General features: G+C 58.0%; 103 protein-coding genes, 2 tRNA genes and 1 pseudogene (2 of these 106 only partly in view). 44 read left to right on the top strand and 62 right to left on the bottom strand.

The annotated features are described in order from the left end of the window. Window positions 1-25: transfer RNA gene (locus RDA78_RS19780), tRNA-Thr, on the top strand; it begins 51 nt to the left of the window's first position. Window positions 26-295: 270 nt separating this feature from the next. Here RDA78_RS19780 and RDA78_RS19775 read toward each other — a convergent pair. Continuing rightward, window positions 296-1,597 carry a VPLPA-CTERM sorting domain-containing protein gene (locus tag RDA78_RS19775; protein ID WP_434051528.1) on the bottom strand — a complete coding sequence of 434 codons (1,302 nt, stop codon included), beginning with the start codon at window positions 1,595-1,597 and terminating at the stop codon, window positions 296-298. Window positions 1,598-2,783: 1,186 nt separating this feature from the next. On the opposite strand from RDA78_RS19775, the gene RDA78_RS19770 reads away from it, so the two are divergent. Further along, window positions 2,784-3,266 carry a hypothetical protein gene (locus RDA78_RS19770; protein ID WP_434051527.1) on the top strand — a complete coding sequence of 161 codons (483 nt, stop codon included), beginning with the start codon at window positions 2,784-2,786 and terminating at the stop codon, window positions 3,264-3,266. Window positions 3,267-3,704: 438 nt separating this feature from the next. On the opposite strand, the gene RDA78_RS19765 is transcribed toward RDA78_RS19770, so the two are convergent. Both RDA78_RS19765 and RDA78_RS19760 read right to left on the bottom strand, forming a co-directional pair. Beyond that, window positions 3,705-4,028: a hypothetical protein gene (locus RDA78_RS19765; RefSeq protein ID WP_434051526.1), complete on the bottom strand. Its 324-nt coding sequence runs from the start codon at window positions 4,026-4,028 to the stop codon at window positions 3,705-3,707. Between the two features lie 62 nt (window positions 4,029-4,090). Continuing rightward, window positions 4,091-4,360 carry a hypothetical protein gene (locus RDA78_RS19760; RefSeq protein ID WP_434051525.1) on the bottom strand — a complete coding sequence of 90 codons (270 nt, stop codon included), beginning with the start codon at window positions 4,358-4,360 and terminating at the stop codon, window positions 4,091-4,093. Window positions 4,361-4,495: 135 nt separating this feature from the next. Here RDA78_RS19760 and fumC point away from each other — a divergent pair, with 135 nt between their 5' ends. Then, window positions 4,496-5,890 carry a class II fumarate hydratase gene (fumC, locus tag RDA78_RS19755; RefSeq protein ID WP_434051524.1) on the top strand — a complete coding sequence of 465 codons (1,395 nt, stop codon included), beginning with the start codon at window positions 4,496-4,498 and terminating at the stop codon, window positions 5,888-5,890. 59 nt (window positions 5,891-5,949) lie between these two features. On the opposite strand, the gene RDA78_RS19750 is transcribed toward fumC, so the two are convergent. From RDA78_RS19750 to RDA78_RS19675, 16 genes are all read right to left on the bottom strand, one after another. After that, the gene (locus tag RDA78_RS19750; RefSeq protein ID WP_434051523.1) at window positions 5,950-6,747 is read right to left on the bottom strand and encodes an outer membrane protein; all 798 of its coding nucleotides are present in this window, start codon (window positions 6,745-6,747) and stop codon (window positions 5,950-5,952) included. Between the two features lie 475 nt (window positions 6,748-7,222). Further along, window positions 7,223-10,015, bottom strand: coding sequence for a bifunctional aconitate hydratase 2/2-methylisocitrate dehydratase (locus tag RDA78_RS19745; RefSeq protein ID WP_434051522.1), 2,793 nt, complete (start codon window positions 10,013-10,015; stop codon window positions 7,223-7,225). Between the two features lie 249 nt (window positions 10,016-10,264). Then, on the bottom strand, window positions 10,265-10,960 hold the full coding sequence (locus tag RDA78_RS19740) for an RraA family protein (RefSeq protein ID WP_434051521.1): 696 nt from the start codon (window positions 10,958-10,960) through the stop codon (window positions 10,265-10,267). Beyond that, window positions 10,957-11,652 carry an alpha/beta fold hydrolase gene (locus RDA78_RS19735; protein ID WP_434051520.1) on the bottom strand — a complete coding sequence of 232 codons (696 nt, stop codon included), beginning with the start codon at window positions 11,650-11,652 and terminating at the stop codon, window positions 10,957-10,959. Before RDA78_RS19735 ends, RDA78_RS19740 begins: the two co-directional genes overlap by 4 nt. Then, entirely contained in the window at window positions 11,649-12,782 is a 1,134-nt protein-coding gene (locus RDA78_RS19730; protein WP_434051519.1) for a cobalamin-independent methionine synthase II family protein, read from the bottom strand. Before RDA78_RS19730 ends, RDA78_RS19735 begins: the two co-directional genes overlap by 4 nt. 43 nt (window positions 12,783-12,825) lie before the next feature. Further along, window positions 12,826-13,791, bottom strand: coding sequence for a cupin domain-containing protein (locus RDA78_RS19725; protein WP_434051518.1), 966 nt, complete (start codon window positions 13,789-13,791; stop codon window positions 12,826-12,828). A gap of 19 nt (window positions 13,792-13,810) precedes the next feature. After that, window positions 13,811-14,779, bottom strand: coding sequence for an ester cyclase (locus RDA78_RS19720; protein ID WP_434051517.1), 969 nt, complete (start codon window positions 14,777-14,779; stop codon window positions 13,811-13,813). Continuing rightward, window positions 14,766-15,797 carry a LacI family DNA-binding transcriptional regulator gene (locus tag RDA78_RS19715; protein ID WP_434051516.1) on the bottom strand — a complete coding sequence of 344 codons (1,032 nt, stop codon included), beginning with the start codon at window positions 15,795-15,797 and terminating at the stop codon, window positions 14,766-14,768. Before RDA78_RS19715 ends, RDA78_RS19720 begins: the two co-directional genes overlap by 14 nt. Then, the gene (locus RDA78_RS19710; protein ID WP_434051515.1) at window positions 15,797-16,564 is read right to left on the bottom strand and encodes an SDR family NAD(P)-dependent oxidoreductase; all 768 of its coding nucleotides are present in this window, start codon (window positions 16,562-16,564) and stop codon (window positions 15,797-15,799) included. Before RDA78_RS19710 ends, RDA78_RS19715 begins: the two co-directional genes overlap by 1 nt. Next, on the bottom strand, window positions 16,561-17,610 hold the full coding sequence (locus RDA78_RS19705; protein ID WP_434051514.1) for an ester cyclase: 1,050 nt from the start codon (window positions 17,608-17,610) through the stop codon (window positions 16,561-16,563). The genes RDA78_RS19710 and RDA78_RS19705 overlap by 4 nt, the downstream gene beginning before the upstream one ends. A gap of 1 nt (window position 17,611) precedes the next feature. Beyond that, complete coding sequence (gene hisD / locus RDA78_RS19700; RefSeq protein WP_434051513.1) at window positions 17,612-18,922, bottom strand: histidinol dehydrogenase; 1,311 nt, start codon at window positions 18,920-18,922, stop codon at window positions 17,612-17,614. Between the two features lie 151 nt (window positions 18,923-19,073). Continuing rightward, window positions 19,074-19,610 carry an ester cyclase gene (locus RDA78_RS19695; protein ID WP_434051512.1) on the bottom strand — a complete coding sequence of 179 codons (537 nt, stop codon included), beginning with the start codon at window positions 19,608-19,610 and terminating at the stop codon, window positions 19,074-19,076. Between the two features lie 44 nt (window positions 19,611-19,654). Further along, on the bottom strand, window positions 19,655-20,821 hold the full coding sequence (locus tag RDA78_RS19690) for a carbohydrate ABC transporter permease (RefSeq protein WP_434051511.1): 1,167 nt from the start codon (window positions 20,819-20,821) through the stop codon (window positions 19,655-19,657). Further along, window positions 20,818-21,843 (bottom strand): carbohydrate ABC transporter permease, encoded by a 1,026-nt coding sequence (locus tag RDA78_RS19685; protein WP_420332679.1) that lies wholly within the window; start codon window positions 21,841-21,843, stop codon window positions 20,818-20,820. Before RDA78_RS19685 ends, RDA78_RS19690 begins: the two co-directional genes overlap by 4 nt. A 71-nt stretch (window positions 21,844-21,914) precedes the next feature. Next, window positions 21,915-23,120 (bottom strand): ABC transporter substrate-binding protein, encoded by a 1,206-nt coding sequence (locus RDA78_RS19680; RefSeq protein ID WP_434051510.1) that lies wholly within the window; start codon window positions 23,118-23,120, stop codon window positions 21,915-21,917. Window positions 23,121-23,197: 77 nt separating this feature from the next. Beyond that, window positions 23,198-24,253, bottom strand: coding sequence for an ABC transporter ATP-binding protein (locus RDA78_RS19675; RefSeq protein ID WP_434051509.1), 1,056 nt, complete (start codon window positions 24,251-24,253; stop codon window positions 23,198-23,200). A 150-nt stretch (window positions 24,254-24,403) separates the two neighbouring features. On the opposite strand from RDA78_RS19675, the gene RDA78_RS19670 reads away from it, so the two are divergent. Continuing rightward, a complete protein-coding gene (locus tag RDA78_RS19670; RefSeq protein WP_434051508.1) occupies window positions 24,404-25,393 on the top strand; it encodes an ester cyclase in 990 nt (329 codons plus the stop codon). 41 nt (window positions 25,394-25,434) lie between these two features. Here the strand turns inward: RDA78_RS19670 and RDA78_RS19665 are convergent, their stop codons facing one another. The 5 genes from RDA78_RS19665 to RDA78_RS19645 form a co-directional block, all read right to left on the bottom strand. Beyond that, window positions 25,435-25,959, bottom strand: coding sequence for a ricin-type beta-trefoil lectin domain protein (locus RDA78_RS19665; protein WP_434051507.1), 525 nt, complete (start codon window positions 25,957-25,959; stop codon window positions 25,435-25,437). A 46-nt stretch (window positions 25,960-26,005) separates the two neighbouring features. Further along, window positions 26,006-26,596: a cupin domain-containing protein gene (locus tag RDA78_RS19660; RefSeq protein ID WP_434051506.1), complete on the bottom strand. Its 591-nt coding sequence runs from the start codon at window positions 26,594-26,596 to the stop codon at window positions 26,006-26,008. A 1-nt stretch (window position 26,597) separates the two neighbouring features. Continuing rightward, window positions 26,598-28,466: a TRAP transporter permease gene (locus RDA78_RS19655; RefSeq protein WP_434051505.1), complete on the bottom strand. Its 1,869-nt coding sequence runs from the start codon at window positions 28,464-28,466 to the stop codon at window positions 26,598-26,600. A 101-nt stretch (window positions 28,467-28,567) separates the two neighbouring features. After that, window positions 28,568-29,494 (bottom strand): TAXI family TRAP transporter solute-binding subunit, encoded by a 927-nt coding sequence (locus RDA78_RS19650; RefSeq protein ID WP_434051504.1) that lies wholly within the window; start codon window positions 29,492-29,494, stop codon window positions 28,568-28,570. A 115-nt stretch (window positions 29,495-29,609) separates the two neighbouring features. Next, window positions 29,610-29,879 carry a hypothetical protein gene (locus RDA78_RS19645; RefSeq protein WP_434051503.1) on the bottom strand — a complete coding sequence of 90 codons (270 nt, stop codon included), beginning with the start codon at window positions 29,877-29,879 and terminating at the stop codon, window positions 29,610-29,612. A gap of 218 nt (window positions 29,880-30,097) precedes the next feature. On the opposite strand from RDA78_RS19645, the gene mscL reads away from it, so the two are divergent. After that, complete coding sequence (mscL, locus tag RDA78_RS19640) at window positions 30,098-30,532, top strand: large conductance mechanosensitive channel protein MscL (protein WP_434051502.1); 435 nt, start codon at window positions 30,098-30,100, stop codon at window positions 30,530-30,532. A 66-nt stretch (window positions 30,533-30,598) separates the two neighbouring features. Here the strand turns inward: mscL and adhP are convergent, their stop codons facing one another. From adhP to cyoA, 5 genes are all read right to left on the bottom strand, one after another. Then, the gene (gene adhP / locus RDA78_RS19635; protein ID WP_434051501.1) at window positions 30,599-31,615 is read right to left on the bottom strand and encodes an alcohol dehydrogenase AdhP; all 1,017 of its coding nucleotides are present in this window, start codon (window positions 31,613-31,615) and stop codon (window positions 30,599-30,601) included. 123 nt (window positions 31,616-31,738) lie between these two features. Further along, window positions 31,739-32,044, bottom strand: a complete 306-nt coding sequence (gene cyoD / locus RDA78_RS19630) for a cytochrome o ubiquinol oxidase subunit IV (RefSeq protein ID WP_434051500.1) — start codon at window positions 32,042-32,044, stop codon at window positions 31,739-31,741. A gap of 8 nt (window positions 32,045-32,052) precedes the next feature. After that, on the bottom strand, window positions 32,053-32,658 hold the full coding sequence (cyoC, locus tag RDA78_RS19625) for a cytochrome o ubiquinol oxidase subunit III (RefSeq protein ID WP_434051499.1): 606 nt from the start codon (window positions 32,656-32,658) through the stop codon (window positions 32,053-32,055). Further along, window positions 32,658-34,697: a cbb3-type cytochrome c oxidase subunit I gene (locus RDA78_RS19620; RefSeq protein ID WP_434051498.1), complete on the bottom strand. Its 2,040-nt coding sequence runs from the start codon at window positions 34,695-34,697 to the stop codon at window positions 32,658-32,660. The genes cyoC and RDA78_RS19620 overlap by 1 nt, the downstream gene beginning before the upstream one ends. After that, window positions 34,697-35,617 (bottom strand): ubiquinol oxidase subunit II, encoded by a 921-nt coding sequence (cyoA, locus tag RDA78_RS19615; protein WP_434051497.1) that lies wholly within the window; start codon window positions 35,615-35,617, stop codon window positions 34,697-34,699. Before cyoA ends, RDA78_RS19620 begins: the two co-directional genes overlap by 1 nt. A 506-nt stretch (window positions 35,618-36,123) precedes the next feature. On the opposite strand from cyoA, the gene phnX reads away from it, so the two are divergent. The 4 genes from phnX (at window position 36,124) to RDA78_RS19595 (ending at window position 39,442) form a co-directional block, all read left to right on the top strand. Further along, window positions 36,124-36,906 carry a phosphonoacetaldehyde hydrolase gene (gene phnX / locus RDA78_RS19610; protein ID WP_434051496.1) on the top strand — a complete coding sequence of 261 codons (783 nt, stop codon included), beginning with the start codon at window positions 36,124-36,126 and terminating at the stop codon, window positions 36,904-36,906. 137 nt (window positions 36,907-37,043) lie between these two features. Beyond that, on the top strand, window positions 37,044-37,877 hold the full coding sequence (locus RDA78_RS19605) for a trypsin-like serine peptidase (RefSeq protein ID WP_434051495.1): 834 nt from the start codon (window positions 37,044-37,046) through the stop codon (window positions 37,875-37,877). Between the two features lie 123 nt (window positions 37,878-38,000). Continuing rightward, on the top strand, window positions 38,001-38,813 hold the full coding sequence (locus RDA78_RS19600; RefSeq protein WP_434051494.1) for an NAD kinase: 813 nt from the start codon (window positions 38,001-38,003) through the stop codon (window positions 38,811-38,813). A 104-nt stretch (window positions 38,814-38,917) separates the two neighbouring features. Then, window positions 38,918-39,442: an Hpt domain-containing protein gene (locus tag RDA78_RS19595; protein WP_434051493.1), complete on the top strand. Its 525-nt coding sequence runs from the start codon at window positions 38,918-38,920 to the stop codon at window positions 39,440-39,442. A 5-nt stretch (window positions 39,443-39,447) separates the two neighbouring features. On the opposite strand, the gene RDA78_RS19590 is transcribed toward RDA78_RS19595, so the two are convergent. From RDA78_RS19590 to RDA78_RS19570, 5 genes are all read right to left on the bottom strand, one after another. After that, complete coding sequence (locus RDA78_RS19590) at window positions 39,448-40,341, bottom strand: DMT family transporter (RefSeq protein WP_434051492.1); 894 nt, start codon at window positions 40,339-40,341, stop codon at window positions 39,448-39,450. Between the two features lie 117 nt (window positions 40,342-40,458). Continuing rightward, on the bottom strand, window positions 40,459-41,613 hold the full coding sequence (locus RDA78_RS19585) for a DUF2336 domain-containing protein (RefSeq protein ID WP_434051491.1): 1,155 nt from the start codon (window positions 41,611-41,613) through the stop codon (window positions 40,459-40,461). Between the two features lie 100 nt (window positions 41,614-41,713). Next, a complete protein-coding gene (locus RDA78_RS19580) occupies window positions 41,714-42,970 on the bottom strand; it encodes a transglycosylase SLT domain-containing protein (RefSeq protein WP_434051490.1) in 1,257 nt (418 codons plus the stop codon). A gap of 296 nt (window positions 42,971-43,266) precedes the next feature. After that, a complete protein-coding gene (locus tag RDA78_RS19575) occupies window positions 43,267-43,869 on the bottom strand; it encodes a flavin reductase family protein (RefSeq protein ID WP_434051489.1) in 603 nt (200 codons plus the stop codon). Window position 43,870: 1 nt separating this feature from the next. Further along, complete coding sequence (locus tag RDA78_RS19570; RefSeq protein ID WP_434051488.1) at window positions 43,871-44,467, bottom strand: nitroreductase family protein; 597 nt, start codon at window positions 44,465-44,467, stop codon at window positions 43,871-43,873. Window positions 44,468-44,781: 314 nt separating this feature from the next. Between RDA78_RS19570 and RDA78_RS19565 the strand changes: the two genes are divergently transcribed. Next, window positions 44,782-45,879 carry a hypothetical protein gene (locus RDA78_RS19565; RefSeq protein ID WP_434051487.1) on the top strand — a complete coding sequence of 366 codons (1,098 nt, stop codon included), beginning with the start codon at window positions 44,782-44,784 and terminating at the stop codon, window positions 45,877-45,879. A 57-nt stretch (window positions 45,880-45,936) separates the two neighbouring features. Here the strand turns inward: RDA78_RS19565 and RDA78_RS19560 are convergent, their stop codons facing one another. From RDA78_RS19560 to RDA78_RS19550, 3 genes are all read right to left on the bottom strand, one after another. After that, on the bottom strand, window positions 45,937-46,785 hold the full coding sequence (locus tag RDA78_RS19560) for a lysophospholipid acyltransferase family protein (RefSeq protein WP_434051486.1): 849 nt from the start codon (window positions 46,783-46,785) through the stop codon (window positions 45,937-45,939). A gap of 144 nt (window positions 46,786-46,929) precedes the next feature. Continuing rightward, window positions 46,930-48,900: a threonine--tRNA ligase gene (gene thrS, locus RDA78_RS19555; RefSeq protein WP_434051485.1), complete on the bottom strand. Its 1,971-nt coding sequence runs from the start codon at window positions 48,898-48,900 to the stop codon at window positions 46,930-46,932. 151 nt (window positions 48,901-49,051) lie between these two features. Beyond that, window positions 49,052-49,498 (bottom strand): Lrp/AsnC family transcriptional regulator, encoded by a 447-nt coding sequence (locus RDA78_RS19550; protein ID WP_434051484.1) that lies wholly within the window; start codon window positions 49,496-49,498, stop codon window positions 49,052-49,054. A 130-nt stretch (window positions 49,499-49,628) separates the two neighbouring features. On the opposite strand from RDA78_RS19550, the pseudogene RDA78_RS19545 reads away from it, so the two are divergent. Further along, a pseudogene (locus tag RDA78_RS19545) lies at window positions 49,629-50,530 on the top strand (DMT family transporter). Here the strand turns inward: RDA78_RS19545 and RDA78_RS19540 are convergent. From RDA78_RS19540 to RDA78_RS19530, 3 genes are all read right to left on the bottom strand, one after another. After that, a complete protein-coding gene (locus tag RDA78_RS19540) occupies window positions 50,525-52,279 on the bottom strand; it encodes a B12-binding domain-containing radical SAM protein (protein ID WP_434056177.1) in 1,755 nt (584 codons plus the stop codon). The pseudogene RDA78_RS19545 and the gene RDA78_RS19540 overlap by 6 nt on opposite strands. 118 nt (window positions 52,280-52,397) lie before the next feature. After that, a complete protein-coding gene (gene yidD / locus RDA78_RS19535; protein ID WP_434051483.1) occupies window positions 52,398-52,757 on the bottom strand; it encodes a membrane protein insertion efficiency factor YidD in 360 nt (119 codons plus the stop codon). 103 nt (window positions 52,758-52,860) lie between these two features. Further along, on the bottom strand, window positions 52,861-53,313 hold the full coding sequence (locus RDA78_RS19530) for an iron-sulfur cluster assembly scaffold protein (RefSeq protein ID WP_434051482.1): 453 nt from the start codon (window positions 53,311-53,313) through the stop codon (window positions 52,861-52,863). 288 nt (window positions 53,314-53,601) lie between these two features. Here RDA78_RS19530 and folE point away from each other — a divergent pair, with 288 nt between their 5' ends. The 10 genes from folE (at window position 53,602) to RDA78_RS19480 (ending at window position 61,703) form a co-directional block, all read left to right on the top strand. Continuing rightward, on the top strand, window positions 53,602-54,234 hold the full coding sequence (folE, locus tag RDA78_RS19525; protein ID WP_434051481.1) for a GTP cyclohydrolase I FolE: 633 nt from the start codon (window positions 53,602-53,604) through the stop codon (window positions 54,232-54,234). A gap of 48 nt (window positions 54,235-54,282) precedes the next feature. After that, window positions 54,283-54,738: a phosphoribosyl-AMP cyclohydrolase gene (gene hisI, locus RDA78_RS19520; protein WP_434051480.1), complete on the top strand. Its 456-nt coding sequence runs from the start codon at window positions 54,283-54,285 to the stop codon at window positions 54,736-54,738. A gap of 374 nt (window positions 54,739-55,112) precedes the next feature. Then, window positions 55,113-55,634, top strand: coding sequence for a ferredoxin-type protein NapF (gene napF, locus RDA78_RS19515; protein ID WP_434051479.1), 522 nt, complete (start codon window positions 55,113-55,115; stop codon window positions 55,632-55,634). Then, window positions 55,631-55,933: a chaperone NapD gene (locus tag RDA78_RS19510; protein ID WP_434051478.1), complete on the top strand. Its 303-nt coding sequence runs from the start codon at window positions 55,631-55,633 to the stop codon at window positions 55,931-55,933. Before napF ends, RDA78_RS19510 begins: the two co-directional genes overlap by 4 nt. Continuing rightward, window positions 55,920-58,412 (top strand): nitrate reductase catalytic subunit NapA, encoded by a 2,493-nt coding sequence (gene napA, locus RDA78_RS19505; RefSeq protein ID WP_434051477.1) that lies wholly within the window; start codon window positions 55,920-55,922, stop codon window positions 58,410-58,412. The genes RDA78_RS19510 and napA overlap by 14 nt, the downstream gene beginning before the upstream one ends. A gap of 27 nt (window positions 58,413-58,439) precedes the next feature. Beyond that, window positions 58,440-59,252 (top strand): ferredoxin-type protein NapG, encoded by an 813-nt coding sequence (gene napG, locus RDA78_RS19500; RefSeq protein WP_434051476.1) that lies wholly within the window; start codon window positions 58,440-58,442, stop codon window positions 59,250-59,252. Next, complete coding sequence (gene napH, locus RDA78_RS19495; protein WP_434051475.1) at window positions 59,249-60,172, top strand: quinol dehydrogenase ferredoxin subunit NapH; 924 nt, start codon at window positions 59,249-59,251, stop codon at window positions 60,170-60,172. The genes napG and napH overlap by 4 nt, the downstream gene beginning before the upstream one ends. Window positions 60,173-60,177: 5 nt before the next feature. Further along, complete coding sequence (locus tag RDA78_RS19490) at window positions 60,178-60,630, top strand: nitrate reductase cytochrome c-type subunit (RefSeq protein WP_434051474.1); 453 nt, start codon at window positions 60,178-60,180, stop codon at window positions 60,628-60,630. A gap of 30 nt (window positions 60,631-60,660) precedes the next feature. Continuing rightward, window positions 60,661-61,368 (top strand): NapC/NirT family cytochrome c, encoded by a 708-nt coding sequence (locus RDA78_RS19485; protein WP_434051473.1) that lies wholly within the window; start codon window positions 60,661-60,663, stop codon window positions 61,366-61,368. Between the two features lie 68 nt (window positions 61,369-61,436). Then, complete coding sequence (locus RDA78_RS19480) at window positions 61,437-61,703, top strand: hypothetical protein (RefSeq protein ID WP_434051472.1); 267 nt, start codon at window positions 61,437-61,439, stop codon at window positions 61,701-61,703. A gap of 190 nt (window positions 61,704-61,893) precedes the next feature. On the opposite strand, the gene RDA78_RS19475 is transcribed toward RDA78_RS19480, so the two are convergent. Both RDA78_RS19475 and RDA78_RS19470 read right to left on the bottom strand, forming a co-directional pair. Beyond that, window positions 61,894-62,325 carry a CBS domain-containing protein gene (locus RDA78_RS19475; protein WP_434051471.1) on the bottom strand — a complete coding sequence of 144 codons (432 nt, stop codon included), beginning with the start codon at window positions 62,323-62,325 and terminating at the stop codon, window positions 61,894-61,896. A gap of 110 nt (window positions 62,326-62,435) precedes the next feature. Continuing rightward, window positions 62,436-63,221 (bottom strand): rhomboid family intramembrane serine protease, encoded by a 786-nt coding sequence (locus RDA78_RS19470; protein WP_434051470.1) that lies wholly within the window; start codon window positions 63,219-63,221, stop codon window positions 62,436-62,438. A gap of 549 nt (window positions 63,222-63,770) precedes the next feature. On the opposite strand from RDA78_RS19470, the gene RDA78_RS19465 reads away from it, so the two are divergent. Both RDA78_RS19465 and RDA78_RS19460 read left to right on the top strand, forming a co-directional pair. Continuing rightward, entirely contained in the window at window positions 63,771-64,403 is a 633-nt protein-coding gene (locus RDA78_RS19465; RefSeq protein WP_434051469.1) for a PAS domain-containing protein, read from the top strand. Window positions 64,404-64,725: 322 nt separating this feature from the next. Next, on the top strand, window positions 64,726-65,355 hold the full coding sequence (locus tag RDA78_RS19460) for a PilZ domain-containing protein (RefSeq protein ID WP_434051468.1): 630 nt from the start codon (window positions 64,726-64,728) through the stop codon (window positions 65,353-65,355). Window positions 65,356-65,669: 314 nt separating this feature from the next. Here RDA78_RS19460 and RDA78_RS19455 read toward each other — a convergent pair whose 3' ends face one another. Continuing rightward, on the bottom strand, window positions 65,670-65,855 hold the full coding sequence (locus RDA78_RS19455) for a hypothetical protein (protein ID WP_434051467.1): 186 nt from the start codon (window positions 65,853-65,855) through the stop codon (window positions 65,670-65,672). Window positions 65,856-66,407: 552 nt separating this feature from the next. Here RDA78_RS19455 and RDA78_RS19450 point away from each other — a divergent pair. After that, entirely contained in the window at window positions 66,408-67,022 is a 615-nt protein-coding gene (locus RDA78_RS19450; RefSeq protein WP_434051466.1) for a transglutaminase-like cysteine peptidase, read from the top strand. A gap of 142 nt (window positions 67,023-67,164) precedes the next feature. Here the strand turns inward: RDA78_RS19450 and RDA78_RS19445 are convergent, their stop codons facing one another. After that, complete coding sequence (locus tag RDA78_RS19445; protein WP_434051465.1) at window positions 67,165-67,692, bottom strand: gamma carbonic anhydrase family protein; 528 nt, start codon at window positions 67,690-67,692, stop codon at window positions 67,165-67,167. Window positions 67,693-67,696: 4 nt separating this feature from the next. Next, on the bottom strand, window positions 67,697-68,023 hold the full coding sequence (locus RDA78_RS19440) for a DUF6949 family protein (protein WP_434051464.1): 327 nt from the start codon (window positions 68,021-68,023) through the stop codon (window positions 67,697-67,699). Window positions 68,024-68,236: 213 nt separating this feature from the next. Here RDA78_RS19440 and RDA78_RS19435 point away from each other — a divergent pair, with 213 nt between their 5' ends. Next, the gene (locus RDA78_RS19435) at window positions 68,237-68,950 is read left to right on the top strand and encodes a hypothetical protein (RefSeq protein ID WP_434051463.1); all 714 of its coding nucleotides are present in this window, start codon (window positions 68,237-68,239) and stop codon (window positions 68,948-68,950) included. Window positions 68,951-69,021: 71 nt separating this feature from the next. Here the strand turns inward: RDA78_RS19435 and RDA78_RS19430 are convergent, their stop codons facing one another. Next, the gene (locus RDA78_RS19430; protein WP_306145349.1) at window positions 69,022-69,237 is read right to left on the bottom strand and encodes a DUF3126 family protein; all 216 of its coding nucleotides are present in this window, start codon (window positions 69,235-69,237) and stop codon (window positions 69,022-69,024) included. A gap of 118 nt (window positions 69,238-69,355) precedes the next feature. Next, window positions 69,356-70,177 (bottom strand): serine O-acetyltransferase, encoded by an 822-nt coding sequence (gene cysE / locus RDA78_RS19425; protein ID WP_421983525.1) that lies wholly within the window; start codon window positions 70,175-70,177, stop codon window positions 69,356-69,358. Between the two features lie 168 nt (window positions 70,178-70,345). Here cysE and RDA78_RS19420 point away from each other — a divergent pair, with 168 nt between their 5' ends. After that, window positions 70,346-71,143, top strand: a complete 798-nt coding sequence (locus RDA78_RS19420; protein WP_434051462.1) for an enoyl-CoA hydratase-related protein — start codon at window positions 70,346-70,348, stop codon at window positions 71,141-71,143. Between the two features lie 115 nt (window positions 71,144-71,258). On the opposite strand, the gene RDA78_RS19415 is transcribed toward RDA78_RS19420, so the two are convergent. Both RDA78_RS19415 and RDA78_RS19410 read right to left on the bottom strand, forming a co-directional pair. Further along, entirely contained in the window at window positions 71,259-72,137 is an 879-nt protein-coding gene (locus RDA78_RS19415) for an alpha/beta fold hydrolase (protein WP_434051461.1), read from the bottom strand. A gap of 55 nt (window positions 72,138-72,192) precedes the next feature. Next, window positions 72,193-72,948, bottom strand: coding sequence for an alpha/beta fold hydrolase (locus tag RDA78_RS19410; RefSeq protein WP_434051460.1), 756 nt, complete (start codon window positions 72,946-72,948; stop codon window positions 72,193-72,195). A 215-nt stretch (window positions 72,949-73,163) separates the two neighbouring features. On the opposite strand from RDA78_RS19410, the gene RDA78_RS19405 reads away from it, so the two are divergent. The 4 genes from RDA78_RS19405 (at window position 73,164) to gpt (ending at window position 75,971) form a co-directional block, all read left to right on the top strand. Next, window positions 73,164-73,409, top strand: a complete 246-nt coding sequence (locus RDA78_RS19405) for a zinc-finger domain-containing protein (RefSeq protein WP_434051459.1) — start codon at window positions 73,164-73,166, stop codon at window positions 73,407-73,409. A 14-nt stretch (window positions 73,410-73,423) separates the two neighbouring features. Further along, window positions 73,424-74,626, top strand: coding sequence for an FAD-dependent monooxygenase (locus tag RDA78_RS19400; protein ID WP_434051458.1), 1,203 nt, complete (start codon window positions 73,424-73,426; stop codon window positions 74,624-74,626). A gap of 73 nt (window positions 74,627-74,699) precedes the next feature. Further along, a complete protein-coding gene (locus tag RDA78_RS19395; protein ID WP_434051457.1) occupies window positions 74,700-75,446 on the top strand; it encodes a competence/damage-inducible protein A in 747 nt (248 codons plus the stop codon). A 15-nt stretch (window positions 75,447-75,461) separates the two neighbouring features. After that, window positions 75,462-75,971, top strand: coding sequence for a xanthine phosphoribosyltransferase (gpt, locus tag RDA78_RS19390; protein ID WP_434051456.1), 510 nt, complete (start codon window positions 75,462-75,464; stop codon window positions 75,969-75,971). A 70-nt stretch (window positions 75,972-76,041) separates the two neighbouring features. Here the strand turns inward: gpt and sfsA are convergent, their stop codons facing one another. Both sfsA and RDA78_RS19380 read right to left on the bottom strand, forming a co-directional pair. Beyond that, window positions 76,042-76,746 (bottom strand): DNA/RNA nuclease SfsA, encoded by a 705-nt coding sequence (gene sfsA, locus RDA78_RS19385; protein ID WP_434051455.1) that lies wholly within the window; start codon window positions 76,744-76,746, stop codon window positions 76,042-76,044. A gap of 40 nt (window positions 76,747-76,786) precedes the next feature. Then, complete coding sequence (locus tag RDA78_RS19380) at window positions 76,787-78,211, bottom strand: TrkH family potassium uptake protein (protein ID WP_434056176.1); 1,425 nt, start codon at window positions 78,209-78,211, stop codon at window positions 76,787-76,789. 636 nt (window positions 78,212-78,847) lie between these two features. Between RDA78_RS19380 and RDA78_RS19375 the strand changes: the two genes are divergently transcribed. From RDA78_RS19375 to RDA78_RS19355, 5 genes are all read left to right on the top strand, one after another. After that, complete coding sequence (locus tag RDA78_RS19375; protein ID WP_434051454.1) at window positions 78,848-80,212, top strand: TolC family outer membrane protein; 1,365 nt, start codon at window positions 78,848-78,850, stop codon at window positions 80,210-80,212. Between the two features lie 174 nt (window positions 80,213-80,386). Further along, window positions 80,387-82,591, top strand: a complete 2,205-nt coding sequence (locus RDA78_RS19370; RefSeq protein WP_434051453.1) for a type I secretion system permease/ATPase — start codon at window positions 80,387-80,389, stop codon at window positions 82,589-82,591. Beyond that, complete coding sequence (locus RDA78_RS19365) at window positions 82,588-83,901, top strand: HlyD family type I secretion periplasmic adaptor subunit (RefSeq protein WP_434051452.1); 1,314 nt, start codon at window positions 82,588-82,590, stop codon at window positions 83,899-83,901. The genes RDA78_RS19370 and RDA78_RS19365 overlap by 4 nt, the downstream gene beginning before the upstream one ends. A gap of 288 nt (window positions 83,902-84,189) precedes the next feature. Beyond that, on the top strand, window positions 84,190-84,888 hold the full coding sequence (locus RDA78_RS19360; protein WP_434051451.1) for a transglutaminase-like cysteine peptidase: 699 nt from the start codon (window positions 84,190-84,192) through the stop codon (window positions 84,886-84,888). Between the two features lie 95 nt (window positions 84,889-84,983). Then, on the top strand, window positions 84,984-85,715 hold the full coding sequence (locus tag RDA78_RS19355) for a hypothetical protein (RefSeq protein WP_434051450.1): 732 nt from the start codon (window positions 84,984-84,986) through the stop codon (window positions 85,713-85,715). 109 nt (window positions 85,716-85,824) lie between these two features. On the opposite strand, the gene RDA78_RS19350 is transcribed toward RDA78_RS19355, so the two are convergent. The 3 genes from RDA78_RS19350 to RDA78_RS19340 all read right to left on the bottom strand — a co-directional run bounded on the left by RDA78_RS19350 (window position 85,825) and on the right by RDA78_RS19340 (window position 97,053). Continuing rightward, window positions 85,825-95,238 carry a DUF5801 repeats-in-toxin domain-containing protein gene (locus RDA78_RS19350; protein WP_434051449.1) on the bottom strand — a complete coding sequence of 3,138 codons (9,414 nt, stop codon included), beginning with the start codon at window positions 95,236-95,238 and terminating at the stop codon, window positions 85,825-85,827. Window positions 95,239-96,052: 814 nt separating this feature from the next. Next, window positions 96,053-96,847: an ABC transporter ATP-binding protein gene (locus RDA78_RS19345; RefSeq protein WP_434051448.1), complete on the bottom strand. Its 795-nt coding sequence runs from the start codon at window positions 96,845-96,847 to the stop codon at window positions 96,053-96,055. Window positions 96,848-96,967: 120 nt separating this feature from the next. Next, window positions 96,968-97,053 (bottom strand) — tRNA-Leu (locus RDA78_RS19340). Between the two features lie 224 nt (window positions 97,054-97,277). Between RDA78_RS19340 and map the strand changes: the two genes are divergently transcribed. From map to RDA78_RS19325, 3 genes are all read left to right on the top strand, one after another. Further along, window positions 97,278-98,108, top strand: a complete 831-nt coding sequence (gene map, locus RDA78_RS19335; RefSeq protein WP_434051447.1) for a type I methionyl aminopeptidase — start codon at window positions 97,278-97,280, stop codon at window positions 98,106-98,108. Between the two features lie 177 nt (window positions 98,109-98,285). Beyond that, complete coding sequence (radC, locus tag RDA78_RS19330; protein ID WP_434051446.1) at window positions 98,286-99,008, top strand: RadC family protein; 723 nt, start codon at window positions 98,286-98,288, stop codon at window positions 99,006-99,008. A gap of 173 nt (window positions 99,009-99,181) precedes the next feature. Continuing rightward, window positions 99,182-101,473 carry a putative bifunctional diguanylate cyclase/phosphodiesterase gene (locus RDA78_RS19325; protein WP_434051445.1) on the top strand — a complete coding sequence of 764 codons (2,292 nt, stop codon included), beginning with the start codon at window positions 99,182-99,184 and terminating at the stop codon, window positions 101,471-101,473. A 21-nt stretch (window positions 101,474-101,494) separates the two neighbouring features. Here the strand turns inward: RDA78_RS19325 and RDA78_RS19320 are convergent, their stop codons facing one another. Together RDA78_RS19320 and ppdK are read right to left on the bottom strand one after the other, a co-directional pair. After that, window positions 101,495-102,451, bottom strand: coding sequence for an ArgK/MeaB family GTPase (locus RDA78_RS19320; protein ID WP_434051444.1), 957 nt, complete (start codon window positions 102,449-102,451; stop codon window positions 101,495-101,497). Window positions 102,452-102,493: 42 nt separating this feature from the next. Beyond that, entirely contained in the window at window positions 102,494-105,166 is a 2,673-nt protein-coding gene (gene ppdK / locus RDA78_RS19315; RefSeq protein WP_434051443.1) for a pyruvate, phosphate dikinase, read from the bottom strand. Window positions 105,167-105,446: 280 nt separating this feature from the next. Between ppdK and RDA78_RS19310 the strand changes: the two genes are divergently transcribed. Together RDA78_RS19310 and RDA78_RS19305 are read left to right on the top strand one after the other, a co-directional pair. Then, window positions 105,447-107,231 carry a tetratricopeptide repeat protein gene (locus RDA78_RS19310; protein WP_434051442.1) on the top strand — a complete coding sequence of 595 codons (1,785 nt, stop codon included), beginning with the start codon at window positions 105,447-105,449 and terminating at the stop codon, window positions 107,229-107,231. Window positions 107,232-107,241: 10 nt separating this feature from the next. Further along, the gene (locus RDA78_RS19305; protein ID WP_434051441.1) at window positions 107,242-108,123 is read left to right on the top strand and encodes a 4-(cytidine 5'-diphospho)-2-C-methyl-D-erythritol kinase; all 882 of its coding nucleotides are present in this window, start codon (window positions 107,242-107,244) and stop codon (window positions 108,121-108,123) included. 64 nt (window positions 108,124-108,187) lie between these two features. On the opposite strand, the gene RDA78_RS19300 is transcribed toward RDA78_RS19305, so the two are convergent. Beyond that, on the bottom strand, window positions 108,188-109,207 hold the full coding sequence (locus RDA78_RS19300) for a polyprenyl synthetase family protein (protein WP_434051440.1): 1,020 nt from the start codon (window positions 109,205-109,207) through the stop codon (window positions 108,188-108,190). 175 nt (window positions 109,208-109,382) lie between these two features. Between RDA78_RS19300 and RDA78_RS19295 the strand changes: the two genes are divergently transcribed. Continuing rightward, entirely contained in the window at window positions 109,383-109,619 is a 237-nt protein-coding gene (locus tag RDA78_RS19295) for a DUF2007 domain-containing protein (RefSeq protein WP_434051439.1), read from the top strand. A 1-nt stretch (window position 109,620) separates the two neighbouring features. Continuing rightward, the gene (locus tag RDA78_RS19290; protein ID WP_434051438.1) at window positions 109,621-110,421 is read left to right on the top strand and encodes a tRNA1(Val) (adenine(37)-N6)-methyltransferase; all 801 of its coding nucleotides are present in this window, start codon (window positions 109,621-109,623) and stop codon (window positions 110,419-110,421) included. Between the two features lie 12 nt (window positions 110,422-110,433). On the opposite strand, the gene RDA78_RS19285 is transcribed toward RDA78_RS19290, so the two are convergent. Continuing rightward, window positions 110,434-110,706 carry an usg protein gene (locus RDA78_RS19285; protein WP_421983555.1) on the bottom strand — a complete coding sequence of 91 codons (273 nt, stop codon included), beginning with the start codon at window positions 110,704-110,706 and terminating at the stop codon, window positions 110,434-110,436. A 148-nt stretch (window positions 110,707-110,854) separates the two neighbouring features. Next, window positions 110,855-111,202 (bottom strand): c-type cytochrome, encoded by a 348-nt coding sequence (locus RDA78_RS19280; protein WP_434051437.1) that lies wholly within the window; start codon window positions 111,200-111,202, stop codon window positions 110,855-110,857. A 252-nt stretch (window positions 111,203-111,454) separates the two neighbouring features. Between RDA78_RS19280 and RDA78_RS19275 the strand changes: the two genes are divergently transcribed. Continuing rightward, window positions 111,455-112,393 (top strand): AAA family ATPase, encoded by a 939-nt coding sequence (locus RDA78_RS19275; RefSeq protein WP_434051436.1) that lies wholly within the window; start codon window positions 111,455-111,457, stop codon window positions 112,391-112,393. Between the two features lie 11 nt (window positions 112,394-112,404). Further along, window positions 112,405-113,610, top strand: a complete 1,206-nt coding sequence (locus tag RDA78_RS19270; protein ID WP_434051435.1) for a vWA domain-containing protein — start codon at window positions 112,405-112,407, stop codon at window positions 113,608-113,610. A 54-nt stretch (window positions 113,611-113,664) separates the two neighbouring features. Here RDA78_RS19270 and RDA78_RS19265 read toward each other — a convergent pair whose 3' ends face one another. From RDA78_RS19265 to RDA78_RS19255, 3 genes are all read right to left on the bottom strand, one after another. Next, a complete protein-coding gene (locus RDA78_RS19265; protein ID WP_434051434.1) occupies window positions 113,665-113,970 on the bottom strand; it encodes a PepSY domain-containing protein in 306 nt (101 codons plus the stop codon). A 31-nt stretch (window positions 113,971-114,001) separates the two neighbouring features. Further along, window positions 114,002-114,619 carry a sulfite oxidase heme-binding subunit YedZ gene (locus tag RDA78_RS19260; protein ID WP_434051433.1) on the bottom strand — a complete coding sequence of 206 codons (618 nt, stop codon included), beginning with the start codon at window positions 114,617-114,619 and terminating at the stop codon, window positions 114,002-114,004. A 283-nt stretch (window positions 114,620-114,902) separates the two neighbouring features. Further along, a protein-coding gene (locus tag RDA78_RS19255) for a L,D-transpeptidase (protein ID WP_434051432.1) crosses the window boundary here: on the bottom strand, window positions 114,903-115,343 show its 3' portion. The gene runs 81 nt beyond the window's last position; only the last 441 of its 522 coding nucleotides appear in the window; its start codon lies off the right edge, out of view — the gene reads right to left on this strand; the stop codon is at window positions 114,903-114,905.

Raw genomic sequence — 115,343 nt, 5'->3', positions numbered from 1 at the left:
GGTTCGAATCCTGCTGCCGGCACCAGTTTCCCCCTTGAAATCGCTGATGTCTTACCTGTTTTGATGAAAACAGATTGAGAACCTGTGACCGCAAAAAAGGAACACAAGGTCACATGTAGGACCTTGTGTTCTTGTTCGTTTGCGGCGGAGATTTCCTGTCGCGCACGACTTTTAGCGCTCAAAACCTGTTTCCGTCAGTCACAAGAAGCGCGCTGATTGTCAGCGCAGAGCCCAAACGGACGCTCATATTGTGCGAGGAGCAGAGCCTGAACACCAACGCCGCGCAAAACCATTTCTACGATCCTCTCCGCGCCAGTCTTGTTAGTCCAAGACCTCCGAACGCAGAAATCAAAAGCACAAAACCTGCTGGAAGCGGTATCACCGTCGGAATTTCGAGCGTGATCGGCGTCATTGTTCCTGTAAAGCGGCCATCGCTGATGAAACTAAGACCCGTTACAAAAGCCGTCGGATCTTCCGGATCAAGGCCCAACGCCGTTTCGATTCCAAGAATTCTGAATTGGTCGACACCACCGGTATCGAAGAAATACTCGTTGCCGGCTCCTACGACCTCAGCAAATGTGAAATCGTTTATGCTGTCGTCGAAGAGATATAGGTCATACAAATCGTCTCCAAGATTGGGCAAAATGAATGAGGCAAAGTTGGGATTGGATTCGCCGATCGCGTAGTCAAAACCCTCGGTCACAATAGGATCGTAAAATTGGACTTCTCCAGCGCTGACCTCATTGTCAAACACAAAAACAGGCGTTCCTCGATCTGTCGTAATTACTTCCGGTAGCTGTATCACGACGCCTTCTGGCAAATCGCTTGTGGCGAAATTAAACCACGTGCGATTTACGCTCAAAGTGGAACCCGTGAGATCCTGGCCAGTCGAACTGTTGCCGGACTGCCGTTCAATTCGTGTCTCGATTCGGATCGCGTAAAGGCGATCTTCCTCCAAAACTCCGCCGGGAATAGTGTATGATGTCTCGCCATTTCTAAAGCGGGGCGAACCAAACACCTCGACGGCCTGCCCAGACAAATCTCGCTGCTCCAAATCAAAAACCGTCAAACGCACAGCGTCGGGGTCAATGTCAACATTGTTCCAGGAAATCGTGGGGGTTGTTTTATCGCCGTCCACCGTAAGGCCCACATTGTCGACTCGAGCAGGCAAACGCACGTCACCCACTTCTGGAGTTTCAAGAGCCAGGCTGTCAGGACCGTTTTGCAGGTTCAACGTCCAGGCGCCTGTGAAATTTGCATCATATCGGATTCCACCGCTGTATAGGTTCTGGTTTACCGGATCTCCCTCGAAGCTCAGAGATCTGGTCACGCCATTCTGCGTCGCGGTTCCTGTCGTTGGCGGAGCCGGGTTTCCTGACGTGTCGAACACGGGAACTCCGGCGTCCTCGCCGAATCCGTTCGGCGCAACATTTACTCCGAAAGTCAGGACATCGTTTTCCCCGAACCCAGCAGTGTTCGGACCACTTGCTACTCTGAATGCATATATATCAGAAGCGGTAATTGTCGCTGCCTGAACGAAAGCCGGAAATTGAATCACGCAGACAGTGGTCAAAAGAAATTTGGATAATGTCGACATAGGAATTCTCCCTAAGAAAAACTACACCCAATACTAAGATTGTAGGGTAACTTACTACTTCTATCAAGAAAGATTTGCTCAATTTCCGCTACGGCAAATATGGCATACGCGACAACGCCGCGAGAGAACAACAAGGAGAGCTTGGAGCGGTTCATCTGCACTCATGCGGTTTCCACCCGCGAACAGGAGACGTGCGACTTTCTCCCGACCGCGCCGGCAAGGCAAATATGCCGGTCGGCAATGCCACAAACTGTGTTGGAGCGCAGTCCGGATCAAGACGCAGATCTCCAAGAGTAGCAAACCAAAGTATATCCAACACGAAGGGACTGCGCCGAACCAACGGCAACCGATGAGCTATGCGGGTTGCAACAAGGGCAGTGGGTCAGGGAGCGTTTCATTTGGCACCCTGAATATTCCGGTGGACAATTACTTCTGAGCGCAGACCGTGCACCCAAGCTCCATTTGACTTTCGGATGATCCAGCATGTGCGTCTGCAGTCGTCGACCTCAGCCAGCCTAGTCGCAATCAGATCAACATCGGCGCCTGCACTTGGAAAACCGCTCATCGCTGAGCCTGAGCAAACCATCGGACATCGCCAAACTTCTTTTTGGGAAGCTGAATCAGACTTCAACTGATTGGCATACTCATCTTATGGGCCCGGAGCCCAGTTCGAGGAGCAAAGGGCAAACAACAGCATTAAGTACGAATAAAAAGTCCGTAACGTCAAACATTAAGATGTGAACAACAAATATTGTTAAGCTATAATCACAAATTTTGTTAATATTAATTCACGTAATGTAAAATTAAAGATAATTATATCTCAGAAGAAAGTATATTTACATTATATTTTTTTGACTTTTGATATACTATTGTGTGAGTAAACTTCCTAAAAGACAATTTTTTGGGTGTTTTAATTTTTATTGAAATTTATAAATGTTGATTCTATTCATATAATATGACTATAGGTTGTTTTTACTTCTGCCACATTCTTAAGTGTGCTGGTACATCTCTGCGCTTCGCATTTGAAGATTTTTTTGGAAGTAAAAATACTATTCCTTCGCTAACTTATGTCAGAAGCATTGGTGGGCAATATCCAAATCCGGACATGTTTGCAGAAATATGTCAATCGGTTAATGGAAACAACTATTTGTATCAGGGGCACTACTTGCTTCAGATGAAACAATTCATGAAAGGCGCGAAGACAATTTTAGTCCTGCGTGATCCGGTTCAGAGGTTCGTTTCAAACCTGCGCCATGTGATGATGGCCCGGCAACTAAGCGCCGATGATGTAAAAGAGAGGCTGTTTGCAAACGACCCCGTCATTCAAGGAAATCGCATAACCCGGCAGCTTGCTGGCAAAATCGATCCAAGCTCTGGGTTAAGTCTGACTGAGCAACACAAGATGTCGCTACTTGATGATATCACGGACCCGATCGAACTCCTCGAAGCCGCTTATCAAGCGATTGATGACGCAGAGATTGTCGGCACATCCGAGGATATGGGTAGTGTCATTAAGCAACTTGAGTTTCACGGAATTGCAATCAAGGAAGAAAAACGACACGTGCGCGACGGCTACGATTTACAACTGAACGCGTCTGAGTTGGATTTTGTACGCGAAATTAACAGCTTAGACCTCGAAATCTACAATTATGCGAGGGTGCGGACTTGATCAAGATGAATGCGGCTGCGATTGCAATGAATGTGGCGCCGGTTTGCAGCCCCTTAGGTCATCTTGGTGCACATCGCCGACCTCCAAGTTTCGTCGGCAACCTATGCGTAACTTGCAATGCTAATCCGAAATCCCAAAACCTATGCCTGGGTTAATTCGTCGACATTGCCTAGCCATCGGAGCCCTTGGCTGAGACGCTGCAGGTATCAGTTTGGGTCGAATTCGATCACCAAGTCACCCATTCGGGTCATGGGGCTCAATCCCACCACGTTGCGATTGTCTGATCGCGTCGCGCCGCAGCTTGGACAAATCTGTGAAATTTCAGGAACATTTCCCTGCAGTAGTCCAAGGTGTCAGCAGTGCTGAGTGAACCATCGTCGACGGCAACTGCTGCTGCGCGTAAAAGCATCGTATCCCGTTGTTCCAATGAAAGGCTTTTCAATTTCTCGGATAAGCGAGCAACGGTCGTCGGTTGACGGCAGTGATGGCAGAGTAAACGCAGTAGTCGGTTGGGCCGGTGGGGTAGTCGATATTGACGACGCCTGCTCCTTCTCCGAGCGCCTCGGCTAACAATCGAAGTGTTTCAGCATCGCCAAGGGCCTCGAAGCCTTTGAGAAGGCTCGCTGCAGACCAATCCAGATCAATGCACGCTTCATCTGGCTCCAGCTCAAAGGACAACAGCCTGTCAAGCTCGGACACATCACGCCGGCATCGTTCAAACCGACTGGGAAACAGTCTTGCCAGTTGTTGTGTGACTGCCATCCGGCCGGCCCATCTATCTTAACGGGTTTCGAAAGCCTCAAGTCAGGTATTTTGTGCGGGGATCAAAACCGGCTGAGAGAAGCAAAGCAGACAAATATCATTGCTTTCGAGGCAAATTCCAGCGGATTGACCGTATCGCGGTGGTACCAACGTCTGCAAACGTTCGCTTTGTCTGCAGAGCGACCGTTGATCACCTTTGTGGCGCATGTGGCACCGACGTCGGCCATGTTCCATGTTTCTCGCTCACGCTCGCAGACCAGGGACTTGCCCTTGGCTGTTACAATACGGCATTTCTGTCGATCGCCCTCCCCATTTCCGATTTCCCGTATCACTGCGACTTCTCCCGCAGTATGGTTCGCGGCAGCCTTGCCCCGCCGACCCGCGCGACAGCCAGCTGACAATCGCCAGGATGCAGCAGCGAGCCCCGGCAAGGTTCTGAAAACATCTGACAAGCCCAAGAGGTGACCATGTCCACGCCCGTTCGCACAGAAAGCGATTCCTTTGGCGCCCTAGATCTTCCGGCGGACAAGTATTACGGCGCGCAGACCGCGCGGTCGCTGATCAATTTCCCGATCGGTAGCGAAACCATGCCGCTGCCGCTTGTGCATGCACTTGGCGTGATCAAGCAGGCCGCTGCGAGGGTCAACCGGGATCAGGGCAAGCTGGCGCCGGATCTTGCCGCTGCCATCGATCAGGCCGCCGGCGAAGTGGCCGCCGGAAAGTTTGACGACAACTTTCCACTGGTCATCTGGCAGACGGGCTCCGGCACCCAGTCGAACATGAATGCCAACGAGGTCATCGCCAACCGGGCCATCGAAATTCTTGGCGGCGAAATCGGCACCAAGACGCCCGTTCATCCGAACGATCACTGCAACATGAGCCAGTCGTCGAACGACACCTTCCCGACCGCAATGCATATCGCCGCAGCGCGCGAGATCCATCACCGGCTGCTGCCCGCGCTAAAGCACCTGCAAGCGGCCCTCACCGCCAAGGCGTCCGAATGGAAGGACATCGTCAAGATCGGCCGCACGCATACCCAGGACGCGACCCCGCTCACCCTGGGACAGGAATTCGGCGGTTATGCCGCGCAGCTGGAGATGAGTATCAAACGGGTCACCGAAGCTTCGGACGGGCTTTATGACCTTGCTCAGGGGGGTACCGCCGTCGGCACAGGGCTCAACACCAAAATCGGATTCGCAGAAGACTTTGCGGCCGAGGTTGCCAACATCACCGGCCTTCCCTTCCGGACTGCTCCCAACAAGTTCGAGGCTCTCGCCGCGCATGATGCCTATGTTTACGCCCACGGTGCGCTCAACACCGTTGCCGCTTCGCTCTTCAAGATCGCCAACGACATCCGGCTGCTCGGTTCCGGCCCGCGCTCGGGGCTGGGTGAACTGTCACTTCCGGAAAACGAGCCCGGCTCGTCAATCATGCCGGGCAAGATCAATCCCACCCAGTGCGAAGCCATGACGATGGTCTGTACACAGGTCTTCGGCAACCAGACAACGATCTCCGTTGCCGGCAGCCAGGGGCATTTCGAACTCAACGTCTACAAACCGGTCATGGCCTTCAACATGCTGCAGTCGATCCGCCTTCTCGCAGACGCATCGCTTAGCTTCACGGACCGCTGCGTCATAGGCATCAAGGCCAACAGGGACAGCATCACCGAACTGATGGAGCGCTCGCTCATGCTGGTCACCGCCCTTGCCCCGGCGATCGGCTATGACAAGGCAACGGAAATCGCCAAGACCGCCCACAAGAACGGAACGTCTCTACGCGAGGAGGCCTTGAAACTCGGCTATGTCACGGAAGAGGAATTCGACCGGCTCGTGCGCCCGGAAAAGATGATTGGGCCGAGCTAGCACGGCAAAGAACCCGCAGAGGTGCCGCCGGCGGGGTGCACCGGCGGCAACAGCGTGGATCAGAACTGATAGTTCACGCCGATGCGCGCAAGGAAACCGGTATTGTCCGTTTCACTGGCATAATCGATGCCATTGAGCGCCCCGATGGCTCTGACCGCTGCATTTCCGGTGGCTGTGGCGCTACTGTCGGCGAGGTCGTAGTAGAGACCATCCAGCTTGATCGAGACGTTTTCGGTCGCCTTGAATTCGCCGCCGCCACCAAGCGTCCAGCCGAACTTGAACTCGTCTTCGCTTCCGGACCATACCAGTGCCGGTGCATCCACACCTGTCACGCTTGTCGAGTAATTGACTTGACCAAACGCAAGCCCGCCCGTCGCAAACAGAAGGAACCGGTCACTGGGCGCGTAACCAAGACGGCCTCTGAACGTACCGAAAAACTTCATTTCCCGCTCAGCGCGCGTTTCGAGACGTGTTCCAAGGACGGCTGCGCCGGTGAACGAGTCGGACTCGTCATAGTCGAGATACGAAATGTCGCCTTCAAGACCATAAACAAAGTTGCCGCTCTGCATGTTGTAGCCAGCCGTAAGGCCGCCATTGAAGCCATTGTCGTCTAGGTTGAGGCTGCCCGGGACGATTGTCCCGCCAAGGTTCTGGAATCCGCTTGTTCCCGTTGTGTCAGCGTCGTCATTGGACCAACCCCATCCGACGAAGGCACCAGCGTAAAATCCGCTCCAGGACGGGCTGTATTGAATGGTTGGCGCGACTGCCAGGTCTGCTGAAAATGCCGCACTCGATGTCAAGAGGAACGCTGCTGCCGCGAGCGGCCCCGCGTAACGTTTTTTCTGTTTCCGATCCATAAAGGCTCTCCTATTGGAATTGTCTGCCTCTCCATTCACGAACAGGAACGCACGAACATGGTTAACAGTCCGGAAACGCGGGGGCCCGATTCAAAACACTGTTACGTTGCGTTAATTTTGCGCCACACCACGGCAACCCGACGCATACGATTTATCGGCAGCATTTCGCCAACAATAGGAATTACGAAAGACAATTCCCTTTGGATTTTGTTGTTCTGGGCAACAATTCAGCGTCAGTTTTCCCGCCAAGATGCGTTCAGCGCAGGACACGTGAGTCCGCTGCCCATGACCTGAAAGCTCATTCACGCGGTGAAGAGATCGAGCGCATTCGTTGAAGAGCGATTCGCTCGCATCGCGAATGCTTGAAACAGCTAACGCGGTAAACAAATCCCGGCACGAATGGCGTTCCGTGCCGGGATTGAGATTGGGATCTGGAAACCGAATGCCGCCAACGGCAGCCTGGTGCCATTCTGCCTCAGAAGTGAACCGATTGGGTGTCCAGCGGCTTCTGCAGCGGCGGTGCGAACTTGGTCAGGTCGATGCCCTCGACCGCGGTCTTGTATTCATCGATCGTGGGTGTCCGGCCGAGAATGGCCGACAGGACCACGACCGGCGTCGACGCGAGCAGAGACTCGCCCTTCTTGTCGTCGGAGTCCTCGACAACCCGCCCCTTGAAGAGACGCGTCGACGTTGCAAGAACCGTGTCGCCCTTGGCAGCCTTTTCCTGGTTGCCCATGCACAGGTTACAGCCGGGCCGCTCAAGGTAGAGGATGTTTTCGTACTCTGTCCGAGCCGTGCTTTTCGGAGCCGTATCGTCGAACTCGAAGCCGGAATATTTCTGAAGTACGGCCCAGTCGCCCTCTTCCTTCAACTCGTCGATGATATTGTAGGTCGGAGCAGCGACAACCAGCGGGGCGTTGAACTCCACACTGCCGGACGCCTTTTCCAGGTTGCGCAGCATCTGGGCGACGATCTTCACGTCTCCCTTGTGAACCATGCAGGATCCGACAAAGCCGAGATCGACCTTTTTCTCGGCCCGGTAATGCGAGATCGGCCGGATCGTGTCGTGGGTGTAGCGCTTGGAAACATCGGCGTTGTTCACGTCCGGATCGGCAATCATCGGCTCGTTGATGTCGTCGAGATCGACCACGACTTCCGCGAAATACTTGGCGTTGTCGTCGGGAGCGAGCGCGGGCTTTTCGCCGGACCTGATTTCCGCGATCCGCTTATCGGCGATATCGATCAGGCCCTGCAGCATCCGGGCGTCATTGTCCATGCCCTTTTCGATCATGATCTGGATGCGATGCTTGGCGATCTCCAGGGATTCGATCAGCGTCTCGTCCTCGGAGATGCAGATGGAGGCTTTTGCCTTCATCTCCGCGGTCCAGTCAGTGAAGGTGAAGGCCTGGTCGGCCAGCAGTGTGCCGATGTGAACCTCGATGATGCGGCCCTGAAAAACGTTGTCGCCGAACTGCTTGAGCATCTGCGCCTGGGTTGCGTGGACAACATCACGGAAATCCATGTGCTCCGCCATGGCTCCCTTGAAGGTGACCTTGACGGATTCAGGGATCGGCATGGTCGCTTCGCCGGTTGCAAGTGCGAGAGCAACGGTGCCGGAGTCGGCGCCGAATGCCACGCCCTTGGACATCCTTGTGTGGCTGTCCCCGCCTATGATGATCGCCCAGTCATCCACGGTGATGTCGTTCAGAACCTTGTGAATGACGTCCGTCATGGAATGATAGACGCCCTTGGGATCGCGCGCCGTGACGAGGCCGAACCTGTGCATGAAGGCCATCAGTTTCGGGGTGTTGGCCTGTGCCTTCAGGTCCCAGACCGATGCCGTGTGACAGCCGGACTGGTAAGCGCCGTCAACGCTCGGAGACAGGACCGTCGCGGCCATTGCCTCGAGTTCCTGGGACGTCATCAGGCCTGTCGTATCCTGCGAACCGACGATGTTGACCTTGACCCGGACATCGGATCCGGCATGCAACACGGCGCCTGGTGTCACGCCGCGCGCATTTGCGTTGAAGATTTTCTCCACGGCGGTCAGGCCCTGACCCTCGTGGGAGATTTCCTTTGACGGTGCGAAGGCGGATTTCAGCTCGATCCCGAGCGTTTCACAGGCAAAGCTCTGCAGCTTCTTGCCGAAGACGATCGCATAGGAGCCGCCGGCCTTGATGAATTCAAGCTTCTGCGGCGAGAAGGACGAGCTCAGGTCGGCATGTTCTTCATCGCCGGCTTCGTTCAGCAGCTTCTTGCTCTTGGTGTTGATGGTCAGGACCGTTCCCGTCTCCACCGAGTATTTCTGCTCAAGAACCGGGTTGCCGTCATTGTTCAGGATGGGATTGCCGTCCTCGTCCAGCTTCTTGACCCAGTTCTTCAGGTCGACGCCGATACCGCCGGTGACGCCGACAGTGGTCAGGAAGATCGGCGAAATGCCGTTCGTGCCCGCAACGATCGGAGCGTAGTTGACGAAGGGAACGTATGGACTGGCCTGCTTGCCCGTCCACAGGGCGACGTTGTTGACGCCGGACATGCGCGAGGAACCGACGCCCATGGTGCCTTTTTCGGCAATCAGCATGACCTGCTTGTCCGTATGCTGCAGCTTCAGCGCCTGGATCTCCTGCTGCGCCCGTTCCGAAATCATGCATTTGCCGTGCAGTTCCCGGTCGGCGCGGGAATGGGCCTGGTTGCCTGGAGACAGCAGGTCGGTGGAGATATCGCCTTCAGCGGCGATAAAGGTCACCACCTTGATTTCCTCATCGACGTCCGGAAGCTTCGTGAAGAATTCGGCCTTGGAATAGCTTTCCAGAATGTCCCTTGCGATCTCGTTACCGGCGGCAAAGGCTTCCTTGATGCGGTCCGTATCGGCCTCGTAGAGGAAGACCTGTGTCTTCAGGACCTCGGCAGCGGCCTGCGCAATCGAGACATCGTCTGCGAGCGCCAGGTCGAGAAGAACCTCGACGGAAGGCCCGCCCTTCATGTGCGACAGCAGTTCGAACGCGAACGCCGGAGTTATCTCTTCAACGGGTGCATCGCCAAGGATGATCTCTTTCAGAAAGCGCGCCTTTTCGCCTGCAGCACTCGTCGTTCCCGGAAGCGTGTTGTAGATGAAAAACTTGAGGGAATCTTGCCGGTGCGCATTGCCCGGATCCTTGATTTGCGCGATGAGTTCGCTCACCAGTGCGCCATCGTCGATCGGCTTAGGGTGCAGGCCCTGCTCTTTGCGGCTTTCAATTTCTTCAAGGTAGGCTGTGTACAGGCTCATGAGCGTCCTCGGGAACTGGGGTTTCTTGATGCTTCGGCGCGGCCTCTCACAGGCGCCGGAAGCCGGAACGAAATAATTGTATGCGGCGGTATACTATTTCTCGCCGGAATGCAAGAAGAGATCGCTCCGATCGTCGGCAAAGGCCTTGGCAAAAGACACCACTCAGAAGCTCAGGAAACTTCGAATTCGCCAGAGATTTGTCGAATAGGCCGTGACCCGGCGTTCCGATCCAGCCTGACTGCAAACGCGTCAGGTTCTGGCCATTTCGAAAGCCGCCCAGGCTTCCCGGAACTTCTCAAAATCAAAGCCTGGCTCGCGCGCGGGCCCAAGAACGAGCTTTTCGGTCTCCAGAAGTTTGCCGATCGCAGAATAAAGAACCGGCATCACCTCTTCCGGAATGACCAGCGCGCCATGCCGGTCGGCGTGAACCAGTTCTCCCGGACGAATATCCAGCCCGAAGATCTTCACCGGTGTATCAATTTCCTTGATGTGAACGAATCCGTGGCTGGGTCCGACGGATCCTGCGACCACGGGAAATTCCTCCGGCAGATCACCGAGATCGCGCATGACACCGTTGGTGAGCGCGCCAGAAAGCCCGAGCCCCTTGTGAACGGTCGTGTTGATTTCACCCCAATAGGCCCCGATCGCATTCGGGTAATCGATGTCCTCGACCACGGTGAGCGCCGGACGGGGGCCCTCGGACATGTAACGGTAGTAGTCCATGCGCCGGGCCTTGATGGCATCCGCCGGTTCCGTCGGCGGTGCAAGCGCGGAGATCTTTGCGGTGCGGGCAAACCCGACCATCGCCCCGCCCTGGGGGTCGGAGGCAAGCATTGTCCCGCGCGTGAAACGGTTGAAACCCCGCCTGCCCTCCGCCACTTCGATCGCATTGCAGACCGTCGGCGTATCGACGGATTTCAGAAGGTCCAGAAGCTCTGTTTTCATTCGATATCCAGCCAGGTCTTGAAGGCCGCATTGACGGCCTCAGGTTGTTCCAGGGTCGGCAGATGCCCGGCCCCCTCAATGATCTTCAATTCCGATCTATCGACAAGCGCATGCATCAATTCGTGGCGCTCCAGCGGACAAAGCCGGTCCTCCCTGCCCATCAGGATCAGGGTCGGCACATCGACCGACCTCAGTGCCTCCTGCTGGTCCGGGCGATGCTGCAGGGCACAGGACTGACGCACGAACACATCGGGTCCAAGGTCGATCGCCATCGTCATGCAGATATCCATGACGTCCTGTCGAAGCGGTCCGTTGGCCAGGTAATTGGGTTTGAGTTCATCGCGCATGACCTCGCGCAGACCGCCCGCCCTGACCGACGAAATCTGCGGTTCACGGCGCTGTCTGACCTCCTCCAGCTCCGCACGCGGATTGGTGTCGAGCAATGCCAGCCGGGAGATACGCTCCGGCGCCCTCCTGTACACCTCCATAGCGACGATCCCGCCCATGGAAAGTCCCGCAAGAGCAAATTCCGGCGGGGACTTTTCAAGGACGTCTTCCGCCAGAGCGTGGATCGTGTCGAACGCGGTGATGGGTGCCAGATGAATTGGAACGCGTCCGGACAAGGCGGCGATCTGTGGCCCGTAGAGCCGCGCATCGCACATCATCCCCGGAAGCAGTACCAGCGGTGTCACGCACGCGCCTCCGCGATGGCAGCTCCGTCCGCCAGGGATTTGAGTTTCGCAAAGGCGATCTCGGGATCGACGGCCCCGAAGCCTGCAAACGTGCCGAAGCCACAGTCGGAACCGGCGATCACCCGGTCCATACCGACAATGTCCACGAACCGGTCGAGCCGCTGCGCAACCACTTCCGGGTGCTCGACGAAATTCGTCGTCGTGTCGACGACGCCAGGCACCAGGATCTTGTCATCCGGAATTTCCGGTTTCCGGTCGCGGAAAACAGTCCATTCGTGGGCGTGGCGTGGATTGGATGTTTCAAACAGAACGTAGCGCGCCCGCGCCGACATCAGGGTTGAAAAGACCTTGTCCATGGAGATGTCGCAGACATGCGGGCCTTCGTAATTGCCCCAGCAGATATGGATCCGAACCTTCGCCGGGTCGATGTTCTGAAGCGCATGGTTAAGAGCATCGACGTGGCTCGCGGCGATCTTCAGGAACTCTTCGTCCGAAAGATCGGTGAACAGCATGTGCCGGGACAGCGCGAGATCGGGACAGTCCAGCTGGAGATCAAGGCCAGAGGCAACGATCGTCTCATATTCGTCCTTCATGACATCCGCCAGCGCCTGCAGATATGCCTCACGTGTCGGATAGTGGTCGTTTTGCAGAAATAGAGAAATCACCCCGGGCGACGCGGCATTCATGAATCCGGCAGTCGCGCCGTGCATCGCCATTGCGTCCTTGAGATGCTTGATATCCTTGATCAGTTCGCCCTGTCCCTTGGAACGCACCTCGCCGGTGCACATCGGACGGGCATATTGTGGCGTTCCGCCGCTCTCCGCGATCCGTTTCAGGAAGCCGGGATAGAGTTTCAGATCCGCAGGCGCATTGCGCGGGCTGTCGCCGGAAAAACCGGTGTACCGGTCCTTCACATAGGTGGCGTAGGAGATCTTTGAGGTTTCGCCGTCGCTGACGATCGTCACCCCGGCTTCGACCTGCTTGCGCACGGTTTCGGAAACCGCCGACGCCATTGCCGCATCGAATGCGGCCTGCTCAAACGGTTCTCCCTTCTCCCGGGCAAAGATGAAATCAACGACTTCCTGCGTTCGCGGCAGCGAGCCGACATGGGTTACATCGATCTTGCTCATGGGTCCCCTCAGTTGTTCCGACGGGGTCAACCCCGTTCTGTTGTTATCCCACCCAGGTCGGCCCAGCCGGGTCATTGGTGTTCATGACGCGGAACAGACTTGCTTCACCGCTCATGGATGGTGCCAGACTGTGCTCCAGCCCCGGCGGAACGGCACAGGTGTCGCCCGGCGCCAGGACCTTTTCCCCGCCGGACCAGCCCAGTTTCCAATGCCCGCGCATGACCATGAGAACTTCATGGCTGTTCAGGCTGTAACTGGTTTCAGGCTGCGATCCGCGCGACAGGAAATCGACCTCGAATCCCGGCCTGTCCATCAGGAGGCCATGCTCGCCGATCACCGCGCAGGGCGCTTTTGCGGAAAGCGCCATCATGTCCCAGTAGCGCGCGACATAATCTTTCACGACAGCATCGTTTCCGGGCTCCGGAAACGCCTTGAGTTCCTCGTCCGTCAGCAGTGGCATCGGGCTGATGCCGTCCGGCAGCGACTGGCCCTGCTTGGTGTCATAAAGAACGCCGTTCTGCCCGAGTGCGAGGCCGTGGTTTCTGGCATCCTCGATGACCTGCGGCGCCCAGGTGACGCCGCCTCCGGCATCGTCACCGCCGAGGATCGCCAAGATCATCCCGTAGTCGGTGCCGATGTTTTCAAACCCGCGGAATATGCCTGTCGGGATATTGAAGATGTCACCTTCCTCAAGAACGACTTCGCCCGCCGTTCCCCAACGCCCCCAGAAGAAGCGCCACCTGCCCTTCAGGACAAAGAAAACTTCCGCCGTCGTATGCGAATGCAGCGAGTTCCGGCACTTGGGCGGCTGCCCCGCAGCACCGATGTTGAAACCCGGCGTGTCCTTGATGTGGACATGCTGATCCGGACTTTCGGAAACACCGCCGCCGATGATGGTGAAGTTTTCCTTCTGGTCCGATCCTGGCGTGTGGGCATCGATGAAAGCTGTCCGGCAGGGTTTGAGGTCTCCGTAGCGGACGATCCGGGTTTCCATTTCTTCAGGGCTCATGACCAAACCTGCTTTCAAGTTATCCGGTTTTCAAAGCGATCTGTTTCCAGATCGCCGTTTCATCAAAAAGCGTGTACTCGCGGCGAAGACCCCAGGGCCCGAACTCGGCATGCGACGCGCCCATGACGTAGACTTCGGCGCCACTGGGCTCGCCAAAGGCACCCCATCCGTCATGCTTGCCATGAAGCGACCAGCGGATGGCGGCCCTTGGCGGCATCAACGGGTCGTCCCGGCCTACGCGGTGCTCGATCCGGAATTCGGCAGAAGGAAAACTCGCGCGCAGCCCCATCCAGAAACGGTCGGCGGCATCCCAGGAATGGCCGTTGACGCCCCCCGGGTAAAACAGCGCGCAGGCCCTGTCGTATTTTGCCTCGATGACGGCAATGTCCGCCCCCATGATGCGCGACAGGATATCCGCGTAGCGTTCACCCCATTCATTGGCATTGCCTTTGCCCTTGTAGGGTCCGGGCTTGTCAATCGCGGGCGTGAACGGATGAACACAGTTTTCCGGGCCGCCTTCCCGCGCGATCAGATCCCGTGCATAGTCCTTCGGATCCCATCCCATCTGCCGGACGATCGCGCCCTGATCCCTGATGAGCCATTCGTCGTTGATCTGGTTGTTGATCGCGTGGCAGTCGGCAATGATCCGGTACTGCAGTTTCTTGCCGCTCGCCGCCCCGTAGACACCGTCGCCGAGATGTGTCGCGGTCGATATGATCCTGTGAGATGAAAGCATCCCCTCTTCGGGAGAACCCGACCAGATAACGTCTTCCCCGAGCAGGGCCCGGTCCGGAAACTCGGCCAGCGTTGCCATGGTCGCGCCGATAACATCCTGATTTCCAACGACAACGGACGCCGGTGATCTGACGACAATATCGTCCGAATAGTAGTGATGCAGGGTCGCAATCTTGCGCTCTTCCCAGATTTCCCTGGTAATTCCGATAATGTAATCGGGGAAATCCTTCCAGCGGGGGTCAAAGCCTTTCATCGGGCCATCCTTGGGGTATGCGGGCTGAACCGCGGATCATCAGCGGTCCATCTATCTGAATTTTCCGGACATCATTGCGGCCCTCCTCGATCCATCCGAGCAGCGTGGAGACCGTAGCCTCCACCATCCGGTTCGAGGGCTGACGCAAGGTTGTCAGGTCGTAGGCTGGCCAGGACGCCAGCGGCACATCGTCATATCCGACGACCGAAACATCGCCCGGGACATCCAGCTTGAGTTCAAATCGCAGCACGTCCATGACCGCAAAGGCCATGTGATCGTTGCCGACGAAAACAGCCTCGGGACGGTCTTTTCCGGAGAAGATCTCGCGTGCTGCAGCTGCTGCCGTCTCGCGCTTGTACATGCCGTCGATACAGGCGACAGGCTCGATGCCGGCTGCCGCCAGCCCGTCGCGGAACCCGGCCTCGCGGTCACGTCCGGTCGACGACCCGGACCAACCGGCGATATGGGCGATTTTCCTGTGCCCTCCTGCCAAAAGGAATTCCGCGATCTTGCGGCCGCCGGCGAGGTTGTTGGACGTGACCTGATTGAGTCTGTGGTCATCCTGTCCACGGTTGAACAGCACCACCGGAACGCCTGCGGCGGAACACCGCGCGGCGAGCGCATTGGACATGCCCACGGACGCGGTGATGATGCCGTCGACCTGGTAGTCGAGCAGTTCTCCCATGACCCTGTCGACGCTGGCGTCGTCGTTGGACACCATGAAAACCAGAATGTGGTAGCCGTGTTCCTGCAGGGCGGTTGACAGTTTTTCCAGTGCATCCGGGTAGAACTGGTTTTCCAGATACGCCACCACCAGACCGATGATCTTCGACCGGCCGGTGATCAGAGACCGTGCGAGGACGTTGGGCCGGTATCCGAGTTCGTTTGCTGCTTTCAGGACCTTGTCGGCCATTTTCGGTGAAACAGACGCCCCCGGCGTGAACACCCTGCTGACGGCCGACTGGCTGACACCGGCCTTCCGGGCTACATCGACGGAAGTGACTTTTTCGGAGCGCATCAATCCGCTGTCCAACCTCCGTCCACGAGAAGCGACGTACCTGTCACCAGCGAGGAGGCATCGCTTGCAAGATAGAGCACCGCCCCCATGATGTCCTCCACCACACCCGTACGGCCAAGCTTGATCTTTTCCTCAATCCACTGGACCCGGTCCGGGTTGTCGAAGGTTTGCTCGGTCAAAGGCGTGCGTATGAATGTCGGACAGATCGTGTTGATCCGGATCCTGTGCGGCCCGAATTCCAGTGCCATTGCCTTGGTGAACCCTTCGACCGCAAATTTCGACGCGCAATAAACCGCGCGGTCAATGCCACCGACATGCGCCATTTGCGAACTCATGTTGATCAGCGACCCGGGTCTGCCCGCCGCGATCAGTCCCTTGGCAACGCATTGCGTGACAAAATAGGCCCCGCGCACGTTGACGTTCATGACGGCGTCGAAGTCTTCAGGCGTCGTATCGATGGCCGCGCTGTGGCGCGCAAGCCCGGCACTGTTGACGAGAACGTCGAACGGGCCGTGTTTTTCGATGCTCACCTGCACTTCCAGGACGTCGGCGACATCAAGCTGGAGCGCCGAGGCAGAAAGTCCCTTCGCCCGGATCGCCTCGACGGCCTCGTCAAGCTTTTCGGTCCGGCGTGCCGCCAGAACCACATCTCCTCCCGCCTCCGCCAATGCGGCCGCAGAAGCGAGGCCGATACCGGACGATGCACCGGCGACAAGCACCTTCTTGCCGGAAAGGGAAAAGCTTGGGGTGGAAGGAAGATCGATCATGACAGCGCAACTCCGGTTTCTGGGTCAAAGCCCGTGCGGGCCTTGTTGAAATCCCGAAGTCGGTTGAAAACGTCAACACCCAATTGCGCATAGGCGTCGAGAAGATCGACCATGACCCAGTTTTCACGGATCAGGCCTTTCTCCACGCGCCAGAAATCAAGGCTGCGCATGGTGATTTTCTTGCCCGCAGGCGCAATACCCATCCAGCCGTCATGGGTGACCGACTGGATCATGTCGGGCCACCCGGTCACCGCAGCGTAATTCCGGTCCCCGAAGAAGTGGTATTCGATCTGATCGACATATTGGCCACGATCCGGCATGGCCTTCAAGAAAGGGATCTGGTGCCACTTGCGAAAGCCGTTTATGCCGCGCCCCGTGCCGATCCCTGAGGGTCCGTACCAACTCATGCGCGGATGCCAGAATTTCGGCATCTCCATAACTTCCGGCCCGCCTTGCGACGGGTGCCGTTTCATATGCTCCAGCATGTCGATGATCAGCTGGCATGTCTCTTTGCCCGATACCTCGTCATAGGGCCCGGGCACAATGCCGTCTTCGGTCGCCGGACCCGGGACATGCCATTCGCGGCCAAGGCTCGGCGCCATTGGCCACGCACCCGCCTGCATCATCACTTCCGGAATGTCCCAGAGCGCCTGAAACTCGACGACCTTGCCGTCGACAAACCGGTAAAATTCGTGAAACCGCATGGCCACCTGGTGGCCCGTTGCCGGGATGTCCTGCCAGGGCCGGTCAAAGGTTCCGGTGTAGTAGCCGCCGCAACCGACCCAATCGTTTCCTTCCGGCGTTGGCCCGGCCATGACGATCGTATCGCGCCGCTCAAGATCCGGGACGGCCCTGAACAGCGGTGCATAGGCCTTTTCGTAAAAGGCGTCGGTTCCCGCCGTGTCGCCGAACGGGTGGCACAGTCTGAACAGGACATCGGGCGTGCAGAGATCGGCGAGCGCCCTGCGGACTGAGGTTTCCTCAAAGTCGTACATCGCCGCCCGGAGTGGCGCGATCAGCTCCTTATGGCCGGTATGCCTGTCCATCTTATTCGGCGGCCTCTCCGTAAGGCACGTTGCCGCCTCCGTATCTGCGGACGCGAACATTGGCCTGCTCGGCATGGCCGACGAACCCTTCCAGCATGCAAAGGCGCGAGCAATAGGCACCGATTTCGGCGGCCGCCTCGTCTGTCAGAACCTTCTGGTAGGAATGGGTCTTCAGGAATTTGCCGACCCAGAGCCCGCCGGTGTAGCGGCCGGCCTTCTTGGTCGGCAGCGTATGGTTCGTTCCAATGACCTTGTCACCGTTGGCGACATTGGTGCGCGCGCCCAGGAAAAGCGCACCGTAGCAGGTCATGTTTTCCAGGAACCAGTCATCCCTGTCGGTCATGACCTGGACATGTTCGGAGGCAATGTCATCTGCGACTGCAAGCATTTCGTCATAGGTGTCGCACAGGATCACTTCGCCGTAGTCTTCCCACGACTTGGACGCCGTATCGGCGGTCGGCAGGATCTTTAGCAGACGCTCGATTTCAGAGAGCGTTTCTGTCGCCAGCTTGCGCGAGTTGGTCACCAGAACAGCCGGCGAGTTATACCCGTGCTCAGCCTGGCCAAGGAGATCGGTTGCACACATCTCCGCGTCCACGGTTTCATCGGCAATGACCATCGTCTCTGTCGGGCCTGCGAACAGATCGATACCAACCCGTCCGAACAGCTGGCGTTTGGCTTCTGCCACAAACGCATTGCCCGGACCGACCAGCATGTGGACCGGATCGATCGTCTCCGTCCCGATCGCCATCGCGCCGACGGCCTGAATGCCTCCAAGGACGTAGACTTCATGCGCCCCGCCAAGATGCATGGCCGCGATCACCGCCGGGTTCGGCGCTCCCTTGAATGGGGGCGTCGCCGCAATGATGCGTGGCACCTTGGCGACCGACGCCGTAGCCACCGACATATGCGCCGAAGCAACCATCGGAAACTTGCCGCCGGGCACGTAACAGCCGACCGACTGCACCGGTATGTTCTTGTGGCCAAGGATTACGCCAGGCATCGTTTCAACTTCGATATCCAGCATCGAGGCACGCTGCGCCTCGGCGAACTTCCGCACCTGCTCCTGCGCGAACTTGATGTCTTCCATGTCTCGTGCCGAGACCCGGTTCATCAGCGCTTCAATTTCCGAGCCGCTCAGCCTGAACGAAGCGGGAGAGTAGGTGTCGAATTTTTCGGACAGCTCACGCACGGCGGCATCGCCGCGGTTTTCGATTTCCTTGAGCGTCCCCTCCACGATGGAGCGAACCTTGGCATCATCTTCGGAACGCTCGGCCTCCGGCTTTCCGCGCTTCAGATACTCAATGGTCATGTTTCATCCCTTTCAAAGCGCCGGCGGAACATCTTCTCAAGGAGTTCTCTAACCGGAGCGCTCGTACCACTTCTCAATTTGCATACGTATGCAGAAACATCAAGTGCCCAAAAAGGCAGCATGAAAAATATTCCGGTGCCCGCGTCCGCACTCAGGCAGCTTTCGTCGGCACGGGAGGGCTGCGTTCGCCGCGGTCGAATGCTTCCCAGCCCTGGCCCTCGAAGACATCCTTGCCGAGCTGTGCCAGAACATGGGGAAAGTCGACCATCACCCAGTTGTCTACAATCTTGCCGTCCACGACTTTCCAGAAATCCATGTAGCGGATTTCAACCCGCTTCCCGGTCGGTGCAAGACCCATGAACTCCCCGGAATGCGTTGCTTCCTGACGCCCGAACGCCGCCGCCCATTCGCCCATGTAGAGCCGGGCTTCATCTACGCAGATCTTGTCGGAAAATGCCGCCTGAAACGGCTTTTGCCAGTTATCCTGAAACTCCTTCAACCCGGTCTTGGTGCCGCAGCCGGCATTGCCCAGCCAGCGGAAGCCGTCAGAAAAGAATTCGCCGATATCTGCAATCCGGTGATCATTGAGACCATCGACCATGTCCTCGATGACCCGCCGTGTATCGTCCGTCTTGCTCATATCCGTGTCGCGGCTCAGGACCGCTTGTTCGGGACGCGAACCCTTCATGTTTCACCTGTACAAACGTGTTTTTGCAAAGAAATGCTCATCGCCTAGCCCTTGACCGCGCCGGCTGTCAGGCCACTGACGATCTGACGCTGGAAGATCATGATCAAAAGGAACAGCGGGGCGATGATCGAAACGGCGGCTGCCACGGCTTCGACCTGGTCTGTCGTCGTCGTTTCCCGGTTGAAGTAACCCGCGATTGCCGGAACCATCGTCTGGTTCTGGGCGTCCAGAAGCAGCGAACAGACGAGATAGTCGTTGTAGGCAAGGAGGAAGCTGAACAGCCCGGTCGTGATAACGCCCGGCCACATGACCGGCATGATCACCCATCTGAAGGCCTGGAAATGGGTGCAGCCGTCAACGCGCGCCGCCTCATCGAGCTCATTCGGGATATTCTGGAAGAACGAGCGCAGCATCCAGATCGTGAAGGGCTGATTGATAGAGACGAGAACCGCAATAACCGCCCATGGCTTGCCGTAAAGGGTTGGTGCAGCGTCGCCCAGGATAGGACTGAGAATCTCGGCGGAGTTGATAAAGGGCGGCAGGTAACCGGCCACGAGAACCGAGTGCGGCAGGGCGCGGAAAACCAGTGCGATGATAAGGATCCAGAAGGCAATGAACGATCCTGCTGAACCGGCTCTTGCGAGCCCGTACCCGGCTAGCGTCCCCACGGTCAGTGAAACAGTCACGACGCCGACTGTGACGATCATCGAATTGATGAAGTTCTCGTAGAACGCATTTTCGACCCACACGGCTTTGTAGTGCTCGGTGGTCAGACCGAGGATAGGCTTGCCCAAGGGGCCAAGAATGGAATTCACGGCACTCAGGACCGGAGGAAGGATCCCGGCGAACACAATCAGGAAGCCGATTGCAAACACAAGCGCACCAATGATCCAGCCCGGGACGAGCAGATGGGGCGGCGTGTACTTGTTGACCATCTTCGGCAGAAGCGTCAGCGCCAGATGAACGGTGTACCAGAGAAAGGCGATACCGACGACGATGCTGACGATCGACAAGCCACGCCCCGTTGCGACCGTTTCAGGACCGAAAATCACACTGAGCGGGTTCGCGGAAAACGCATCGATCGGATCCTTGAAGCTCATCACCGCGATCCAGAAGATCGGGAACGCTGCGATCAGACACCAGAAAGCGAGGAAGCCGACTGAGGTCAGTTGCAGCGCCATGGGCTGCTGCATGGATTTAGGCAGGCTCATACCCGTCCTCCCTTGTGATCGCGCCAGGTCTTGCGCAGGAGCGGAATTAGCAGAACGACAATGCCGATCATTGTGAGCATCGCGCTTGCGGACGCACGTGAAATGGACCTGTTTCCGCTATCATCGGGCGTTAGCAGGTCATAGGTCAGCCACTGCAGCGAAATGCGGTAAGCCTGACTGGAGAAGCCGACGATTTCTTCAAAGACGCGGTAGGAATCCATCAGGTGGATCAACGAGACGAAGACGATGAGCGGCATCAGGTGCGGAATGATTACGTAGCGAAGCCGTTCCCAGCGGCTTGCACCGTCGATCACGGCCGATTCCAAAGTGTCCTGGTTGACAGTTTGCAGGCCGGCATAAAACACAAGGAACGCAAATGGGGCCACATGCCAGACACGGTAGAACATCATCAGCAACTCGATGGTCCAGCCTTGAGCGAACATTGCGATGTCCTGGTTCAGCCACCATTCCAGAAACGCGGTCATGATGCCGTCGCCGATAAACAGCCAGCGGATGGACAGTGCGCCGATAACAGGCGTGATGATGAAAGGCAGAAGCGACACGAAGATGATGGGGCCACGTATCATGCGGGTGGCATTGTTGACCGTGATCGCAATGGCCAGCCCGACGCCGATAACGAGGGGAAGCGTTACCAGAGTGAAGGTCAAAGTGAACCGGAGCGCCTTCCAGAAATCAATGGTAAGCAGTGCATCGAAATCAAAGACTTTCAGCGCCGCCCAGGCCCGGTCCGGCTCCAACACATTGTAATAGCTCTCCAGCCCGACATATTTGACGTCTGTCACCACTTTGCCGTCTTCGCCAAGAACCGGCTGAATTTTTGTTTCGGTGACGCAGGTCTGGTTTGGGAAGCCGGGTGTGCAGGTTTCGACTTCAACCTGCTCGAAAACAGGCTGCGTGACATAGAAGCTCTGCATGAACACGCTGACAAGCGGCGCAGCGATAAAGAGCAGCATGAGGAAAATGGACGGTCCGACAAAGGCGGCGAATGTCTTGGTGTTCATGCTGCCCTCCCATGAAACGTGCTTGGATAGGGCGAAGGGCGCATACGCCCTCCGCAAGGTCGGTCGCCGGCTTACTTGATCAGGCCAGCTTCTTTGGCCGACGTCGTGTAGGCACCGGCGATGTCCTTCAAGGTGGTCTGGGCGTCTTTTGCTCCCGTCAGGAAGTCGGCGACACCATTGCCGAGCGCCGTGTGCATCAGGCCCATCTGCGAGCTCGCAGGATAAGGCAATGCACCTGCTTCAGCCGTCTGCACAACACCAAGCGCAAGCGGACCGGGCACGTAACCCTCGATCAACCACACGGCCACATCGTTGTTTTCCTTCACCATTTCCGGCGTCATGCCGTTCATGGCGACACGGAAAGCCGCTTCAGCTTCTTCATCGGACGTGTTGTTGGCAATAACGATACCGTCCCACCAGATCGTCGATGCTGCACGTGCGTCCGCGGTCGGGGCGCCGGCCATCTTCACCTTGCCGACAACCTGGGATTCGTTGGCATCATCCATGGCACCTGCGCGGCTCGCCCACAGGTTCGCCATCGCAATCTTGCCCTGCTGGAACTGCTGCTGCACGTAGGTTGAGTCGGAAACGAGATATTCCGGATCCATGTACTCGGTCAGCTTCTTGAGCATCTCAAGGGAAGCGACGCCCTGCTCGTTTTCAATTGTCGCTTCATTGTCCGGGCCGAAGAACTCGCCGCCCATGCCCAGATACATGTTCACGAATTCCTGGCCAAGGTTCCAGCCGGTCTTCATGGTTGCGCCAATCGGATATTCGACGACACCGGCATCTTTGATCTTTGCCGCGGCTGCCAGAACCTCGTCATAGGTCTTGGGAACCGGAAGGCCGAGTTCGGTCAGAATATCCTCGCGGTACATCAGGTGCTGGGCGTTCACCATCATGGCAATCGCCATGGTTTCACCGTTGATCTTAATGAGCTGGTTCGGAGTGAGGTTCTGGCCGTATTTCTCCACCAGACCATCGAGCGGACGAACGGTGCCCTCGTTCATCAGCGGAACCAGGGTGCCGTTGGCGACGCCACCGATCTGGTAAAGTGAAGGATCTGCGGCAAAGGCGGCCGGCTGCTTGGTGCGGAATTCCTGGTCAAGCTCGGCTTCGAAATCGCCGCATTTGGCCATGAAGGACGTAACCGCTTTCCAGGCCTCGAAACCGGCAGAGAGCGATTTCACCGGCGTGGTATTTTCAAAATCACACGCGCTCGCGGCGCCCGTGACTGCCAGTGTCATTGCACTGGCGAGAAGAAGTTTCTTGAGCATGCGTCAGGTCTCCCTGCTGTTCCATGCGCCGTCTGGCGCTCTTCTGGTTTTCGGCTGAGTGCCGGGTCCGGACCGGCTTACGCGTCGATGCGCGCGCCCGTCTCGTGATTGAAAAGGTGACAGATTTCAGGCGGAATGTGCAAACCGACCGTTTCGTCGATCTCGATGCGGTAATCCTTGTTGGCCTTGACCGACACCAGTGCGCCCCCGGCTTTCACCGTGATCATCGTGGCATCACCCAGGAGTTCCATCGTGTAGACCGGTGCGCTGATTTCCGCCTCGGCGCTCGAGCCGGCAACAGCTGCATCTTCTGCACGGAAGCCGAGCATAACCGGGCCGTCGGGCGCATTCAGACCCGTGATGGTCACGTTTTCGCCTGTAAAGGTGCCGCCGGACAGCGTGCCTTCCATGAGGTTCATCGCCGGCGATCCGATGAAGCTGGCAACAAACGTGTTTGCCGGACGGTCATAGATCTCGGTCGGCGATCCGACCTGCTGGATGATCCCGCGTTTCATCACGACAACCCGGTCGGCCAGGGTCATCGCCTCGATCTGGTCGTGCGTTACGTAAATGGTCGTGACCTTGAGTTCATGCTGAAGGTTCTTGATCTGCGCGCGCGTCGACACCCGGAGCTTCGCGTCGAGGTTGGAAAGCGGCTCATCCATGAGGAAAACGTTCGGTTCGCGCACGATCGCCCGCGCCAGAGCAACACGCTGGCGCTGGCCGCCCGAGAGCTCCGCGGGCTTGCGGTGCAGGAATTCGTCCAGCTCGACCATGGCGCTTGCCCGGCGCACGCGCTCGTCATGCGTTGCCGGATCGACCTTCCGCACTTTCAGGGGGAAGCGAATGTTCTCGTAGACATTCATGTTCGGGTAGAGACCATAAGACTGGAACACCATTGCGATGTCCCTGTCTTTCGGATCAAGGTCGTTCACGACCCTGTCGCCAATGATGATCTCGCCGCCGGTCGCGTCTTCCAGTCCGGCGATCATGCGCATTGTCGTCGTCTTGCCGCAGCCGGATGGGCCGAGAAGTACCAGAAACTCGCGGTCGGCGATCGTGAGATCGAAATTGTCGACACCGACAAAAGATCCCCACCGCTTCGACACGTTCTTGAGCTGAATTTCTGCCACAGCCATCCCCTCTTCGACTGTTTCCAGACCAATTTTGCATTCCTATGCAAAACAGCTAGACACAGCAAAAAGACTTTGGCAACGTTTTTTTGCATACGAATGCAAAATTGTTGCTATACCTTCATATTCCTGAAACTCGCAAGGTACCCAATGTCCGATTTCCGGCGCGCGCCCCATAGTTTTCTGAACACCGTCCTGACCACCCCGGCACATGAGACCGACGCCCTTCTCAGCCACCATCTGAAAGAAGACGTGATCTTCGATGTCGCGCATCCGGTGCACCGTTTGAGCGGCCGCGAAAGCGTTCACAGCGCATTCTTCGAGCCCCTGAAGAATGCCTTGTCGCATGTCCGCCGCCGGGACGAGATATTCATCGGCGGACCAAACCGCCGAGAGCCCGGCGGGCACTGGTGCGCCTCGTTCACACACTATCTCGGCAATTTCGAAAAGCCGCTGTTCGGCGTCAAACCATCAAACCATCTCGCGTTTCTGCGCTCGGGAGAATTTTATCGCATCGAGGACGACGGCCGGATTTCGGAAGCCAAGATCATTCTCGATCTGATTGACCTCATGCGCCAGTCCGGGCGTTTCCCCCTCCCCCGCGTCCTCGGTACGGAGATGCTTTTCCCCGGACCTGCCACGCATGACGGTGTGATCCCGGTCGACCAGGGAGACGGCGAGGCGACCCTTGATCTCTGCGAAGCGATGCTGGCCGACCTGAAAGCCTTCGACCCGGAAACCTTCACGTCAAAGGGACAAACCGGAGCCGACGGCTATTGGCATGACGACATGCTCTGGTACGGACCGGGCGGGATCGGGTCCAACTACCGCTGGAGCGGCTTTGAAAAGGATCACCGTGCCGCGTTCCTGACGGCGTTTCCCGATCGCGTCGGCGGCAACCACTATTGCCGGATCGGCGACGGCGACTACGCCGCTGTGAGCGGCTGGCCCTCCATGACCATGACCCACAAGGGCGACTATATCGGCGTACCGGCAACCAACAGGGCCCTGACGCTCCGCGTCATGGATTTCTATCGCTGCGCCGGAGGCAAGATCATGGAGAACTGGGTGATGCTCGACTACCTGGACCTGTTCGCGCAGATGGGGCGGGACCTGATCGGCGAACAGGATCAATCCTGACGATTGCGGCGGTCGCACCGAGCAAATGGACTGCGGCGAACCTACTTCTTTTCGCGCCAAGTGATGACCGCAGGATCTGCGGTCTCGCATTCCGCGAGGATCAGGTCCCGGGACATGAACGGCCCGGCGGCACGGCTCGCTGCCCCGGCGGCCACGCACTCACCGGGCTTACTCCCTGGTGTGATGTGTCCGCTCGCCGGATCGAAGGCAAAGACCTGCTCCTTTTTGCCGTCAGCGCAGTCCCTCAATCCGAACACGATTGCGGGATCGTCGGGCGGAATCAGTTCCATGCACTTGCCGTCAAATGCGACCGATCGGATCTGCCCGGAAACCGCGTCGAAAGTGAATTGCACGTCCCCGCCCCGGGGCTTGCATGAATGGGCGTGGAGATTTTCCCCGAACCCGCGCCCCTGTGTGTCGATGCACCAGCCGAGTTTGTCGGCCTCGTCGAGATTGTCGGCAAGATAAATCACCGGCGCCGGTGTTTTGAGATCTGGTGCTTCGGCGCGCACCTGAGGCGAAGCAACCATGACCAGGCAGGCAAGGATGGGTCCGGTTATGCGCATGTGACAGTCCTCTTTCGAAACACGATTGGCATTTTACAGTGCTGCTCTACCTCTTCGGGATACCCTTCCTGTCTTCGCCCGGTGCGGAACGCTGTGTCACCCCGTCAACAAGAACGAAGGCAATCGAGCACGGCTCTGTTCCACGGTTCGACCAGGCGTGATTGGTGCCGCGCTGGACGACCACGTCACTCGCTTTCAGGAGCACGTCCTCCTCATCCATCAGCATGTAGATCTCACCGGTCAGGATCACCGCATAGTCGACGCTGTTGGTCCGGTGCATCCACGGATGTCTTGCATCTTCCACGATATTGTCGCCTGCGCCCATTTCCGCGAACGCCGCCTTGCCGTCGAGCGTCTTCATGACTTCCGGATCTTCCGGCATGAACTCGACCACTCTGAACACGCTGCCATTTTCCGGCGGATGCAGAATGAACGGCCCGTCGCATGTCTCGGTCGGACCGTCATATTCTGCCGGCGTTCCGTCGGAAAGCCAGAAATTGGTCAGCGTAACGCCCGGCCGGTTTTCCCGCTGAAGCCGGTGGGTCGCAATGCCGTCACTTTCGACAATCGCAACCCCGTTGCTGTCATGGCCGGTCACGACACGTCTGAATTCTCTCGCCATTTGCGTTTCGCTCACTTCAGGATTTCAGGGACAATTGGGTAACTGCCTTTTGCTGGATCAGCAGGTAGGCAAGCAGGAGCGCGCCGAGAACCAGTGTCGGCCAGGTCTGGACCAGAAGGCAGAGACCAGAGCAAAGCGCGGCGGCCCGGTTCAAGGCGGAAAGTGGTCGGATGAAACACCCGATCACCCCGGAAGCAACCACTCCGACACCCGCAAAACCAGTGACTGCCGCAATCAGGTTTCCAGTGACACTGTCCTGCATCAGCAGCCCCGGTCCGAAGACGAAGGCAAAAGGCAGGACGAAACTTGTGAGGGCATAGGAAGCAGCGGTCCAGCCGACCTTGTTGACATCCGCTCCGGCGATACCGCCCGCAACATAGGATGCAAGCGCCACGGGCGGCGTGATCGTCGAAATGCAGCCGTAGTAGAAAACGAAGAAATGCGCGGTGAGCATCGGCACGCCCAGCTTTACCAGTGCCGGGGCGACCACGGTTGCCAGGATCAGGTAGGCCGCCGTTGTCGGCAGCCCCATGCCCAGGACGATCGATGCGATCATCGTGAACAGGAGCGCCAGGATCAGGTAGCCGTTTGAGGCAACGTCGATCAGCAACGCGATCTTGGACCCGAGGCCGGTGATCCCGAGCGTGCCCGAAATCACACCGGCGGCGGCACAGGCGGCGGAAATCGTGATCACGTTGCGCGCACCTTCGGAAACACTTCCTGCGATCTTTCCGATCAGGTCGGCGTTGATCCGGCGGGTTCTGACAACGTAAAGCACGATCAGGACCGCCATGCCCCAGAGCGATGCCTTGAACGGAGAAAATCCGGCGAGCATCAGTCCGAGCAGAACTGCAAACGCCCCGATAAACGGCGCTCCCTCCGCAAGAACAGCGCGAAGTGGCCGTCCGTCGCTCTGATCCCTCTCGCGCGGCATGATACCGGAGCGTACGGCCTGCAGATGAACGACAAAGAACGCGGACCCGAAGAAGAGCAGTGCCGGAAGGATCGCGACCGCCATGACGGATGTGTAGGGAACCCCGACGATCTCCGCCATGATGAAGGCGGCTGCCCCCATCACCGGCGGCATCAGTTGACCGCCCGTCGACGCGACCGCTTCGATTGCCCCTGCCTGATGCGGCTGGTAGCCTTCCCGTTTCATGATGGGAATGGTCACAGTGCCCGTGACCGCGACATTCCCGGCAGCAGAGCCGGACACCATTCCGATCAGGGTCGAAAAGAGCACGGCCGACTTGGCGCTGGCGGCCCGAAGGCCCTTCGTTAGCCGGACGGAGATCTCGAAAAAGAAATCCCCTGCTCCAAACCGCGACAGCATCGCGCCGAAAATGGTGAAGACGATAATGTAGGTCGCGGCGACGCCGATCGGAATACCATAGACACCCTGGGTATCGGTCGTCAGGAACAGGACCATGCGCTCAAGACCGTATCCGCGCCCGCTCAAGATCCCCGGAAGGTATGGGCTTACGAACGGATAACAGAAGAACACCAGTGTTATCAGGGCCAGCACAAGCCCGACGCCTCTGCGCGCCGCTTCGAATACCAGCAGTACAATCACGATCCCTGCATAGTAGTCCCCGTCCGTCGTCAGCCCTCCGCTGAAGGCGATCGCTTTCCAGCGCGACAACAGCCATGCGCTTGCGCCGATCGCCGCAGCTATCAGGAAAAGGGAAAGGACGCGGTCCGTTTTCGTCCCTGCCAGCCGTGCGGAGGCAGGCCGAAGCGCGAAGAGAAGCGAAAAGGCCATGGCGACGTGTATCAGCCGCAGCGGCATGGTTGAGATCGAGACCACGCCGGAAACCACCGCAAGATGGAAAAGCCCGAGACAAAGGGCCGCGGTGTAAATCACGGCCTCCTTGCTGAAGGACATTTTTCGAAAGCTGTGGCTCGCCACCGGACCGCCCTCTTGCCGGGATCGGATACGAGACCGCACACGCGGGCCCGCCTCCGATCCGGACCGTTACCGAGACCCTACTTGTTGAAGTAGCGCGCCGCGCCTTCGTGAAGCGGAATGGCAAGCTTCAGGGAATTCGCCGGATCGATCTGCTTCGCATTTGCGTTTTCCGCCTGGAATTCCTCAAGGTTGTCGAATACCGATGACACGATTTTCTCAACGACATCCGCAGACAGTGTATTCGGCACGATCAGCATATTGTTGACCCCAATCACCGTTCCGGGCTCGGCGGTGCCGTAAACATCCGCTGGAATCTCGACGGCCTGGAAGGCACCGTTCTTCTCCAGCGCCTTGTCGAGAATGCCATCGGAAAAATCGATGAAACGCAACTTGTTGCCTGCCGCGGCCTGCATCACCGCGCCGGCCGGATAACCCGACAGGGCAAAGGCGGCATCGACATTGCCGTCACTCAACTGGCTGAAGCCGTCCGAATAGGACAAAAAGCTTGGCGTGAAGTCATCCATCGACATGCCATGCAGCGGCAACAGGAAATTCATGAAGCCGAGCGTGCCGCCGCCCGCCGGGCCCACGGCAACGCGCTTGCCCTTGATGTCTTCGATCGTCTGGATGTCGGAGCCCTCCAGCACGATCATGTGCAGAACGCTCGGATGCAACGCCGCAACCGCGCTCATCTCGATCGCACCGGTCTTATAGGGGCCTTTCCCGTTGACCGCCAAAACGGCAAGGTTGTTGTTGGTGATCGCGATCTCAACTTCGCCGCTGTCGATGAGGCGTGGGTTCTGGACCGATCCTCCCGTCACGACGGGCACCATCGTGATGTCCCCACCCGCATATTTGTTGACGAGGTTTGAGATGCTTTGTCCCATCGGATAAAAGGCGCCGCCGAGGCTCGCCGTGCCGATCCGCAGCTCTTCCGCCTGCGCCATCGATACCGAGAAAAGCAGTCCGCACGCGAGACCTGCCGATTTAATCACGTCAAACATCATGTCCTCCCGAGTTTGTGATCAGGATAGACGATAATTTGATCTTTTCAATTTTTTTATCGATATTTTCTTGTTTAATCGATTTTTCCGCGAATTAACTTCATAGCCCGCAAGGTCACTCGATGTTGCCCATTCGCTTGGCCTGATCGATGAGTTCCTGACATTTCTCTTCGTTGCCTGCCTTGCGTTCCTTGTTCGCATCTTCCAGCAGCGCGCGCATCCTTTCGGCGTCGGTAATGTCGATCCCCGTCCGCTTTGCGTGATCGATCGCGTATTCGACCTTGCTGATGTCAGCGGCACAGGTCGCCATCGCATTCTGGGTCAGGACTGCCAGAAAGACAGCGGAACAGGCCAACAGTGCTTTGCGGGTGGAAAACAATTGCATGGGAACTCTCCTTTGACGTCCGATACCGCCAACCCTGACAAGCGATTGTGAAATTCTGGTGTCCGCACGCAAACCCGACGCTGGTGCAAAACAATTGCCGGTGCGTGCAAGGTCAAGGGAATGGCGCATCCGGGCAATACAACACTGGCAATTTTCAGTAGGCTTCGAGCATTGCGGGTCGGACGGTGACCCATTGCGAAAAAGGGTTGGAGGGAAGCATGATTAATGAATTCAAGGATTTTATTGCCAAGGGCAATGTCATGGATATGGCGGTCGGGATTATCATCGGGGCTGCGTTCACGGCAATTGTGACATCCCTGGTCGGGGATCTCATCAACCCGATCATCGGACTGGTGTCCGGTGGCGTCGATTTTACCAACAATTACGCGGTTCTCGCTGGCGAAGTCCCGGCAGGTGCCTCGCTCGAGGCCGCGCGTGAAGCCGGGGCGTCCGTCTTCGCCTATGGCGCGTTCATCATGGCGGTCATCAATTTCCTGATCATTGCCTGGGTCGTCTTCATGCTGGTCAAGTCGGTCAACCGCATCAAGGACGCTGCAACGCCCCAGGAAGAGCCTGCCCCGGAAGAACCGAAAGGACCGACCACCGAGGAACTTCTCGCTGAAATCCGGGACGTTCTGAAGGCAAAAGCCTGAAGCAAACGCAGGTCGCCGGCCAACACCTTGCTGAAGGGTGCTGGCCGGGCGACGTGACGAAGCCGGTCAGATCGCCATGACGATCCTGCCCTCGATCGTGCCCGCTTTCATTCGGTCGAAAATGCTGTTCACATCGGTGAGCGTTTCTTCCGTGTAGTGCGAGTGCACCAGGCCCTCCGCGGCGAATTGCAGGGATTCGGCAAGATCGAGACGTGTTCCCACGATCGAACCGCGGATGGTCTTGCGGTTCAGGACCGTGTCGAAAATGGACAGCGGAAAGTCCTCCGGCGGCAATCCGACAAGGCTCATCGTGCCGCCGCGTGCGAGCATTCCGACGCCCTGCTCGAAGGACTTGCCTGCAACTGCGGTCACCAGCACGCCTTCCGCACCGCCCCCGGCCTGCACCTCCGCAACCGGGTCCGTTTCAAGCGCATTGATCACCTGATCTGCTCCAAGAGACGTGGCAAGCGCCAGTTTGTCATCGGCAATATCGACCGCGATCACGTGAAGACCCATGGCCTTGGCATATTGCACGGCCATGTGGCCGAGCCCGCCGATGCCGGAAATCACCACGGTCTGTCCCGGGCGTGTGTCTGTTTCCTTGAGACCTTTGTACACGGTCACGCCCGCGCACAGGACCGGTGCGGCGGGCGCAAATTCCAGCCCGTCCGGAAGGTGACCGACATAGTCCGGGTCCGCCAGAACATAGTCTGCAAATCCGCCATTCACGCTGTAGCCGGTATTCTGCTGATCGGTGCAGAGCGTTTCCCAACCACCCATGCAATGCCTGCAGTGCCCGCAGGCCGAATGGAGCCAGGGGATGCCGACCCGGTCCCCTTCTTTCACGGCAGTGACCCCGGCGCCGACTTCGGCAACAAACCCCACGCCCTCGTGACCGGGAATGAAGGGCGGGGCCGGTTTCACGGGCCAATCCCCGTTGGCGGCATGCAGATCGGTGTGGCAAACCCCGGATGCCACCACTTTCACCACGATCTTGCCGTCCTTGACCTCCGGTTTTTCAACCTCGCACAGATCGAGCGGTGCTCCGAACTCGCGAACAACGGCAGCATTCATTTTTGGCATGGCCGATCCCTTCATCTTAAGACCTAACACACGGTCTTGATCACACGGGAAGCGGCGCGGCGTCATTGATCGAGAGCAATCTGTCCACGAAAGAACCCGTGAATGCCCGCGGACACCCGCGCGCTACATCATACGGTGATGCAGATCCATCATGATCCAGAGGCTGCCGCCAACCATGATGCAGATCAGAACTGCGGCAAAGCCAAGGAAGAAGAGGTTTTCTCCCGGCGTCGACTTGAAATCCATGTGCAGGAAGAAAACCAGGTGGACAACGACTTGAATCAGCGCGGCAACCGCAATGACCGCATAAACCGCCGGGCCGGTCAGCAGCCCGCCCCAGACAAGTGCGAATGGGATGGCGGTCAGCACGACGGCAAGCGCAAAACCGGTCAGATAGGTCGACAGACTGCGTTCAGCTGAATGGTCCATGGTGCCTCCTACATGACGCCCGGCAGGTAAACGACGGAAAAGATACCGATCCAGACGATATCGAGGAAGTGCCAGAACAACCCGAGCCGGACGAGGCGCGAGCGCACCGGCAAGGTCAATCCTTTGACCATCACCTGCCCGATCATCACACAGATCCCGATCGCACCAAAGGCGACATGAAGCCCGTGTGTTCCGACGAGTGTGAAAAAGGCGGACAGAAAACCGCTGGTTCCGGGCCCCGCACCCTGGGCGATCATTCCGTGAAACTCGATCATTTCCATCGCAAGAAATCCGAGACCGAGAATCAGGGTCACGAAGAGCCATTGAATGACACGCCCGGCGCGATCCGATGTCATCGCGATTGTTGCCAGACCGAACGTCAGACTGGAAAGCAGAAGCAGCGCGGTCTCGCCGGCCGTATGGCCCAGATCGAACAGATCCTTTGAGGTCGGACCCGCCGCCGAATTTTTCGAAAGCACGACATAGGAAGCAAACAGGAGTGCAAAAATGACGGCATCTGTCATCAGATAGACCCAGAAGCCGAACTCGCGCGACTCAAGGGACTTTTTTTCTTCGTGTTCGAGAAGCTCGCTGTTCAGGGTGGTCTCCGACATCACGCCCTCCCCGGCAACGGTGCGCCCGAGGCGGGGCCGATCGGTTGGAAATCGCGCATGTCATGCATGTCCGCGGTCGAGATCCTGTCCTGATGAGCCGCCTCGATCCGGGCGACTTCCGCCGCCGGAATGATGAACTCGCTGTCGTCGTCGCATGCCCGGATGCCAACGCATACCAGGGCCAGGACAAAGGCAAGCGCCGCGAGCCACCAGATGTACCAGACCATGGCAAACCCGAGCGCGAATGACAGCGCGCCGAGGATCGGGCCAAGACCGCTGCTCTTCGGCATGACGATATCCTCGTAACCCCCGGGATGCTGATAAGCGGTTCCTTTGAGTTTCATGTCATGAAACGCATCGATATCATTCACCGTTGGCACCACGGCGAAGTTGTACGGTGCCGGAGGCGAGGCCGTGGCCCACTCCAGCGTGCGCCCGTTCCAAGGATCACCTGTCAGATCGCGCGCAGAACCCCAGTTCTTCACCGACACGTATAGCTGGATGGCAATGCAGACAATTCCGAGGAGCACGCAAACAGCGCCGAGTGCGGCAACAATCAGGTAGGGCTGCCAGTTCGGATCCGCGTAGTGTTCCATGCGCCGGCTCATGCCCATGAAGCCGAGCACGTAGAGCGGCATGAAGGCGAGGTAAAATCCGATGATCCAGAACCAGAAGGAGCGGATACCCCACTTGGCGTCGAGCTTGAAACCGAACGCTTTCGGGAACCAGTAGTTCAGGCCGGCGAAGTAACCGAATAGCGCGCCGGGGATCAGCATGTTGTGAAAGTGGGCCACCAGAAACGTGGAATTGTGCATCAGGTAATCGGCCGGCGGCAGCGCAAGCAACACCCCGGTCACGCCGCCGATGACGAAGGTCACCATGAAGCCGATCGTGAACACCATCGCCGGATGGAACTCGATCCGGCCCCGGTACATGGTGAACATCCAGTCGAAGATCTTGACACCCGTTGGAACGGCGATGATCATCGTCGCGATCCCGAAGACCGCATTCACATTGGCCGAAGACCCCATCGTGAAGAAGTGGTGCAGCCAGACGGTGAACGACAGGATTGCGATACAGGCAGTGGCATAAACCAGCGATTTATATCCGAAGAGACGCTTGCGGGAGAATGTCGCCACGACTTCCGAGAAAATGCCGAATGCCGGTAGGATCAGGATATAGACCTCCGGATGCCCCCAGATCCACAGGAGATTGGCGAACAGCATCATGTTGCCTCCATCCCCGTTGGTGAAGAAGTGGAAGCCGAGCGTGCGGTCCAGGGCGAGTTGTGCCGCGACGACGGTCAAGGCCGGAAAGGCGAATGCGATCAGGATCGAGATGCACAGCGTCGTCCAGGTGAACATGGGCATGCGCATATAGGTCATGCCCGGGCACCTGTTCTTGACGATGGTGACGATGAAGTTGATCCCGGATGCCGTGCTGCCGACACCGCTGACGATCAGCGCCCAGAGCCAGTAATCGACACCCACACCGGGATTGTAGTCGATCCCCGAATAGGGCGGATAGCCGGTCCAGCCTGCCGTCGAGAATTTTCCGATCGCCAGCGAAATCAGGACCAGACCGGCACCGGCTGCCGTCAAAAAAAGACTGACCGAGTTCAGGAACGGAAACGCCACATCCCGCGCGCCGATCTGCTGCGGCACGATGATGTTGATAAGCCCGGTCAGAAACGGCATCGCCACGAAAAAGATCATGATCGTTCCGTGCGATGAAAAGATCTGCTCGAAGTGCTCCGGCGGCAGGTAACCCTCGTTGTTGAGCGAAATCGCCTGCTGCGCTCGCATCATCAGCGCGTCGATGAAGCCGCGAACGAGCATCACCAGAGCAAGCACCACGTACATGATGCCGATTTTCTTGTGATCGAGGCTGGTGAGCCAGTCGCTCCACAAGACCTTCCAGGCCCTGAGATAGGTGATCAGAAGAAACACCGCGATCCCGCCGCCGACGGTCACGGCTGCGCCGCCCATGGCAACCCAGGAGTAAAGCGGAATGGCCTCGATTGTCAGGCGTCCCAGCATCACGCAGCCCCCCGGCAGATGAGTTCGGCCGCCTTGCTTTCGTATGGCCCCACGATAGGCGCATATTTTCGAAGGATCAGCTTGAAGAGTCCGGTCTCGAACGACGAATAATAAGTGACCGGATTGGCAACGCTCTGCTTGTGCAGTTCGAGATAGGTTTCCGCATCAAGCGGTGCCCCTTCCCCGGAGACTTTCGACTTCCAATTGGTGAAGTCCTCTTCGCTCATCGCGTGTGCCTTGAAATGCTGGTCGGGGAACCCGTCGCCGGAAAACATCGTGTTCCGGCCCATGAACACGCCCGGATCGTCTGCAAGCAGATTGAGTTCCGACCGCATCCCGGCCATGGCATAGATCTGACCGCCCAGCGCCGGAATCATGAGAGAATTCATGACCGTGTCGGACGTTATCTCGATGGAAAGCGGACGATCCGCGGGAAAGGCAAGTTCGTTGACACTGGCAACGCCCAGTTCCGGGTAGAGGAACAGCCACTTCCAGTCGAGCGCGACCGCCTGAACCTTGAACGCGGGTTTGTCCGAAGAAATTTCCTTGTAGGGATCCAGCTTGTGCGTGGATTGCCAGACCAGTGTTCCCAGGACGACAATGATGGCCGCCGGTACCAGCCAGACCACCGTCTCGATTTTCCAGGAACTGTCCCAGTCGGGCGCGTAGGCGGCCGTTTTTGTACCGCTGCGATAGCGCCACACAAAGAAAAGCGTCAGGACAATTGCCGGGATCGCAACGATCATCATCACCCAGAATGCGGTAAACAGCAGATCCCGTTCAGCCAGCGCGATCGGCCCTTTTGGATGAAGGACAGGCGCATTGGAAAGACCGCACCCTTGCAGGACAAGACACATCCCAAGGACACCGGCAATGCCGATCGGTTTCAACGCAGAACGGAGGGCGTGCGGGATATTCACGTTGGCCTGTGCTCCGCTGTTCGGGGTGAAAACACCCCACCTGCTTCCGGCACACCGAAGAAGTCAGCCATTGCGACCTTCCTCATTGTTGAGCGATATCAGCGGCGACGAAAAACCATAAACCGAATGGAATCGAGCCTAGCCGAGCCGCCCGTGCTTTGAAAGGGTTGCGTAGAGGAAATTCCACGGAGAGTTCGACCCCGGGCTGATGCCGGACATTTCTTTGCAGCGCTTTCACCTGACCGTCATGCAATCGTCGTAGATCAGCCAAATGCGTTTCAGTGCCAGCCAGTGCGGCGCAGCTTACAAATCTCGGATGCACAGACATACCGCTGTTGGGGACGAAACAAACAAAACCTTCAAACTCCACCACCTGACGCCAAACGCTTGACTGATGCGCCGGACGATGCGACGCGGATCACCATGACCAGTTCTGGAACGGATGTATTGACGGCTGTTTCAATCGGTGAAGAAACAATCTCGAAGCTCTACAAAGAGGGACAACAATGAGCAGGTTCAAAGCCGTGGTGTTCGATTGGGCAGGAACGATGATCGATTTCGGATCGTTCGCTCCGATGGGCGTTTTCGTGAAGGCATTCGAGGAGTTCGGCATCGCGGCAACAATCGCACAGGCACGCGGGCCCATGGGCAAACCCAAACGGGACCATATCCGTGACATGATGAACGATCCCGGAATTGCCGCGCAGTGGATCGATAAGTATGGCAATGCTCCAAGCGATGCCGATGTCGACAAGGTCTACGAGATCTTTGTCCCGATGAATGAAAGTGTCGTTGCGGATTATGCGGACCTCGTCCCGGGCGCGGCTGACATGATCGAGATCCTGAGAGCCAAGGGCCTCAAGATTGGCTCCACCACGGGGTATACGCGCTCGATCATGGAAAACGTGCTCCCCCGGGCGGCAGAACAAGGCTACATCCCGGACAATCTTGTCTGCTCCGACGACCTGCCCGAAGGCCGTCCGGGTCCTCTTGGTATGTACAAGTGTTTCTTGGACCTCGTCGCCTATCCACCCAGCGCCGTTATCAAGGTGGATGATACGGAACCGGGCATCGCGGAAGGCGTGGCAGCGGGGTGTGTGACGGTCGGCCTCGCGCTTTCGGGAAACTATGCGGGCAAAACGCCCGAGGAGCTCGAAGCGCTCTCGGAAGCCGAAGTTGATGTCTTGCGCCAACATGCGACAGAGAAACTGAAGATGGCCGGAGCGGACTTTGTCATAGACACGGTTGCCGATCTTCCGGCCCTGATCGAAAAGCTGGACGCTGGATGAGCAGCCGACCGGGTATGCACCCGAAACAACGATTGGCAAGAAAGCTGGTCTGAGACTACTATCTGCCGAACACCAAATGCCGGGATCTCGGGAGATGAACCCGGCGCAGCCTGGTAAGCGAAACAGGATCGGACAAAATGCGCCTGATCAGACGCAAACATCGGCCCGCCGGCTCTGGCGGCGGGCGACTTGCCCTCCTGTCAGTGTTGCTGGCATTTGTCCTTGCGTCGCACACAGCGCTACCGGCCCACGCAAACGGCGAACTCAAGGTCATCGACAGCACGGATTATCCCTGGCATTCGATCGGGCGCGTCAATCGGGCCGGTTACAAGTCGGTCTCCAGCTGTACCGGCACCCTGATTGCACCCAATCTCGTTCTGACGGCAGCACACTGCATCGTTTCTCCCAAAACAAAGCAGAAATTGCCTGCCGACGAAGTCCTGTTCATAGCTGGCGTTAGACGAGACGAGTACGCGGCGAGGCTTGAGGCGGAGTGCCTGCTCGTGCCGGATGGATATGTCCCGACCGGCCGGCCGAGTATAAGCGACATCCACAAGGATCTTGGCCTTATTGTGCTGAAAGAGCCCAGCACCCTGTTTCCCCTACCGCCACTGACACCGGATGAATCCCGCAGGCTGCGTCAATCGACCCGATTTCTCTCGGTGGGATATCGCCGGAGCAGACCTTATCTGCCAACAGTCGTCTCGTCCTGTTCGGTGCTCGGCAGCCAGGAAGATGTCTGGATTACCGACTGCAACACGGAGTCGGGCGCATCGGGCGGCCCACTCATGGTCAACACCATATTCGGACCGAGGGTTGCGGCCGTCATGTCCTCCAAGATCAACGACGAGCGCTCGATCGTCGTCCCGTTCCCGGAGTGGCAGGACCTCATAGCCTCGGCGTCCTGCGATCGTGAACCTGGAGGCGAAGCCCCATTGACAGACCCGGACGCAAATCAGCAGACGAATTGAGGGCGCTCAAAAAAGTCGCTGTGCCAATCCGCGATTGCCGGTATGGTGAAGGCCGGTTGCCGAAAGGAAGCCGGCCGGTGCCGGGTATCTGCGCACCACTCAGACACGCAAGACTGTTGGACCATGAACCAATCCGCACCTCCTCCGATGTCTGCTGAAAGTCAGGCTGTCGCGACCAAAAGACTCTCCTTCGTCGCGAGTGACACCGACGATGCGCAGCGCGCGCTCACAGCGTTGTCCGAGCGTTATGGCAACGTCGAAGCAGCGGATGCCGACATCGTCATTGCGCTCGGCGGTGACGGTTTGATGCTGCAGACACTTCACAAGCATATGGCCAACTGCAAACCCATTTACGGCATGAACCGGGGTTCGGTCGGCTTTTTGATGAACGAGTATCGGGAAGACAGCCTGCCGGAGCGCCTTGCGAAAGCGGACGTTACGACCATCCGGCCGCTCGAACTGACCGCACGCGACGAAGACGGCAACGAGCACATGGCTCTCGCCATCAATGAGGTCTCGTTGCTTCGCCAAACCTCGCAGGCGGCCCGCCTGCGAATTTCCGTCGACGGGAAAGTCCGCCTGGAGGAGCTTGTCTGCGACGGCATCATTGTCGCGACACCCGCCGGCAGCACAGCCTACAATCTGTCTGCACATGGACCGATCCTGCCGATTACCGCGCAATTGCTGGCGCTGACGCCAATCAGTGCCTTCCGTCCGAGGAGATGGCGCGGGGCCCTGCTGCCGAACGGAGCACAGGTGGACATCGAGATCCTTGAAGCGGACAAGCGCCCTGTGAGCGCATCTGCCGATCACACGGAAATTCGGCGTGTGACCCACGTGACCGTAAAGGAATCGTCCCGGGCGAAAGGTGTCATCATGTTTGACTCCGACCACGGCTGGGATGAGCGTATTCTTTCGGAAATGTTCCGGTATTGAGCGTTTTTTCGGAAAAGCCCTTCCTGGCAACAGCCTGTTAAGTGACTGAGATCATACTCTGACGACGTTTGAATTCGCACGCGTTGACAAAGGGCATTGCTAGCATGGCCGAAACTGCCGAGGACAAGGACTACGAAATCCTGACTCCCCCGACCAATCTGCGGAGCAAGGTTCGGGAATTGTCGCCGCGCGAAGCCAAGAAATTCGATCCGGTAAAGGCTGCAGAAGCTGCCATGAGCCGGCTGTCGAGTCATTTCGGCAGCTGGATGGTCAACGAAACCGTCACGCTCAATCAGGCCTGGGAAAATGTTTCGCCGGGCGGTCTTTCCGAAGAAACGATCGCACCATTGTTCCAGGCAGCTCACAACATCAAGGGACAGGCCCTGACCCTTGGTTTCCCCCTTGTCGGCCAGGTTGCGGCCAGCTTCTGCCACCTGATCGAAGCGGTCCCGTCTCCCGACAAGCTGCCGGTGGAACTTGCCGGGCGCTATGTCGAAGCCATCCGTGCGATGGTCATGGAGGGAGCCAAGGACGAAGCCAACTCGACAGGAGTGGAGTTGCTCGAAACGCTGGAAAGCGTGACCGCTGAGTTCCTGAAACAGTTTCCGGCTGACCCGGAAGACACCTGACGGCGTCAGTCCGGATTTTCGCTCGCCAGTCGCTGCTCCCGGAACACGATATAGCACCCGCTGAGGATGATGAAGGCTGCGCCGACATATGTCAGAACATCCGGAATCTCCTTCCACACAAGCCAGCCAAACAACGTCGCCCAGATCAGGGCGCTGTATTCGAACGGTGCCAAAGTTGCCGAGGGTGCAAAGCGGAAAGCCTGTGTGATCAGTGTTATGCCGGCGGTCCCGAAGATCGCAATTCCAACGAAGAGCCACATGTCTTCCGGCCGGATCGCAACCCAGACAAACGGGACAACCAGGGCGCTCAGCAAGGCGCCGGCTCCGACAAGATAAAGCATCAGGGTCCAGACACTCTCGCGCGGGTCGACCCAGCGTGCGCTGATCATGAGAACGGCATAAAAGAATGCCACCACGATTGGCAGCAAGGATGCACTCTGGAAAGTCCCTGCTCCCGGTCTGACGATAATCAGCACGCCGGCAAATCCGGCAAGCACCGCGAGCCACCGTCGCCAGCCGACGGTCTCCTTCAGGAAAAGGGCAGAAATCGCCGTAATGAATACCGGTGCCACGAACACGAGCGCCGTTGCTTCTGCAATTTCCAGGTATTTCAGGCTGGTGAAAAAAAGGCCCGCAGCGATCAGCCACAAAACGCCGCGCAGCAGGTGTGCCGTCGGGCGATAGGAGCGCAACGCACCAGTGCCGCCCATTTTCAGCGCAATAAGCACCGCGAATGGCAATGCAATGAGATTGCGCATGAACAGGATCTGTACCGGTGTATAGGATGACGTCAGAGCCTTGGCGATCGCATCGCTCACACTCAGGCATGCAATGCCCGCACACATAAGAATAATGCCCATCGACGCCTGTGAGCGCGCGCCGCCCGCCGCTGATTGCATCACGCCACCTTTTCAGTTTCGGACGGGCACCAAAACACCACCCGAAACCGGCGACAAGCCACTTTCCAGCCCGAAGTGTCCAGCACCTAGGCCGCGTTGGCGCAGTTCGCAGAGCGATCAGGCAGCGGCGGTGATATGCAGGGACCCGTTTTTCACGAGCAAGCGGGCTTCAAGACGCGCAACTTCAATCGCGAACCGGCGCAGGAAGGCCGCGACGTCTTCGTCGGCTCCCAAGGCGCCATCCTGCATTTCTTCAAGCAGGGTTTCGGTCAGCATCCTTGCTTCATCAAGTGCAAGGTCGTAGGTGAAATCGGCCTCGGCCTGACGCGCAATGTCGATAGCCAGCAGGAACGCCTGGTGAGACCGGATAGGCAGGCCTGCCTTGCGCAGGATTGCCTGAAGGGCCGAACGCCTGACAGTGACAAGCAGCTTGCAGAGCCTCGGAAGCGGGACCTGGCCCAGGTTGGCGAGGGCTGCCGCAAAAAACCGTAGGCGGCCACAGCAAACCGACCGCAGCAGCAGCCGCGTATTCAGTTTGCCCCGGCTTCTCAGATGCTCCACGAAGTCCGGAAGTTCCTCGACGCTCGCTTCGAGGGCCAGTCTGAGCACGACCTTGTCTTCCGCATCGCTCAGGAATGTGTGTCGCTGGTTCTCAGGAACGCGTTCCAGCACGATCGGGTGATCATCCAGGCTTTCGGCGAGTCGCATCAGCAACTCGTAGCGGTTCGCCAGCGGCAGATCCCGTGTGCGAAGCAGCTGATCGCAGATGTCAGGCCGGTTTTCAAAACGCTGCGCCAGACGGAGAAGGGATGACTGCAGAACTTCCGCACCCGGGTTATCGAGAAGCACCTGGCACGCGCGCTCGTTCGCAACCTCGCAGATGGCAGCGCTGATCGACGCAGGAAGACCGGCACGCCCGGCGATTGCGCATTGAACGGTTTCACTCCCCTGCGCAAGCAAGTCGACAAGCTCGGCTTCTGTGAGGATTGGCGATTCCCTGAGCACGGGAACGGCAACCTCGTCGACATCGCTGGCCAATGAGCGCACCACGTGTGCCGGTGCATAAGCGCTCGACGCAAGCGTCTTGGCAATTGCCTTGCGGATGGCTCTGCTCGGATCGTCCAGAAGAACTGTTAGCGCTGTTGCCATGCTGGCCCGTTCCTGACTGCCGTGTTCGGCTTGCAAATAACGTTCTGCGAATTCCCTCGCCGCGATGACATCGCGTTCGGGAGTGTGATCATCTTCGAAGAGCAAAAGGTCGTGTGCGGTCATGGTGGCAATCAGTCTTGTGTGAGTGACGACTCACACTCTGACACCAAAGACTTAACGATCTGTTCACCATAATTTTCACAATGCCTGTCAAAATACGCAGTCAGGCCGGTGGCAGGAGGTCTTTCTGCTCTTCTTCTGCTTTCAATCTCAAGAAGCGCGTCAGATCCAGTGGACTGCCCTGATCGGCAAGGGCCAGTTCCTGGGCGGCGACCTGATTCGAAACACCGGTGAAGGTGCTGAACATTCCGGCTTCTTCGACCGCCGCGAAGGCGGAAGCGAACCTCGGATTCAGATCAGCTTGAGACGATCCCTGGTCATTTCTGAAAAGAGCTTCGAAGGGGCTCTCCGTTTCCATAGCCTGGAACGCGGACACGACGCGCTGCGAAGTTGCCGGATCTGTGGGATTTATGGAGGCGTTCCGTGGATCCTGCGGCCCGACATCGGTGCGGCCTCCGGCTGCGGCTTGTGTCTCTCCGCCACGCGGCAACGACGTCGTTGCTGCAGCAAGCTCAACGGGATTGCCGTCGGGCAGCGCTGCCTGCGCCCGTGCCAGTTCTTCCGGCCCTGGCGGTTTGGAGCGCATCGCGAATGCTGCAGCCGTATCGCCGGCAAGGTGATCAAAATTCTGCGGATCGACGCCGGGTGCCGTGCGCCCCGGCTTGGCGGTCGGTAGTTGAGCGACATTGAGAAGTTCGCCGGACGTGCGAAGATCGGTACTCCCGCCCGCCTGAGCGATCATGGTCACCGCGTCATGTTTGGAAACGATGACCTCGTAAACTTCCTGCATGGACCGGGCTTTGCCGTTGCTGTGGAAGAAAATCGGTTTGTTGGCCCGCGCCTGAGCCGAGAACATCTTGTCCGCGCGCATATCCGGGTTGGCGTTTGTCGCGTCGATCAGGCGGCTTGCACCGTGCGCGCCGAGAAAGTGCGCCATGTAAAGCTCGCCGTCAGTCGGTTCCCGCCCGATCTTTCGTTCCAGGTAAGCGGAATTCTTCTGCGTCAGAGCTCCGGCCATCATCGACGAAATTTCGGGGTCCTTCCGAAGATCGAGGATCTCGCGCTTTACCTGTGGATCGTTGACGTAATACTTTCCGCTCTTCGTTTGCAGGATCTGGTCGGAATACTTCTCAAGCCCGTGTTTTGGCCCCGCCTCCTTCATCGTTTCCAGCCACGTCGATTCGATGAACTGGAACAGTCCGGTCGCACTCGAGGTTCTGGCCTTTGCCGACGGATTGAAAGACGACTCGCGCGCAGCGGTCTTCACCAGGTACTCGAAGGAAGTACCCGTGGAACTACTCGCTGACTGAAACGCTAGCTCGATCCGAGACGCGACCGAGGGTGTGTCAGTCACATGCATGACCTAGTCTCCTCGACGGAACTGATTATGACTTTGTTAACATTCACGCCGAAATGGTTAACAAAGTCTTAACAGTCAACAGCTCCCGTTCATTCTTTGAGAAAACAGCCTTCAAAACGACGCGGCGTAAGCAAATCCCGCAACAGATTTGTACAATTACTCGGGCGCAAGACGCGCTTTGTTTCAACGCGCCAAGGCAACGGCACCCTGCCGGACGTTCGCGCCGCCGGCTTCGGCAAAACGGGAGCAAGCGAGCTCCCTTCCGGACACCGGAGCCCCGATTGTTTCGCTTGTGCCTAGACGTTTGGCCTGACCATCTCGAACACTTCGGTCACGGCTGCATATTCCATGTATCCAAGGCGCGAAAGCGGCTTGAAGCGCGTGACGTCGACCTTCCCGTCAACAAGAATGTCTTCGTCGATATGCACGCCGACAACCTGTCCGAACACGATCCAGTTGTCGGTTTCGACACCATCGAGGTCCTTCAGCTTGAGCGTTTGAAGGTGTTTGCACTCTAGCGCCGTCGCCGCCTTGGCGACTCGCGGCGCTTTCACCAGCCGGGAAGGCGCCATTTCCAGACCGGCCAGCTCAAACTCGCTGGTGCCGCCGGAGACAGGAGCTGAAGATACGTTCATTTCATCCTTCAGGTCCCAGCTTGCCATGTTGCAGACAAACTCGCCCGTCGCGTCGACATTCGCGGCGCTGTCCTTGTAGCCCGAGGATGAAAACATCACGATGGGAGGCCGGTCGCCGACTGCGTTGAAGAAACTGTAGGGCGCAAGATTCGTCCGTCCTTCGCCGTCGAGCGAGGATATCCAGCCGATCGGACGGGGAGACACGATCGCCTTGAAGGGATTGTGCGGCAGGCCGTGATCGTTTTTAGCGGTTTCATAAAACATGTCAGTCGTCTTCGCTCCATTCGCGGACCAGGCCGGCAAGATCGGGACGTGGCCTTTCCACCGGTGCCTGTGTCGGTGTTCCCACATGCACGAAACCGGCAAACTGTTCGTTGTCCCCTGCCCCAAGAAACTTTGTAGCTTCCTCATCGAAACTGTACCACTCGGTCAGCCACTGGGAGGCGAAACCTGCCGCGGCCGCAGCCGTCACCAGGTTCATGCAGACCGCGCCGGCAGACATTTGCTGTTCCCAGATCGGAATCTTGGGATGTTCGGCGGCCATGCTGACCACACCGATCACCAGCGGAGCACGCGTGAAACGGGTGAGTTCCTTCTGCCGCTGGTCGTCGTCGAGCGGCCCCTGCCTCTCCTCGAGTATCGCCGCAAGCCGTACCCCCACCGATTTCCGTTTCGCGTCTCGAAAAAGGATGAATCGCCAAGGAGCAAGCTTGCCGTGATCGGGAACCCGCGATGCAATCGTCAGCAGGTCGTGGATCTGGTCCTCATCCGGACCCGGCTCCGCCATGGTGATCGATGGATGGGAACGCCGCTTGCGCAGAAATTCCAGTACGCCAGGCGCAGGAGGGCTGAAGGTGGACATGGGCTTCGCACTTCTCGATGTTTCGATCGTGTCCCTGCACGTAATTCATTGACCGTAATTGTCAACTTTAGATTCAATGTCTTGAATTTGCCCGATTTTCAGGCCCATCTGAAATGCTTGGATCCGGGCCCGACGTTGGTTCGATGTTTCCGCAACGTTGATCTTCTGGGAGTTACCGACGCATTCGCCGCAGATATGGCCTTCCTTCTGCTTCGAAGCAGGATTGGCACACAGCGGTGTTTCGTTGCGGTCTGAATTGGTATAAAAGTCGAAGGACTGTCACTTTTCACAGTCAACAAGAATAAGAAGTGGGCATGTTGGAAAAAGGTTCGACACCATTTGCCGCCGCGGCGAAGCGTTTGGCGAGACACATCGTTTGCGCAACTTTGATGGTTGTTCCGGTCGCGATTTCCACGAGCACCGTCGTCCCTGCGCAAACCGAAGAGGCTCCGATGCCTCCGAGGGTGAAACCTGACCCGAATGCACCTTCGGCTGCCGGCGACCAGATCATCAACTTGCTGGACCGCGAACCGGAACCGCTTTTTTCAGACGTCGAGTTGCCCTATGCCCCCGCTTCCCGCTCGCTGACGACGGGCATCAGCGACGGTCTCGATCAAGGTGCATTGTATCTGATGGCGAAACTGACGCGGGACAGCAAGCCGCTGGACGACGGCCTGATCTGGCGCATTTATTCCGAGGCAACGAACGCCAGCGGACGGCTGGAACTGGTCGCCACCGCAATGGGGGGTGATGCGGAATTCAGGCTCAATCCCGGTGCTTATCTCGTTCATACCGCCTATGGATTTGCCCAGTCGACCAACCGGGTCATTATTGGCGAGGACGTTCAGTCGAAAATGCTGACGCTGAACGCAGGCGGCATCAAGTTCGGCGCCGCCATGAAGGATGGCGACGGGATTGACGAGACCCAGGTCACTTTCGACGTCTACGGAATGACGTTTGACGAACGCGGCGAACGCAACAAGATCGTCGGTGACATCGCACCCGGTTCGATCGTCCGGCTCAACGCCGACACCTATCACGTGGTCAGCCGCTACGGCGACGTGAATGCAGTAATCCGTGCCGACATCCAGGTGCTTCCGGGCAAGCTGACCGAGGCAACCATTTTGCACAAGGCGGCGGACATCACCTTGAAGCTCGTCAACGAACGCGGAGGTGAAGCGATTGCCAACACCACGTGGTCGGTCCTGAGTGCTGGCGGCCACGTGGTGGTTGAAGCCACGGGAGCATTTCCCGATTTTGTTCTCGCGGCAGGCGAATACGAGGCCTTGGCCCGGAACAACGGCAAAACCTATCTGCACAATTTTGAGGTCGTGCCCGGCCAGGACCGGGAAGTCGAGGTCGTCACGGCCGTCAGCCAACTGGAAACGCAGGAAACGTCCAGCAGCAACTGACGCTGGTCCGGCCGAAAGCGGCCTTCAGCAACTCCATGAAATTGTTGCGCCTTTAGCTCAGCGGCGACGCCCGAGCAGCCCTTTTGCGGACGCCGCGGGGCCCATTTCCAAGACTTTTGTCTGAAGGAAATCCATGATTTCCTTCTGATCCTTGAAGCCGGACAAGGTTTCAAAAGGGATCGCCTGCCCTGCCCTGGCCGTTATGACGGATCCCAGAATTCGGCGGAATTCTCGCACAAGAAGCGACAGGCGCAACGTGAGCGAGTACTTGCTGACCAGGTGAAATAGCCAGGAATTCTGTCCTTCGAAGTAAAGCGGCAACACGGTCGCCTTGGACGAACGGATCATTTTGGCGGTAAATGTCTTCCACGGAAGTTCTTCGGCGCGTCCAAAGGGTTTGGCGGCAGTCGCCACGCCACCGCCGGGAAAGACGATGATGGTGGTGCCTTCTTGCAGCAGACGCAGCGCTTCCTTACGCGTCTGCATGTTTGTCTTCAGAGCCTGCTTGTTTTCCTCAAAATCAACCGGCAGCGAGAACGGTCGCACTTCCGGAACCTTGAGAAGTTCGTTGTTGATCAGGATTTTGAAAGGCCGGTCAAGCTGTTCGGCAAGCGCAAGAATAGCAAGACCATCACCGATGCCATAGGGATGGTTGGCGATCAGGACAAGCGGCCCTTCCGGGAGATCTTTCGGCGGCCATTCGCCATCTTCAACGGCGACATTCAGATTGATCAGACCCAGCAGGTCGCTCCAGATGTAGTCCGAGGTCCCTACCATCTGGTGCTTCCAGACCTCGTAGAGATCAACGAGTTTCCGGCGGCCCGAGATGCCCTCGATGGCGCGTATCGTCCACCGCTTCAAGGGCGGGTGGTCAGGATTGGCGTAGCTGAATTCTGCGTGATCCACGGCAGCCATCATCTAGATCAGGTGTTCAGGTAAATTCGCGACCAAATACCAGAACCAGTGTTTCAGGAATGTGACAGCACATTGCCCTAGCGGAAGGGCAATGTGCAAGCTGTAACTTATCCCCGTATTTTGGTGCTCCGGGGATTATTTCAAGTCCGGTGGCATCGCCTCCGCAACAAACGCTTCGACGGCGTCTTCAAGCCCCATCGAGCGCTGGTCTTTTGACCCCAGACGCCGGACATTGACCGTGCGCTCTTCGGCCTCGCGCATGCCGCAAACGATGATAACCGGAACCTTCGCCAGCGAGTGCTCGCGAACCTTGTAGTTGATCTTCTCGTTCCGGAAGTCGGTCTCGACCTTCAACCCCTTCGATTTCAGAAGGTCTGCCACTTCTTGTCCATAGGTATCGGCCTCGGACGTGATGGTCGCAACGACGATCTGCAAGGGCGCAAACCAGAGCGGGAAGTGTCCGGCATAGTTCTCGATCAGAATGCCGAGGAAACGCTCCATGGAACCGCAGATCGCGCGGTGTACCATGACCGGCGTTTTCTTTTCGCCGTTGCTGTCGACGTAAAAAGCACCGAAGCGTTCCGGCAGAGCAAAGTCGACCTGCGTCGTTCCACACTGCCACTCGCGGCCGATCGCGTCGCGAAGCGTATATTCGAATTTGGGACCGTAGAACGCCCCCTCGCCTGGCAGAATGTCGGTTTTGACCTGGCCTTCCGACTGAGCTTCGATCTTCTTCAGAACATCCGAGAGGACGGCTTCGGCATGGTCCCACATCTCGTCGGTCCCCACGCGCTTTTCAGGGCGCGTAGAAAGTTTGACAACGACTTCCTCAAATCCGAAATCCTTGTAGACCGACAGGATCAGGTCATTGATCTTCAGGCACTCTTCCTCAAGCTGCTCCTCGGTGCAGAAGACATGCGCGTCGTCCTGCGTAAAGCCGCGCACACGCATCAAGCCGTGGAGCGCACCTGACGGTTCGTAACGGTGAACAACGCCGAATTCCGCAAGCCGCATCGGCAAATCGCGGTAGCTTTTCAACCCGTGCTTGAAGATCTGCACGTGCCCGGGACAATTCATCGGCTTCAGCGCAAACACGCGGTCGTCCTCTGCCTCCGGATCCGCACATTGCACGGAGAACATGTTCTCCTTGTACCAGGTCCAGTGACCGGAGGTCTCCCACAAGGACGTATGCAGCACCTGCGGTGCGTTCACCTCCTTGTAGTCGTCCTTCAGAACGCGCCGCTTGTAGGCAATCAGGCTCTGGAACATGTCCCAGCCTTTCGGATGCCAGAACACGACGCCGGGCCCTTCTTCCTGAAAATGGAAGAGATCCATTTCCCGCCCGAGTTTGCGATGGTCGCGCTTTTCGGCTTCCTCCAGCATGCGAAGGTAGCCCTTGAGCTCCTTCTCGCTGTGCCACGCGGTCGCGTAGATGCGGCTCAGCATTTCGTTGTTGGAATCGCCGCGCCAATAGGCACCGGCAACCTTCATGAGCTTGAACGCATCGCCGATCTGACGGGTCGAAACCATATGCGGACCGCGGCAAAGGTCCAGCCACTGACCCTGCTTGTAGATCCTTAATTCCTGATCTTCGGGAATCGCGTCGACAAGCTCGACCTTGTACTGTTCGCCTTTCGCCGCGAAATAGGTCTTGGCTTCCTCACGCGACCAGAGTTCCTTGGTGAATTGCGCACCGCGCGAAATGATCTCGCGCATTTTCTTTTCGATGACCGGCAGGTCATCGGGATGAAACGGCCAGTCGTCACCGGTGTCGGGATGTACGCGTTTGAAATCGTAGTAGAACCCATTCTCAATGACAGGGCCGATCGTGACCTGTGTTCCCGGCCAGAGCTCCTGAACCGCTTCTGCCATCACGTGAGCAGCGTCGTGCCGGATCAGTTCCAGGGCACGCGGATCGTCGCGCGTGACAATCTCAATGCTGTGATTGGCAGAAATGGCATCGCTGAGATCCCTCAGTTCGCCATCAAGCGTCATCGCGACGGCTTTCTTCGCCAGCGATTTGGAAATGCCCTCTGCGACGGCGAGGCCGGTGGTGCCTGCTTCGTAGTCGCGCACGGAATTGTCGGGAAAGGTCAGTTGGATCATGTCGCGTCTCCTGCTCACTCCTGCAGACCATGCAGGTAAGCTGTTTGATGAATTTGGACGGCCTGCTGATAGGGTATTCTTCGGAAAACGGCAACCCTTTCCGACAGTTTGGCCCGAGTCGCGAGGCGCAGATCCCTGGGACACGATTGTCTTAGCCCGTGACAAGCGGCGGTGGACGGCGGCGGATCGGCTGGGATTTCACGATCGAGGTGCTCGTCTCCGCCTTGTCGGCAATAACGTCGAGAATATCATCCAGCTGTTCGATCGACGGCACTGCCAGGCGCGCAATGAAGCAATCATCGCCGGTGACCTTGTCGCACTCGCAGAACTCCGGGATCTCCTGGATCAGTTGCCGGACAATATGCAGTTTCCCCGGAAGCGGACGAATGCGGACGATCGCCTGCAGGCTGTAGCCGAGGGCTTTCGGATCGATCTCTGCAGTAAATCCGCGGATGACACCGCGTTCCTGCAGCCGTCTGATCCGCTCCGACACACCGGGCGACGACAGGCCGGCTTGCGCCGCCAGGTCCTTGAGCGACATGCGTCCGTCCCGGATCAGTGCTTCTACAATTTTTGCATCCGCATCGTCCAACTTCATAATATCACCTTAGATTGCCCATGCACTTTAGATAACAAACTCATTACAGAAAATCACCTAATTCATCGTATGGATACGCTCCCTTCCATTCGTCATCCTCGATCAGGTTTGAACACCAAGCGGGGAAGCCATGGACAAGACACTTCGCGGCGCGGCCGAGATGAGCGCTGCAATGACCATTCTCGGCACGATCGGTCTCTTCGTTGTTGTCTCTGGACAGGCGGCCATTGACGTCGTTTTCTGGAGATGTGCCTTTGGTGCCGTCGCCCTGTTGCTGATCTGTGCGCTGCAGGGGATGATGCGTGGGCAGATCACTTTGCGCCAGATCGCCGTGGCCACCATTGGCGGTGTCGCCATCGTCGTGAACTGGGCCATGCTGTTCAGTGCGTATAACCATGCCTCGATCGGCGTTGCGACTGCTGTCTACAACACGCAGCCCTTCATACTTGTCGGCTTTGGCGCGTTGTTTCTGGGAGAACGACTATCGGCGGCCAAACTGTCGTGGCTCGCGCTTGCGTTCTCCGGAGTCGTGCTCATCGTGCAGGCAAAACCCGAAAGTGCCGGCTCTGACGGAACGGCCTATGCGTTCGGGATCGCACTCGCTCTCGGCGCCGCTTTTTTCTGGGCCATCGCCGCGCTCCTGACCAAGAAACTGACCGGTACGCCACCGCATCTGATCGCGCTGATACAGGTCTGTGTCGGCGTGTTGATGCTGGCGCCGTTTGCAAGCTGGAGATCGCTTCCCGATAGCGGCGTTGCCTGGGGCGCATTGATTACCCTCGGTGGTGTTCACACCGGCCTGATGTACATACTCATGTACGGTGCCGTTCAGAAGCTCCCGACCTATCTGCAAGGCGCATTTTCATTCATCTACCCGGTTGTCGCGATCCTCATCGATTACGCTGCCTTCGGACAGGCCTTGCACGTATCGCAGTTCATTGGAGCAGCGGGGCGATCCTTCTTGCTGCCGCAGGTCTCACATTCGGCTGGAAGACTTTCACGCGAAAGGTGGTCTCGGACGCCGCATCATGAGGCAGCGGCCCTTTTCTTCGCCGCCTTGACGATCGATGCATCGCGTGCGGTCTTGGCCACGGCCTCAACCCCGCCGCGGGTCTCCTGGATCATGGCAAGGGTTTCCTCGCCGTCCTTTTCGATCTCTTTGATGGCAATGTCCGAATAGCTGCGCCGGTCCGGTGATGCCTTGACCTTTCGATAGATCTTGTAGACCCGCCAAGTTGCCGAGACATAGGCCCAGTGCTTGGCGGCGATCTCCCAAAGATAACGCGGGTAGAAAGTGAGCGCGCTTTCCACCGGCAAACCACTGCGCCGGTCCGTGCGGAACTTCAGGCGGAAATAGCCGCCCTCCAGCGGATGGACGCCTTCGCACTGGACCATCAGCTTGAACCACATCATGAGAAACAGCTTGTTGCCCGGCCTGCCCTTCCGATGCGCGGCGGCGCGTTTCAGGACGGTCTCGATATGCGCATCGGAATAGTAGCTTGCCCAGGCTTCCTGATAGGCTTCTTCCCATTCCGCATCCGTCATTTTCGGATGGTGGGAAACCCGGTGGTTGAGATCGTACCTGTTCAGGTCCGGATCCATCCAGGTTCCCTTGGACAAAAGCACCTTGTGATCTTCGGATCCGGGAAGCGGTGTCAGGTAAAAGAATTCCAGAAGATCAAGCGGGAGTTCGTTCTTGATGATCTCGACATCACGCAGAACAGCTTCTTTCGTGTCACCGGGAAAGCCGATGATGTAGCCGGCATATGTCGTCGCCCCATGCGCCCGCCACTTTTGCAGCATCTCACGGTACTCGGTGATCTTGTTCTGGCGTTTTTTCGCCGCCAGCAGATTGTCCGGATTGATATTCTCCAGGCCGATAAAGACGCGGTTAACCCCTGCCCGCGTTGCTTTTTCGATGAAATTCTCGATCCGGTGACAGAGCGTATCCACCTGGATGATAAACTTGATGTCGAATTTTTCCTCTTCGCGCAGAGAAATCAGTCTGTCGAACAGCGGTTCCCATTCCCGGTTCCGGGCGAAATTGTCGTCGGTGATGAAAAACCGGTTGATGCCCTGCGCGTAGTTGTCCCGGATGATCTGCTCAAGGTCGTCGGCGGATCTGAAACGGCTCTTGCGCCCCTGCACATTTATGATCGTGCAGAAGGAACACTGGAACGGACATCCGCGACCGAGATCAAAGCTGGAATGCGATCCCGCCGTGAACTGGATATGCTTTGACGGCAGGATGGGCGTCGGCTCGCCTTCGAGCGACGGCAGATCGGCCATGAAATTGTACAAGGGTTTCAGATCGTCGTTCCAGGCATCCCGAAACACCTGGTCCAGCCGGCGGTCCTCGGCCTCTCCGGCAAAAAAGCTGACCCCTTCGACCTGCAGCTCAACCATTTCCGGCGGCATCTCGTCGAGCATGGAAATGCACCCGGAGACGTGAAAGCCGCCAATCGCCGTCTGCAGCCCCTCTGCCATGAACCTGCGCGCAAGATCCGTGGCGCGCGGAAACTGGTTGGACTGGACACCGACGAGCGCGATCATGGCTTTGCCGCCTCTGCGGCGGATGTCGCGGGCCATCTTTTCCGGCCGGACGCGTTTGTTCGTTTCGTCATAGGTATGAAGGTGGATGCGCACGCCTTCGCCAAGTGCATTGCGGTCGACTGCGGCCTCCGCAAGACCGTTAAGACTGGCAAGCGTGTTGGAGGGTATGGCGGATCTCAGCCACTGGATCGGATAGCCGTCATCATCGTAGTGGGTCGGCTTGATCATAACGAAATGGAAGTCGCGCACGTCCACATCCCCTCATCTGCCCTACAGCTGACAAGGAAGCGTTGCATTCACATTACCCTAGGTCAATGCCTTAGTGGGTAGCGGCACCGGCAAAAAGCTAGTCTTCCCCATCAAGTCGGAACTCCTTCGCGATGTGCCGTCCCGTCCACTGTCCGTAGCGCCAGGGTGCGTACCAGCGGGCATTTTCGGGAAGCGCATCGGGGATCGGATCGAAACCAGACGCGCCCCAGGGATTGCATCTGAGAATACGCGACAGGCCGATCCAGCCTCCCGCCCAGAAGCCGTATCGCCGGATTGCGGTCTCCGTATATTCGGAACAGGTCGGCGCGTATCTGCAGCCGCGCCCCATGAACAGCGACAGCGAATGCCGGTAAATCCAGATGAGGCCAATCGCCGCACGGCCGGCGGGCGACAGCGCTTTATCCTGTTCGCTCTGGCAACCGGGGTTCAGACACATGGCATTGCGGTTCTGGGTGTAACGAGGAGCTAGTGCGGTGAATTTGAAGTTCGCAACATTGCTTCTGCGGTCTCCGAAGCGAACTTCAAATTTGAAAACCGCACTAGGCTGGCACCCCGTCCTCTTTGGCCCTGGCTTCGATCTGGTCGAGCGCATCGACCACGGCATCAAACGTCAGCAATGTCGATGCATGGCGCGCCTTGTACTCGCGCACCGGCTCCAGAAACTTCAGGTCTTCAAAACGCCCGCTCGGCGGCTTGCCGCCCTCCTTGAGCATCGCACGCATGGTTTTTTGAACGCCACGCAGCTCTTCGGCAGACGCTCCGACCACGTTCTGGGCCATGATTGAGGACGATGCCTGCCCGAGCGCACATGCTTTGACGTCATGGGCGAAGTCCGTCACAACACCATCTTTCACACAAACGTCAACGAGCACCGTGGACCCACAGAGCTTGGAATGCGCCTTTGCCGTTGCGTCAGGTTGCTCGAGGCGCCCGACCTTCGGGATGTTTCCGGCGAATTCAAGGATCTTCGCATTGTAGATGTCGTCAAGCATGCTCGCCTCTTCGTGAAAGCCTGTGATGCGCGACACATTGATGGCGCTTTGCTTTCTTATATATAGATCAGACGCCACGGCAAATATCGCAAGGGGCAGAGTGGTCGCAGTTGGTAATAATGAGCGTGGCAGGTACGCTCAATGCTGGCTAAACCCGCTCAGAAACTGAGCGTTCGCTTTTTGTGTGGAGTATGATAAAGGTCCCCGGCGATCAGGCCAGGACTTCATGATCTGTGCAAGAACGGGCGCCGTATGACGAGTGACAAGGGTAAATTTGCGAGGATCCCGATGGACGCAGTCCTCAAGCCGGTTCAAAAAAGATTTGAGAGAAAGTCGCCTGAACAATTGCTCAGGCCGAGCCGCGAAGAAGCCGAAGCCGCAGTGCGGACCATACTGGCCTGGACCGGCGACGATCCGGACCGCGAAGGTCTGCTGGACACGCCCAAGCGTGTGGTGAAAGCGATCAGCCAGCTTTACGGCGGCTATTTTGAAGACCCCGCCGAGCACCTTGAAAGAACCTTCGAAGATGTCGGCGGTTATCAGGATATCGTGCTGGTGCGTGGTATCCCGTTCCATTCCCATTGCGAGCACCACATGCTGCCTTTCATCGGAGAGGCGCATATCGCGTACTATCCTGCGGAAGGTGTGGTCGGCCTGTCCAAACTGGCGCGTGTTGTCGACATCTACGCCAAACGGCTGCAGACGCAGGAGAACTTGACGGCGCAGGTCGCATCCGTCATTGACGACACGCTGGCACCGCGCGGACTCGCGGTCATGATTGAAGCAGAGCATCAATGCATGACCATGCGCGGCGTTCAGAAACCGGGGGTCTCCACGATCACCACCCAGTTTACCGGTGTGTTCCAGGATGATCCGGCCGAACAGGCCAAATTCATGTCGATGGTACGCGGCAAGGGCTAGAGACCTGGAAAGCCCTTGCGTCTTCAATTCAGGCAAGGGCTTCCTTTCATGTGCAACACCAGCTTCAGCGCACGCGGCGACAAGGAAACGATCGAAAGCGGTGATTTCCTCATGCCGAAATATGACCGTGACGGCTTGATCGTCGCGGTCGTGACCGATGTTGCATCCGGCGACGTTCTGATGGTCGGCTACATGAACGAAGAAGCCCTGAAACGCACCATCGAAACGGGTGAAGCCTGGTACTGGAGCCGGTCGCGGCAAGGCTTCTGGAAAAAGGGGGAAACGTCCGGCCAGGTGCAGACGGTGCACGAAATCCTCACCGACTGCGATCAGGACGCGCTTGTGCTCAAGGTGAGCGTTGCCGGAAACGGTGCAACCTGCCACGTGGGCTACCGCTCCTGTTTTTTTCGGAAAATCATGACACCGGCAGATGGGACCGTTGGACTTGAACGGGTCGAATCCGAAAAGGTTTACGACCCGTCGGAGGTTTACGGAAAAGGCTAGACGTTGGTTTCACCCCGTTCCAGCGGGTAGAATTCTTCGCCAGAAAACAAATTTAGGTCATATATTTCAATATATTATAATAGTTTCGAAAGTAACGCACTAGTTGCATACGTATTTAAACTTATACCCGACGCAAGGTTCGTCAGCCTAAGCTCTTCCGAACAATAAGAAGAATTCAAAACTCTTGTTTTCTGTCCATACTTAGGGAGAGGCTATGGCAGAAGAGTGTGAACACGCGCGGCTGCACGTCCCCATTCAGGTCACTAGTCGTGTTTCCACCGAAATACTCGTGATTTCAAAGGCTTTGCCGGCCTCTGGCGCACGGAACGTCCGATGCATGGGGTTCAGGCCTTATGCGGCGCCGGGCTGATCTTATGCCGGAGAGAACCGACATCTCAGTCAGCCGGCGCGCCTTTTTGAAGCTGGACACGCGCGCGGAACCTGAGACCTTGCGGCCTCCGGGAACAAACGCCGCGCTGCTATCCGAATACTGCAAGGGCTGCGGTGCCTGCGTGGAAGCCTGCCCGGAGCAGATCATCGTTGCGGGCACCGGAAATTTTCCTGTTCTGGATTTTACAAAGGGTGCGTGCACATTCTGCGGCGCATGCGTTGATGCCTGCCCGTCCGGCGCGTTTTCACGGGACGTCTATTCGCAATGGTCGCTCAAAGCCGTGATAACAGACACGTGCCTGTCCCTGCAGGGCATTTCCTGCCGTGCCTGCGAAGACGCGTGCGAACCGGCAGCGATACGCTTCCGTCTGGCGATTGGTGGAAAATCCGAACCGTTGATTGACCCGCATCAATGCACAGGCTGCGGTGCCTGTGCATACCACTGTCCTGCCGCTGCGGTGACATTCAAAAGAACCGAGCCAAACAAGGAAGAGGACCCGGCATGAATATCTGCGGCTGTCTCGTACATGCGACCGTTCAATCGCTGCCTGGAATTCGAGACCGGATCGAGGCGATGGACGGTGTCGAAATCCACGCCTCCGACAACGACGGACGCCTCGTGGTCGTCGTCGAAGACACGGAAAGCAACACGGCCTCTGAACTGATCATGCAGTTGCATCAGATCCCCGGCGTTTTGTCCGTCACTCTCACCTATCACCATTTCGAAGATCTCGCGGCCCCCCGGGCCGCGTCTCTGCCAGCCAAATCCAGCCAAGTCGGAGACCGGACCAATGACAATCTCTGAAACCCGCAGGACATTCCTGAAAGCGACCGCAGCGGCCGCGACGGCTTCGGCAGCCGGCATTTCAATCGGCAACGGCCCGGCCCAGGCCCAGTTCCAGACAACCGGAATCCGCTGGGACAAGGCAGCCTGCCGTTTCTGCGGAACGGGCTGTTCCGTGCTCGTGGGCACCAAGGACGGCCGCGTGGTCGCAACCCAGGGCGATCCTGATGCACCGGTAAACCGCGGGCTCAACTGCATCAAGGGCTATTTCCTGTCCAAGATCATGTATGGCGAAGACCGGCTAACCCAGCCTTTGCTGCGCAAGTCCAACGGTGTCTACGACAAAAACGGCGAGTTCGAACCGGTCAGCTGGGACGAAGCCTTTGACGTCATGGCGGAAAAATGGAAGGAAGCGCTCAAGAAGAAGGGGCCGACCAGCGTCGGCATGTTCGGCTCCGGCCAATGGACCGTTTGGGAGGGATATGCCGCCGCGAAACTGATGAAGGCCGGTTTCCGCTCCAACAACATCGACCCCAACGCCCGTCACTGCATGGCGTCAGCCGTTGTCGGCTTCATGCGGAGCTTCGGCATCGACGAGCCCATGGGCTGCTACGACGATTTTGAACACGCGGACACGTTCGTTCTCTGGGGTTCGAACATGGCGGAGATGCACCCCATTCTCTGGTCCCGCCTCACCGACACGCGCCTCACCAAACCCGGTGCCCAGGTGCACGTCCTGTCGACTTTCGAGCATCGCTCGTTCGAGCTTGCGGACAACGGCATCATCTTCAAGCCTCAGACGGACCTGGCGATCCTGAACTATATCGCCAACCACATCATCTCGACCGGACGCGTCAACGAAGACTTCGTGTCAAAGCATGTCAACATTGCAAAGACGGCGACGGATATCGGTTACGGCCTGCGTCCCGACAACCCGCTCCAGGAAGCTGCCGCGAACCCGGACTCCGGTGCAATGGAGGCCATCAGCTTCGACGAATATGCCGCTTCGGTGGCCGAATACACGTTGGACAAGGTTTCAGAACTTTCAGGAGTTCCGGCAGAACAGCTCGAATTCCTGGCAGAGCAGTATGCCGACCCGTCACGCAAGGTCATGAGCCTCTGGACAATGGGGTTCAACCAGCACACACGTGGGTCCTGGGTCAATTCATTGTGCTACAACGTCCATCTTCTGACAGGAAAGATTTCCGAGCCGGGCAACTCCCCCTTCTCGCTGACCGGCCAGCCATCCGCTTGCGGTACGGCACGAGAGGTCGGCACCTTTGCTCACCGGCTGCCGGCCGACATGGTCGTCAACAATGACGAACACCGGAAAATTTGCGAAGAGGCCTGGAAAATACCGGAAGGAACGATCCCGCCGAAGCCCGGTTTCCATGCAGTATTGCAGCACCGCAAGCTGAAGGACGGTGACCTCAACGCGTATTGGGTCCAGTGCAACAACAACATGCAGGCGGCACCCAATCTCAACGAGGAGGGCTATCCCGGCTACCGGAACCCGGAGAACTTCATCACCGTATCGGACCCCTACCCGACGGTGACGGCGGTGTCCGCCGACCTGATCCTGCCGACGGCCATGTGGGTCGAAAAGGAAGGAGCCTACGGTAATGCCGAACGCCGGACCCAGTTCTGGCGCCAGCAGGTTCATGCACCGGGAGAAGCGAAGTCCGACCTTTGGCAACTGATGGAATTCTCCAAGCGCTTCACGGTCGAGGAAGTTTGGGGCGAGGAACTCCTTGCCAAGATGCCCGAGCATCGCGGCAAGACCATGTATGACGTTCTTTATGCCAACGGTCAGGTCGACAAGTTTCCACTGAGCGAAACCGCCGAAGGGTTCGACAACGACGATGCCGAGCATTTCGGTTTCTACGTTCAAAAGGGTCTGTTTGAAGAATATGCCGGGTTTGGCCGCGGACACGCCCATGACCTTGCACCGTTCGAGACCTATCACAAGGCCCGCGGTCTGCGTTGGCCGGTGGTCGACGGCAAGGAAACGCTTTATCGGTTCCGCGAAGGCTACGATCCCTACGTGCCGGAGGGCGAAAACGTCCGCTTTTACGGATACAAGGACGGCAAGGCCAAGATCATCTTCGCGCCCTACGAAGACCCGCCGGAAGTACCCGATGAGAACTTCGATCTTTGGCTGTGTACGGGCCGCGTCCTGGAACACTGGCATTCAGGGTCGATGACCCGGCGCGTGCCGGAGCTGCACCGGGCTTTCCCGCTCGCCGTGGTGTTCATGCATCCTTCGGACGCCGAAGCTCGCGGACTGCGCAACGGCCAGGAAATCCTGATCTCCACCCGCCGCGGTGAAGTTCGCAGCAAGCTGGCGACCCGTGGGCGCAACAAGGTCCCTCAGGGTCTTGTGTTCATGCCGTGGTTCGACGAGGGGCAGCTCACCAACAAGCTGACACTGGATGCCACCTGTCCGCTGTCGAAGGAAACCGACTTCAAGAAATGCGCCTGCAAGGTGGAGCGCGTCTAGGCGCCTTCACCGGACCGGATACCTGCCATGGCAACGCCACAGCTTACACAGTCCCGCCGCCGCTTTCTGACCGACACCGCTCGGATGGCTGGCGGCTGTGCTGTTGCCGGTCTTGGCCTGGCTTATGTGGCCCGCGATGCGAGGGCTCTGCCCGCCGACGCTCTGCGTCCTCCGGGCGCTCTTGCCGAAGATGACTTTCTGGGCGCCTGCATAAGGTGCGGCCTGTGCGTTCGGGACTGCCCGTTCGATACATTGAAACTGGCAGAACTCGGCGCCGACGGTCCGGCAACGGGGACACCCTATTTCACGGCGCGATCCGTGCCGTGCGAGATGTGCGACGACATTCCCTGTGTTGCCGCCTGCCCGACCGGTGCACTGGACCCTGCTCTCGATCACATTGACGATGCCCGCATGGGAACGGCCGTTCTGGTTGATCAGGAGAATTGCCTGAATTTCCACGGCCTCCGCTGCGATGTCTGTTACCGGGTCTGTCCCGCGATCGACGCGGCAATCACGCTGAAGGCTTCGCACGACGAGCGCTCGGGCCACCACGCGATTTTCGCCCCGACCGTGGACGCCGATCACTGCACCGGGTGCGGACTTTGCGAAAAAAGCTGCGTCCTGCCGGAAGCCGCGATCAAGGTCTTACCCGTGCGACTGGCTCGTGGAGAAGCAGCGGACCATTACCGGCGCGGCTGGGAAGAGAAGGAAAAGAACGGCGCTCCTCTTGTCGACGGGCTGATCGACCTGCCCGACCGCCTCCCCGGCCCCGGCACAGACAATCTCGCAGCTCCCGGCGGGTTCGAACCGGCCTACAAGTTACCGGGAGGTGCGCAATGAGCATGCAGACGCAATTGCCTGTCGGGTACGAGGCGATTGAAGCGAAGGGCCGGATCGGTTCCAGACGCTATCTTCTGCTGCGGCGGGCAAGCCAGCTGTTCTTCCTTGCGGTCTTTCTGACGGGTCCTTTGTTCGGCTTCTGGATTGCGAAAGGCACCCTCGCCGGATCCTTGACATTCGACATTCTTCCGCTGACCGATCCCCTGGTGGTGCTGCAAAGCGTGACGGCGGGGCACTGGCTGACGGCAACCGCCCTGACCGGCGCGCTGATCGTTTTGGCCGCTTACGCGCTCGTCGGCGGAAGGGCCTACTGTTCCTGGGTCTGCCCCATCAATCCGGTCACGGATGCTGCCCACTGGATGCACCGGCGCCTCGGCCTGCCAAAGGGCTGGCAACCCAAGCGATCTACGCGCTACTGGCTGTTGGGCGCCATCCTCATGGCTTCCTTTGCGACCGGGACGATCGCATGGGAAATCATAAACCCGGTCACGATGGTCCACAGGGGCCTTGTCTTCGGTCTGTCTGCAGCATGGCTGGTGGTCGCGGCCATCTTTCTTTTCGATCTCTTCGTATCGCGGCGCGGCTGGTGCGGTCACCTTTGCCCGGTCGGAGCCTTTTACGGCCTGATCGGCAGGACGGCGTTGTTGCGTGTGAGCGCGCAGAACAGGGCGGCCTGCGATGATTGCATGGATTGTTATGCGGTCTGTCCGGAAAACCAGGTGATTTCCCCCGCTCTCAAGGGATCGCCCGGGTCATCTCCAGTCATTCTCGCAGGTGACTGCACCAATTGCGGCGCCTGCATCGATGTCTGCGCCGAGGACGTCTTCAAATTCACCCACCGGTTCGACAATGGGATTGCCGAACCCACAACTCAATTCGCGCCCCAACAATGCGCTGCAAGTTTGATGCACAAGGAGTGATCTCGATGAAAAAGCCGGTACTCGCGGGCATCGCCGCTCTCGCCTTACTCACAGGCATTGGCGGGCTTGCCATCGCCCAGCAGCTGGACGTCAAGGCCATGCGCTCAGACCCGGTCGACGAGCTCAACAGGCTGGGGCCGGACTTCAAATGGGAGGGCAAGGAAGGACGCATGCAGCGGAACTACCGCCAGCAGCCGCCGCTCATCCCGCACTCGATCGCCCAGTACCAGATCGATATCCGCACCAATCAGTGCCTGTCCTGCCACGACTGGACAAAGGCCGGCGAACGCAGCGCACCAACGCTTTCGATGACGCACTATCTGGACCGGGACGGCAACGAACTCGATCATATCGCCGGGACACGCTATTTCTGCAATCAGTGCCATGTCCCGCAGGCGGACGTGCCCGCACTGGTCGACAACGAATTCGAGCCCTCTTCTCCCATTCAAACCCGCTAATGCGCTCAATCGCGACAAGGAGCCTTCAACATGGCTGAAAACTCCGAAAACGAGAAGCCGGGCAACCCGATCCGCCGAGCCTGGAACTGGTTCTGGACGCCGACCAAGGTTTTGAGCGCAGGCTTCGTGCTGATTGCAGGGTTTCTGGGCGGCATCATGTTTTGGGGCGGCTTTCACTGGACACTGGAACTCACCAACACCGAGGAATTCTGTACCAGCTGCCACAGCATGGAAACCAATCTCGCCGAGTACCGCACGACCATTCATTACAGCAATCACTCGGGCGTGCGGGCGATCTGCTCGGACTGTCATGTCCCTCATGAATGGCAGCACAAGCTCAAGGCCAAGATCATGGCCGTGAAGGACGTCTATCACGAGGTCGTCGGGACCATCAGCACGCCTCAGAAATATGAGGAGCACAGGGCTGCGATGGCTGCGGTGGTCTGGCGCAAGATGAAGCTCTCCGACAGCCGCGAGTGCCGGAATTGCCATAACTTCAAGTATATGGATTTCACGGTACAGGAAACGCGGGCGGCCTCCGAGCATCAGCGCGCGATCGACAACAACATGACGTGCATCGACTGTCATCAGGGCATAGCCCACGATCTAGCGCCCGGATACCAGGAGCACTACCGCGAAGTGATCGAGGAACTCCAGGCGAGCAACGCCATACCGGCCGAACCTGGCAAAAGCGTCGCTGCGATGCGGTCCTATGTCTCCGAATTGGCTGAAAAGTAAAGCACACGATGTCCGGGGCCTCAGGTCCCCGGGCGCAATGATGCCCCAGCAAGGAAAAAGGCGATCACATGCTCGGAATTCTCGATCTACTTGGAACCATCGGCGGAAACGTTCTGAGCCTGCCCGGTATCCTTGGCCTGGCACTTGGCATGATGACCAGAAACTGGATCCTGGCCGGGATCATGGGCGCCATCGTCGGGGTTGCTGAAACGTTCATCTTCGCGGGCTTCAACATGGCGGAGGTGCATATGTTCGATCTCTCCATCGCCGTCATCGTTGGCGTGCTGGCCGCAAGTGTAGGCTGCGTGATCCGTCACAAGGGGGCAACTGTCTGACCAGGGCGCGGCTCAAAGACGCGCCCCCTGAAGCGACTCCAGACAGACGTACCACTGGCAAAAAGTCATGCCGCACGCAGGAAAACCACTCAGTCGGCATCCGTCTGGGCAGGAAACTGCAGGATACCAATTGCTTTCAAAATACATTGCGGCGGCCGTGCCGCACAGGCCTGCTTTGGCTGCTGTTGCATCAAGCCATTGAGATGTAGTTGCGCATCTGCTCGGCTTCGAGCTCGACCTGTGCGATCTTGTGCTTGACGACATCTCCAATGGAAATCACACCGGCAAGTTTCCCATCCTTGACAACAGGCATGTGACGGAAGCGGCCCTGAGTCATGCGCGCCATGACCTCATTGACGCTGTTGTCCTCGCTGCAGGTCACGACTTCCTTCGTCATGACGCTGGATACCGGCAGGTTGAGAGACGAGGTGCCCTGGGTTCCGATGGCTCTGACGACGTCACGCTCGGAGACAATTCCCTCTATGCGCTTGTCGCCGGAACACACCACGACGGCGCCGATCTTGTTCTTTGCCAGGGTCTCGCAGATATCGCTCAGCGGTGTGTCTGCATTTGCGGTAATTGTATCGTGGCCTTTACCACTCAGGATCGCGGCGACGGTCATTGTTGAACACCTCCCATGACAAAACGACCCGAAACAGTCGGATCACTCGCATCATGGCAAAAAAATGAGGTCACGCAAACCTATATCGCAGCGGTAATTCGTCCGCGGGATCAGGCCGATCTGCGCGGCACGGGATCAAGTAAAGGAAACAGGGCGAGCCCTGCCACGAAGCCCCCGATATGGGCTTGCCACGCAACGCTCGCCGGCTCTCCGGCAACGGGACCGCTCAGCAGTCCGAAGAAGATGTTGAGCCCGAACCAAACCGCAACGAACACCAGAACCTGCTGATTTTTGAAACACTCGGCCAACGGTTGCGCGGGCACAAAATAGGCACGCGGGTCGGAACGCCTGAAAGCCCCGAGCGGCCCGCCGAGCTCGAAAACAAAACGAAGAGCCGCTGCCATCTGGCCGGAAATCGCTGCAGAAGCCCCGATCATGGGAACCGGTTCGCCCCAATGTGTTGCCAGATGCGCGAAGGCACCCCCGACGGAACACAAGGCGGAAAAGAGAAGGAACCGACCGGTGCCGAACCGTCTCGCCACCGCGCTGCCGAAGATCGCCATCCATAGAAGGTTGAAAATAATGTGGGTAGCACCGCCATGAAGAAGCGAATAGGTCACGGTTGCCCAAAGACTGGCGGCCATGTCGATAACCGACAAGTTGGCAAAGAATGCATACTTGATCGGCCAGAACGCAAACAGGGCGAGAACAAGGTTGTCCCACGCGACAGGCAGCAGGAAAACCCTGACAAGGTGGATCGCGATCAGGATCCCGCTGAGCCAGACGATAATGTCCGGCAGATTGAGCGCAGGTGGCCCACTGGGGGTTTTGCGGGACTGCTCCCGCTCTGCTTGCTCACGACGGTTGCGCTCTTCGTCGAATTTGTAAACGTTCATGGACTACCGGCCTCTTCCCTCTTCCTTCTAAGGGACATCCTCGACAAAACAAGGGGTCGCCAGCATCGCAGGCACGGGTTTCGGTAAATTTAATGAATTATCTTCCGCTTTCATTGCGAAGAAAATGAAAAGTCGGCGGAAGCCGGCATATGTTGCCGGCTTCCGCCGTCGGGCGCGTCCCCACGCGTCCCATTTAAAAATCGTTTTGCTTCGCGTCTTTTTCAGACCGCTTCCGGACAGGCTGTCACGCCGCAGTAAAAAATCGGCACCTTTGTCCGTCGCCAACCCATGTCGTGCCATCGGCACCAGTATGAATAGAACGTAAACGTGCCACCGCTCCGCACCGCAGACAAGCGCTACCCTGATTTAACCTTAACCGCTCCGGCCAAACGAAATTTCCAAAGCGGTCAATCACTTGGCACGCCCCCTGCTCTGTATTCGCCAAACAAAAACAAAACAGGTCAAACGCCCCATTTTGAAACAGAACCTGTCTTGAGACGGAACATGGGGTGTCAGAAGGTAACAAGGCGAAGCAAGATGAAACATGGCGTGACACAGACACTTTATTCATATTGGGACAACCTGCGCGGTACACGCCCCGCTCCGAACCGCAGCGAAGTTGATCCGGGTGAAATCAGGGCACTGCTGGGCGATACGTTCATTCTGGAAACAAAAGGCGCGCAGGATGTGCGCTATCGCCTCGCGGGCACTCGTCTTTGTTCAGCGCATTGCCGCGAACTCAAGGGCCGCAATTTCCTGCGCGGCTGGAGCACGAAAGACAGGGAAGCGCTCGAAAGCCTTGTCGCTGCAATCACGGAGGACGCGGCTGCCGCTGTCATCGGTGTGAGCGGACACACGGAAAGAAATCAGGAACTGCACATGGAAATGCTGCTGCTGCCGCTTAATGTTCCAGGTGAAGGCAGGATTCGCATCCTGGGCAGTTGCACCCCGATGGACAAGCCGTACTGGATCGGGCTGCTTCCCATTTTGAACCAGTCAATCAACAGCCTCAGACTTGTCTGGCCGGACGAACGGCCGTTCTTCGCGGAGCCCTCGAATTCCGTGAATCCGATCCTGCCGCGCTTCACGGCCGAGGGCATGAACATGCCCGCAGCACCTCTCCCGCAGGGTGCTGAACGGCAGGTAGGTCACCTGACGGTTTACAGCGGCGGAAAGTCCTGACGCTCGAAACAGCCATTCACCCCCCCGTCGTCTTGCCTGATCTCCGGAAACCCGCCCACTGGCGGGTTTTCCATCTAATGCATCCCGTCGCAGTGTAAGGCACCCCGAAAAGAGTAGCGTCAAAGACAATCACAATCTTGACGTGTTTCCGCCCTTCCCGTGCCGGATTGGGTTGTCAGAATTTTTTTCTCGATGAAACGCTCTCAAATGCGCACATTCTTACACATCGTTAACCCCATCTGCCTAAAGTGGTGAAGAGACGTTTGGAGATTCTAGTCTCGGTCAAAGGTGGGGCGAGACACACTGTTTGGATAGAACGGGCATGGACGCCGGATTGGCAGCAGCACCAGAGGGAAGCAAAACGCTTCAGGTCACGGACCGCAGACGGCACCAGCGTGTTCAAGTTGATATACTTGGCCGTTTCATGCTGGAAGACCGACGGGAGTATCCTTGCCAGATAATCGACATGTCTCCGGGCGGCATGGCAATGATCACACCCGTCGAAGGACGTGTCGGAGAGAGGGTTGTCGCCTATCTCGACCATCTCAGCCGTGTCGAAGGGCGGATCTCACGCGTGATTGACGGCGGCTTTGCGGTCGAACTCAGGAACACTGCCCGCAAACGCGACAAGATCGCCAACGTTCTGACCTGGCTCGCCAACCGGGATGAACTGAATCTTCCCGAAGACCGTCGTCACGACCGGTTTGTTCCGAAAAACCCGATGACGAAAATGGTCCTGCCGGACGGTTCGGAACATGTGTGCCGGATTATCGACGTTTCGCTGTCTGGTGCCGCGATTGCGACCGACAGCATGCCCGAGATGGGAGACCCGATCACACTCGGCAAGATGCAGGCGCGCGTGGTGCGGCGTATTGAGGGCGGTATTGCCGTTGAATTCGCTGCCGTTCAAAGCCGTGAACTGCTGGAACACCACATTTCCGCTCCAGACTGAGCAAGCCTTTCAGCTACCTCGAAGAAATGTCCGCGTGTGCAGCATGCCTGCTGCCGCCTTTGCCGGCTGCGCCCCTTCCCAATAAGCCGCCGTATCCTAGTCACCTGAATCTGAAGTTCGTTCGAAGACCGCTGCAAAATGAGTCGAACTTCAGATTCAGGTGACTAGGTGATGACCCCATAATGGTTTGAGGCGGCTAGCTTCTCGTCAAGGCGCGAAAGCGCAGGAGTTGTGGTTCATTTTCAAGCCTTTCGCGACGTGGCAGTTGGTCAAAACAATCCAAGCCAAATTGACTTCAGTTGCGAGTCCTTGCCCTAAAGCTGTTCGGCCAGCTTGCGCCCGGCTCCCGTAAGGACAACATCCAGGGGCTTCGGTCCGACCCGCCGCAAAAGTCCTTCCTCTTGCAATTGCTCCAGTCTCAGAGTGTCGGCTGTAAACAAATAGACACGCCCGGCCGCCAGTATCCGCAAAAACCGCTTCTCATCAGGCGTCAGATCCACCGCAGGTACTCCTGGTTGAACATTTCTGCTTGTCTCATTCTCCTGCGCCGATCACAAGACCGGCCTTGAAGCCGGTGCGGGTTCTGTTCCGAAAAGAGCTCGCAGTGCATTGAAACCTGTTCTCCAGGTATGCCTAAGTCTCGGTAAGAGCAAAAAGAATACGATTTTTTGCAGGTTTGGAGTGCGTGTGCCGCCCAGCCCGACTGACCGCGTTGCATCAAACTTCATTTTTTTGCGGCTCGTTCCAATTTTCTTTTTCTCGAATTCATACTGATTTGGATCGGGAACAAGGCCGCTCAAGGCATTCTTTCTGGCAATCGGCCTCACGTCTCACAGAAAGAAAATTTGGAAGAACCCATGAATTTCAGATAGATACAGCGGCTCGATAAAATTTTATGAAACCTCGATTCAAGTTTGCCTAAAATGAATACTTCATTTGACTAAAATGTAATTCAAAATAGATTAAAGTATAAATTAGGTTTTACTTCGCAGATTTTCGTGAAGTAAAATCGATTGAGTCATCGTTACGTCAGCCTTGGGGAGGGCGTTACGATGAAATTACTTGGAAATATACTTGCCGCTGCCACGGTATTTATTACAGGAACTATAGCCGGAAATGCAGCGAATGCTGATCCGGGCCGCTTCATGGACATGAACGCGCCGGTGAAAGCCCCGATCGGGCACAAGCAGTTTTGCCGCGACAACGGCTGGGCGTGCCCGAACGAAAGCTACAAGGCTGTCGTCGTCAAACTGGACGAAGCACGCTGGAACCAGTTGATCGCCATCAATGCGGACGTCAACCGTCGCGTCCGCCCGATGACGGACGACGATCTCTTCGGCAAGGTTGAACACTGGTCCTACCCCGTGAACGGTTACGGTGACTGCGAGGAGTACGTGCTTGAGAAGCAGCGGGTTCTGATCGAGGCGGGATGGCCGAAAAGCGCACTTCTGATCACTGTCGCCAAGGACATGGACAATGCCGGTCACGCGGTTCTGACCGTGCGCACCGATCACGGCGACATGATCCTCGACAACCAGATTGAGGCAGTTCTGCCCTGGTACTCGACGCCTTACCGCTACATCAAACGGCAATCCGCACGTTCGCCTGTCCAGTGGACCGGCATTTCAGACACACGCGTCACTACAGTCAGCAGCGTGTCAAGATAAGGCAAGGGATCGGCCCTTCGGGGTCGTCAGGACGATCCGGTCGCGTCCCCACCCTCCCCATCCCTACCACGACCGGGTCCAGGGAACCGGCCCGCCCCCGCAGGCCGGTTCCCGTTTTTTTCCGATGGGTGGTAGATGTTGCTCAGGCCTCGGCGAGTCCGGCCTTGTAACGGCGCCAGTTGCGCACGTAACCCTCTGCCGACTTGCGAATGTTGTCTGCCGCTTCTGCCGGCAGCGTACGCACAACCTTTCCCGGGACACCGACGACGAGAGAATTGTCCGGGATTTCCTTGCCTTCACCGATCAGCGCATTGGCGCCGATAATGCAGTTGGACCCGATGACCGCGCCGTTGAGGACAGTCGCTCCCATACCGATCAATGAATTGTCGCTGATCGTGCAGCCGTGAAGGATGGCGTTGTGGCCGATCGTGCAATCGGCTCCGATGGTCAGCGGGTATCCCATATCCGTGTGAAAGACGCATCCGTCCTGGACATTTGAACGCGCGCCCACGGACACAGGTTCATTGTCGCCGCGCAGTATCGCGCCGAACCAGACGCTCGCTTCCTCCGCGAGGCGGATGTCGCCGATGAGCGTCGCGTTGGGCGCGATCCAGACATCGCCGCTTGAAGGCAGATCGGGTGAGCGACCATCGAGGGTGAACATCGGCATGGTCTCAGGTGTACCCGGCAAAGATGAGCGCGACATTCATGACCATGATGCCCGAACACATGCTCCACATTCCGGCAATCGTCGATGAGGCAACCAGCCACCCCAACGGCCGCTTTTCAATTCGCCGGCCCCGGATGGCATTGCGCATGATGATGAATGGTCCTGCAAAAACACACATGAAAACCTCGGCGAGAAACGCAAACACGTTTTCACCCGAAAAGGAAAATTTCGGCGGTTGCTTGGTAATGAGCTGATAAAGGCTCCCGAGCACACCAGCGGCGACGAAGCCTGCACTCGCTATATATCCAACGAGAAGAAGTTCGATGTACACGCCCGTTAACCTCTTATTAACTCAACCACCCGGAAAGTGATCAACAATACCTAAACGGTCAAAAGCAAAGACTGTGCCGGACGGGCAAATGGGCAAAAACCTGCAATTCAAGCCGCAACAGGCCACTCTCAAGGTATCCTTGACCGGGACAGATGTTCCGGATCGGGACACTCTGTCCCAGTCTAGTGCACTGGCTTGTCGGGAGAAGGGCGAATGATCCCCGTTTCACTCCCCGAACCGATTAACTGCAATCCTCGCCGCTTCCGCCGGCTGATCCTTGCGATGTTCGTAGCTGGTGCCGTGTACATTGCCGAAAGAACGGCCTACTGGACCGAAAACTGGAGTTCCTCCGCATTTACCGGCATCCCCACCGGTCTGGCAACGCTATCCGTCGGTCCGCAAACTTTCAAGCTTCCCTTCACATACATGTCGGCAGCAGACCAGCGGGCAGTGGCACAAGACAGGATCGGAGAGGTTTCGGTCTTGAAAATTTCAATGACGTGGCCTGGACTGAATCCCACCTTGAACAGCGAAGCATCAGGCCCGGCTGGCGCGGTCGAGCGAACTCTGTCCCTGGAGTTGGAGCACAATCCAGAACGGGAAAGCATGAGGGCGCGCCTGGATCCATTCTACCGGCGCCTGGCGCGCGGGGGCGAAATGAGCGGACCGGATGGTCTCAAGATTTTGCAGCTTTCCGCGCGCACCGCTACGAAAACGGACCAGATCGTGTTTGACCCGTCGCGTCGCAACGGGTTCATTGCCCGTTGCCGCAGCGACAGCATGAGCGTCCGGCCTGTCTGTCACAGGGCAGTCGCCCTGTCGTCCGGACTGGAACTCAGATACCGCTTCAGCCTGGATCTGCTTGAGGACTGGCGCAGGATCGACAATTCGATTGTCAGAAAAGTCGCCGGTTTCCGTATGCATTGAGACCTGACAGCGAAAAAGGCGGCCTCCTTCCGGAAGCGCCGCCTTGTTTCAATGCCAGTCTCGATCCGGTTTCAGACTTCGTCGAGATCTATTTCCAGGATCGCCATCTGGAAGTTCCAGCTCAGGTCTTCATCTTCATCGTCGCGGAAAATCACACCGATGAATTCTTCCCCGATATAGACCTCGGCTGAGTCGTCCTTGCGCGGCCTCGCCCGCACCTGGATGCTCGGCAACTCGAATTTCATGCGCAGGTAGGCTTCGATCTTGCGGATTTCATCGGGTTTCACGGCGCTCTCCTTGTAAATGCCGTCTGCTATTTAGTCGCGCGGACCCTATAAGACCAGCCCTAAATGCCAAACCCTTTGTGCAAACTTTCCCCCATATCCTTTGCGCAACGGAAATTGCTCAGCTGTCACCGAGCAACTGGTTCATGCTGCGCGCCGGTTCCGAGCACCCTGCCTTGCCGACAATTCGAGCCGGAACGCCTGCTACCGTCGTGTTTTCCGGCACATCCGCGAGCACGACTGATCCGGCCGCGATACGGGAGCAATGGCCGATTTCGAGGTTCCCGAGCACCTTGGCCCCTGCCCCGATCAGCACACCGTGACGGATTTTCGGATGGCGGTCGCCGCCTTCCTTGCCCGTCCCGCCGAGAGTAACGCCCTGAAGAATGGAGACATCATCCCCGATCGCGGCAGTGCCGCCGACGACAATACCCGTGCCGTGATCGATAAAGATGCCGCGTCCGACAGGAACCGCCGGATGAATGTCGATCTGGAATACTTCCGAAGCCCTGCTTTGCAGGTACAGCGCGAAGTCCTTGCGGCCCTTGCGCCAGAGCCAGTTCGCAAGGCGGTGCGTCTGCAAACCGTGAAAGCCCTTGAAGTAAAGCACAGGCTCCAGGTAGCGGAAGCAGGCCGGGTCGCGGTCGAACACCGCGACGATGTCGACACGGAAGATCTTGGCAAGCTCCGGTTCATCGGCAAGCGCTTCAAGGTAGGTCTGCCGGATGAGTGACGCGGAGACGACATCGCGGCCGAGCCTGTCACCCAGACGGTGCAGGACAGCCTCTTCCAGGCTGTCGTGGTTCAGGACGGTTTCATAGACAAAGGAAGACAGCGCCGGTTCGGCGGCGACCATCTGCTGAGCTTCATCGCGCAACTGCTGCCAGACCGGATCGTGGGTCGGAACGTGTTTCAGGCCGGACTTGGTAATCGGTGCCGACATGGCTGTCTCCTCTTCAAGCCGTCGCAAACGCTAACCTAAAATAGGACTGTCGTCTGATATTCCAAAATGAAACTTGCTGATATCAGATATGAAACCTTTTTATGAGACCCGAATCGTTAAGATTTTCAATGCTGAAGTACCCTCGCGATCACATCTTGGAGACCAGACATGTCCAGCGCCCCTGAACCGCTGAATCCGGTATTGAACGTTCACGGTATGGTCGCGGAGCTCGTTTTGAACGCGCCGGACCGCAAAAACGCGCTGTCCCTCGCCGCCTGGGAACGCATACCATCCGTTCTTCGAAAGCTCGCCGCGGTTCCGGACGTCAGGGTCTGCGTGGTCAGGGGTGAAGGCGGAAAGAGCTTTTGCGCTGGTGCAGACATCTCCGAATTCGAAGCAATCCGGTCCACAAAGGACAGCGCCCTGCGCTACGACGAGATCAATGTTGCCGCCTTCAATGCCCTGAAGTCTCTCGACGTCCCGGTTATTGCATCTATCGAGGGCCCGTGTCTGGGCGGCGGCCTTGGCCTTGCCCTGGCGTGCGATATGAGGATCGCTTCCAGGACCGCCTTTTTTGGAATTCCTGCCGCAAGGCTGGGTCTTGCCTATCCTCCTGAAGCTCTTTCAGATCTTCTGGAAGCTGTTTCCTCCTCGAACGCAAAACGAATTCTGTTCACCGGAGACCGCTTCAACGCGGAAGACGCCCTGCAGATGGGCCTGATCAACGAGACAGTATCTCCCGCTGACCTTCAAGAGCGCGTGACCGCGCTCTGCGACACGATCATCTCCAATGCGCCGCTATCAATGAGGGCCTCGAAACAGGCTGTGAACGAGATGAGCATGAGGGACGCTTCGAACCCCGGGACCCATCGCCAAAACGCACAGAACTGCATTGAGAGCGCCGACTATAGAGAAGGATGCCGCGCCTTTCTTGAAAAACGGCTGCCCGAGTTCGCCGGAACCTGACATTTTCCGGTGGCAACCGGTTTCATGAATTCCCTCGCGTGGAAAATACATGATTCAATTTCTCAAGAAAAAATCAGAAATCTCTGAATTCAATCAGTTTTAGTTTGGCGCACTTTCACTCCGCCTGCGCTTTCAGAGCAACAAGAAAGTCTTCGACCGCGGTTGCGAAGACATCGTTGCGGTCACCAGCAACCATATGTCCTGCATCCTGGATATCGGTGAAATTCGCGTGGGGAACATGCTCAAGAAATTCCCTGACATGCTGCATCGACACAAGCTCGGAGTTTCGGCCGCGCACAAGAAGCACCGGAAGGGAAAGGTTGCCGGCCGCTGCCAGCATGTTCGCCTGAGTTTCCTCGGCAACGCTGTGGTCCCTGTTCTGCCGCGATTTCAGGAAGGCCGGATCCCAATGCCAGCGGTATCGTCCGTCGCCATGCAGACGCAGGTTCTTCGACAGGCCGGACAGATCCTTCGGCCGGGTCCTGTTGGGCAGATAGCGGGAAATGGCTTCGGCCGCTTCTTCCACATCCGCAAACCCTTCCTCGACCCGATCGCCCATGAACCCGATGATCTTGCTGACACCTCCAAGGTCGACCCTTGGTGTGATATCGACCAGAACAAGCGCCGATAGTCCACCCGGATTTTCCTGGCCTTCTGCCAGCATTCCGGCAAACCCACCAAGGGATGCGCCGACAACAACCGGCCGGGCTTTGTGCAGCGCCGCGACCTGGCGGGTCACGGCGACAAGGTCCAGCGCAAAGTCGGAAAACAGGTAGTTTTCGGACGCGACCCAGTCGCTTTCGCCATGTCCGCGCTGGTCGAGCACATAAACCGGGTGTCCGAGTTCGGCGATCCGTTCAGCCGCTGCGTCCCAGGAGTGGCGGGTCTGACCGCCGCCGTGAAGCATAACCACCGGCTGGTCGCCGGTTCCGTAGCGATCCGCAACCAGGATGTTCTTTTCCGCGCCCTGAAACTCCACCCGCTTCGGTCCCATCAATCCCTCTCAAGCACAACCGGCCTAACGGCTGCGTAAAATGCGGCCTGTCCCATCAGGCCTCGATATTGTTCAAAAACGCCAGAACGCCCTGCTTGTGGACCTTGTCGCCTACCGCCACCATGTGATCCCGCCCCGGTATTTCGAGAACCTCCGCGTGCGGTATCAGTTCTGCAAGCTTGTGGGGCGAACCGGCAATATCGTCTTTCGTGCCCACGGCGACCAGAACGGGCCGTGTGATCCGCGAAACATCGTCCTCACTGATCTTCTGCCTGGAGGAGCGCATGCAGGCCGCCAGTGCCAGCCTGTCTGATCCTGTCTGGTCGGCAAAGGCCCTGAACGCTCTGCCCGTGCGGTCGCAGATATCCTGTATCCGCTCTGTCTCGAGCGCGGAGGCGATCGGCTCCGGATCGCCCACACCCGTGACCATGCCGTAGCCGAGCCCGCTGAAAATCGCGCGGCGGACCTTGTCCGGATGATTGAGCGTCAGAAAAGCGGAGATGCGGGCACCCATGGAATATCCCATGATGTCCGCCTGTTCGACGTCAAGGTGGTCGAGCAGTTTCTTCGCGTCTTCAGCCATGAGCGGTGCGCCGTAAGCTGCCGGGTCGTAGAGTTTTTCGCTCTCACCGTGACCCCGATTGTCAATTGCAATCACGCGCCGGCCGTCCTTGACCAGAAGATCCACCCAGCCAGGATATTGCCAGTTGACCGTCTTGTTCGATGCAAACCCGTGGATGAGCAGGATCGGGTCCCCTGCGCCTTCGTCGAGATACGAGATCCCGACACCATCCAGATCGACATACGGCATGAACTTAACCTTTACGTAAACGGAAAACGCTTGCTGTTTTACACTAGGACGATCGAACGGGCTTGGCAAAGAAGAAAATCGGAAGGCTTCTAAATGATCAAATGCGGCAGTGGACCGCATAGCGTGAGCCCTACCTTTTCAGATTACGAATGGATATGGTTTGCGAAATTTGCTATCGGGGACGGTGTCCCAACACGACCAAGAGGAATGTGACAATGGCGGATCAGGTTGTCCCGCATTTTCAGAACACAAGCGGACACGATTCGATCGCGATCGGCACACGCAAGTTCATGTGCATCGGCGCGAAGCCCCCGTTCGATCATCCGCACGTGTTTCTGGACATGGGCACCGAGAACGAAATCGTCTGCCCCTATTGTTCCACACTCTACAAGTTCGATCCCACTCTTGAGGCTGAAGAGTCGTCTCCGAACGACTGCAACTGGACACCTGAAGCCGCCTGAGAAAACCGCGGCTCATGACCGACACTGACCAAGACACCGACCCGATCGTTGTCGCTGGCGGCGGCATCGGCGGGCTATGCGCCGCCCTCGCCCTCCAGCGCCAGGGCCACGAAGTGGTTCTGCTTGAGCGCGCCCGCGAAATTTCCGAGGTGGGAGCCGGGCTTCAGCTCTCCCCGAACGCATGCTCCGTTCTCGCCCGGTTCGGCCTTCTGAAAGAACTAGAGCCCTATGCCCATGCTCCGGACAGTCTCCGGATCTGGTCAGGCAAGTCCGGCAGGCAGATTGCCCGGATCGAACTCGGCTCATTCATCGAGGAACGGCACAAGAACCCGTTCTGGGTCATCCACCGGGCGGACCTGCAAAAGGTCCTTCTTGAAAGAGCGCAGTCGACGCCGGGGATCACGATCAGGCTTTCGTGCGAAGTGAAGGACCTGACTGCAACGCCCTACGATCAGCTCACGTGCGTGTACCGCGAAAACGACAAGACCGAAAACCTGAATTGCAAGGCTCTGATTGGTGCGGACGGTGTCTGGTCGAAGACAAGACAGCACATACCCGGTCACAAGAACGCGCGTTTCAGCGGACAGGTCGCCTATCGTGCAACGGTGCCGATCGAGCAAGTGGATCCGAAATACGCCAAGGACACCGGACTTTGGTTCCACAAGGACTGTCACCTGGTGCACTACCCCATTCGTGGCGGACGCGAGCTGAATATCGTCGTGCTCGCCCGGGAAGACTGGGGAGATGAGACATGGTCGGCAGAAGCCGACAAGGAAACCGTCGTGCGTGTCTTCAAGGACTGGCCGGCTGAAACACGAAATTTGCTGAACGCTCCGCAGCAATGGCTCAAATGGGCTCTGTGCAGCGTCGAAGCGTTAGGCCCATGGTCCCACGGCAATCTTGCGCTGATGGGCGATGCAGCGCATGCCATGTTGCCCTTCATGGCCCAGGGCGCGGCGATGGCCATCGAAGATGCCGCGATACTGGCAAAGCACCTGCCGCGCGACGTGGACAACATTCCCGCCGCGTTGCGGGCATTTGAGCGGGAACGCAAGCCCCGGGCGGCCCGGATCCAGGGCATTTCATTCGGCAATGCGCGAACATTTCACTTCTCGGGTCCCATGGCCTTCGCGCGAGATTCCGTGCTGCGCCTTACAAAGCCCAGAAAACTTGCCGAGCGCTTCGACCACATTTATGGCTGGACACCCGATCAATAGAGCGTCTTTGGCTTGAGCCCGGCACAAAGCTGGGATAAAGCGAAATCCCATTCAAGTTTGAGGGAGTGCAACGATGACCGGTCAAGAGGCAGACGATGTCGTAACCGCCGCGTTTCTGGTCATTGGAGACGAAATCCTGTCCGGCCGCACCAAGGACAAGAATATCGGCTTCGTGGCCGACTACATGACCTCACTCGGCATCGATCTGAAAGAAGTCCGCGTCGTTCCGGACGAGCAGGAAGAAATCGTCTCCGCCGTGAACGCGCTTCGCGCAAGATACAGCTACGTTTTCACCTCCGGCGGCATCGGGCCGACACATGATGACATCACTGCAGAAAGCGTGGCCGCGGCCTTCAATGTTCCGCTGAACCTTGACCCCCGGGCCGTTGCCATCATGGAAAAGCACTATCAGCCCGGTCAGTTCACGCCGGCACGCCAGCGCATGGCCCGCATTCCCGATGGTGCCGACCTGATCGAAAACAAGGTATCAAAGGCCCCGGGTTTCAGAATCGAAAACGTTCACGTGATGGCCGGTGTCCCTTCCATCATGCAGGCAATGATGGACGCAATTGCCCCCACATTGAAAACCGGCAAGAAGATGCTGTCGAAAACCGTTGCCGCCGACATGCCGGAGAGCCGGATCGCCGACAGGCTCGCCGCGATACAAGATGCCCATCCGCAGACCCTGATCGGGTCCTACCCGAATGCCTCGGACGGGAAATTCACGACCCAGATTGTCATCCGTTCTCGAGACGAAGCCGTGCTGAATGCAGCCGAACGCGACGTTGCGCAGGCCGTTTCCGAGATCCTGGACACCTAACAAGCGAGATCGAACATGGAGAACTCCACGCAAAACAAGGCATTCCCGGTTTCCTGGGACATGTTCCATCGCGATTCCCGCGCTCTTGCCTGGCGGCTGTCGAGCGAAGGCGAATGGAAAGCAATCGTCTGCATCACGCGCGGCGGGCTCGTGCCGGCCGGTATCGTTGCCCGAGAACTCGGAATAAGGACGATCGAAACCGTCTGCATTGCCTCCTATCACGACTATGACAACCAGGGTCAGCTGAAGGTTATCAAGCCGGTAGATCCCAAAGTCGTTGATCTGGAAGACGGTGAAGGCAGCGGTGTTCTCGTGATCGACGATCTGGTCGACACCGGGAAGACCCTCAAGGTGGTGCGCGAAATGCTTCCCAAGGCGCATTATGCCACCGTCTACGCAAAGCCGGTGGGAGTGCCGATGGTGGATACGTTCATCACGGAAGTGTCGCAGGACACCTGGATCTACTTTCCATGGGACATGGGCTGGCAGTTCCAGCCGCCACTCTCCAAGGATACGGCCGGCTGACCAGCGCCCACCGTCGCGGCGTCAACGGGTTTCAAGGCTGCACACATACAGGCTCACGCGGTGCGCAGGATCAGATCCGGATCTCTACGGTTCTGACCGCGTCAATGCCGTCAAGGCGGACGTCGCACCCGATCGCATAGGCTTCGACACCTGCGTCGCGCGCGGAACGGAAGGCGGCTGCATACGTCGGATCGATATCTTCGGCCAGGCTCAAGCGTTCGCAATCAGGACGCTGCACGAGAAACACCATTGCAGCTTTGTGACCTTCGGCCACCATATCTGCAAGTTCACCGAGATGTTTCGCACCGCGAGCCGTGACGCTGTCCGGAAATTCAGCCAGGCCCGGCTGCCGCATCAGGTGGACGTTTTTCACTTCGACATAGGTTCTGCCGCCATCAGCGCCCTCGAGAAGGACATCAATGCGTGAATTCTTGCCGTATTTCACCTCCCTCCTCAGGGAGGCGTAGCCGGACAGCTCCTTGATGCGTGCGTCTTCGATGGCCTCTTCGACAAGCTTGTTCGGATGCGCCGTGTTGATGCCGACAAGCGCGCCGTCCGCTTCGATAATCTCCCAGGAATACTTGAGCTTTCGCTTCGGATTGTCGGAGCGGGACAGCCAGACGCGCGATCCGGCATCCTTCAATCCGAGCATCGAGCCGGGATTGGCACAGTGCGCGGTGATCTCACTGCCATCCTCGTCGAGCACAACGTCGGCAAGAAACCGCTTGTAGCGCTTGACCAGGCGGCCACCGACCAGAGGTTCAGCAAATTTCATGTCGGGATTCCCATCATTGAAAGGAATTGCACGGCTTGGCTCATTTCGACCAGAAGTCCGGATCCAATAGCACCAGAACCGTGAAAAGTTCGAGACGGCCAACGAGCATGGCAAATGACAGCAACCATTTTGCACCGTCGGGCAGCGGCGCAAAATGGCCGGCCGGGCCAATCACGGGCCCGAGGCCGGGCCCGACGTTACCCACGGAGGTCGCTGCGGCCGAAATAGCCGTTACCAGGTCCAGGTCGAAAAACGACAGCGCCACGCTGATGATACCGACGGAGCCCATATAGACGACAAGGAAGGCAAGAACCGAAAACGACAGCTCAGGTGTCAGCCGGGTGCCGGCATATTCTTCGGACATGATCCTGTGCGGCCGGACCATCCGGCGCAGATGCGCACGCACGGTGCCGAAAAACACCAGGAAGCGGAAAATCTTGATGCCTCCGGTCGTCGACCCGGTGCAGCCGCCGACAAACATAAGAAGAAACACGATTCCAACGACCGGAGCCCCCCACTGGGAAAAGTCACCGAGCGCATAGCCCGTGCCGGTCACAATTGAGACAACGTTGAAAGTCGCGCGCAACAGCGCCTCCTCGAACGGGAAGCGCATGTTGATGCCGAGATAGACCGTCAGGGTCAGCGACACGAGAATCAGGAAACCAAGAAGCGCACGTACCTGCGGATCGCGCCAAAGCTGGAGCGGGTGCCCCCGCAGTGCCTGAATGATCAGTACGAACGGCAAGGCGCCTATGATCATGAACACCACGGCGACCCAGCCCGATGCCGGATTCTTGAAATATCCGAAGGATTCGTCATGCGTTGAGTAGCCACCGGTCGCAATCGTGGTGAGCGCGTGATTGAACGCGTCGAACAATTCCATCCCCGTCGCCAGGTAGGCCGCGATGCACAAGACGGTCAGGAACAGGTAGGCCAGTCCGATCAGGCGGATAAGCTCGACTGACCGGCTGACGATCTTTTCGGAACGGTCCGAACTTTCACTCTGAAACAGTTGCATGCCGCCGATGCGGAGAAACGGCAGCAAGACGATCGCCATGACGATGATACCGACGCCGCCCATCCATTGGAGCATGGAACGCCAGACCAAAAGCCCGGGCGGCAGGCCGTCCAGACCGCTCAGCACAGTCGAGCCGGTCGTCGTAAAGCCCGAAACCGCTTCGAACACCGCGTCGGCGTAACCGATACCGAGCCAAAGAAACGGCAAGGCCCCGAACGCGGGCAAGGTTGCCCAGGACAGGGTCGTCAGGATGAAGGTCTGCCGGGTATCAAGCCCCTCGCGCAACGAACCGCCGACTGCGAGCGACAGCAGCATCCCGAACAGGCCGGTCAACAACGCAGAAAAGACGAAAGCCTGCCAATCCGCGTTTTTCTGGGCGACATCAACGATTGCCGGAATGAGCATGGCGGTCGCAAGGCCGACATACAAGAACCCGAGAACGTTCAAAACTGGTCTGAAAGAAATCAAGCAGATCTCGTCCCGAAATTCGTTTCATTTACCGTCAAGTGCACCCAGATGGGTTCCAACTCATGGTCCTAGCGCTTTTCGGTCCGATTTCCAATGATATTGGTCAGCCGTCCCCCGTTCATCATGTGTCCTGCTGCCGGTCTGTATATTGCCGGACCTGTTCAAGGGCCTCGCAAGACGATGACTGGGCAGAAGCCGCGAATCCGTTGTGCCCGGAAGAGAATGGGCTGGCGGGCATAATCGCTCCACAGGTCTTGAAAGATCCGAAACTGTGGAAGAGTGGACTCAGCATCGATAAAAACGACAATGCCTCTGATAAAGATCTTTTCGCGAATTTACTTAGCGGAAACCCATTGAAACGAACGGCATGAATAAAAATGGGAGAATTTTGCAGATTCAACTGACACCACACCTCTAAGCCGCACCTCATGCATGGAAATATGGTAAACAAATTTTTAAATTCCGTCCTAAAATGTGACCTTTACACGAAATTCGTTGCGCGTTAGCAACACAGGTATCAATTACCCGTCTGCGAACGCAACAAAAGCATGGGCATGCGTTGGAAGGTATAATAGTGTGCGCCGAACGAAGAACAAAAATGTGGCACTGTCGTACATGCGTATTCTACCGGCCCTTCTGTTGAGCGTTTGTCTGGTCGAGGCCTCAGTCGCCGCAGACCTGAAACAAGTCGTTCAGGAAGCCGTCTCAACCAATCCGGATGTTCTGGAGTCGGCGGCCAATCGGCGTGCGCGCGACAACGAATATCGCCGTTCACAGGGCGCCTTCCTGCCTACGCTTGATCTGTCGGCGGAACTCGGACCGGAACGGCTCGATCGGCCGAACTCTTTCAGCGCCGGCGAAAACGACGAATGGCGTTTCTCGAAGGAATTCACCGTAACCGTTCAACAACTTCTGTTCGACGGGTTCACGTCGGTCAACGAGGTTTACCGGCAAAGCGCTCGCGTCGACGGTGCCGCGCTGCGCGTCATGGAGCGATCCGAGGCGATCGCACTGGATGCGGTCGAATCTTATATTGACGTCCTCCGAAGCACCGCGATCCTCGCCAAGGCGCGGCTGAATGTCGAAAAGCACAAACGGATCTTCTCCGACGTGCGCTTGCGTTTCGAAGGTGGGGAAACGGGCGCAGCGGACCTGGCACAGGCCCGGGAACGGGTTGCCGCAGCGGAGGTGATCGTATCCGAAGTCCAGCAATCGCTTTTGGACACGATCGCCAAGTATGAACGTGTCGTTGGCAGAAAACCTGCGTCGCTGGCCCCGGCAACGCCTGCAAGGATTCCGAATGGCAGCGTCAATCAACTCGTCGATTCGGCGGTTCAAACGCACCCGACCGTGAGAGCGGCGCTTGCCGATGCCGATGCGGCGAAATTCGAATATGAGGCAAGTAAGGGCAATTTCCTTCCGGAGGTTGCTCTGCAGGGCCAGGCGACGGTTGGCGACGATGTTGGCGGCATTGAAGGGCGCAACAACGAGTATTCGGGGAAAGTCATATTCTCCTGGAACCTCTATAATGGCGGACGCGACACGGCGCTGAGCCAGGAATACAGCGAACGTCTGACGGAAGCGCAGATCCGGGTTGACCGTATCCGCCGCGAATTGAAGGAAGGCATTCAGCGCTCCTTTGCAGCGGTCAGCACAACCACCGACAGGATCAGGGCGCTGCGCGAGCAGCTTTCCGCGAATCGGCAGGTCGTGGAAGGCTACCGACAGGAATACGACATCGGCCAACGGACACTGCTTGACGTACTGAATGCTGAAAACGCACTCTTCAACAGCGAGATCGAGTTGATCTCCGTGCGTGCCGTCTACGCTTTCTCCACTTACCAGCTCAGAGCGACATCGGGAGACCTTCTTGCGTATCTGAGCGTATCGCCCCCGCCTGAGGCGACAGACGGGCAACGGGAAGCTGCGACAATCCTGCCCCGAAATCCGCTCAATCTTGAACCATTACGTAAATTCTAACGTTTCGAACTCATATTGGATTTGCCGGACATCCGTCGGCACAATAGTTTACGTTCGACGACCACGGCGTGCGTCTTGCCTTTGAGCCACCGCCCTCTTCGGGAAAACCGGGCATCCGAACCCGGTTGATTGGCAATACCTCGTCGGTGAAACAGAGCTCGGTTCAAAGCAGAGATGCTCAATAAGACTACCGAAGAGACGAAAGAAACGGGCGCGGCTCCGGCTTCTCAGACGTCGACAGATCCGCTGGCAGAGTGCCTCAAGCACATCGCCCGGGTGCACGGTTATGTCGTTTCTGACGCGGTGATCTGGAACGGCCTCCCGCGCACGGGAGACCGGCTTTCAGTCGGGCTCCTGGGACGAGCAGCTGCAAATTGCGGCCTGAAGGTCCTGCCCGACAAGATTGACCTCGACACGATCCCCCTTGCAGCCCTGCCCTGCATCATTGCATTGAACAATTCGGAGTTGCGCGTGCTCGCCGGCATTGACCGCGATGGGGGCAAGGCCGAACTGATCGACCCTGCGCAGTCTCCTGAAAAACAACGGCTTGAACTTTCGGATTTGAATGCGCGTTACGGCGGGTACGCAATCTTCTTTCAGCCCGCGGTCGACAAGTCCGGAAAGAGCGAGCGCGCGCTCGGAGCCGAAGGTCACTGGTTCTGGAGCACAATTTCAGGCTACTGGCGCGACTATGTCCATGTCGCTGTTGCGGCCCTTCTGATCAATTTGCTGGCACTCGCCTCTCCGCTCTTCACCATGAACGTCTATGACCGTGTCGTTCCCAATTTTGCGATCCCGACGCTTTGGGCACTTGCGATCGGGGTCATCCTGACGCTGGTTTTTGATTTCATTTTGAAAATCGCACGTGGACAGATCATCAACGTTGCCGGTAAGCAGGCCGACAATGCGCTGGCCAGCAGAATATTCGCGCATGCGCTTGCCATCGACTTCGAAAAGCGTCCCGTGAGTTCCGGGCAGTTTGCCAATCACATCCGTGAATTCGAAAACGTGCGGGAATTCATAACATCCTCGTCGCTGGTCTCGATCATCGACGTGTTCTTTATCGGCATCTTCGTTGCCGTGCTGTTTCTTCTTGTCGGACCGATTGCGGTCGTCCCGCTCATCGCGGTTCCCGTAGTGCTCGCGATCAGCCTGTTCGTACAGGCGCCCTTGTCCGGAGCCATAGAGCAGTCACACCGGGAAAGTGCAATCCGCCATTCCATACTGGTTGAAAGCATCGCCAACCTGGACACCGTGCGCGCACTCAACGCGGAAGGCAGGATGCAGACGAAGTGGGAACGCTCTGTCGCCGCCAGCAGCGCAGCAATCATGAAGGGACGCTTCTGGGCGCTCATCGCACAATCGGGAACGGGTCTCGTTCAGGCTTCGGTTTCCATCGTGATCATCGTCTGGGGCGTCTACCTGATCCAGAGCGGCGACATCACGATGGGCGCCTTGATAGCCGCAATGATGCTTTCCGGCCGCGTACTTGCCCCGCTCGCCAATGTTGCAAACACACTGACACGGCTGCGCCAGACGCTTCATTCCTACAAGATCCTCAATGAGGTCATGGAAACGGAGACCGAACGCAAACCCGGTCGAACCTATATCAACAAGCGAATCGCGTCCGGATCCGTCGAGTTCAAAGGCGTCAATTTCCGCTATCCCGGCGCCGAGGACGACAGCCTCAAGAACATATCGTTCAAGATCGCGCCGGGTGAAACCGTGGGTCTGATCGGACGCGTCGGTTCGGGAAAAAGCACGATCGGGCGCCTGTTGTCGGGACTTTATTATCCATCAAACGGCACCGTTCTGATCGACGGCACGGACACCCGGCAATTCGATCCTGCCGATCTCAGATCCAATGTCGGTTTTCTGTCACAGGATAACGTTCTTTTCAGCGGAACCGTGCGCGAGAACATCAGCGCGGGCGACCCGTTCGCGGACGACGACGCCCTTGTCGAGGCGGCGAGGATCGCCGGCGTCGACGAATTCGTGGCCCAGAACCCTCTCGGATACGATCTTCAGGTCGGTGAAGGTGGAAGGTTCCTGTCGGGTGGGCAGAAACAGGCCGTCGCACTCGCCAGGATCTTGCTTCGAAAGCCGCGCGTCCTGTTTCTCGATGAGCCGTCAAGTCACCTTGATCTTGCATCGGAGCGAAGGTTGATTACCAGGTTGATGGACTACAACACGCCCGATACGACGGTGATCATCAGCACGCACCGCATGAGCCTTGTCGAACTGACCGAACGTTTGATCACACTGGATTACGGCAAGCTTGCCCTTGATGGTCCGAGGCCGGACGTTCTTCAGAAACTTCAGGAACTCGGTGCAGTCAACGCTGCCAATCAAAAGAGCTCGCAAGGGGATACCCCATGAGTTCCGGCGATTGGAATTATGCCAACGACATTCGAGATGTCATTCGGACAAAGCCGCCGCGCTACACGGCGAATGTCATCCGCATCGGGCTTGTCCTGTTCGCTGTTGCGTTGGCGTGGGCGTACTTCGCCACACTGGAGGAAGTGACACGCGGCGATGGACGCGTTGTACCCTCCAGGCAAATACAGGTCGTCCAGGCACCTGAACCCGGGATCGTCGAGAAAATCTTCGTTCGCGAGGGCGACGTGGTCGAGGAAGGCCAGCCTCTGATCGAGATCGACGATACAAGCTTCGCGTCCCAACTGGGCGAGGTTCGTCAGCGGAGATGGGCTCTGATGGCGCGTGTGGCCAGGCTCGATTCCGAGGCAGAAGAAAAGCCTATCGCGTTTCCAGCAGAACTCGAGACAGAAGCCCCTCTCCTGATCGCGGAAGAGGAAAACGTTTATCAGGACAAGAAAGCTCGCCTGGAAAACGAACTCCGCGTTCTCCAAAATCAGGCATCGCAGCGCGAGCAGGAGTATCAGGAACTGCTTGCGAAGCAGGACAAGCTTAAGTCCGTCATCGAGATCATGAAGCGGGAAGTCGAGATCAAGCAAAGTCTTTACGAGCGCAGGGTGCTGCCCGAAATCGAGTTCCTTCAACTGCAGCGCCAACTCACCGAAAGCGAAGGCGAACTCGCCATCACCAAGGCCTCCGTTCAGCGGGCACTCGCGGCCAAGGAGGAGGCACGCGAACGCTCCGGCAGCGCGGTTGCGACATTTGTCTCTGACGCCAGCCAGCAACTGGCGGAAAGCCGCGGCGAGCTTGCCGTGATCGAAGAGACGCTCAGAGGCGCTGCCGACAAGGTGCGCAGGACCGAGTTGGTCTCACCGGTCAAGGGGATCGTGAACAAGTTGAACATCACGACCATTGGCGCGGTTGTTCAGCCCGCGGCCGATCTGGTGGAGATCGTTCCTCTTGAAGACACGCTTCTGATCGAGGCTAGGATCCGGCCCAAGGACGTGGCGTTTCTGCACCCCGGGCAGAAAGCCCAGGTCAAGATTACCGCTTATGATTTCTCGGTCTACGGCGGTCTTGAAGGCAATCTGGAACGCATCAGCGCGGACACCACTGAAGACGAAGAAGGCAATCGCTTCTTCCGCGTCATGATTAGAACAGATAAAAACTACCTCGGTTCGGACACAGAACCTTTACCAATAATACCAGGAATGGTTGCTTCGATAGATATATTAACCGGGGAGAAAACGGTTCTGGACTACATCTTGAAGCCGATCAAGAAAGTTCGGGACGAAGCACTCAGGGAGCGCTGAAGTCTCGGCAATAAACGAGGCGATCGGCAGATGGATCACGGAGCAACCGCGCCGGCTACACCGGCGGCGAGCGGTATAGTATTGCGTTGGTTTTGGCAGGCATGCTTTTTCAGCCTGTCATTGAACCTTGTATCTGCATCCTCATCTGCCGAAGAAAATCCTGGTCTGTTACCGGGCAGCACGGACGCTGCGGTTCTCCGCGGCGCGCAGATTGAGACGGCTCCCTCCGCGACGCTTCACATCCCGGCAAGGTTGGATACAACATCGATCCGGACTGCACCGTCAGAAATGCGTTTTGATCCAATTGGCAAACCACGGTCCAGGCCGGAACGGACACGCCCGCAGCTCGCATCAACCGCCCCGCCTGAAAAAGACATTGCCGCCACCACGACAAGAATGTTCGGCTCACGCGGCAAGCCGGTTTCGATTTCACCGGTTTCGCAACGTTGGCAACGTGCGCTTGCCGAAATGGATGGAACGACACACGCCTCAGCTCAATCAAGACACGAATTGCGCCCCTATTCGGCAATCCTTGAACAGGCGCAACCCTTGAGGCGCGGTCTGCAGATCCCGAAAGTCAACTACATGGTAAACCGCCTGCTGTCCTATCGGGAAGACAGTTTTCTCTATGAGAAGGGTGAGTATTGGGCGAGCCCTGTTGAGACAGTCACCCGGCGTGCAGGCGATTGTGAGGATTATGCCATCCTCAAATATGCGTTGCTCCGTGACCTTGGCGTCAAGGATGAGGACATGCGCATCGTCGTTTTGCGCGACACCGCAGCCCGGCAATATCATGCCGTCCTGTCCGTTCGGCACAATGGCAAGTGGCTCATTCTGGACAACCGGTTCTCGCGGGTCAGATTCGAGCGTGACCTTCCGAATTACCAGACACTCTATTCGCTCAATGCTGCCGGCGAATGGAGCCACACGCCAAATCCGGGCAAGCCGGTCAAACTTGCCGCTCGGCTTAAATCTGCAACGCGTTGAGCAAAAAGCCGTCACCTTTGGCGCACCTGCGTCGCCTCTCGATGAAATAAGCATCGTCACCTGCCTCTGCCAGACAGGCGTGCTATACGCTGCGTATGAAAAAGCAAAGTCAATCCAAGCTGATTCGCGGCTCCCGCGCGCGCACACCAGCATTGTATCTGGCTGTGGCCAGCTGTGTGTTGTCGGCTGGCGTCATGTCCGGCGGATTTTTGTTGGCGAATTGGCAAAGGTCCGCCCTTTTGGCTGAGGAAAAAGTCGCATCAGAGCAGCGCGCGAAACTGGTCAGCGCTCTTGAGGATGCGAACCTGCTTCGCCCACGTCTGAGGCTGGAAGAATTGGCTACGTTGCCGCTCGTCCCGGAATTTGTCGAACTCGCAGCCGATCAGCCGGAAAGCTTGGAAACGCGCGAGCTGGAAGCATATCTGCTGACCGTGCTTGAAGCGGCTAGCGTGGAAACGGGCCTTGCGCGCATCGCACTTCTGGATGCTCAGGGGGTGGAAATCCTGAGCACGGAAGGATCTGTTTCTGCACCAGAGGCCATTCGAGGAAAGATGGTTGAAGCCGTTGTGGAGGATTTTGAAAATCCCGGAACGTCCGCTGGCAAAATCAAGGGCTACATCTCACGACAAGCCGGAACCATGTTGCCGGCTCAAGATGGAAACGCGCCATCGACAACCGCTAGCGTGATGCCTTTTTCAGAAAGTAAGGCTCTGGCTGATATCCCGAACTCAACACGCGCACTCTCCCTCATGACCGGGCTATCCGTATTGGCAATCGGCCTGGCAGGTGCATTTCTCCTTCACCGCAGGAAACTCCACGAAGCGTGATTTCACCGCATCCTTGGTGCTCGAATCGCCAGGGCCGATGCGTTCGTCACGGTATCACAACGCAAAAAAGCGAGCCTGGGCTCGCTTTTTTGTCCATTGGTCAAATGCGCTAGGCGACATTTACCGGTATCTGCGCTTCGCTTCCTTCCGCGTCGAGCACGACACGGATTGTCTCCCCCATTGACCCGTGGTCTTGCAGGGTCGCTGCATCCTGCCAGTCGTGCGCCGTGCCTGCACCATCCACGTCGACTTCCAGCCTGACATCGCCGTCGACCTGCTTTTCCGCGCGCACAAACTCGCCGGCATTCGCAGGCGTCGCAAACGCGCCGTCGAGAAGCTCACCGAGATCGACTTTGTCGCCGTCCGTGAAGGTGTAGTCGGTAATAATGTCGGCCTCGGCAAGCGAGTTGAGCACAAAAGTGTCCGCACCGCCGCCACCGGTCAACGTATCTGCACCAAGGCCGCCAATCAGAACGTCATCTCCATCAGTGCCGACCAGGATGTTGTCACCGTCGTCGCCCCTGATCACCGATCCTGTGACCAGAGCACCCAACTCTGCAACATCGCTGGAAGTGGAAACGACATGACTTTCTGTCTGCGTTTCGGCATCAACAGTGGGATCCGTCAACTCCGTCGCTGTCGCTGAACCAGACGACGACGCCTCGTCAGACAGAACGTCTATCTCTACGGCTCGCGTCACAACCGAATCATCGGCAAAGACGAGGTCAAATTCTACGGAATCGCCGCCGTCATATCCTGCAACAGGCTCGAAGGTCACAGTGAAGTCTTCTGAGACTGATATTTCGCCGTGTTCAGGCGCACCAGTCACGGAAATCCGGGTCAATCCCGCCGCAACCTCTTGTGCCGACGCGGAATAAATCGCCAGCGCAACACCGGCCGCCATAGCCGTCGACTGTCTCGTCGTCTCGTCCGCGTTAGGCTCAGCGTCGCCAAGTGAACTGAACGCAGTACCGGCATAGCTGCCAGTGCTTCCATCGGAAGTCTGGTATGAGCCCTCGGCATAAACTGTGTTCCCGCTGACGGTCTTGTAAACCTGATCAGCGTTGAGATTGATCGACTCGATGCCGAGATCGCTCAGCGTCGACAACTCGCCGTCCTGCGAAACGCCGTCCGTGTTGACATCCTGCCAGACTCTGATGTCCGTGAAGGCCGCATCGTTTGCGTCGATCACGGCGTCGCCGTTGCTGTCGAGCGAGGCCAGGGCTTCAAGCGAATCTGCAAAGCCACCCTCGTTGAAAACTTCCGAGAAGACTTCACGTCCGCTTTCGATCTTGCCGGATCCGTCAAGATCCACCGCAAGTATCCCGTCATCGGCTCCGACCCAGCCCGACACTTCGGCTTGTCCGTCGCCATTCAGGTCGAACGCTACGCCGTTTTCAGCGGACACGAGTTCAACACCGTCTCCATCGAGATCGAGTACGATCGGATCGGACGAGAAGCTGAAGTCGGACGCATCTAGAACCGCGGACGAAATACCTGTCAGCACTGCCACATACTGGTTATTGACAGTGTCGAAGATCGTCGTGTTACCGGCCCCATCATCACCGATGACGAGGTCGGCAAAGGTCAAACCTCCGGTAATGGTGATCGTGTCGGATCCGTCTTTGTAGAACTGAATGCGGTCCGCTCCGGCTGCCGTCGCGCTGCCTTCTCCTGCAGCGAACACAAGTTCATCGGATCCAGCCCCACTTACGAGGAGATCCTGACCTGCCCCGCCAATCAGCTTGTTATTGCCGAGGATGCCGTAGAGTTCGTCGTTCCCCTCACCTCCGATAAGCGTATCCGAGCCGCCCAGTCCGAATATGTCATCGTCACCGTCACCGCCCGAAAGCGTGTTGGACTCGTTGTTACCAAAGAGAAAGTCGTCGAATTGGCTACCGTTGACGTTTTCGACGCTGACCAGATCATCATGCGCGATCGTGTTGTTGGCGATGCCCTGAAGCAGATTCGCAAGACCCGAATTGAGGTTGGATGCATCTGTCACCCAACTCAGATCCTGCCGAACGACCACACCCTCCTCATTGTCGGAATAGTCTGCCGTATCTGAGCCCACGCCGCCGTCCAGGAGGTTGAAACCTCCTCGGCCGACAAGGACGTCGTCGCCATCGTTGCCTGACAAGGTATTGTCGTTGTCGTTGCCGACAAGAACGTCATTACCCGTTCCACCTGCTGCATCATCAAGGCCAGAAACACTGTCCACACCGATAACGGCAGGGTCGACGTCGTCGCGATCCGTTGCTGTTTCTGCGGCGACTGTCTGGCCAAGATAGGTGCGTGCTGCGTCGTCAAGATTGACGAAAACGCCGCCACTCAGGTTTGAGTAATCGATTGATGTGACGGTTCCGGCCGCATCGACACGCACCGTAAACGTGGCGGTTTCGCTGACATCCCCATCCGCGTCCGTCGCAGCGTACGCAAAGCTCAGATCAAGATAGTGATCCGTTCCAACCGGCGCGGTTTGATCGAGCGGTTGTACAAGCAAAAAGTCGTAGCTGCCCGTTCCAGCGTCAGAAAGAGCCGCGATCAATACGACGTTGCTGTCCGTTGTGCCTCCGGGAACCGCGCCTGTATATCCGACGAGAACGCCATTGATGAACGTGAAATTGACCGGTTCGCCACCTGAATACAACTCATCGAGCGTTCCGTTTGCGTCAGAGAAGGATATCGTGTCGGCTGCAACCGGCTCCGCGAATGCGACTGAACGGTCTCCAGGGATCCCGCCGTCGTCATTGGCATCGTCCGCACCCCAGTCGATCGCAAGATCGATGCCTGCCAGAGCCGTCACACCGTCTTCTTCCACCAGAGTGTCGGCCACCGTGCCGATCTCCGGTCCGCTGTCTCTTATCCTGAAGACTGCAGTTGCCGTATCTGGATCCCCGTCACCGTCGGTGACAGTGAAGCGGATGCGGAACGTCAGCTGATCCGCCCGGTTGACCTCGTTCTGATCGGGATGGTCGAGGCCGATAAACTGTTCGTAGGTATAACTGCCGTCCGGGTTGACAATAATCTCGAATGCCTTGACCGCCGTTCCTTCAAGTACGCCCACGGCGGTGATGACACCGTTGGCATCGGTCGATGTCGACCAGGTCAACGGAACACCCTGGGCCGACAGGTCACCGCGCCGCGCTGCGCCTGAAGCGTCGGGGTCAATTGAACGGATGTAGTCTCCGTTCGAGACGAAGGAGATGCCGGTCACGGTCGCGCCGTCTGCTCCACCGTCGAACTGAAGCTGTCCAGCTACGGGACCTGACACGAAGTCAGCCTCGTTTCCGGTAACGCCCGAACCACCCCGGAATGCGGAAGGTCCGTCATCATCGAACGTCACGTCACTACCGATTGGAACTTCACGCGTCACGATGTCCCCGTCACCGTCGGTAACGGTCAGAACAGCCGACAGTTTGCCTTCCAGGGTTATGTGCTCGTCCGATGTGGTGGTGTCCGGATGCCAGAGCGAAAGATACTGGACGATGCTCACATTGCCTTCGTCGTCGATGTCAATGGCGAAGGCAGCATCGCCATTGCCGTCGATGCGCCCCACGACAAGGCCGCCTTCCAACGACAGGGTGATCGCCTTTCCGTCGGTTGTTGTCAGTCCCGATGCCGGATCGTCGATGCGCAGGGAAAGGCTCGCATCGGCCACGCCGTCGGCTCGTTCTGTGACATCGAAACCGACCACTCCGTAGCTGGCATAGATCGGACCTGGCAAGTCACTGTCGACACCAGGCGACGCGACACCTGTAAACAGGGCCACGACGTCCGGTTCGTACGTACCTGTAACGGGATCGAAGACATTGTCGCTGTGCAGGCCATAGGTCTCGTCGATCCTGACATAGTCCACAACACGGATTTCCGCATCGGGCACATCGTCCCCGACCGTCACCTGGAAGTCGCCCTCCACCGTGTCGCCGTCGCTGTCGCTGGTCACATACGCAAAGTCCAGGCTCCACGCCTCTGTCTGACCGTTTACGTGATCGATCGCACCCAGAAGTTCGAACGTGTAGGCTCCGGTCCCGTCATCGGAAAGGGAGACTTCGAACACCTTGTCGCTCTCGAGGCGACCTGCGCCCTGATAAGCGGTAAGGACGGTATCGTTCGCGGACAGGACATATTCCAGGGCAACGCCGCCTGAGGTCGTTGCCTGTGTCGGCTGGTCCGCGATCGGCGCAAACACCACGGAACGGTTGCCTGAACCGCCGGGCGTGTCCTGGGTTGCTCCGTCGGATGCCCCATCCGTGTCGTCAGCCCCCCAGCTAATGCCGAGTGCGCCGGACTTGACGAGCGCGTTTCCGTCAGGATCCGAACCGTCGCCAAGATTTTCTTCAGAAAGAGTGACGTCTTCAGCGGTGCCGGCAACGGGATTGTCGTCTTCGATCGTAACAACGAAGTTCCCCGGGACCGTATCCCCGTCGCTGTCGCTCGCGATATAGGCCAGATCAAGTTCCCAGGACTGCTCCTGGGGATCCACATGATCGATATGGCCGAGAAGCTCGAACGTGTAGGCTCCTGTACCGTCGTCGGACAGGGAGACCTCGAACACCTTGTCGCTCTCGAGGCGGCCTGCTCCCTTGTAGGCGGTCAGGACCGTGTTGTCTGCGGACAGAACATATTCCAGGGCAACGCCATCGGAGGTCGTTGCCTGTGTCGGCTGGTCGGCGATCGGCGCGAACACCACGGACCGATTGTTGGCACCGCCGGGAGCATCCTGTATGGCGCCGTCAGCAGCGGCGTCGGTATCATCGGCACCCCATGTGATGCCGAGCGCACCTGACTGCACCAGAGACCCTGCATCCGGATCCGTACCACCAGCAAGGTTCTCCTCCGAAAGGGTAGCCTCTTCCGCGGTTCCGGCAACGGGTTCCCCATCCTCGATCGTTACCTTGAAACCGCCTTCAGTGCTGTCGGTGTCGCTGTCGGTGGCAACATAGGAAAAATCCAGATCCCACGTCTCCGTTTGGCCACCCAAATGGTCGATGCCGCCGAGCATTTCAAAGGTGTAGGCTCCTGTTCCGTCGTCGGACAGGGACACCTCGAACACCTTGTCGCTTTCAAGACGGCCTGTTCCCTTGTAGGCGGTCAGGACCGTATCGTCCGCGGACAGCACATATTGCAGGGCAACACCGCCGGAGGTGGTTGCCTGCGTCGGCTGGTCGGCAAGCGGCGCAAACACCACGGAACGGTCGCCGAAACCGGCCGGCGTGTCCTGGGTTGCACCATCTGCTGCCGCATCCCCACTGTCAGCGCCCCACGAAATACCGAGATTGCCGGCCACCGGACTTGCTGCACCTTCGCTGACAATCAGGTCTTCCGCCGCATCACCGATGACCGGCAGATCATCATCCACGGCGACGGAGAACGTGGACACGCCGGTGTCACCGTCACTGTCGGTCGCAACAAAAAGGAAGTTCAGAATGATGTCGTTTTCACTTTCACCGGGCGCGTGGTCCAGGGCATCCTGAAGGTCGAACTTGAAGGACCCCGTTTCCAGATCGGACAGCTCGACGGTAAAAATGATCCTGTTGCCGGCGCTCGCAGTGAGAATGTTGGCAGAGGCGTTCAGGGAGTAGCTGAGCGCCTCTCCATTGGACGTCAGTCCCATATCGATCAACTGATCTATCGTGCCGCCGGCGCTCTCAACGAACGTCACCGCCCGGTCGCCTGTTCCTGCACTTCTGCCGCCGTTTTCGATCTGGTTTTCGTTATCCGCACCCCACAAGACACCGAGTTTGCCGAATACCGTCGTCGGGTCGGTGTCATCATCGAGGGACGTATTCGTTACGGCATCATTGTCGCCGGCGGCCTTGTCTCCGTTGCCGTCGACATTGTCGCCCAGCGCAATTGACAGGTCATCCTCGTCGACAACGGCGGCAACACCGCTCTGGATTTCCAGCGTCCACGAGACCAACTGGCCCGAATCTCCTTCAAGGCGGTCCGAAACCTCCAGAATCCAGAGTCCCGCCTGATCGCGTCCTTCGAGGAAATCAAGGTTGAAATTGTCATCCGCAGGGCGCCACGTACCGACGATGTTGGAACCAGCGTCATCTATGCTCGTCGATGCGTCGTCATCGAAAGAAACAGTACCGTCGACCGAACCCGTGCGATTGCCATCAACCTGCATAAGCTGGATTTGCGTTCCATCCGGCGCGATCAGGTAAATCTCCAAGTCGCCGATGAAACCGTGCTGCATCTCGATGGAGACGTTGATATCCTGAATTGCGCCACCTTCCGGCACCTCGATGGAGGAAAAGATCGTGCCGCTGGTGCCTTCTTCCGGAATGCGCAAATCGGCGGTTTCGGTGAAGATGGACGGCTCCAGACCGTCGATCGTGACCACGTCGTCGGTCCGGAAAAGCGGACCGTCATCCAGCACGATAACCTCGAAGCTTCCCGCGGCGCGGTCACCATCTGCGTCGCGCGCGATGAATGCGAAGTTGAGCGAGAGCGCATCTTCATCGAAGGGCGTCGTATCAACGATGGGATGATCAAGAACGTCGTCAATGACAAGGGTGTAGGAACCGCTATCGTCGTCGGAGAGCGCGGCACGGAACACGCTGCGTTCATCCGCTTCGCCATAGTTGGCGAAAGCGGTCAGGTGCGTACCGTTTTCCGACAGAACGAAACTCAGCGCATCGCCGCGCGACGTGAACGCGGAAAGATCAATATTTGCGCCGGTCTCATCGTTGACCGACAGAATTGCACTTGCGTCGGCAACAAGACCATCTGCGGCCTCGGAAAAAACGACAGAACGCTGGTTCGCGCCTCCCGTGTCATCCTGTGCGGGCAGTTCACCTGTGGTTACGTCCGGGAGATCGTTGTCGTCGCTGCCCCAAACGATGTTCAGTGAACCGGTAAACCTTTCATTTCGCGGTGTACCATCCAGGTTGGCCGAGCCATCAAGGAAAAACGGATAAGGGTCGTCGAGTCCGCCTGGAAGGTCTTCCTCTTCGACCACGCCCAGTTCAGGCTCACCGATAACCGGTTCGTCATCGACGATCGTCACACGAAACTCGCCCGCATCCGTATCGCCGTCGCTGTCGGTTGCGACAAACGCGAAATCCAGGTTCCACGACACCATCTGCCCGCTTGAACCGGGAGGGTTATGGTCGACGTTGCCAAGGAGTTCGAACGTGTAGGAACCTGTCTCGTCGTCGGACAACGAGACAACAAAGACCTTGTCGGCTTCTGCGCGCCCTGTTCCCTTGTATGCGGTGAGGATCGTATTGTCGGCAGTCAACTCATATTCGAGTGCGACACCGTCAGAGGTCGTCGCCTGGGTCGGCTGCGCATCTATTTCAGCAAAGACGACCGACCGGTCACCCGCTGCCGGCGTGTCCTGGCTGCCCTCGACATCGGCGGTGTCAGTATCGTCCGCACCCCAGGCGATATTGAGGTTCCCGGTTTTTTCCAGCGCTTCCGGATCCGGGTCACTGCCATTGGCAAGATCGTTCTCCTGGATCGTGCGCTGCTCGGCATCACCCGTGAGCGGAGCATCGTCCACCACCGAAACGCGGAACTCACCCGCTGTTTCATCCTGGTCGCCATCAACGGCGAAGAACTTGAAATCGAGATCCCACGCTTCCGACTGTGCACCCGATCCGGGGACATCGTGATCAATGCTCCCAAGGAGCGTGAACGTGTACGAGCCGGAACCGTCGTCGAAGAGCGTAACTTCGAAAACCTTATCGCCGAGGCCATCATAGGCCGTCAGGACCTTGTCCCCTTCCGTCAGCTCATACCGGAGCGTAGCACCGCCGGACGTTGTTGCCTGCGTTGGCTGGTCCGCGATCGCGGCGAAGACAACTGAGCGATTTCCCGCGCCTCCCGGAGCATCCTGGGTTTCTGCGTCGGTCGCGCTGTCGGCATCGTCAGCCCCCCAGACAATGTTCAGATCGCCTGATCTCGTGGCTTCAGCTTCGTCCGGATCCGTGCCCGTGGCCAGATTGCTTTCCTGGACGGACTGCCCTTCGACATCTGCCGTGACCGCCGCGTCGTCCAAAATCGAGACACCGAACCTGCCTTCAGACGCATCGCCGTCACCGTCATTTGCAAAAAATGCGAAGTCCAGATCGAACACATCGTCCGTATTGGAAAGCGGCGAACCATGGTCGATATTGCCGAGCAGTTCGAATTCGTAACTCCCGGTGTCATCGTCTGACAGCGAGACAACAAAAACCTTGTCAGCATCAAGGCGGCCTTCGCCCTTGTAGGCAGTCAGGATCGTATCGTTTTCTGACAGCTCGAACTCGAGCGCGACACCGTCTGAGCTTGCAGCCAGGGTGGCGGCGGGTTGATTGCCGACCGGCGCAAATACAACTGACCGGTTCGCTGTTCCGCCCGGTACATCCTGAACCGCGCCGTCGGCGGCCGCATCTGAATTGTCGGCTCCCCACTCGATGTTGAGCGCACCTGACGCGAAAAGCGAGCCAGGATCCGGGTCAGTCCCGTTCGAAAGACTGTTTTCGGCAACTTCCCGGGTTTCGCTCTCTCCGGGAACGGGTGTGTCATCGATGACGTTGACGGTAAACGTATCGCTGGCGGAATCGCCGTCTGTGTCAAACGCGCTGAACCCGAAAACCAGCGGAATGCTCGCGCCCTCACCCGGTGCGACATGATCCAGATTGCCGAATATTTCAAACGTATACTGACCGCTTGCGGTTTCGCCTGTTCCCGTCACTTCAAGCGAGACCGTGAAGACGATCTCTCCGGTCCCCTCTTTGCGCACCGTCAGCGTCTCACCGCCGACGGAATTCGCAGCAATGCCTGAAACAAGCGGCACGCCGTCGGATGTCAGCCCGCTCGGAACGCCGTCGAATTCGAGCCGCGGATTGTCGCCGGGATTTGCGCCGAACTGGACATCAAGACTTGCCGTGACCCTGACGGGGTTGGCGGGATTTGTGCCTTCTTCGAGGTTTTCTTCATCAAGGGTGCTGTCAACCGGAGTTCCGATCAACGGGGCGGTCTGCACGTCTCCATCGGCGAAATCGTCCGTCAAGAATTCGCGCGGCTGCGGATCATCGCCCTGAAGGAGGTTGGCAAACCCGAGCCCGTCCCCGAGATCGCCGATCGGCGTTGCTTCGAACGTCTGCCCGGAGCCCTGGGGACTGCCGAGCGCAGTCGCGAGGTTACTGGTCTCACCGGCTGTGGTCTGTATCTCGTCCGCAACCTGCAGATTGGCAATCGAAACGAAGCCGTCGGTCGAGAGAAACTGGCCCTCTCCCACGATCAGTGCATCGGCGTTGGCGTCGCCTGCAAAAAAGTCCTGAATGATAACCATGCCGCCATCGGCAAAGACCATCTGCAGATCACCGTCGATACGGATGAACGAGATGTTGTCGTTGAGGATCTGCCGGAAATCCACAAGCTGTCCGGATCCCCTGAGCATGACGATGCTTTGCTGCGCCGAAGGGCGCTCGATCGTCAGCGTTCCGGTCGCTTCCAAAGCTGAAGGGTCATCCTGCGCTCCGGTTGATGGGCCCGCCTGCGCAATCCGGACAAATTCGTTCATCGCCAACACTCTGCACTTGTGATTAGTTTTTCTAAAATCAGCGATCTGACTTTTACAGATTTTTAATGAAAGTTTAAAGCAAGGAATCGTTAAACTTTAGAAAAGGTAAACGTGTCAGCTCGAAATTGAACAAAATCGCGGACATCGCTGCGATCACACAAGTGAAATTGAAATATAATTTAAATAAAATTTTAACAAAAAGCGCAAATAGGAAGTCTTATTTGTTAATATTTATCGATTTAGCCCGATATAATCTGAGTTCAACATCTAAAAACATGCGGACGGGAGTATTATTTCGAACACGGCGAAAAGTTTACACAAGAGCGGAAAAAAATACAGACCGACTTGGTTCTTCGATGGCTTTTTTCAGTATTTGGATCCGGTGAGATCCTTTCGGCAAACATGCCCGTTGACAGAAATTCATGAACAAAGCGGCCAGGGAAGAATTCGACCCATCAAGCAATCTAAAACTGCACCTGGGACCAAGAATTTATGCGTCTGGCTTCACTCCAAAACTGCTTCCTGAAATCACAGGTAGACTGGTTATTTCAAACAAGAAAACTCATGCTTGACTGATACAATTCCGACGCGCCAGAAAGCGCCCAATACAGAAATCAATATTTGGTGCGAGAAAAAGCAGAGGAGTTTACACTTGGCGTCCTGGAAAAATCGGGGCTTTGAAAGCGGCTTTCTGGCATTTCTGTGGAAATTGGATGAGCCCTGCGCCTGCTGGACGTGGGCAGTATGTGGCAGGAAAGAGGCAAATCCGAAGCCGGTGGATACAGCCGTTCCGGAGATCGCTCCCGTTCCTGTTTCAGGCACTTGCTGCTTCACCAACCATTGCCAGATGCAGTGCATCAGACACCTGCCTGCAAAGCGCAGCATAGTCTGCCGATGTTCTGAACCGCTCGTCGCGCACATGTGCCGGGTCGATCAGGATCTCGTCCGATATGCGTCCGGGCGACGCGCTCATGACCGCAATCCGCTCTGACAGAAAAACCGACTCAAACACCGAGTGGGTCACGAAAACGACGGTTAAATCAGTCGCTTGCCACACACGCAGCAGGTCCGCGTTCAACTTGAAACGCGTAATCTCGTCAAGCGCGGCGAAAGGCTCGTCCATCAGCAGCACCTTGGGTTCGGTAACAAGGGCCCGGGCGATGGAGACACGCATCTTCATGCCACCGGAAAGCTCGTGCGGATAACTGTCTGCAAACCGGTCGAGACCGACCAGTTCCAGCACCTCGGCGATGCGCTTATTCTCGACCTCTCCGGATACCTTCTTGACGCGCAGCGGAAACCGGATGTTGTCACGGACGCTCGCCCAGGGCATAAGCGTCGGTTCCTGGAACACAAAGCCAAGGTCATGCTCGCCCGCGCTGCCACCTTCACCCTCCCATGCAACCGATCCGTGGCTCGGTTTTTCCAGACCCGCGAGGATCCGCAACAAGGTGGATTTGCCGCAGCCCGACGGACCGAGAAGTGACAGAAACTCCCCTCGACTGATACTGAAATCAACCGCATCGAGTGCACGCGTTCCGTTTTCGAATGTCTTGGCGATCCCGTTCAGGAAAACGGCCGCAGCACCGTCTTTGCAGGCAAGTGTCATCTTGTGCATTTCACCTTGGCTGGTGTTCGGACAGTCTTCCATCGCAGCAGCCATTTGGCCGGAACACGAAGTAACGGGTCCCTTCGGTTGAAGACAATCATTCCGCGCTCTGAAGCCTTATGGTGCGGGCGACGGGACTCGAACCCGTACAGCCTAGGGCCGAGGGATTTTAAGTCCCTTGTGTCTACCAGTTCCACCACGCCCGCCGGTTCCACTCACCTATCCGGCCTGATGGCATTTCGCAAGGTGGCGTCTTCTCTTTTCAGGAAAAGGCCGGGGAGTTTGCGGACCGGGCCGATTTAAGATCGACAATGACTGGAAATTCGAGCCATAGGGCGGTATGTGACTTCTCAGATATCGAGGCACATGGTGACCGCTTCGCGCGGAACGTCCCGGACCCGGTCCCCCAACCCTAGAGACATGTTGCGCAATGGTCAGCTATATCGACGCCGCGGAAGCCCCGCTCAAGAATACAGGTCAGGTCCGTCTTTACGGTCCGGATGACTTTGCAGGCATGATGCGCGCCGGGCAATTGACCGCCGCCTGTCTCGATGAACTCGCCGCGCTTGTCAAACCGGGCACCTCCACGCAGGAAATCGACGATTTCGTCTACCAGTACGGCATGGACCACAACGCCTTGCCGGCAACGCTGAATTATCGCGGCTACACCAAATCCTGCTGCACCTCGATCAACCACGTGGTCTGTCACGGCATTCCGAACAACAAGGCCCTGCGCGAAGGCGACATCGTCAATATCGACGTTACCTTCATTCTCGACGGCTGGCATGGCGATTCAAGCCGCATGTATCCGGTCGGTCCGATCAAGCGGGCATCGGAGCGCCTGATCGACGTGACCTACGAATCCCTGATGCGCGGCATCGAGGCGGCAAAGCCCGGCAACACGACCGGCGATATCGGCGCCGCGATCCAGACTTACGTGGAAGCCCAGCGCTGCTCGGTCGTGCGCGATTTCTGCGGACACGGACTGGGACTGCTGTTCCACGACACGCCCAACATCCTTCACTACGGACGTCCCGGCGAGGGAGTGGAACTCAAGCCCGGCATGATCTTCACCATCGAGCCGATGGTCAATCTGGGCCGCCCCCACGTCAAGGTTCTGGGCGATGGCTGGACCGCAGTGACACGGGACCGGTCGCTGTCGGCGCAGTTCGAGCACTCGGTCGGCATTACAGCCGACGGCTGCCAGATCTTCACCACCTCACCGAACGGCATTCACAAGCCCGGACTTCCGGACGACTGAGCAGCTAAACTTCGACCGGGAACGCAATGCCCGGTCACCACGGGGACGGCTGTTCCCGTTGTGGCGACGCACCATGCAGTTGGTGTCCCGCCAGGTGTCCGTTCCTCTGGCGTCTCAAGACAATTTGAAATACGCTTCATCTGATCCTGCAATCATGAAGCGTGTTTCAAGCACGCCATGCGCGACCGGAGGAGCAACGTGGCGGCAGAACCTGGACCGGGCGGCGAAACACTGACAACAAAGGGACACCGTCAGAGACTTCGCGAAAGATTCCGCAGGTCGGGTGAGGACAGTCTCGCCGATTACGAGCTTTTGGAATTTCTTCTGTTCTCGGCCCTGCCCCGCAGGGACACCAAACCCATTGCCAAAGCCTTGCTGCAGCGTTTCGGTTCTTTCTCCGCCGCACTCGCGGCACCGCGCGAGCGCTTGTGCGAGATACCCGGCCTGTCTGATGTCAGCATCGACGCGCTGAAAGCCGTGCACGCTGCAATCGCCCGCTATCACAGATCCGAGTTGAAACAACGCCAACTGCTCGATTCCTGGCCGAGAGTGATCGACTATCTTCGCGCCTCGATGGAGTTGAACACAATTGAAGAGTTCCGCATCCTGTTTCTGGACCGCAAGAACGGATTGATCGCAGACGAAGTACAGCAGACCGGAACGGTGGATCATACACCGGTATATCCGCGCGAAATCATCCGCCGGGCCCTTGAGCACGCGGCAACCGCGCTCATCCTGGTTCACAACCATCCATCGGGCGACCCGACCCCGTCGCGCGCGGACATCAAGATGACCAAGACCATCATCGAGATCGCGACGCCGCTCGGCATCGAAATCCATGATCACATAATCATCGGCCTGAGAAAAAACGTCAGTTTGCGTGAGCTTCAACTCATCTGAAACCCCTTCCGGCAATTCAGGTTTCCCCGAATCCCGCCCATTGCCACACGTTTGTGCAGCAGAAAGCCAATTCGGTGAACTTTCGTAGAATTTTACCGTTATTTTACTAGTATCTTGGGAACTTTCTTTAACCCGCTTCGTCAATACTCGGCCCACATCAACCGGGCCTATGCATGAACAGATCAATCAAAAACTCAGGTGGTCAAATCGCAAGTGCGATCGTCTTTCCGATGCTGATCGTCGTGATGACCTCGGTTGCCGGCATTTTCGGACTGATGAACTGGTCCGCGCGATTGTCCGATGAATCTGCCGAAGAATCCCAGCACAAGCTGGTCGGAGGCGCCCTCCAGCTCACGCAGAACTATATCGCCAAGCAGCAGACCGGTGTCGTGATCTGGGATGAGGCGTTCCGCGCGGTGAAGGACCCGGCAGCGAATGACCGCTGGATACGCGACAACATGATGAATTGGCTTGCGAGCAACCACGGCTTTTCGAAGTCGGTTCTTTTTGATGCCGACTTCGGTGTCGCGTCCGTCTTCTCGCAGGATGACGACAGCGACTGGATGACAAAAGGGCTGATTGAAGAAATGGCGCCCGCGATCGCAAAGGCGCGCGCACGGTACATCACCTCTTTCCAGCCGACCCCTTCGGGCCTCTTTCGCTTCGTGCCCCAAGGCGAGACCAATCATCATTCGATCGCCGAAACCGGCATCGTTTCCCTCCTGGGTGAACCTCATCTTTTCACGGCTGCCGCGGTTGTGCCGCAGATCCAGACGGTTTTCAGTGACCGCGAGGCACCCGCTGTCCTCGTTAGCCTCATCCCCTTTCGTGGCCAGAAACTGAACAACATTTCGGACATGTCGCGTCTGCAGGGCTTCGTGCTTGCGCAGGATCAGAATGACCGCCACGGCGTCGGCACCTACGCCCTTCAATCACCAAGAGGCAAGGATATCGGCGTGATCGCGTGGCAAGCCAGCCGTCCGGGGACCCAGATGCTTCAGCGCATCAACCCGTTTCTCGCGGTTGCGGCCTTTCTGATCGCCGCCGTCGTCATTGCGGTGACGTTGTTCACGCGCGAGATGACGAAGCGCCTTGCCCGAAGCGAGGCGAAGGCCGTTCACGCCGCCCGCCACGATGCCCTGTCCGGCCTGCCCAACAGGTCCAGTTTCCAGGCGCTTCTGACCAAGATCCTCGACGAAGGCGAACAGAACGGAACCAACACCGCCGTTGTCTATATCGATCTCGATCACTTCAAGGACATCAACGACACGCTCGGGCACTCCGCCGGCGACGAGGTCATTGTCGGCGTTGCCAGCCGCCTGAAACAGGTGCTCCCCAGCAACGGTATCGTTGCGCGCATCAGCGGCGACGAGTTCGCGATGGTCCTCAGCGACTGCGAAAACGACGAATGGCTGGAATACATTCTGGACCAGGTGCAGGACGAGATCGCCCGACCGGTTAAAATCGGCCGCCGCGAGATCTTCGCGAGCCTCTCGATGGGCGCGGCGATCGCTCCGCGTGACGGCAAGAACCCGGACGAATTGCTCCGCAAGGCCGACATCGCGCTTTACGACGCCAAGGCGAACGGCCGCAATCGCCGTTCGTTCTTCGAACCGACCATGGAACAGCATGTCCAGTCAAAGGACGAAATGTCCCGCGAACTCAGGCTCGCTCTGAAGAACGACCAGCTGGATCTTGCATACCAGCCGCAGTCCGACACGGACGCGAAGAAGATCGTTTCCGTGGAAGCCCTCGCCCGGTGGACCAAGGAAGACGGAACCGTCGTACCGCCTTCGCAGTTCATTCCCGTGGCCGAAGAGACGGGCCTAATAGACGACCTCGGCATCTGGGTGCTCAACAAGGCCTGCGCGCGTGCACACGATTGGCCGGGCGTCGTTGTATCGGTCAATGTTTCGCCCAACCAATTCAGGCATCCGCGGTTTGTCGAAAAGGTGATGGCCATTCTCGCCGCCAACGACCTGCCCCCACAGCGGCTTGAAATCGAAGTCACCGAAAGCGTGTTCGCGGGCCGGGACGACTCGGTCCTGAAGGCACTCAGGCGTCTCAAAAGCCTTGGCATCAAAGTCGCTCTGGACGACTTCGGATCGGGTTATTCGAGCCTCAGCTATCTGCGCCGGTTCCCGTTTGACACGCTGAAGATCGACCGGGATTTCGTGTCCGACATGAACGGCAATCCGGAAGCGGAAGCGATCATCGTTTCGATCATCCAGCTCGGCAAGGCCCTCGGAATGACCATTGTTGCCGAGGGCATCGAGACGATCGACCAGATCCGGTTCCTGCAGGTTCACGACTGCCACCGCATGCAGGGCTACTTCATCTCACGCCCGCTGACGAGCGTCGCCTTGAGCCAGTTCCTGCACGATTTTCACAATGAAAACAACGAGCAGTTTGCCGAAAACCTTCAGCATCAGGCGAAACGCGCAGAAGCCTCATCGGCTGGCTGAACGGTGCATCAGCAAACGTCTTTACGTGGCTTGAAGCCGCGTCCCGAGTTGTGCGGCAAAGGCGTGAAAGCTCTCAAATGGATTGTCAGCGGCACGCGAGGTCCAGTCGCCACAGGTTTCTCCGGCCAGCATGCCAAGCCCGGCGCGGCCGAACTCAGTGCGCACCATGTCCTTGAACCAGGCGACATGCTGCTGCCTGCGCCTTGAGATCAATCCTGTCCGGTCCAGATAATCGCGATGGGTATCCGCGCTCGCAATCAGATCTGCAATCCCGGCGCCCGTATGGGAAGAGACTTCGGTCACGGGCACCTGCCAGCCCTGGCCTTCCCGGTGAGCAAGCGACAGAGCCCCGGCAACATCCGATGACGCCCTGCGTGCAAGCGTCCCCAGATCCGACTTTGTTACTGCCACGAGGTCCGGCAATTCCATGATCCCGGCCTTCATGAATTGAAGACTGTCACCGGAACCGGGCTGAATGCACAAGAGAACGGTGTCGACAGCGTGTTTCAGATCACCCTCGGACTGCCCGATACCGACCGTTTCCACGATCACGCGGTCCACAACCGCACGAAGAACGGTGATGGCAGCAACCGCCTGATCGGACAATCCGCCCAGCCGGTCGCGCGCGGCCATGGACCGGACAAAGACACCGTCATCCAGGGGATCGGTCTTGAGCCGCGTCCGGTCGCCCAGAAGAGCGCCCCCCGTGACGGAAGACGAAGGATCGATGGCAAGCACGGCAACCCGTTTTCCTTCCGCGCGATAGGCCTTGATCAGGGCATCGGTCAAGCTGGATTTGCCAACGCCGGGCGGCCCGGTCAGACCGAGCACCGAGCCCTTGGTCTCCTGGCACAGCGTGTCCAGAAAAGCGGCGGTCTCCGCGTCTTCCGCCCTCGTTTCCAGGCGCGTCAGAACCTGGCCGAGCAAGCGTTTGCTGCCCGCTCGAAGGTCTTCGGGAGAAGGATACCCCGTCAACATGCCTCCTAACCGCTCTTGGACGCCCCTTGGCCCCGCGTAACCTTAGCCGGACTGCTTGTGCCGGAGCGCCGACTGCGCTGCCGCAAGGCGTGCAATCGGCACGCGGAACGGCGAGCACGAGACATAGTCCAGCCCAACGCTCTCGCAGAACGAGATCGATGCCGGGTCGCCGCCATGTTCCCCGCAGATACCGAGTTTGATGTCCGGCCGCGTGGATCTGCCCCGCTCAACGCCGATCTTGATGAGCTCACCCACGCCATCCGGGTCGAGAGACACGAACGGGTCCTGCTCCAGGATGCCACGGCTTTGATAGGTTCCCAGGAAAGAGGCTGCATCATCGCGCGATATGCCGAAGGTTGTCTGAGTCAGATCGTTTGTGCCGAAAGAAAAGAACTCGGCGGATTCGGCAATCTCGGCAGCCTTCAGCGCGGCGCGTGGCAGCTCCACCATGGTACCGATCTGATAGGTCAGGTCCGTATTTGTTTCCTCGGCAACCGCCTTTGCCATCGCCTCGATGCTCTTGCGGACAAGATCCAGTTCGCCTTTCAGGCCGACAAGCGGAACCATGATTTCAGGTACAACGGGCGCACCTGTCTTTTTGGCTGCTTCGGCCGCGGCTTCGAAAATCGCCCTGGCCTGCATTTCCGCTATCTCGGGATAGGACACCAGCAGGCGGCAGCCGCGATGCCCAAGCATCGGATTGAACTCCTCCAGCACCAGCGCCCTGTCTCGCAAACGCTCCGGATCAGCACCCATCGCCCTGGCGACCTCACCGAGTTCTTCCTCCGATTTCGGCAGGAATTCGTGCAGCGGCGGGTCGAGCAGCCGGATCGTGACCGGCAATCCGTGCATGATTTCGAAAAGATCAGAGAAATCCTGCCGCTGCATCGGCAGAAGCTTGGCCAATGCCGCTCTTCTGCCCGCTTCCGTGTCGGCAAGGATCATTTCGCGCACGGCGACGATACGTTCCCCTTCGAAGAACATGTGCTCCGTCCTGCACAGGCCGATCCCTTCGGCCCCGAATTCACGCGCAACCTTGGCATCTTGCGGCGTTTCGGCGTTTGTCCGCACGGTCATGCGGCGCACGTTGTCTGCCCAGCCCATCAATGTGCCGAAATCGCCGGAAAGCGTCGGTTGCAGCATCTTCACCTCGCCAGAGAGAACCTGTCCGGTTGCTCCGTCGATCGTGATGATGTCCCCTTCCTTCAGCATCCTGCCCGCTGCATTGATCACACCGTTGCGGTAGTCGATCCTCAGCATGCCCGCACCGGCAACACACGGCTTGCCCATGCCGCGCGCCACGACCGCGGCATGGCTTGTCATGCCGCCACGGCTGGTCAGGATCCCTTCCGCCGCATGCATGCCATGAATGTCTTCCGGACTGGTTTCAACGCGGACGAGGATCGTCTTGCGGCCTTCCGCCTTGGCTTTCTCGGCTTCATCGGACGTGAAGACGATCGCACCCGAGGCCGCGCCTGGCGACGCCGGCAGGCCGGTCGTGACGATGTCACGCTCAGCATCGGGGTCGATGGTCGGATGAAGGAGCTGGTCCAGTGCACCCGGCTCAACCCGGCCGATCGCCTCTTCCTGCGTGATGAGACCTTCCTCGACCAGATCGACGGCGATCCTGAGCGCTGCCTTCGCCGTGCGTTTGCCTGCACGGGTCTGCAGCATCCACAGCTTGCCCTTCTCGATCGTGAACTCCAGGTCCTGCATGTCCTTGTAATGCGCTTCCAGTTTCGCGCAGTAGGTCTGGAATTCCGCAAATGCCTCAGGCATCAACGCTTCGAGCGACGGACTTGAGGATCCGGCATTGATCCGCGCACGCTCGGTGATGTCCTGGGGTGTTCTGATACCAGCGACAACGTCTTCACCCTGCGCGTTGACGAGAAATTCGCCATAGAGCAGGTTCTCGCCTGTCGATGGATTGCGGGTAAAGGCAACGCCGGTCGCCGAGCTTTCCCCCATGTTGCCGAAGACCATCGCCTGTACGTTGACGGCCGTGCCCCAACTGCCGGGAATGTCGTGGAGCCGCCTGTAGGTGACCGCCCGTGGAACCATCCAGGAACTGAACACCGCGCCGATTGCACCCCACAGCTGCTCCTGGGGATCCTGCGGAAACGGCCTCTCGAGTTCTTCTTCAACGAGCGCCTTGAATTTCTCGATGATGCCGAGCCAGGCATCGGCATCGATGTCCGTGTCGAGAGCAAGCTCGTTCCGCTCCTTGTGATCCTCGAGAATCTCTTCGAATTCGTGATGATCCAGACCAAGGACAACATCCGAATACATCTGGATGAAGCGTCTGTAGCTGTCATAGGCGAACCTGCGGTCCCCCGCTTCCCTGGCGATCGCCTCCACGGTCCGATCGTTCAGCCCGAGGTTCAGAACCGTGTCCATCATACCCGGCATGGAAACGCGCGCGCCGGAACGCACGGACACAAGCAAGGGTCTTTCCGCATCCCCGAAGGATCTGCCGGTCGCAGCACCGACCTTTTCCAGCGCCTCGGCGACTTGTGACTTGAGTTCGTCCGGATAAGTCTTGCCGTGCTCGTAATACCAGGTGCAGACGTCTGTCGTGATCGTGAAGCCAGGCGGAACCGGCAGGCCAAGGCTGCTCATTTCCGCAAGGTTGGCGCCTTTTCCACCGAGCAGATTGCGCATGTCAGCGGCACCTTCTGCTTCACCGTTGCCGAAACTGTAGACCCACTTGGCCATTTGAACTTCTCCTCGCGTGGCACTGGAGACGCAGCGCCTCCAGTTCATTGTTGCGCCGCACATACCTGCTACGGCAAAGGATTGTCTTCAAGTCCTTTTTTGGCGGAAAGCCGCATTGTCTAGACAGAACAACAGCAATTTCCAACGCAGAGCAAAATCAAATGGATTTAAACCCTCAGAAAGTTTCGTGCACGCCTTGCCGCTGAGCCTTAAAGACGCCATTCTCAAGGGTGATAAGCGAAAACTAATAACCGCCCATCGATCGAAAATGCGAGGAACAATGACTGATTTGGCCGGCGCCGTATCCCGGGTTGACCGCAAAGGTTCGCGACTGAAGGTTCTTGCGCTGGCGACGACGATCGCACTCGCACCATTGTCTGTCCTTGCGGATACGGACTCCAAGGCGCAGGTCTTTGGCACACCCTCGAACCTGCCGCTGACACTGTCCGGAAGTTACCTTTCCGGACGCCTCGCAGGCTTTCAGAAAGACTATGGACATGCGGCTGCATTTTATGAGGAAACACTTGCAGCCGACCCCACCAACACCATGCTGCTGGAGCGGACATTTCTGCTGAAACTGGCAAACGGTAACGTGGATGAGGCAGTCCATTACGCCGGAGAACTCGAAAACGCCGGTTTGCAGAATTTCCTGGCGCAATTGGCGCTTGGTGGTCAGCACATCGCAGACGGCAACTACAATGAGGCCGATCAGTCACTCGCGAAAGGAAGAAACGGGCCCCTTGCCCAGCTTTCCATCGGCATTTCGCGCGCGTGGGCGCTCTATGGCAGCGGCAAGGTCGACGAGGCGATCGAACTGATCGACAACCTGCGTGGACCGGACTGGTTCGAGGTGTTCAAGGCGACCCACAAAGCTCACTTGCAATTCGCCGCCGGAAAAAACCAGGATGCGCTGGAAACGATCGAAGGCGCGTATGCGCTTGACCAGGCGGCGATCCGGGTTGTCGATGCGTATGCGCGGATCCTGGCGGCAAACGGCCGCCAGCAGGAAGCGGTTGCCGCGCTCGATCAGTATGACGAGCAGTTCCGCGGACATCCCAAGATCGCGCAGACCAGGGCGTTCCTTGAGAGCGGCAACGTTGTTCCGCCGATGGTTTCGGACCCGGCCCAGGGCATGGCGGAAATACTCTACGGGCTGGGCGCCGTTATCGGCCGCGACGGCGGTGAGGAACTGTCCACATCCTATCTGCAACTCGCGCTGCACCTGGATCCGGCTGCGGAGTTTGCCGCGATTGCGCTTGGAAGCGTTTTTGAACGCATGCAGCAGCCGGCGCGCGCGATCGATGCCTTCATGCGTGTGCCCGACGACAGCGTGCTGAAGCGCGAAGCCGAAATCCAGGTCGGACTGAACTTCAATGCACTTGAAAAGGTCGACGAAGCCCGCAGCCACCTGGAAGTGCTGATCACTGCGGATCCGGCCGATCTGGAAGCCGTGATTGCGCTTGGCAACATCCTCCGGTCTCACGAGATCTACGACGAGGCTGAAACCGTTTATTCCCAGGGGATCGATACGATCTCCGAACTGGAAGCCCAGCACTGGCTCTTGATGTATTTCCGGGGTATCACGCGGGAACGTCTTGGCAAGTGGGAATTGGCGGAAGCAGATTTCCGCAAGGCGCTTGAACTCAACGAAAACCAGCCACTGGTTCTGAATTACCTTGGATATTCCCTCGTGGATCAGGGCCTCAAGCTGGACGAAGCGCTGGAGATGATCAGGACGGCGGTGGAACTGCGTCCCACCGACGGATACATCGTCGACAGCCTGGGCTGGGTCTATTATCGCCTGGGCCGGTTCGAGGAAGCGGTGAAGGAACTCGAAAGAGCCATCGAACTGCGTCCCGCCGACCCCGTCATCAACGATCATCTCGGTGATGCCTACTGGATGGTCGGGCGCCGCAATGAAGCGCGGTTCCAGTGGAACCATGCGCGGGACCTGGGGCCAGCCGAAAAAGATCTGCCGAAAATCCTGGACAAGATTGCCAACGGGTTGAAGGAGCCGTCTGTCACCGATGCCGCCAAGGCGGACAGTGACAAAAACGGCGGGTAACAGTTTCACGATGACTGCGTTGACAGGCGCTGCTCCGGCAGCCGAACTTGCGCGCGCCAAGGTCAATCTGGCGCTGCACATTACCGGACAGCGGACAGACGGGTACCATCTTCTGGAATCGCTCGTCGTTTTCCCGCAGATCGGCGATCGGCTGTCGATTGAGGCGTCCGAGACGCTTGAGCTCTCAACAGAAGGCCCGTTCGCCCACGACCTGGAAGGCGCATCTGAAGACAATCTTGTCTTGAAGGCGGCAGCTCTGTTTGCCGAGGAAGCCCGCACCGGTCCGCTGAAACTCAAAATGACGCTCAGCAAGAGGCTTCCGGTGGCATCAGGTATCGGAGGAGGCTCCAGCGACGCGGCAACCGCCCTCAGACTGCTGGAAGACCACACCGGGATCTGCCTCGACGATGACCGCCTGCAAGAGATCGCCTTGAAGCTTGGGGCCGACGTTCCTGTCTGTCTTTCGATTCAGCCGCAACTGATGCGCGGTATTGGCGGCGAAGTGTCGCATGCCCCGCAGATGCCGAAGTGCGGCATGGTTCTCGTCAATCCCAGGTTCGGCGTGTCGACGCCGGAGGTGTTCAGAGCTCTGCAAAACCGCAAAAACGCTTCCCTTCCCCCCTTACCGGACAACTTCGAAACCCTGTCGGAGCTCACCGATCTATTGAGGCTTTGCCGCAACGACTTGCAAATGCCCGCGATCGAAACCTGTCCGGAAATCGGTGAGATCCTTGAAACGCTCGGCGCAGAGGACGGCATTGATTTCGCGAGAATGTCGGGATCTGGCGCCACCGTCTTCGGCCTGTGCGAGGCCGGCCGGGAAATGGAATTGGAGCGGTCGCTCCGAATGCGTCATCCCGATTGGTGGATTGCGTCGGGACGGCTGGCCTGATCAGCTGCGCTAGATCCAGCCGGGGCGCTCGCTTCGCAAGCAGCCCGCCACGAAAATGGATTGCTTAGCTGACGCGCGATATACAGAAGGCGACCGTGTCAGCCAGCGCGTCGTTGTAGGGGCCCTGCGGCAGCGTCTCGAGCGCTTTGAGGGCCTTGTCGCCATAGGCACGCGCACGGATCACGGTTTCCGAAAGGGCATCATACCTTTTCAGGAGTTCGATTGCCTGTTCCAGGTCACCGTCTTCGACATCCTCGCCTTCAAGGCATCGTTTCCAGAAAGCCCTGTCGCCATCGGTCCCGCGTGCCACTGCCAGAACAACGGGAAGCGTGATCTTGCCTTCCCGGAAATCGTCACCGATTTCCTTGCCGAGATCCGCCGAGGACCCGCCATAGTCGAGCGCGTCATCAACGAGTTGGAATGCGTAACCGAGTTCAAGACCGTAGGTGCGCGCCGCCAGTTTCGTCGCATCGCCCTGGCTGGCGATCACCGGACCAACTTCGGCTGCGGCAGCAAAGAGCGCAGCGGTCTTTGCCTCGATGACACGCAGATAGTCCGCCTCCGTCGTGGCTATGTTCTTTGCAGCTCCAAGCTGAAGGACTTCGCCTTCGGCAATGATGGCCGAAGCGGACGACAGGATCCTGAGTGCCTCAAGCGAGCCCACGTCGACCATCATCTTGAATGCCTGACCGAGGAGGTAGTCACCGACAAGAACACTGGCCTGGTTGCCCCAGAGTTTCCGCGCGGCCAGCTTTCCCCGGCGCATATCGCTCTCGTCAACGACATCGTCATGCAGCAGCGTCGCCGTGTGCATGAACTCGACGCTTGCCGCCAGCACGACATGACCGCTGCCCTGGTAGCCGAACATGTCGGCAAACGCGAGCGTCAGCATCGGCCGCAGGCGCTTGCCACCAGACGAGATGAGGTGCTTGGCAATCTCCGGGATCAATTCCACGTTCGAGCCGGCCTTGGACAGGATCAGTTCATTGACGTCCGCCATCCCCGGGGATACCAGATCGACAAGCGGTTGAATGCTTGGACGGCGCGACTGGCTGTCAGAATATGTTGTTGCGACAACGGCCACTTACGGCACTCCTCGAATATTTGAGCGGACAATATGGCGCTAAGGGCTCCGGGGCAAGACGCCAGCGCGATGACAAACTGTTGAAATGCCACAAACACGTGATTTTGCTGTAAACCAGACCAGAGGGGTTTTTAAGGCAATCCCGCTTTCGAAGGCCGCTAAACCCGGAAAACATATGGAAGAACTTGTCAGAACGAACGATCCGGTCCTCATTTCCTTCCTGGAATCGATCCTCGACGAAGCCGGAATCAAGCATTTTGTCGCAGATGGCAATATGAGCATCATGGAAGGATCGCTGGCAATGATCCCGCGGCGTATCCTGGTCGACAGCGACCAGATCCACAAGGCGCGCGGACTTGTGCGGGATGCGGGCCTCGAGCATGAATTGCGGCCTGCCAAAGACCAGATCTGACATGGTTTCTCCACAAGACGCAGATACTGAAACCATCACGCGCGATGCGTTCCTGGGTGGCCAGGTACATGTCTATCAGCACAGGAAGGGTCGCCATCGCGCAGGTCTGGATGCCGTCTATCTCGCCGCCGCGCTGCCTGACGGCACAAAAGGCCACGTCGTTGATCTCGGTGCGGGCGTCGGAACCGCCGGCTTTTGCGCTGCGGCACGATTGCCGGACATCAATGCCACGCTTGTCGAGATCGACAACGCCGTGGTGGCGCTGGCCGAACGTGGCCTGTCCGATCCCGAAAACGCGCGTTTTTCCGATCGGGTGCGGCTTCTTCAGGCCGACATCACCGCCAAGGGCAGCGTTCGCCACGCCTCCGGCCTTGTCCCATCCATGGCTGATCACGCGATCATGAACCCGCCCTATTACGAGGCAGACAGGTTTCGCGCATCACCCAACGCGGCACGCGCGGACGCACATATGCTGGATGAGAGAGGTCTTGAGCCCTGGGCGAAGACCGCGACCGACATCGTTCGCGAGGGTGGCAGCCTGACGGTCATCTTCCGGGCTGACGGCCTGCAGGAACTTCTGACGGTTCTCAAAGGACGTTTCGGCGCGACCGACGTTATCCCGCTTCGCCCCCGCTCCGAAGCTCCCGCGACACGCGTCATCGTGCGGTCGATCCGCGCAAGCAAGGCTCCGCTGAGACTGTTGCCGGGCTTTGTCCTGCACGAAGGCAGCGGATCGGACTTCACGAGCCAGTCCCGGACTGTCATGCGTGACGGACTTGGACTGGGTCTCACCGCACGTTGAGCATGAACGCCTTCAGTGCATCTGGATCTCACCGTCGGCGAAGCGGAAATCAACAGGGTCGATAAGATTTTGATGGGCGACGCGAACGGAATGAATACGCCCTTCGATTTCGCGTTCCCAGAAATCCAGGAATTTGGTCAGTTCGGGAAATTGTGGCGCAAGGTCCTCCGTCTGCCACAGAAAGCTTTGCAGGAATTTGGGATGATCGGGGAGCCGGTACAGGATCTCGGCCGTCAACAGGCCATATCCCAGGAAGCGCTTTTCAAAGTCTGAGCTGGTTTTCATGCCAATCCTTTCTTTGTTGCCAAGAAAGAGTGTCACGGAACAGCGGTTAACCAAACCCGACTTTTTGGTAATTCCTGTTTACAAACAGCACTTTAGCAGCATTCAAGAACAACTGCTAACAATTTGCTTTGAAGGCTTGATTAGAATTTCAGCGGCTCTGGATCAGTGTCAGGTACCCAAGGAAAGCATCGATGTCGTCAGCCTCAAACGCAACTTCCGGCATGTTTTCGTGGCCAGTCACGATACCCTCCGCAAGCGGCTCTTCGAGGCTTTCGAGCGGATAGAGTTTCGACAGATCCCTGAATGCGGGCGCGCCCGGCTGTGCGCTGACATCTTCTGTGCCGACCGCATGACAGGTGGCGCAATGGATCTGAGCAAGCTCTTCGCCGGTCGCGAGGCTTGCCGGGTCAGACGGATACGCCCCATCGGATGCATGCGCTGCATATCCTGCCAGCGTAATCACGGTGCTCATGAGAACCAGTTTGCGTCCTGCCACGGCATTTTCCTCCCTCGAATCGCGAGTGGGAATCATAGTCGGTTGGAAAGCCCCTGCACATTAGGTCATCCCCTGATGCCCTCGACATCGGTTTCAAGAGGGTATGACCGGCAAGCACCGCGTGCTAGGTCCTTCAGGCGGCCAGAAAACCGGTTTGATCCAGGTCTCTCAACCTTGCCGTACTTTGGTCCGGGCTGACCTTGTTGTTGTCCGGCCTATATGATGCAAGAAAACGAACGCCCAGGAGACGCCATGAGCCCGACGCCCCTTCCCGCTTCCATCGACGATACGCTTCATCTCATGGATCAGGCGGGGTATGTCGCGGACAGATCTCTGGCGACCGTCCTGCACCTTGCGCTCAAGATGAAGCGGCCCTTGTTTCTCGAAGGTGAAGCCGGTGTCGGCAAGACCGAGATTGCCAAGGTCCTTTCCACCACACTCGGACGCGACCTGATCCGGCTGCAGTGTTACGAGGGCCTCGACGTCGCGTCCGCCGTCTATGAATGGAATTACCAGGCCCAGATGGTTGAAATCCGCGTTGCAGAAGCTTCTGGAGACACCGAACATGCCGACCTTTCCAAATCGATTTTCGACGAAAGGTTCCTGATCAAGCGCCCCGTACTGCAGGCGCTCGAACCCTCGTTAAGCGGCCCTCCGGTCTTTTTGATCGATGAGTTGGACCGGGCCGACGAGGCCTTTGAAGCCTTCCTGCTGGAAGTGCTTGCCGACAGTCAGGTTTCCATACCCGAACTCGGGACCGTGCGCGCCGAGGAACCTCCCATCGTGATCATCACCACCAACCGGACGCGCGAGATCCATGACGCCCTGAAACGCCGCTGCCTTTATCATTGGGTCGACTATCCGGATGCCGAGCGTGAACTGGAAATCGTGCGCAGAAAAGTGCCGGGTGCAGCCGAGCGGCTGGCCCACGAGGTGGTCGCATTTGTCCAGAAGCTCCGGGCGGATGAAGACCTATTCAAGCAACCGGGTGTGGCAGAAACCCTGGACTGGGCGACGGCGTTGTCCGAACTCAACGAAATTGCGCTTGATCCCGATCTTGCATCCGACACGCTCGGCGTTCTCCTGAAATACCAGGACGACATCGAAAGGGTGCGCGGCTCCAAGGTCCGTCACATGATCGACGAGATCCGCAAGGACGTGCCGCAGGTTCAATCGATGCCGGCAGTTTGAGCGCCTCAGCCATGGCAACCAGCGAAGTCCGCTCCCGGATAACCGACAATATCGTCTATTTCGCAAGGACGCTGCGCAAGGCAGGCGTCCCGGTCGGGCCGGCGTCGGTTGTCGATGCCGTCAGCGCGGTCGAAGTTTCGGGAATAGAAAACCGGGACGATCTGTACTGGACGCTGCATTCGGTTTTCGTCCGCAAACGCGAACACAAGGTCCTGTTCGACGAAGCCTTCAGGATCTACTGGCAAAGCCGCGGCCTGATCGAGAAGATGCTGTCAATCCTCTCGCCCGTCGCCCCGCCCCGCGGCGCACCGGAAAAACCCAAAGCCGGTCAGACCCGCGTTTCGCAAGCCTTCCAGGCCGCAAAGGAACGGGTTGCGGAGGAAACCGTGCCGGAAATAGAGGTGGATGCGAAGTTTACCGTCTCCGGCAAGGAACTGCTGCAGACCAAGGACTTTGCCCAGATGACGGCGGAAGAAGTCGCCACGGCCAAACAGGTGCTGCGGTCCATGGCCATGCCCATGGACAAGATAAGATTGCGCCGCTTGACGGCTGCACCGCGGGGCCGCGTCGACCCACGCAAGACACTGCGCGCCTCCATGCGCGCCGGCGGTGAATTCATCGACCTGAAATTCAGAAAGCCTGCCGAGAAGCGGCCGCCACTGGTCGCGCTGTGCGACATTTCCGGGTCGATGAGCCAGTACTCGCGCCTGCTCCTGCATTTCCTGCACGCCATGACCGCCGAGCGCCGGGACGTGCACACGTTCCTGTTCGGCACCAGGCTGACGAACGTCACCCGGCAATTGCGCATGAAGGATCCGGACGAGGCACTTGAAGCCTGCTCAGCCGGCGTCGAGGACTGGTCCGGCGGAACGCGGATCGCATCGGCACTGCATGACTTCAACAAGCACTGGTCGCGCCGGGTCCTGTCCGGGAAACCAACCGTCCTCCTGATCACGGACGGGCTTGAAAGAGACACCGACGAGGATCTGGCGCGCGAGATGGATCGCCTGCACCGGTCCTGTCGGCATCTGATCTGGCTCAACCCGTTGCTGCGATTTGACGGGTTCGAGGCGAAGGCAAAGGGCATCCGGGCCATGCTGCCCCATGTCGATGAATTCCGCGCCGCGCATTCACTCGACGCGGTTTCGGACCTCGCAAATGCCCTTTCCGGAGACCAGCGCAAAAGCGCGGCAAACGTTCCCCGCAGGTGGCTCTAGCCTGGGTGATGGACCCATGAATCAAGCCGATTTGGCGGCAGAAATGGCTTTACCCTAGCTTTCCTTGCGGTAGAGGATGGTGCCGCGCTGATTGATGAGCAGCACTTCTCCCGACACCGGATGCACATAAACCTCGACCCGCTGTCCTTCAGGCGTCGTTCCGTAAACCTCCCAGCAACCGCCGTCTTCCTTCATCCGGCGCACCTGCCAGCCTTCACTGACGAGTCGTTCCGTAACCTGCCGCTCGGAAAGCCATGCCGATTTTTCGGTTGCCTCGCATTCGAACATGCCCGTTGCGCAAACCGGAAAAGAGAAAAAGCAGGTCAGCAGCGACGTTGCTGTGTGAAGCGTGAAGTTCATCGTTTCATCCTCTCAGAGTCAGGGTTTCCGGTCAGGCCGCAGTCGGTTCAGGTGCGGGATTGTAGAAACGGTAGACCCGGTAGGCTTCAAGCAAAGCGAGTGGCACAAAGTGAACCAGGGCCGGGCCGAACTCGTTGTGTACAAACATCCAGTGAAGAAGCGTCATCACCGCGGCCAGATAGCCGAAGCGTTGCAAGGGCTTCCAGTATCTACCAAGCCGCCTCACGGAAGCATCATTCGACGTGGCTGCCATTGGAACGAAAACGAAGAAAGCCAGCCAGCCGGTCCAGATACCGAGCGCCCAGAATTCGCCGAAGATGGCCTGCAATGAGCCCATATCGACAATGTAGAGAACCGTATGAAGTGCCGCATAGAGAAACGCCGCTACGCCGAAGTAGCGCCGCCTGCGCAACATCCAGTACCAGAATGCGTTTTTCGGGAACATCAGCCGAAAGGGAGAAATGATCATCGAGATGATCATGAAACGCGCCGCGAATTCCCCTGTCGGATGCAGCAGAAATTCAGTCGCCGGGCGCCCATCGTCGGACACGGCGCCATTTACCAGCGCCAGCACCATCGGGATCGACGGCAATGCCAGCAGACCCCAGATGAACGCTCTGGAATTGAGTATGTTTTTGAAAGCCGACACCCGCTCTACCCACCTGTTGAATCAACCCTTGATCCAATCAGGCTACACGTGAGATGTCGCACACATATCCCGGATCGTGGCCGGATTTGTCGCAAGATGTAACGAGCGCCGCCTGAAACGTCGCGTGGGGCAAGAACCCTGCCGGTTCTGCGTTGGGGCACCTGGAACCGGCAGGGACTTATGCTGGGTTTCTGGAAACCCGCTGGCAATCTTAGTTTCATACTTTCGAAACTAAATGCGGCATGCTGTCTCTGCGACGGTCTCGCAAATTGATTTGGGCCCGTCAGGGAAGCGCCACGACAGGCGTCCTGACGCCGACCCTCTGAAACAGGTCCTCGATATCGGCATTCGCCATGCGGATGCAGCCGTAGGACACGGCCCGCCCGATCGAACCCGGCCGGTTCGTGCCGTGAATGGCGTAGTTGCCGTTGGAAAGTGTCATGGCGGCGGAACCCATGGGATTGTTCGGTGCGCCCCCCCGGATGACGTCTGGCAGATGCGGGAAATCCCGGCGCACCTCCGGCGAGGGTGACCAGTCGGGGCGAACATACTTTGCCGTGATCTGTGCCTGGCCTGTCCAGGCCTTGCGTGGCTTGCCAACCGCGACTTTGTACCGGATGGCACGTTTGCCGCGCAAAACCAGATAGAGCAGCTTTTCGGAATTCTTGATCACGATCGTTCCGGGCCGGAACCTGTGATCGGCAAACCCGACCAGTTCAGCGGC

The organism is Roseibium sp., assembly GCF_051016195.1.
Classification (GTDB): domain Bacteria; phylum Pseudomonadota; class Alphaproteobacteria; order Rhizobiales; family Stappiaceae; genus Roseibium.
Note: the sequence above shows the minus strand (reverse complement) of the source record. Positions and strands in the feature narration are given on the sequence as shown.

Coding starts and splice junctions, on each gene's coding strand:
- RDA78_RS19775 (WP_434051528.1), bottom strand. CDS start 1,597: ATGTCGACATTATCCAAATTTCTTTTGACCACTGTCTGCGTGATTCAA.
- RDA78_RS19770 (WP_434051527.1), top strand. CDS start 2,784: ATGAAAGGCGCGAAGACAATTTTAGTCCTGCGTGATCCGGTTCAGAGG.
- RDA78_RS19765 (WP_434051526.1), bottom strand. CDS start 4,028: ATGGCAGTCACACAACAACTGGCAAGACTGTTTCCCAGTCGGTTTGAA.
- fumC (WP_434051524.1), top strand. CDS start 4,496: ATGTCCACGCCCGTTCGCACAGAAAGCGATTCCTTTGGCGCCCTAGAT.
- RDA78_RS19750 (WP_434051523.1), bottom strand. CDS start 6,747: ATGGATCGGAAACAGAAAAAACGTTACGCGGGGCCGCTCGCGGCAGCA.
- RDA78_RS19745 (WP_434051522.1), bottom strand. CDS start 10,015: ATGAGCCTGTACACAGCCTACCTTGAAGAAATTGAAAGCCGCAAAGAG.
- RDA78_RS19740 (WP_434051521.1), bottom strand. CDS start 10,960: ATGAAAACAGAGCTTCTGGACCTTCTGAAATCCGTCGATACGCCGACG.
- RDA78_RS19730 (WP_434051519.1), bottom strand. CDS start 12,782: ATGAGCAAGATCGATGTAACCCATGTCGGCTCGCTGCCGCGAACGCAG.
- RDA78_RS19725 (WP_434051518.1), bottom strand. CDS start 13,791: ATGAGCCCTGAAGAAATGGAAACCCGGATCGTCCGCTACGGAGACCTC.
- RDA78_RS19720 (WP_434051517.1), bottom strand. CDS start 14,779: ATGAAAGGCTTTGACCCCCGCTGGAAGGATTTCCCCGATTACATTATC.
- RDA78_RS19715 (WP_434051516.1), bottom strand. CDS start 15,797: ATGCGCTCCGAAAAAGTCACTTCCGTCGATGTAGCCCGGAAGGCCGGT.
- RDA78_RS19710 (WP_434051515.1), bottom strand. CDS start 16,564: ATGATCGATCTTCCTTCCACCCCAAGCTTTTCCCTTTCCGGCAAGAAG.
- RDA78_RS19705 (WP_434051514.1), bottom strand. CDS start 17,610: ATGGACAGGCATACCGGCCATAAGGAGCTGATCGCGCCACTCCGGGCG.
- hisD (WP_434051513.1), bottom strand. CDS start 18,922: ATGACCATTGAGTATCTGAAGCGCGGAAAGCCGGAGGCCGAGCGTTCC.
- RDA78_RS19695 (WP_434051512.1), bottom strand. CDS start 19,610: ATGAAGGGTTCGCGTCCCGAACAAGCGGTCCTGAGCCGCGACACGGAT.
- RDA78_RS19690 (WP_434051511.1), bottom strand. CDS start 20,821: ATGAGCCTGCCTAAATCCATGCAGCAGCCCATGGCGCTGCAACTGACC.
- RDA78_RS19685 (WP_420332679.1), bottom strand. CDS start 21,843: ATGAACACCAAGACATTCGCCGCCTTTGTCGGACCGTCCATTTTCCTC.
- RDA78_RS19680 (WP_434051510.1), bottom strand. CDS start 23,120: ATGCTCAAGAAACTTCTTCTCGCCAGTGCAATGACACTGGCAGTCACG.
- RDA78_RS19670 (WP_434051508.1), top strand. CDS start 24,404: ATGTCCGATTTCCGGCGCGCGCCCCATAGTTTTCTGAACACCGTCCTG.
- RDA78_RS19665 (WP_434051507.1), bottom strand. CDS start 25,959: ATGCGCATAACCGGACCCATCCTTGCCTGCCTGGTCATGGTTGCTTCG.
- RDA78_RS19655 (WP_434051505.1), bottom strand. CDS start 28,466: ATGTCCTTCAGCAAGGAGGCCGTGATTTACACCGCGGCCCTTTGTCTC.
- RDA78_RS19650 (WP_434051504.1), bottom strand. CDS start 29,494: ATGTTTGACGTGATTAAATCGGCAGGTCTCGCGTGCGGACTGCTTTTC.
- RDA78_RS19645 (WP_434051503.1), bottom strand. CDS start 29,879: ATGCAATTGTTTTCCACCCGCAAAGCACTGTTGGCCTGTTCCGCTGTC.
- mscL (WP_434051502.1), top strand. CDS start 30,098: ATGATTAATGAATTCAAGGATTTTATTGCCAAGGGCAATGTCATGGAT.
- adhP (WP_434051501.1), bottom strand. CDS start 31,615: ATGCCAAAAATGAATGCTGCCGTTGTTCGCGAGTTCGGAGCACCGCTC.
- cyoD (WP_434051500.1), bottom strand. CDS start 32,044: ATGGACCATTCAGCTGAACGCAGTCTGTCGACCTATCTGACCGGTTTT.
- cyoC (WP_434051499.1), bottom strand. CDS start 32,658: ATGTCGGAGACCACCCTGAACAGCGAGCTTCTCGAACACGAAGAAAAA.
- RDA78_RS19620 (WP_434051498.1), bottom strand. CDS start 34,697: ATGCTGGGACGCCTGACAATCGAGGCCATTCCGCTTTACTCCTGGGTT.
- phnX (WP_434051496.1), top strand. CDS start 36,124: ATGAGCAGGTTCAAAGCCGTGGTGTTCGATTGGGCAGGAACGATGATC.
- RDA78_RS19605 (WP_434051495.1), top strand. CDS start 37,044: ATGCGCCTGATCAGACGCAAACATCGGCCCGCCGGCTCTGGCGGCGGG.
- RDA78_RS19600 (WP_434051494.1), top strand. CDS start 38,001: ATGAACCAATCCGCACCTCCTCCGATGTCTGCTGAAAGTCAGGCTGTC.
- RDA78_RS19595 (WP_434051493.1), top strand. CDS start 38,918: ATGGCCGAAACTGCCGAGGACAAGGACTACGAAATCCTGACTCCCCCG.
- RDA78_RS19590 (WP_434051492.1), bottom strand. CDS start 40,341: ATGCAATCAGCGGCGGGCGGCGCGCGCTCACAGGCGTCGATGGGCATT.
- RDA78_RS19585 (WP_434051491.1), bottom strand. CDS start 41,613: ATGACCGCACACGACCTTTTGCTCTTCGAAGATGATCACACTCCCGAA.
- RDA78_RS19580 (WP_434051490.1), bottom strand. CDS start 42,970: ATGCATGTGACTGACACACCCTCGGTCGCGTCTCGGATCGAGCTAGCG.
- RDA78_RS19575 (WP_434051489.1), bottom strand. CDS start 43,869: ATGTTTTATGAAACCGCTAAAAACGATCACGGCCTGCCGCACAATCCC.
- RDA78_RS19570 (WP_434051488.1), bottom strand. CDS start 44,467: ATGTCCACCTTCAGCCCTCCTGCGCCTGGCGTACTGGAATTTCTGCGC.
- RDA78_RS19565 (WP_434051487.1), top strand. CDS start 44,782: ATGTTGGAAAAAGGTTCGACACCATTTGCCGCCGCGGCGAAGCGTTTG.
- thrS (WP_434051485.1), bottom strand. CDS start 48,900: ATGATCCAACTGACCTTTCCCGACAATTCCGTGCGCGACTACGAAGCA.
- RDA78_RS19550 (WP_434051484.1), bottom strand. CDS start 49,498: ATGAAGTTGGACGATGCGGATGCAAAAATTGTAGAAGCACTGATCCGG.
- RDA78_RS19540 (WP_434056177.1), bottom strand. CDS start 52,279: ATGATCAAGCCGACCCACTACGATGATGACGGCTATCCGATCCAGTGG.
- yidD (WP_434051483.1), bottom strand. CDS start 52,757: ATGTGTCTGAACCCCGGTTGCCAGAGCGAACAGGATAAAGCGCTGTCG.
- RDA78_RS19530 (WP_434051482.1), bottom strand. CDS start 53,313: ATGCTTGACGACATCTACAATGCGAAGATCCTTGAATTCGCCGGAAAC.
- folE (WP_434051481.1), top strand. CDS start 53,602: ATGGACGCAGTCCTCAAGCCGGTTCAAAAAAGATTTGAGAGAAAGTCG.
- hisI (WP_434051480.1), top strand. CDS start 54,283: ATGTGCAACACCAGCTTCAGCGCACGCGGCGACAAGGAAACGATCGAA.
- napF (WP_434051479.1), top strand. CDS start 55,113: ATGCCGGAGAGAACCGACATCTCAGTCAGCCGGCGCGCCTTTTTGAAG.
- RDA78_RS19510 (WP_434051478.1), top strand. CDS start 55,631: ATGAATATCTGCGGCTGTCTCGTACATGCGACCGTTCAATCGCTGCCT.
- napA (WP_434051477.1), top strand. CDS start 55,920: ATGACAATCTCTGAAACCCGCAGGACATTCCTGAAAGCGACCGCAGCG.
- napG (WP_434051476.1), top strand. CDS start 58,440: ATGGCAACGCCACAGCTTACACAGTCCCGCCGCCGCTTTCTGACCGAC.
- napH (WP_434051475.1), top strand. CDS start 59,249: ATGAGCATGCAGACGCAATTGCCTGTCGGGTACGAGGCGATTGAAGCG.
- RDA78_RS19490 (WP_434051474.1), top strand. CDS start 60,178: ATGAAAAAGCCGGTACTCGCGGGCATCGCCGCTCTCGCCTTACTCACA.
- RDA78_RS19485 (WP_434051473.1), top strand. CDS start 60,661: ATGGCTGAAAACTCCGAAAACGAGAAGCCGGGCAACCCGATCCGCCGA.
- RDA78_RS19480 (WP_434051472.1), top strand. CDS start 61,437: ATGCTCGGAATTCTCGATCTACTTGGAACCATCGGCGGAAACGTTCTG.
- RDA78_RS19475 (WP_434051471.1), bottom strand. CDS start 62,325: ATGACCGTCGCCGCGATCCTGAGTGGTAAAGGCCACGATACAATTACC.
- RDA78_RS19470 (WP_434051470.1), bottom strand. CDS start 63,221: ATGAACGTTTACAAATTCGACGAAGAGCGCAACCGTCGTGAGCAAGCA.
- RDA78_RS19460 (WP_434051468.1), top strand. CDS start 64,726: ATGGACGCCGGATTGGCAGCAGCACCAGAGGGAAGCAAAACGCTTCAG.
- RDA78_RS19450 (WP_434051466.1), top strand. CDS start 66,408: ATGAAATTACTTGGAAATATACTTGCCGCTGCCACGGTATTTATTACA.
- RDA78_RS19445 (WP_434051465.1), bottom strand. CDS start 67,692: ATGCCGATGTTCACCCTCGATGGTCGCTCACCCGATCTGCCTTCAAGC.
- RDA78_RS19435 (WP_434051463.1), top strand. CDS start 68,237: ATGATCCCCGTTTCACTCCCCGAACCGATTAACTGCAATCCTCGCCGC.
- cysE (WP_421983525.1), bottom strand. CDS start 70,177: ATGTCGGCACCGATTACCAAGTCCGGCCTGAAACACGTTCCGACCCAC.
- RDA78_RS19420 (WP_434051462.1), top strand. CDS start 70,346: ATGTCCAGCGCCCCTGAACCGCTGAATCCGGTATTGAACGTTCACGGT.
- RDA78_RS19415 (WP_434051461.1), bottom strand. CDS start 72,137: ATGGGACCGAAGCGGGTGGAGTTTCAGGGCGCGGAAAAGAACATCCTG.
- RDA78_RS19410 (WP_434051460.1), bottom strand. CDS start 72,948: ATGCCGTATGTCGATCTGGATGGTGTCGGGATCTCGTATCTCGACGAA.
- RDA78_RS19405 (WP_434051459.1), top strand. CDS start 73,164: ATGGCGGATCAGGTTGTCCCGCATTTTCAGAACACAAGCGGACACGAT.
- RDA78_RS19400 (WP_434051458.1), top strand. CDS start 73,424: ATGACCGACACTGACCAAGACACCGACCCGATCGTTGTCGCTGGCGGC.
- RDA78_RS19395 (WP_434051457.1), top strand. CDS start 74,700: ATGACCGGTCAAGAGGCAGACGATGTCGTAACCGCCGCGTTTCTGGTC.
- gpt (WP_434051456.1), top strand. CDS start 75,462: ATGGAGAACTCCACGCAAAACAAGGCATTCCCGGTTTCCTGGGACATG.
- sfsA (WP_434051455.1), bottom strand. CDS start 76,746: ATGAAATTTGCTGAACCTCTGGTCGGTGGCCGCCTGGTCAAGCGCTAC.
- RDA78_RS19375 (WP_434051454.1), top strand. CDS start 78,848: ATGCGTATTCTACCGGCCCTTCTGTTGAGCGTTTGTCTGGTCGAGGCC.
- RDA78_RS19370 (WP_434051453.1), top strand. CDS start 80,387: ATGCTCAATAAGACTACCGAAGAGACGAAAGAAACGGGCGCGGCTCCG.
- RDA78_RS19365 (WP_434051452.1), top strand. CDS start 82,588: ATGAGTTCCGGCGATTGGAATTATGCCAACGACATTCGAGATGTCATT.
- RDA78_RS19360 (WP_434051451.1), top strand. CDS start 84,190: ATGCGTTTTGATCCAATTGGCAAACCACGGTCCAGGCCGGAACGGACA.
- RDA78_RS19355 (WP_434051450.1), top strand. CDS start 84,984: ATGAAAAAGCAAAGTCAATCCAAGCTGATTCGCGGCTCCCGCGCGCGC.
- RDA78_RS19350 (WP_434051449.1), bottom strand. CDS start 95,238: ATGAACGAATTTGTCCGGATTGCGCAGGCGGGCCCATCAACCGGAGCG.
- RDA78_RS19345 (WP_434051448.1), bottom strand. CDS start 96,847: ATGACACTTGCCTGCAAAGACGGTGCTGCGGCCGTTTTCCTGAACGGG.
- map (WP_434051447.1), top strand. CDS start 97,278: ATGGTCAGCTATATCGACGCCGCGGAAGCCCCGCTCAAGAATACAGGT.
- radC (WP_434051446.1), top strand. CDS start 98,286: ATGCGCGACCGGAGGAGCAACGTGGCGGCAGAACCTGGACCGGGCGGC.
- RDA78_RS19325 (WP_434051445.1), top strand. CDS start 99,182: ATGAACAGATCAATCAAAAACTCAGGTGGTCAAATCGCAAGTGCGATC.
- RDA78_RS19320 (WP_434051444.1), bottom strand. CDS start 102,451: ATGTTGACGGGGTATCCTTCTCCCGAAGACCTTCGAGCGGGCAGCAAA.
- ppdK (WP_434051443.1), bottom strand. CDS start 105,166: ATGGCCAAGTGGGTCTACAGTTTCGGCAACGGTGAAGCAGAAGGTGCC.
- RDA78_RS19310 (WP_434051442.1), top strand. CDS start 105,447: ATGACTGATTTGGCCGGCGCCGTATCCCGGGTTGACCGCAAAGGTTCG.
- RDA78_RS19305 (WP_434051441.1), top strand. CDS start 107,242: ATGACTGCGTTGACAGGCGCTGCTCCGGCAGCCGAACTTGCGCGCGCC.
- RDA78_RS19295 (WP_434051439.1), top strand. CDS start 109,383: ATGGAAGAACTTGTCAGAACGAACGATCCGGTCCTCATTTCCTTCCTG.
- RDA78_RS19290 (WP_434051438.1), top strand. CDS start 109,621: ATGGTTTCTCCACAAGACGCAGATACTGAAACCATCACGCGCGATGCG.
- RDA78_RS19285 (WP_421983555.1), bottom strand. CDS start 110,706: ATGAAAACCAGCTCAGACTTTGAAAAGCGCTTCCTGGGATATGGCCTG.
- RDA78_RS19275 (WP_434051436.1), top strand. CDS start 111,455: ATGAGCCCGACGCCCCTTCCCGCTTCCATCGACGATACGCTTCATCTC.
- RDA78_RS19270 (WP_434051435.1), top strand. CDS start 112,405: ATGGCAACCAGCGAAGTCCGCTCCCGGATAACCGACAATATCGTCTAT.
- RDA78_RS19265 (WP_434051434.1), bottom strand. CDS start 113,970: ATGAACTTCACGCTTCACACAGCAACGTCGCTGCTGACCTGCTTTTTC.